Origin of the sequence: Thermus brockianus, from assembly GCF_021462505.1 — a bacterium.
GTDB lineage: Bacteria > Deinococcota > Deinococci > Deinococcales > Thermaceae > Thermus > Thermus hydrothermalis.
The window spans coordinates 1-108416 of sequence record NZ_JAKEDV010000005.1; the positions used below are offsets into that span (position 1 = coordinate 1).

Here is a 108416-nt window from a genome sequence, read left to right on the forward strand (position 1 = left end):
CCCACAACCTCATCCGGAGTCGGGTTCTCCTGAAGATGGCGGGGGTGGAGCTTTGAGGTAGCAAACGAAGGAATATGCAAACCCAGATCCGGAAGCCAAACGCCCAGGGGTATACTCCCAGGAGGGAGGCTTAGAGGAGAAGCCGGTTACGAATGGTCTTGCGCTACTGGCCCCCTGGTAGGGTATAATCCCCCCGGACCGCGAAGGAGGTCAAAATGAAACGGCGTGATTTCTTGAAGAAGGCGGGTATCGGCGTAGCGGCCAGCGCAGCGTTCGGTACGGTCTATGCCCAGGCGCAGCCCCAGGTGCGCTGGCGCCTGGCCTCCAGCTTCCCCAAGAGCCTGGACACCATCTACGGGGCGGCGGAGGTCTTGGCGGAAAGGGTTTCCGCCCTCACGGGAGGCCGCTTCCAGATCCGGGCCTACCAGGCGGGGGAGATCGTACCCGGGCTTCAGGTGATGGACGCCGTGCAGCAGGGCACGGTGGAGGTGGGGCACACCGCCAGCTACTACTTCGTGGGGAAGGCTTCGGTCCTGGCCTTTGACACCTCGGTGCCCTTCGGCCTCACCGCCAGGCAGCAGAACGCCTGGATGTACCACGGGGGTGGCATTGAGCTCTTCCGCCCCATCTTCGCTGACTTCGGCATCATCCAGTTCCCGGGCGGCAACACCGGGGTGCAGATGGGGGGCTGGTTCCGCAAAGAGATTAGGGGCCTGGCGGACCTCAAGGGCCTCAAGATGCGCATCCCCGGGCCTGGGGGCCAGGTGATGAGCCGCTTGGGCGTGGTACCCCAGGTCCTGGCGGGCGGGGACATCTACCCAGCCCTGGAGCGGGGCGTGGTGGACGCCGCCGAGTGGGTGGGCCCCTACGATGACGAGAAGCTCGGCTTCTACAAAGTAGCCCGCTACTACTACTACCCCGGATGGCACGAGCCCGGGCCCATGCTCTCCTTCTACGTGAACCTCCGGGAATGGCAACGCTTGCCCAAGGAGTACCAGCAGGCCTTTGAGGTGGCGGCAGCGGAGGCCAACCAGTGGATGATGGCCAAGTACGACCGGGTGAACGCCCCCGCCCTGCAACGCCTCATCAAGGCCGGGGTGCGCCTCAGGAAGTGGCCCGCCGAGGTCATGCGGGCAGCGCAGAAAGCGGCCTTTGACTGGTACGAGGAGGAGGCGGCCAAGGACGCCACCTACCGCAAGGTCTACACCGCCTGGAAGGCCTTCCGGGAGGAGCAGTACCGCTGGTTCGGGGTGGCGGAGCTCGGCTACGAGCAGTTCGCCTTCCCCGCTTCCTAAGGGGGAAAACCTATACCCCCCCGGGCTTTCCCGGGGGGGGTTTCTTTTAGTAGCCCCGGACGAAAGCGAGGATGGGCTCCCGCAGGAGATAGGTGAGGAGGAGGACCAGAAGCTGGAGCCCAATGAAGGGGATGCCCCCCAGGTAGATGTCCGCCGTCTTCACCTCCTTGGGGGCCACGTTCCTGAGGTAGAAGAGGGCGAAGCCGAAAGGGGGAGTGAGGAAGGAGGTCTGGAGGTTCACCCCCACCAGTAGACCAAACCAGAGCTTGTCAATCCCCAAGGCGTCGGCCCCGATGGCGAGGAGGGGCAGGGCGATGAAGGCGATCTCAAAGAAGTCAATGAAGAAGCCCAGGAGGAAGACGAGGACCATGACGAAGAGGATGAAGCCCACCTCGCCCCCCGGAAGCCCCGTGAGGAAGCCTTCCACCCAGAGGTCCCCGTCCACGCCCCGGAAGACCAGGCTGAAGAGGGTGGAGCCGATCAGGATGAAGATGACGAAGGCGGTGAGGCGGGCCGTACCCTCCATGGCCCCGTAGAGCACGGGGAAGGAAAGCCGGCGGTTTAGGGCGGCGAGGAGCAAGGCCCCCACCACGCCCATGGCCCCGGCCTCCGTGGGGGTGGCGAGGCCGATGAGCACCGTGCCCAGGACCAGGAAGATGAGGACCAAGGGGGGCACCATGGAGAGGAGGGCCCTCCGGAGGAGGGGGTTTTTCCGGATCCAGGGGAGGAGGAAAAGGGTCCAAAGGCCCAGGCCCAGTAGGACCTCCAGGCCCTCGAGCCAGCCGGGAAGGTGCAGAAACTCCCCCACCCGCCAGGCCCCCACCCCCACCAGGAGGTAGGAGAGGAGGGCGAAGGCCGCCTGCCCCTCCTTGCCGGCGTCGGGACGGGCTTCGGGCGGGAGGGCAGGAGCCCACTGGGGCCGGAAGAGGGCCACGTAGATGACGTAGAGGAAGTAAAGGGCCACGGTGAGCCCCGCCGGGATCAGGGCCGCCCGGTACATGTCCCCCACGCTCACCCCCAGTTGGTCCGCCAGGACGATGAGGACCACGCTTGGGGGGATGATCTGGGCCAAGGTGGCGGAGCCCAGGATGACCCCGCTGGCCAGGCGGGGGTTGTAGCCGTACTTGAGCATCACGGGCAAGGAGATGAGGCCCATGGCCATGACGCTCGCCGCCACCACCCCCGTGGTGGCGGCGAGGATGGCCCCCACGAAGACCACGCTCAGGGCGAGGCCTCCCCTTAGGGGCCCAAAGAGCTTGCCCATGGTGTCCAGGAGGTCCTCCGCCAGCCCGCTTCTTTCCAGGATGATGCCCATGAAGGTGAAGAAGGGGATGGCTAGGAGGAGCTGGTTGGACATGATGCCGAAGATGCGGTCGGGCATGGCCCGAAGCAGGGGCGCCGGGAAGAGGTCCAGGGCGATGCCCAAAAAGCCGAAGACGATGCCCACCGCCCCCAAGGAGAAGGCCACGGGATAGCCAGAAAGCAGGAAGACTACGAGGGCGAGGAACATCAGGGGGGGCATGAGGGTTTCTAGGCTCATTCCTGTACCTCCTTCTCCTCCTCGTCCCAAGGGGTGGCGCGGTACCCGGTGAGGAAGGCGATGCGTTTGATGAGTTCCGAGATGCCCTGGAGGAGCAAAAGGGCGAAGCCGAGGAGGACGGCCAGCTTGATGGGCCAGCGGGGCAAGCCCCCCACGTCCGGGGACACCTCCCGGATGGCCAGGGAGCTCATGGCCCAGGGCCAGGCCAGGTAGAGCACCCCAAGGGCCATGGGGAGGAGGAAAAGCACCGTGCCCACCACGTCAATCCAGGCTTGGGTGCGGCGGCTAAGGCGGCCAAAGAGGAGGTCTATCCGCACGTGGGCGTTGTGCTTAAGGGCATAGGCTCCCCCCAGGAGGAAGATGAGGCTGAACATATACCACTGGGCCTCGAGGTAGGCGTTGGAGCTGTAGTTGAAGCCGTAGCGCAGGATGGCGTTGCCGGCGGAGAGGAGGGCCACCAGGAGGACGAGCCAGACCACAAGCCGTCCCACCCCTTCCGTAAGGGCGTCTATGGTGCGGGATAAACCCAAGAAAAAGCGCATATTCTTACCCCCCAAGAAAACCGGCCCCATCCTACCGGGGAGGGAAGTGGGTGTCAATGCGTCCTGAAGGCAACTTTTCCAAACTTTTCCCTACCGGGCCCGGCGGATGGGGGCCACCAGGAAGGCTCCCATAAGGAAGAACCCCCCGGCCAGGAGGAAAAGGACCAGGTAGCCGAGGCCCTCTTCCCGGGCGTTCAGGAGGTCTATGGGCCGGCCGAAAGCGCCGGCCAACACCTGGGGCACCACGATGGAGGTCTGCCAGAGGCCCATGTCCGTGGCGTGGGCCTTGGGGTCTTGGAGTACATCCGCCACCAAGGCCCAGTCCACCGCCAGGTAGATCCCGTAGAAGAGCCCGAAGAGGAGGGAAAGGGCGAGGAGGAGGTCGTAACGGGGAAAGAGGAGGATAAAGGGCATCATGGCCCCAAGCCCCGCCCCCGAGAGGTAGATGAGCCGCTTGCGCCCAAGCCGGTCCGAGGCCCGGCCGGCGGGGACGCTGGCAAGCCCGGCTCCCAAGGAGATGAGGAGGCCTAGCAGGGCTACTGCCTGGAAGGGTTCTTCCGTGAGGGTGCGGCCCAGGGCCTGGAAGGTCCGCACCACGTCGGCCAGGTAGTACTGGAGGTAGGTCTGGGCCAGGTAGAAGCCCAGCATCACCAAAAAGCGGGTGAGGTAGACGAGGAGGAAGTCCCTATCCCGCCAGGGGGCGGCCATGGCCTCGAGGAAGGGGCGCCGGGAGCGGTGGGGCAGGGCCTCGGGGACCAGGGGAAGGCTAAGCCCCGCCCCCAAGAGGTTGAGGAGGGCGGCTACATAGGCCTGGGGCGCAAGGGGAAGGAGGAAGCCCATAGCGCCCCCCAGGACCTGGCCCAATACCTGGAGCGCCCCCATGTAGCCCGAGGCCTGGCCCCGCTCCCCTTTGGCCACCAGGTCGGGGATGAGGGCGCTATAGGGCCCCGTGGCCAGGTCGTCCGCCACCTGGAGGAGGAGGTAGGAAAGAAGGAGCACCCCGTAGCTAGGGGCGTGGACGAGGAGCACCAGGGCCAAGGCGGTGAGGAGGCTACCCCAAAGGAGAAAGGGCCGCCTTTTCCCCAGGCGGTCCGAGAGGTAGCCCATGAGGGGCGGGCCCAGGATGGCCATCACCGCCCCTAAGGCGAAGAGGAAGCCCAGGCGGCTCGCCTTCTCCTCGGGAGGGGAGAGCTCCGCCACCTTGGCGGGAAGGAGGACCAAGAGGACCAGGAACCACTTGAAGCTGGTGGCGAACCAGTAAGCGGAGAGGCGGAGGAACCACCCAGGCCCGTGGCGCATGGGCTTTACCTTACCAGACCGTGGCCTCGGGCACCACCAAAAGGGGCAGGGGGCTTTGGGTGGAAAGCGCCTCTACCATGCGCCCAAGGCGGTGGCGCCAGGTGCTTTTGGCCTTGGAGCCCAGGACCAAGAGGTCGGCTTGCCGGGCCTGGGCCAGGCGCACCAGGTCCAGCTCGTCCTCTCCCGGGGAAACCTCCACCACCCCCGTGGCCTTGAGGAGGCCTCCCAGGAAGGCTTTGGCCCGCTCCAACACCTCCGCCAGGGAAAGCCTTTCCGGGTCCAGGTAGGTGGGGAAGCAACACCCCCCCTTGCCGCTCACCAGGTGGAGGGCGAAGACCTCGGCCCCCAAGGCCTTGCCCCAGGCCTCCGCCACCCGGAAGGCGGCGAGGGCCGCTGGGCTTTCGTCCAGGCCCACGGCGATGCGCCGGATATGGGTCAGGGCCTTGGGCAGGAGGAGGACGGGCACCTCCCCCCGGTGGAGGAGGTAGCGGGCCAGGCCGCCCCGGGCCAGGGCCTCGAGGGTCCCCGTAGCCCGTTGCCCCAGGAGGACCAGGCGGCTTTTTTGCGCCTCCCCCGCCACCACCTGGGCGGGAAAGCCCCGGAGGACCGTGGCCCTTATCCCCGTGGCCGAAAGGGCCTCCCGCACCTTGGCCTCCGCCTGCTCCAGGGCGGCCGCCAAGGCCTCCTTTAGCTCGGGGAAGCGTTGGGCCAGGGCGTCAAAGTAAGGGGTGGGCACCACGTGCAAAAGCTCGGCCTCCACCCCAAGCCCCCTTTCCAGGTGGCGGGCCGTGGCCACCAGGGCCTCGAGGGCCTCTCCCAGGTCCACCGCCGCCAGGAGCCGCATGCGTTCACTATAATCCAAACGTGCTTAGGCTTCGGGACCGCGCCCTTCCCTTGGACCGCCCCCTCCTCATGGGCATCCTCAACCTGACCCCCGACTCCTTCTCCGATGGGGGGCGCTACCTGGACCCGGAAAAGGCCTTGGCGCGGGCCAAGGCCATGGTGGCGGAGGGGGCGGACATCCTGGACCTGGGGGCCGAGTCCACCCGGCCCGGGGCGGACCCCGTGCCCGTGGAGGAGGAGAAAAGGAGGCTTCTCCCGGTGCTGGAGGCGGTCTTGACCTTGGGGGTGCCGGTGAGCGTGGACACCCGCAAGCCCGAGGTGGCGGAGGAGGCCCTAAAGCTTGGCGCCCACCTCCTGAACGACGTGACGGGCCTTCGGGACGAGCGCATGGTGGCCCTGGCTGCCCGGTTCGGGGTGCCCGCCGTCATCATGCACATGCCCATGCCCGACCCCAAGACCATGATGGCCCACGCCCGCTACGGGGACGTGGTGCGGGAGGTGCGGGACTTCCTCAAGGCCCAGGCGGAAAGGGCCCTACGCGCTGGGGTGCCCCAGGTGGTCCTGGACCCAGGGTTTGGCTTCGGGAAACTTTTGGAGCACAACCTCGCCCTCCTAAAGCGCCTGGAGGAGATCGTGGCCCTGGGGCACCCGGTGCTGGTGGGGCTATCCCGCAAGCGCACCATCGGGGAACTCACGGGGGTGGAGGTGCCCGATAGGCGCCTAGTGGGCTCTGTGGCTGCCCACCTCTTCGCCGTCCTGAAGGGGGCGAGGATCCTCCGGGTGCACGATGTGGCCGCCCACCGGGAGGCCCTTGCCGTGTGGCATGCCCTTTTGGGGTGAGGCGTGGGGACCATTGCGCTTTTGGGGTTGGAGTTTTATGGCCGCCACGGGGTTATGCCCGAGGAGGGGCGGCTTGGGGCCCGGTTTGTGGTGGACCTCTGGCTTACCGTGGCCTTTGAGGGCAAGGGGGACCGGCTGGAGGAGACGGTGGACTACGCCGCCGTCTACGCCTTGGTGGAGGAGGCGGTGCGCCACCGCCGCTTCTACCTCATTGAGGCCCTGGCGGACCACCTGGCGGAGGCCCTTCTGGCGGCCTTTCCCCGCCTTCAGGGAGTGCGGGTGCGGGTGCACAAGCCCCACGCCCCCATCCCGGGCGTTTTCCGTGACGTGTACGCTGAGGTGACCAAAAGCCGGGGGATGATGCCGATAGGCGAAACCTCGGAACCGTAGACCTTCTGGTGCTTTTGCAAGCTTCCGCCCTTCCCCTTTAGACCCGCCCCTTCGTGGGTCCAGCCATCCCGGGCTAGCCGGGCTTTGCCCCCAAGCCACACCGGTTGTCTTCTGGAACACCGGGTGTTTTACTGGGGACATGAACCGAAAACGTTGGCTAGCCCTTTTTCTCTTTCTTTTGGTCCTAGCCCTCGTGGCGGTAGGCCTAGGACGCCTTACCGCCTCCCGGGAAAACCGGGCCTGGCGGGAAGCCCCCCTTTACGGCGCAGGGGAAAAGGTCCTCCTCCTGGAGCTAAAGGGGAGCATCCCCACAGGCAAAGCCTTGGAGGACTTTCTCTCCCAAGCGCGCCAAGCCCGGGAGGACGAAACCGTCCGGGCCGTGGTCCTCCGGGTGGACAGCCCTGGGGGCGGGGTCACGGAAACCGAAGCCATCCACCGAGCCCTGAAGGCCGTGGCAGAGGCCAAGCCCCTCGTGGCTGCTTTCGGCAGCGTGGCAGCAAGCGGCGGCTACTACGCCGCCACCGCCGCCCAGGAAATCTTCACCCCACCGACGGCCCTCACGGGTTCCATCGGGGTCATCTCCGTCATTCCCGAGGTGAGCGGCCTTCTGGAAAAGCTGGGCCTCAGGGTGGAAGTCCTGAAGGAGGGCGCCCTCAAGGACATGGCCTCCGGACTCAAGCCCCTGACCCCGGAGGAGAAAGCGGTGCTAAAGGCCTACATGCGGGAAGCCTACGAGCTCTTCCTCAAGCGGGTGGCCGAGGGAAGAAACCTTCCCCTGGAAAGGGTGCGGGCACTGGCGGATGGCCGCATCTACTCGGGCAAGCAAGCGGTGGCCCTGGGCCTTGCAGACCGGGAAGGCTACCTGGAGGACGCCGCCAAAAGGGCGGCGGAGCTCGCTGGCCTCAGCGCCTTCCAGCTCGTGCGGTATGAGAAGCCCAAGGGCCTCCTCCAGGAGCTCGTTGGCGAGGATAACCCCCTTGGCCTGAGCGAGGCGGAAGCGCTCCTTGGCCTCCTCTCGCAGAGCCGCTTCCGCCTGGAATACCGTTATCTGGGAGGTGGGCTATGGTAGTGGCAAGCCCCTGGCGGCGGCTCGTGGCTTCTTTGCTGGACAGCCTGATCCTCGTGCCCCTCTCCCTCCTCCTCATGGCCCTAGCAGGGGTAAACCCCTTGGGCCCCACCACCTTAGCCCAGGACCTCCTCTTTCAGTGGCTTCCCGGCTGGGCCTACTACGTGGCCTTCACCGCCCTTTATGGGGCCACCCCCGGAAAAATGCTCCTGGGGATAAAGGTGGTGCGGCTGGACGGCAAACCGGTGGACTGGCTCACAGCCTTCATGCGGGAGGTGGTGGGCAAGACCCTTTCCACCCTGCCCCTTCTACTCGGCTACTTCTGGGCCTTCTTCCATCCCAAACGCCAAGCGTGGCACGACCTCATCGCCGATACCTTGGTGGTATATGGGAAAAACCCATAGGCGCCCTTTCAGGGCCTACCCGAGGGATGCCTGCCTTCCAACTCCCCTATCCCGGAAAGCGGGCTCGGGCAGGAAGGACCTAGAGAAACCGCACCAATTGACAGCAAGAACCCCTTCGTGCTACCTTTAGGTTCGGCTTGGGCCCGTAGCTCAGTTGGATAGAGCGGCTGACTACGGATCAGCAGGTCAGGGGTTCGAATCCTCTCGGGCCCGCCAAGAAACCCCCGGGTGCTCCCCGGGGGTTTTCTTTGGGTGGTGGGCCGTGCAGGATTCGAACCTGCGACCTACCGATTAAAAGTCGGTTGCTCTGCCAGCTGAGCTAACGGCCCCCAAGCCCTAGCGATTATAGCCCTCTAGCGAGGCTTGCGCAAGGCGTCCATGATCCAAAGGCCAAGCCCCTCCTCCCGCACCCTGGCCTTTAGGGCTTCCACCCGTAACTCCCTGGGCTTCACGGGTTCTAGCGCCTCCTTGGGCAAGGGGGCCGCCTCCAAAAAGGCGAAAAAGGCGGGGTCCACCCACGGGGGCACCCAGGCCCCGCTGCGGCAGAGGAAGGCGCGGTGGAAAACCCCCTCCACCTTTCCCCCCGGGTCCAGAAGCCGCACCACGGGCACCTGGGGCTCGGGCTCCAAGGAGGGGTCCCGCCAGGGGGGGTAGTAAAGGGTAAGCCTCGCCCCTTGGCGGGCATAGAAAACCATCCAGTCGTCGCAGGCGGGCTCTTCCCCCAAAGGGCGGTATCCGGCATCGTGGTGGGCGTCAAAGAGCACCACCTCCTCCACCCCCTCCCGCACCCTAGGGTGGAAAGCCAGGGCGTTGGAGTCAGCGTAGAAAAGCCGGGCCCCCGGGGCAAAGCAAAAGCGCTCCCAAAACCCCTCCCATCCCTGGGCCTCGGGCAAGGGTAGGCCCCGGAGCAAGAAGGCTAAAGCCCGGGCCTCCCAAGCCTCCTGAAGGTAGTAAGGGGTTTCAAAATGGGCCCAGGCGTAGAGGTGAGCCTCGGGCTGGCGGGAGTCCTGGGGCACGGGGAAAAAGTAGTCAAAGTCCACCACCAAAAGCCGCATCTCTCCCTTAAATAGCAAAATCCCCCGCCAAGGGCGGGGGAAAAGGGGGTTGGTGGCCTTACCAGACGTAGAACAAGACGACGATGAAAAGCCACACGGCGTCCACCAGGTGCCAGTACATGCTGGCGGCCTCGAGGGTGCCGTGGTTATGGAGGGTGATCTTGCCCCGCAGGGCCTGGAGGTAGGCCAGAACCAGACCAAAGCCACCGATCACCACGTGCAGGCCGTGGAGGCCCACGATGGTGAAGAAGGCCCCGGTCCAGAGGTTCTCCTGCCAGGAGGAGTGGTGGTAGAACTGGTAAAACTCATACGCCTGGAAGAGGAAGAAGAGGACGCCCAGGATAATGGTGATGAGAAGCCCAAAGCGGAAGGGGTTGAACCGGCCCCTACGGAGATCGTGGTGGGCGAAGTGCACCGTGAAGGAGGAGCTCACCAGGAAGAAGGTGTTGAGAAGGGCGAGCCAAAGGGCGGGCCGCTCCTCAGGAGGCGTGGCCGCCCCGGAAAGCCTTAGGTAGAGGTAGCCGGCGATGAGGATGGCGAAGAGGCCCACCTCCGAAACGATGAACCAGGCCATCCCCATCCAGGCGTTGGACTTGCCGGAAAGGGTGTGGTGCTCCACCGGGTGGCTGTACTCGTCCTCCAAGGCCCAGCGCACGAGGCCGTAGGCGAAGAGGGCCAGGAAGACCCACATCCAGACGTTGGGCACGGGCAGGGCCGCCACGGAAACGAAGAAGGCGAAGAGGGTGGCGGCGGCGTAGAAGGGCCAGAAGGAGCTGTTGGGCAGGTGGATGTGGCTCGGGTCCTCGGGCTTCAGCTCCACCCCCTTCTTGGCCCAGTCATAAAGGGGCCGCTCGGAGGGGAACTCCTTGGGAAGCACCACGTCAAAGTTGTGGGCCTTGGGCGGGGAGGCGGTGAGCCACTCCAGGGTGTAGCCGCCCCAGGGGTTCTCCGGGGCTTTCTCGCCGGAGCGGAGGCTCTTCCACATGGCGTAGATCCAGACAAGCCCGCCCAAGCCCAGGATGAAGGCGCCCACGGTGGAGATGAAGTTGAGCTCGGGCCAGCCGGCGATGTCGGCGTTGTAGGTGTAGTAGCGCCGGGGCATGCCCAAAAAGCCCAGGGCGTACTGGGGCAGGAAGACCACCAGGTAGCCCACGAGGAAGAGCCAGAAGTGGAGCTTGCCCAGGCGCTCGTCGTACATGCGGCCCGTCATCTTGGGCCACCAGTAGTAAAGCCCGGCGAAGGCCCCAAAACCCGAGCCCGCCATGAGCACGTTGTGGAAGTGGGCCACCACGAAGTAGGAGTCGTGGAACTGGTAGTCCAGGGGGGTCATGGAGAGCATGACCCCGGTAATCCCCCCCAGAAGGAAGTTGAAGATGAAGCCCAAAACCCAAAGGAGCGGGGTCTTCATCTGCAGGTGCCCGCCCCACAGGGTGCCGATGAGGTTAAAGAGCTTCACCCCCGTGGGCACGGCGATGAGGGCGGTGAAGAAGGCGAAGGCAATCTGGAAGACAGTGGACTCCCCCACGGTGAACATGTGGTGGGCCCAGACCATGGTGCCCAGGACCACGATGCCCATCTGGGCCCAGACCATCTGCTTGTAGCCAAAAAGGGGCTTGCGGGCGAAGGTGGAGGCCACCTCGGCCAGGATGCCGAGGTAGGGGAGGAGCATCACGTAGACCGTGGGGTGGGAGTAGAACCAGAAGAACTGCTGGAAGAGAACGGGGTCACCCCCGATGTCCGGGTTAAACCAGGAAAGGCCGATCTTGCGGTCCAAAAGGACCAGAAGGGTGGCCGAGGTGAGCCCCGCCAGGCTGAAGAGGTTGAGGACGCTGGCGGCGAAGACGCTCCACACGTACATGGGCATCTTCCACATGCTCATCCCCTGGGCCCTGAGGTTGTAGATGGTGGCGATGAAGTTGGCGTTGCCCAGGAGGCTGGAGAAGCCCAGGAGGAGGATGGCCGCCATGTAGAAATCCACCCCACTCCCCGACTGCACGGAGAAGGGGTAGTAGAAGGTCCAGCCCACCGCCGGGGCCCCGCCGGGGAAGAAGAAGCTCATGAGGGCGAGGATAATGGCCCCCAGGAAGGCCCAGTAACTGAAGGCGTTCACCCGGGGCAGGGCCACGTCCCGCGCCCCCAGCATCAGGGGCACCACAAAGTTGCCGAAGCCGGTGAGCCCGGCCTGGATGATGAAGAAGAAGAGCATGGTGGCCCCGTGCAGGGTGAGGACCTGGTTGTACTGCTCCCCGGTAAGGAGGGTGTTGTTGGGCACCGCCAGCTGCGCCCGGATGAGGAGGGAGAAGACCCCCGCCAGGGCGAAGGCGAAGAAGGCGGTGGCGGTGTACATCAGGCCGATCTTCTTGTGGTCCACGGTGGTGAGCAGGTCCCAAAGAACCGCCCACACGCTGGTCTTGGGCTTTGCGGTAATGGCCATCCTCAAACCTCCCTAGAACTTGGGCAGGGCCTTGAAGTCAAAGCCCTCCACCTTAAGCCCCTCCAGGTAGCGCACCAAGGCGTCCAAGTCCTCCTCGGAAAGCTGGGGGAAGCCCGGCATCTTGACCCCAGGCTTCATGGCGGCGGGGTCCTTGATCCATGCCTTGAGGTGCTCAGGGGTATTGTCCACGATACCCGCCCCCAGGCTCACCCGGTTCCCCACGAAAGCGAGTTCGGGACCGATGACCGCCGGGGGCATCTTCCCCTGCACCCCATGGCAGGCCATGCAGTTTTGCTGGAACACCTCCTGCCCACGGGCGTCGGCCACGGGGGGGGTGTAGTTCTTGGCCGCCTCCACGAAGCGCTCAAACTCCTCCTTGGGCACCACCAAGACCCGGAAGAGCATGCGGGCGTGGCTTGGCCCACAGAGCTCGGCGCAGAAGCCGTAATAGTTGCCCGGCTTCTCCGCTACAAAACGTATCCGAGTCTTTTGTCCCGGAATGGCGTCTTGCTTGCCCACAAGGCCCGGCACCCAGAAGGAGTGGATCACGTCCTTGGAGGTCACCTCCAGCTCCACCGGCACCCCCACGGGCAGGATGAGCTCGTTGGAGTTGCGGAAGCCAAGCTCCGCATAGTTAAAGTCCCACCAGAACTGGTACCCCGTGACCTCCACCTTCATGGCCCCCGGGATGGGTTGGTTCACCTGGATGAGGGCCCGGGCCGTGAGGCCAAAGAGGACCAGGATGATGGCCAGGGGGATCAGGGTCCAGATGACCTCGAGGCGGTCGTTCCCGTGGATCTGGGGCGGCTCGCCCTGCTGGCCCGGGTGGGCGCGGAACTTCCAGGTGATGTAGGCCAAGGCGCCCGCCACCACGCCGAAGATGAGCACGGAGAAGACCAGGACCCAGACCAGGAGGTGGTTGGTTTCCCGGTTCACCGGGGAAAAGGGGTGGGTGATGGCCACCCGGTGGGCCTCCTGGGCTAGGACTAAACCGAAAAGACTTAGGGCCGCAAACGCTCGCTTCATCCACTCCCTCCCTAAAGCACCCGGTCCACCGCCATGGCCACGAACAAGAGGGCCAGGTAGAGCATGGAGTATTTATACAGCGAAACCGCCGTCCTCCGCTCGGGCTGGCGGTAGAGGGCAAGGGCCTTGAGCAACAAGAGGGCGTTCAGGGCCAGGCTGAGGAGGAGGTAGACCAGGCCCAACTCGCCCAAAAGAAGGGGCATGAGGGAGATCAAGGCGGTGAGGAGGGCGTAAAGGGCGATCTGCATCACCGTGACCCGCTCCCCCAGGACCACGGGCAGCATGGGCACCCCCACCGCCCGGTAGTCGTCCTGGATCATGAGGGCCAAGGCCCAGAAGTGCACGGGGGTCCAGAAGAAGATGAGGGCGAAGAGGTACCAGGCGAAGAGGTTCAGCTCCCCCGTCACCGCCGCCCAGCCCACCAAGGGCGGGAAGGCCCCCGCCGCCCCGCCGATGACGATGTTCTGCCAGGTGCGCCGCTTGAGGTAAAGGGTGTAGACCAGAACGTACCAGATGAGGCCCATAAGGGCCAGGGTGGCGGTGAGGAGGTTGGCGGACCACCAAAGGAGGCCAAAGCCCAAGAGGGCGAGGGCGAAGGCGAAAAGGAGGGCATCACGGCTGGAGATTTTCTGGGTCACCGTGGGCCTTTTGGCGGTACGCTTCATGCGGGCGTCAATGTCCCGGTCCACCACCATGTTGATGGCGTTGGCCGCTCCCGCCATTAGGTAGCCGCCCAGGGCCACCGCCAGGAAAAGCCCGGTCCCCGGCCACCCCTTGGCGGCGATGAGCATGGCGAGGAGGGTGGTGAGGAGGAGAAGGCTGATGACCCTGGGCTTGGTGAGGGCCAAGTAGTCCTTCCAGGTGGCCCCCCCGGTGCCCCGGTGGACCTGGGCCCCCTGGCCCTCCCCTAGCTCCACCCGCCTCGTCCCTTGGGCCAGGCTCGAGGCCATGAGGAGGACAAAGAGAAGCCACACGGCGTAGGCCAGGAAGAGGTGGAGGATCTGCATCCACACGGGGGCCTTGAGCCAGACGTTCACCAAGCCCGCCAAAAGCTGGACCCCGTAGAGGTAGGCCAGGCCCTGGGCCAGGCGCCTCGTGGCCTCCGAGGGGCGGAGGTGGGCCACGAGGAAGCCGGCGAAGACCACGTAAAGCCCCACGCTCACGGCGATGAGGGGGTGGAGCACCCTAAGGCGCACCAGGAAGTGCTCCCCCGGGGTTAAGGAGCGTTCCAGGGCCTCCAGGGTGTTCCGCACGGGGAAAAGGAGGTCCCCCAGGGCGGTGACCGCCCCGCTCATGCCCAGGAAAAGGAGGGCGAGTAGCCCAAGAAGGAGGGCCCACCCCACCGCCCCTTGGCCCCTCAGGCGCAAAGGGGCACCTCCCGAGGCCCACCAGGCGGTGAGGGCCAGGGCGGCCAGGAGGAAGTAGGTGTTGGCCAGGTGGACCATCTGCACCACGGCCCGCTCGGCGCTCACGTTGTGGGCGGTCCAGCCGAAGAGGACCAGGGAGGCCCCCACGAGGCTTTCCGTGACCATGAAGAGGAAGGAAAGCCCAGCGCCAAACCGGGCGGGATGCCCCTTGGGCAAGGCGCGCAGGGCCAGGACGAGGAGGAAGAGGACAGATAGGAAGGCCAAGCCCGAGGTGGCCCGGTGGGTGAACTCAATGAGGGTTTCCACCTGGGGGCTTCGGGGGATGATCTCCCCGTTGCAGGTGGGCCAGTGGGCCCCACACCCCGCCCCCGAGCCCGTGGCCCGCACGTAGGCCCCCCAAAGGGCCACCAGGACGTTCCAAAGGAGTATTCCCCAGGCGTAGCGGCTAAACCAGGTCTGGCTCATAGGAAACCCGTCCCCCAGACGGTAGCGCCTACCATTCTGCCAAAAGGTTTCCGCCGGGGGTGAAGTACATTTGTCCCTACCATTTCCGCCACCTAGGAGCCTAATACCCCCAGGCCCTATTTGGCAAGGGCCTGGGGAATAGGCCTAACCCTTAACCCACCCGGGGACCGGCCCGGCGCACGGCCTCGTCCACCCCATCCGCATACTTTAGGAAGTTCTCCTGGAAGAGGGCGGCGAGCTTATGGGCCTGCCGGTCGTAGGCCTCCTTGTCCTCCCAGGTCCCCCGGGGGTCCAGAAGCTCCTTGGGCACCCCGGGCACCTCCAGGGGCACCTCAAAGCCAAAGATGGGGTCCTGGCGGTAGGGGACGCCCTCGAGGACCCCGTTAAGCGCCGCCCGCAAGAGGGCCCGGGTCACGGGCAAGGGGAAGCGCCGCCCCACCCCGTAAGGCCCCCCGGTCCAGCCCGTGTTCACCAGGTAGACCCGAGGCCCGTGGCGGGCGATCTTCTCCCCCAGCATGCGGGCGTAGACCCCGGGGTGCAGGGGAAGGAAGGGCGCCCCGAAGCAGGCGGAAAAGGTGGCCCTGGGCTCGGTGATGCCTCGCTCCGTGCCCGCCACCCGGGCGGTGTAGCCGGAGAGGAAGTAGTACATGGCCTGCTCCGGGGTGAGGCGGGCGATGGGGGGAAGGACGCCGTAGGCGTCGGCGGAAAGGAAGAAGATGGCCTTGGGGTGGCCCGCCACCCCGGACTCCACCACGTTCTCCAGGTGGGCGATGGGGTAGGAGGAGCGGGTGTTTTCCGTCTTGGAGTCGTCGTCCCACTCCACCCGGCGGGTTTCCGGGTTCACCACCACGTTTTCCAGGATGGCCTCAAACTGATTGGAGGCCTTATAGATGAGGGGCTCGTGCTCCGGGGAAAGGCGGATGACCTTGGCGTAGCACCCCCCCTCAAAGTTGAAGACCCCCTCCTCGCTCCAGCCGTGCTCGTCGTCCCCGATGAGGGGCCTTTCGGGGTCGGTGGAAAGGGTGGTCTTGCCCGTGCCGGAGAGCCCGAAGAAGACCGCCACGTCCCCCTCCCGCCCCACGTTGGCCGAGGCGTGCATGGGGAAGACCCCTTGCTTGGGCATCAGGTAGTTCATCACCGTGAAAATGCTCTTTTTAATCTCCCCGGCGTACTTGGTGCCCACGATGAGGACGAGGCGCCGCCCAAAACTGATGCCCACGAAGACCTCGCTCCGGGTGCCGTCCCGCTCGGGGTCGGCCAGGAAGTGGGGGGCGTGGACCACGGTGAAGCCAGGCTGGAAGCGTTCCGCCTCGTCGTCCTCGGGGAAGTGCCGGGGGGAGAGGAACATGTTGCGGGCGAAAAGGGCGTGCCAGGGGCTTTCCGTCACCACCCGGACCCCCAGGCGGTAGCGCTTGTCCGCCCCGGCGTAAAGGTCCTGGACATAGAGGTCCCTTTCGGAAAGGTACTGGGCCACCCGCTCCAAAAGGGCCTGGAAGGCCTCCGGGGCAAAGGGTTGGTTCACCTCCCCCCACCAGACCTCCCCCTCCACCTCCGGCTCCCGCACCACGAACTTGTCCTTGGGGCTTCTCCCCGTGTAAGGAGTGGTGTCCACCACCAAGGGGCCCTTATGGGCCAAAAACCCCTCGCCTCGGCGCAGGGTGTGCTCCACCAGCACCGGGGAAACGGTGTTCCAAAAGACCTGTTTCTTGGGTTGGATGCCGATATAGCTCAGGCGGTCCATACGGGCCTCCTCCAGGCCAGGGTATCACAAGGCACATTTCCACGCTTCCACCCTAACCCTCCCCCTCCAAAAAGGCCCGGGTGAGGCGCTTGCCGAGCTCCACCCCGGGCTGGTCAAAGGCGTTCACCCCCCAAAGCTCCCCCAGGAAGGCGGTCTGCCACATGAGGTGCTGCAGGAGCCAGCCCACGGCGAAAGGGGACACCTGGGAAAGGTAAAGGGCGTAGACCCGTTGCCCCGCCTCCGCCAGGGCCTGGTAGGTGGCCTCCGCCTCGGCCTTGAGGAGGCGGAAAAGGGTCTTGCCGAAGAGGTACCCTGCCTCCGGAAGCTCCGCCGCCGGGGGCAAGGGGAGGTCCTCCACGGGGTTTTCCGGGATGACCAGGGTGAGGAGCTTGTCCAAGGGGCCTTCCCGGAAAAGCTGCACCTGGGCGTGCTGGTCCTGGGGGCCCAGGGCGGGGAGGGCGGTGGTGCCCACGCGCCTTCCTTCCCGGTCCAGTTTGCCCAAGGACTCGTCGTGGAGCTGGACGAACCAGGCGGGGAGGTACTTAAGCCGCTCGGAGTACACCATGAAGACGGCGATGGGGAGGTGGCGGTGCAGGTGGTGGAGGAGGGCCGTCTTCAGGGGGAGGCTTTCTTCTAAGGGAGCCAAAGCCTGCTCGTTGGCCTTGCGGGCTCCCATGAGGAGGGCGTCCAGGTCAGTCCCGGCAAAGGCCAGGGGGAGAAGGCCCACGGGGGAGAGCACGGAAAACCGGCCCCCCACCTCCTCGGGGATGGCAAAGGCCCTCAAGCCCTCCCGCCCCGCCAGGGCCCTTAGGGCGCCTCCCTTAGGGTCCGTGGTCACCACCAGGTGCCGCCGCCACGCCTCCCCCAGGTGGGCCTTCAGCCAGTCCAAAAAGAGCAAAAGCCCCGCCAGGGTTTCCGCCGTGGCCCCGGACTTGGAGACGGCGTTGACCAGGGTTTTGTGGGGGTCAAGGCTTTGGAGAAGCTTCCGGATGAGCTCGGGCTCCACGTGGTCCACGTAGTGGAAGCGGACGCCGCTTTCACGGAAGGCGGCCTCGAGGGCCTTGGGCCCCAGGGCACTCCCCCCAATCCCCAAAAGGACGAAGTCCTCCACCCACGGGTTCGCCTCGCGGAAGCGGCGGATCTCCCTTAGGGTTTCCGTGTCCTCGGGGAGGTCTATCCAGCCCAGCATGGCCCCCTTCTGGCCCCGCTTGGCCAAAAGGCGCTCCCGCGCCTCCAGGAGAAGGGGGGCGTGGGCCTTGAGCTCCTCGGCAAACCCGGGGAGGAAGCGGGTGTCCAGGCGCAGCATGGCCCTATGCTACCCCCAGTCCGGCTGGGGTAGGCTAAGGGCATGGGGTACGTGCCCCCGCCCACGCCCCAGTACGGCCTCGAGGAGGGCCCCGTCCTCCTCAAGGACGGGCGCACCGCCCTCCTGCGCCGGGCCACCCCCAAGGACCTCCCCCTCTTCGTGGCGTTCCTCAGGCGGCTTTCCCCGGAATCCCTGCGCATGCGCTTCTTCTCCCCCATCTCCCCGGAGAAGGCGGCGGAACTCCTCCTTTCCGCCAAGCCCGAGGAGGAGAAGGTGACCCTCATCGTCCTGGCCGGGGAGCCCCCGAGGATCGTGGCCACCGGGGAGTACGTGCGGGCCAAGGGGGAGGACACCGCCGAGGTAGCCTTCCTGGTGGACGACGCCTATCAGGGCAAGGGCCTCGGCACCCTCCTTTTGGAGCGCTTAGCCCTCCTCGCCGCCAAGCGGGGGGTGCGGCGCTTCCAGGCCTTCACCCTGGCGGAAAACCGGCAGATGCTAAGCGTCTTCATGGAAAGCGGCTTCCAGGTGCGGGCCCACCGGGAGGGGGGGGAGGTGGAGGTGGAGTTTGACATCCTCTTGGAGGAACGGGCGGCGGAGCGGTTTGAGTGGCGGGAAAAGGTTTCCACCATCGCCAGCCTCCACCCCTTCTTCTTTCCCCGGGGGGTGGCGGTGGTGGGGGCGAGCCGGGACCCGGACAGCATCGGCTACCGGGTTCTGGAAAACCTCATCTTTGGCCGCTTCCAGGGGCCCGTCTACCCCGTGAACGAGGCCATAGGCAAGGAGGGGGGCACCGTGGGCCCCCTCCTCGCCTACCCCAGCGTGGAGAGCATCCCCGGCCCCGTGGACCTGGCGGTGATCGCCGTGCCCAAGGAACGCGTCCCAGGCGCCCTGGAGGCCTGCGGCCGCCGGGGGGTTAGGGGGGCCATCGTCCTCACCACGGGCTTCGCCCCGGAAGAGGCCAAGGCCCTGGCGGACAAGGCCCGCCGCTACGGCATGCGCCTTTTGGGGCCTGGGTCCTTGGGCCTCGTGCACACCCACCCCGAGGTGCGCCTGGCCGCAGGCCTAGCCCCTTTGCCCAAGGCGGGGCCTTTGGCCCTCTCCAGCCAGTCGGGCACCCTGGGGCGGGCGGTGATGGCCTACGCCGAGGGGATGGGCCTCGGCATCGCCTCCTTTGCCTCCTTGGGGGCCAAGGCGGATATCTCCTCCAACGACCTCCTGCAGTTCTGGGAGGAGGACGAGCGCACCCGGGTCATCCTCCTTTACCTGGAAAGCTTCGGCAACCCCCGGCGCTTCTCCCGCCTGGCCCGCAGGATCGGCAAGAAGAAGCCCATCCTGGCCGTCCACCCCTCCCGGGATCCCCTGGTGCGGGCCCTTTTCGCCCAGGCGGGGGTGGTGCGGGCCAACGACCTGGAGGAGGCCTTTGACGTGGCCGCCCTCCTCTCCTTGGGGCGCCTACCGGAAAACGGCCGGGTACGCCTCATCTCCAACGCCTCCGGCCCCTCCAACCTGGCCCTGGAGGCCCTGCGGGAAGGGGGCCTCGAGGTGGAGCACGTGGACCTGGGCTCCACCGCCAAGGCGGAGGACTACGCCCGGGCGCTCAAGGAGGCCCTAGAAAGCGATGCGGGAAGCGTCTTTCTCCTCTTCGTGCCCATGGGGTACGCCTCCGAGGAGGAGTTCCTAAACCTCCTAGGGGAGGCGGAAGGGGAGAAGCTCCTCCTAGCCTGTGCCATGGGCTCCGCGGGGGTGCGGGCCCGGGTGTTGGGACGGGTAGCCCTCTACCGCTTCCCCGAGTCGGCGGCCATCGCCCTGGCCCGGGCCTGGGCCTACAAGCGCTTCCGGGAAGAGCCCCTCCTCTTCCCCGACTTCCCGGACCTGCGTCTCGAGGAGGCGAGGCGGCTTCTGGAGGGGAAGAAGCGCCTAAGCCGGGAGGAGGCGGAAGCGCTTCTTAGGGCCTTCGGCCTCCCCTTGGGCAAGGAAAATGGGCTTACCCTCCGCCTCAAGGCCGAGCCCCACCCCCTCTTCGGCCCCGTGCTCACCCTCCTCCTCCCCACCCCCTTGGGGGAGCAGGCCTTGGGCCAGCGCCTTTCCCCCCTCACCGCCAAGGACGCCCAGGAGCTCCTAAAGCCCCTCGAGGGCCGGGAAGACCCCAGGCCCTACCAGGAGATCCTCCTCCGCCTCTCCCGGCTCCTCGAGGAGTTCCCGGAGGTGGAGGAGGTGGTCCTGGAACTCCAAGGGCCCAAGGTGGCCCGCTTTGAGGTGCGCCTTGCGGATCCAAAGCCCCGCTAACCCCAAGGTGAAGGCCCTTTCCGCCCTCAAGGAACGGAAGGAGCGGGAAAGGACCGGGCTTTTCCTGGTGGAGGGAAGGCGGGAGGTGGAAAGAGCCCTAAAAGCGGGCCTCACCCTGGAAACCCTCGTCCTCGGCCCCAGGGCGACGGCCGAAGACCGCCTCCTGGCGGGAAGCGCCACGGTTTTGGAGCTTTCCCAAGAGGCCCTGGAACGGGTTTCCACCCGGGAAAACCCCGCCCAGGTCCTGGGGGTCTTCCGCATCCCCCAAAGGCGCCTGGAGGCGGTGCGCCTCCCCCCAAACCCTTTGGTCCTGGCGGTGGTGGGCCTGGAAAAGCCGGGCAACCTGGGGGCCATCCTGCGGGCGGCGGACGGGGCGGGGGCGGACCTGGTCCTGGTGGCGGAGGGGGTGGACCTCTATAGCCCCCAGGTGATCCGGAACTCCACGGGAACGGTCTTCGCCTTGCCCGTCTTCCCCGTGGGAGAGGAGGAGGCCCTTCGCTACCTAAAGGCCCAGGGCCTCCGCCTGGTGGCCGCCACCCCGGAAGGGGAGCGGCTTTACTGGGAGGAGGACTACCGCCCGGGGGTGGCCTTCCTCCTGGGGGCGGAGGATACGGGCCTGCCCGAGCCTTGGAAGGAAGCGGCCCACGCCCGGGTAAAAATCCCCATGCGGGGGGTGGCGGATAGCCTCAACGTCTCGGTGAGCGCCGCCTTGCTCCTCTACGAGGCCCTGCGGCAGAGGCGCTTTTCTTGAAGCCACCCCAGAGGTGGCAAGGGCAAACCAACGCCACGAAGGGACGCTCCCTTTTTGGCCTTTCCACCGGGGAAGGCCCCCCTTGTGGCGGCAAGGCGGGCCAGGGAAGGGGTCCTCCTTGTGCCCGAGGGCTACCTCCCCTTTCCCGGGGAGAAGGGCCCCCCGGCACGGGGCCGCACCCCGGGGTGCGGGGGAAGGAGCCCCTCCGTTTATAAGCCCCCCCTCAACCCCCTTGACAAAAGGGCCTGGGGGCAAAATAATGACCCTTGGTTTGACACTCTCGGCCTTTGAGCGTCAAAGGGGGGAGTGAAGATGGCTGCGGAGGTGAAGACCGTGATCAAACCCCTAGGCGACCGGGTTGTGGTGAAGCGGATTGAGGAAGAGCCCAAGACCAAGGGCGGCATCGTGCTTCCCGATACCGCTAAGGAGAAGCCCCAAAAGGGCAAGGTGATCGCCGTGGGCTCGGGCCGCATCTTGGACAACGGCCAGAAGGTGCCCCTCGAGGTCAAGGAGGGGGACATCGTGGTCTTTGCCAAGTACGGCGGCACCGAGGTTGAGATTGACGGCGAGGAGTACGTGATCCTCTCCGAGCGCGACCTTTTGGCGGTCCTGCAGTAAGGAGGTGAGCTATGGCGAAGATCCTGGTGTTTGACGAGGCGGCCCGCCGGGCGCTGGAGCGCGGCGTGAACGCCGTGGCCGATGCGGTGAAGGTGACCCTTGGCCCTCGGGGCCGGAACGTGGTCCTGGAGAAGAAGTTCGGCTCCCCCACCATCACCAAGGACGGGGTGACGGTGGCCAAGGAGATTGAGCTGGAGAACCACCTGGAGAACATCGGGGCCCAGCTCCTCAAGGAGGTGGCCTCCAAAACCAACGACGTGGCGGGCGACGGCACCACCACCGCCACCGTCTTGGCCCAGGCCATCGTGCGGGAGGGCCTGAAGAACGTGGCCGCCGGGGCCAACCCCTTGGCCCTCAAGCGGGGCATTGAGAAGGCGGTGGAGGCCGCCGTGGAGAAGATCCGCTCCCTGGCCATCCCCGTGGAGGACCGCAAGGCCATTGAGGAGGTGGCCACCATCTCCGCCAACGACCCGGACGTCGGCAAGCTCATCGCCGACGCCATGGAGAAGGTGGGGAAGGAGGGCATCATCACCGTTGAGGAGTCCAAGAGCCTGGAGACCGAGCTGAAGTTCGTGGAGGGGTACCAGTTTGACAAGGGGTACATCTCCCCCTACTTCATCACCAGCCCCGACACCATGGAGGCCGTCCTGGAGGACGCCTTCATCCTCATCGTGGAGAAGAAGGTCTCCAACGTCCGCGAACTCCTCCCCATCCTGGAGCAGGTGGCCCAGACCGGTAAGCCCCTCCTCCTCATCGCCGAGGACGTGGAGGGTGAGGCCCTCGCCACCCTGGTGGTGAACAAGCTCCGGGGCACCCTGAACGTGGCCGCGGTGAAGGCCCCGGGCTTCGGCGACCGCCGCAAGGAGATGCTCAAGGACATCGCCGCCGTCACCGGTGGCACCGTCATCTCCGAGGAGCTCGGCTTCAAGCTGGAGAACGCCACCCTCTCCATGCTGGGCCGGGCCGAGCGGGTGCGCATCACCAAGGACGAGACCACCATCGTGGGCGGCAAGGGCAAGAAGGAGGACATTGAGGCCCGGATCAACGCCATCAAGAAGGAGCTGGAGACCACCGACAGCGAGTACGCCAAGGAGAAGCTCCAGGAGCGCCTGGCCAAGCTGGCGGGCGGCGTGGCGGTGATCCGGGTGGGGGCCGCCACCGAGACCGAGCTCAAGGAGAAGAAGCACCGCTTTGAGGACGCCCTCTCCGCCACCCGGGCGGCGGTGGAGGAGGGCATCGTGCCGGGCGGCGGCGTGACCCTTCTCCGGGCCATCAGCGCCGTGGACGAGCTCCTGAAGGGCCTCGAGGGCGATGAGGCCACCGGGGCCAAGATCGTGCGCCGGGCCCTGGAGGAGCCCGCCCGCCAGATCGCCGAGAACGCCGGCTACGAGGGCTCCGTCATCGTCCAGAAGATCCTCTCCGAGACCAAGAACCTCCGCTACGGCTTCAACGCCGCCACCGGGGAGTTCGTGGACATGGTGGAGGCGGGCATCGTGGACCCCGCCAAGGTGACCCGCTCCGCCCTGCAGAACGCCGCCTCCATCGGCGCCCTCATCCTCACCACCGAGGCGGTGGTGGCCGAGAAGCCCGAGAAGAAGGAGTCCACCCCCGCCTCCGCGGGCGCCGGGGACATGGACTTCTAGCGCCCTCTAAAGGGAAGGGCCGGGATTTTTCCCGGCCCTTTTTCGTTTAGAAGGGCACCGCCTCCTCCTTGGCCCCGTTCCCCCCGTTCCCCTGGAGGAAGACCTCCCGGTCGGGCACCAAATAGGCGCGGAAGCCCTCGGCCTCGAGGGCCCTAAGGGCCTCCTCCGCCACCCGGGCCTCCCGGAGGGCGAAAAGGGCCTCGCCAAAGGGCCCCTGGACCTTCACGTAGAGGGGAAGGGTCCCCGGGTGCTCGTCCAAAAGGCTCTTGAGGTGGGTAATCCCCTTCTCGTCCAGAAGGGCGTGGTCCACCTCCACCTCCAAGGCCTTGGGGGCCTCCGCCACCTCCTCGTGGGTCCAGACCGCCTGGGCGATGACCCTAAGCCCCCCCTCCTCCCGCTCCACCTCCGCCAGGACCAAGAGGGGCATATCCTCTTTGAGCTTGGGGGAAACCCCCTCGTAGGCCCGGCCGAAGGCCACCACCTCCAAGGCCCCGGTCTCGTCGGAAAGGGTGAAGCGGGCCATCATCCCCCCGCTTTTGGTGGGCTTGCGCACCACCTCCTCCACCATGCCCGCAAGGAGCACCTTGGACCTCGGGGGAAGCCCCCGGGTGAAGGGCTCTAGCTCCTCCAAGGCGCAGCTTGCCGCCTCCCTAAGCCCCGGGTAGCGGAGCACGGGGTGGCCGGACACGTAGATGCCCAAGGCCTCCTTCTCGTAACGGAGCCTGGTGATCTCGTCCAAGGGCTCGGCCTCCGCCAAGGGGGGCTCTTCCACCTCGGCGAAGAGGCCCAGCATCCCCGAGCGGGCCCGCTCCCGGCTTTCCGCCGCCCAGCGCAGGAGGGGCTCCAGGGAGGCGAGGAGGCGCGCCCGGTCCCCAAAGGCGTCAAAGGCCCCCGCCTTGATGAGGGACTCGAGGGTGCGCTTGTTCACCACCTTTTCGTCCAGGCGCTTCAGGAAGTCCCCCAGGCTCTTAAAGGGCCCTCCCCGCTCCCTTTCCTTCAGGATGGCTTCCGCCGCAGCGTCCCCCACGTTCTTCACCGCCGAGAGGCCGAAGAGGATCTCCTCCCCCACCACCTTGAAGTCAAAGCCCGAGCGGTTGATGTCCGGGGGCAGGACGGGGATGCCCATGGCCCGGGCATCCCGGATGTACTCCGCCACCTTGTCCGAGTCACCCCGTTCCACGCTGAGGAGGGCGGCCATGAACTCCACGGGGTAGTGGGCCTTCACGTAGGCGGTCTGGTAGGAGAGGAGGCTATAGGCGGCGGCGTGGGAGTTGTGGACGATGACGTCCTGGGCCACGAAGGTGTGGGTGCCCTCCACCGTGAGGTCAAACACCTCCTCCTCGCCCAAAGCCTCCAAGGCCTCCACCCGGTCCCAGTAGATCTCGGCCGCAGCCAGGCGCCAAAGGGCAAGGCTTTCCGTGAGGGTGGCCAGGCGCTTGAGCGTGGCCTGGGATAGGCCCCTCCGCCCCTTACCCGGGCGCAGGAGTCCTTGGGCCAAGCCCCCTTTCGCCAGAAAGGCCCCCACACCCTGTGGGGAAGCCTGCGCCACCGCCTCCCGCACCAGGGGCAAGAAGGCGAGGGGAAGGACGTCCTTCGTGCTCCGCCCGCCCTCCTCCCAAGCGGAGAGGAGTTCCTCCAGGTCCCGGGCCCGCTTGCCCACCAGGTAGGGCCCCACCCAAAGGGCGAAGCGGCGGGCGGCCTCGAGGCCCCCCAGCAGGTAGACCACCCACCCCTTGCGCCCCTCCCGGTAAGGAAACTCCTTGGCCACCAACCGGCTCTGCAAACCCAGGCGCAAGAGAAGGTGCTGCACCCCACGGGCCAAAGCCTCCGAGGCGGTGGCGTAGTGGATGAGCCGCCCTTTCTTGTCTATCCCCCCATCCCCGACCCAAAGCCGGCCCAGGAAGCGGGCCACCTCCCCTGGGGGAAGCCCATAGACCTCCTCGGGAAGGCGCTTTTCCCGAGCGGAAAGGCCGAGAAGGCCCAGCCTCGCCAAAAACTCCACGGCCTCCGCCGGGCGCCTCCGGTCCTCCCGCCCCACGTAAACGTGGGCCACCCCCCGCCGCCAGGCCACCTTGGCCCGGGTGTTGGCGAAGGCCTCTAGGGCCGTCAGCATAGCGCAGAGCTCCTCCTCCGAGGAGGTATAGAGGTAAAACCCCGAAGGGTGGCGCAGGTTACCCTCGGCGAGGGCGAACCCCAGGAGGTCTAGCTCGTGGGGCTTGAGGCTCGTGGAAGGGAGGTAGGGCAGGTGGCGGGGCAGGGCCACGAAGTCCCCGGGCTTGAGCGCTCCCAAGGGACGCCAGCCCTCGGGGGTGTAAAGGGGGTGGTTGGCGGTGGCCTCGAGAACCCGCCCCGTGGCGGTGCGCAGGCGGAAGACCTGGGCCCGGCCGCTAGAAAAGGCCGCCACCACGGGCCGGGGCACCAAGCGGAGGGTCTCCTCGTCCAGGGAGGCCACCCACACCCCCCTTGCCTCGCCCCGAACGATGGCCCCCACGGAAACCAGCTTTCCCGTGCGGTAGTCCACCACCTGCGCCCGCGCGGGGAGGCACTTATTAAAGCCATAGTTGGCGAAGGCCTCCAGCATGTCAAAAAGCCGGTTGGCCTCCTCCTCCGGCACCCCCCGCTCCTTGGCCCCCCGGACGAAGCGCTCCCGGTGTTTTTGCATTTCCTCCAGCTTCTTTTTGCCCATGGCCCTCCTCAGAAGGTCCGCCTCCCCCAAGGAGTACCCGGCCACCGCGGAGGCGATCTGCATGATCTGCTCCTGGTAGACGGGGATGCCGTAGGTCTCGTCCAGGATGGGCCTTAGGTACTTCTCCGCATGGGGAAACTCGGCGTAGCGCACGGGTTCTTGGCCGTGGTGGCGCCGGATGTAGGTGGGGATGTGCTCCATGGGGCCGGGGCGGTAGAGGGACACCAGGGCGATGATGTCCTCAATCCGCCTGGGCTTAAGCCCCCGCACCGTGTTGGTCATGCCCCCAGACTCCAACTGGAAAACCCCCTTGGTCTCCCCCCGGGCAAGGAGCTCAAAGGTCTTGGGGTCGTCCAGGGGAAGCGCATCGTAGTCCAGCTCCACCCCCTTGGACTCCCGGACGATCCGCTTGGCCTCCTCCAAGAAGGTGAGGGTGCGGAGGCCCAGGAAGTCCATTTTCAAAAGGCCCAAGGCCTCCACCGCCCCCATGTCGTACTGGGTCACGGGGCGGCCCTCCTGGTCTCGCATGAGGGGCACCAGGTCGGTGAGGGGCTCGGCGGCGATCACCACCCCGGCGGCGTGCACGGAGGCGTGGCGGTTGAGGCCCTCGAGGCGCATGGCCACCTCTATCACCTCCCGTATCTTGGGGTCCTTTTCCATCTCCGCCTTGAGCTCCGGCACCACCTGGACAGCCTCGGCCAAGGGCTTGGGCTTGCCGAACTGCACGGGGATGAGCTTGGCCAGCTCCTCCGCCTTCTTGTGGGGGATGCCGTAGACCCGGGCCACGTCCTTCAGGGCCGCCTTGGAGGCCAGGCTCCCGAAGGTGCCGATCTGGGCTACCCTATCCGCTCCGTAGCGCTCCCGCACGTGCTGGATGACCATGTCCCGCTTGCGGTCGGAAAAGTCCGTGTCTATGTCCGGCATGGACACCCGCTCGGGGTTTAGGAAGCGCTCAAAGAGAAGGCCAAAGCGCAAGGGGTCAATGTTGGTGATGCCGACGGCGTAGGCCACGAGGCTCCCCGCCGCCGAACCCCGCCCGGGGCCCACGGAAATGCCATGCTTCTTGGCCCAGTTGATGTACTCCTGGACGATGAGGAAGTACCCGGGGAAGCCCATGCGCTCAATGACGCCGAGCTCATAGAGGGCCCGGTGGAGGATGGCCTCCGCCGTCCACTCCCGCACGCCCTCCAGAGGGGGAAACCCGGCCAGGAGCTTTTCCCAAGCCTCCTTCTCCACCTGGGCCAAGGCCTCGGCCAGGGCCTGCCCGTCCCCGTGGGGGGGGATCTTCCCCAGGCGGCGGAAGACCTCCCGGTAAAACTCCGGGGTGATGCGGTCGGGGTAGCGGTCCAGGAGGCCCTTTAGGGTGAGCTCCATGAGGTACTGGGCCTCCGTGCGGCCCTCGGGGAGGGGGAAGCGGGGGATGCGGTAGACCATCTTGTCCCCGATGGGGAGGTCCACGTTGCACATGCGGGCGATCTCCACCGTGTTATCAAAGGGCTCGTCCCCCCACTCCGCCTCGGGGAGCATGGCCCGCATCTCCTCGGGGGTCTTCACGTAAAACTCGTCGCAGGGGAAGCGCCAGCGTTCGGGGTCGTCCAGGGTGCTCTTGGACTGGATGGCCAGGAGCACCTCGTGGGCCCGGGCATCCTCCTTCCGCACGTAGTGGCCGTCGTTGGTGGCCACCAGGCCCAGGCCGTACTTGCGGGCGAACTCCTTGAGGACCTCGTTGACCTTCTTCTGCTCGGGAAGGCCGTGGTTTTGAATCTCAATGAAGAAGCGGTCGCCGAAGATGGAAAGGTACTCGTTGAGCCGGGCCTCCGCCAGGTCCAGGCGGTCCTGGAGGATGAACTGGGGGATCTCCGCCCCCAGGCACCCGGAAAGGGCGATGAGGCCTTCGGCGTGCTCCCTAAGGATCTCCCGGTCAATGCGGGGTTTCTCGTAAAAGCCCTCCAGGTAGGCCCGGCTCGCCAGGCGCACCAGGTTCTGGTAGCCCTTGAAGTCCTTGGCGAGGAGGGTGAGGTGGAAGTACCCCCCGTCCAGGCCCTTGCCCCGCTTGCGGTCGTGGCGGCTTTCCGCCGCCACGTAGGCCTCGTACCCGATGATGGGCTTCACGCCCATTTCCGTGGCCTTCTTGTAGAACTCCACCGCGCCGAAGAGGTTCCCGTGGTCGGTGATGGCCAAAGCGGGGTCCTCGGGGGAGACCTCCTTGACCCACTTAAGGAGGTCGGAAAGCTTGGCCGCCCCGTCCAGGAGGGAATACTGGGTGTGCTGGTGTAGGTGGGCGAACCGGAGTCTGCGGCCCATATCCTCCCATCCTAGCTTGACGCCCCCCTGCCCAGGGGGCAAAGTGGGGGAGATGACCTTGGGGGAGCTGCGGGAAGAAGTCTGGAACGCCCTCGCCCGCTACGGGCTTGCCCTCCACCCCACCCCGCCCCACGGCCACCACCCCAACTTCCTGGGGGCCAAAAAGGCAGCGGAGCGCCTCCTAAGGACCCCGGAGTTCCTGGGAGCGCGGCGGATCCTCGCGGGCATGGACGCCGTGCTCAAACCCTTGAGGGAGGAGGCCTTGCGCCAAGGGAAAGACCTCCTCCTCCCTCATCCGGACCGGCCGGGGAAGTTTTTGCTCCTGAAGGACCTGGACCCCAGGCGGCTCAAGCGGGTGCGGGAGGCCTACCGCTACGGGGTGCCCGTGGCCCTCGAGGCCCAGGCCATAGACCTCGTCCTCATCGGGGCGGTGGCGGTGGACGAAGAGGGGGGTTGGGTGGGGAAGGGCTACGGCTTTCCCCAAGCCTGGCTCAAGCTGGAGGCCCCCTTCGCCACCCTGGCCCACCCGGTGATGGTCTACCCCAAGCTCCCCGTTCCCCCCGAGCGCCGGGTGGACCTCATCGCCACGCCCCAGCGGCTCATCCGGCCCTAAGGCCCAGGATAAGCCCGCCCACGAAGCTCGCCCCGAAGGGCAGGTTATAGGTGAGGGTGGAAACAAGCCTCTCCCAAAGGCTCTTCAAGCCAGGCTGCTGGAGCAAAGGCTCCACGTCCCGCTGGATGCGGGTCCAGTCCACCTCCACGTAGCCCGCCTGGGCGAGGAGCTGTAGGCCCACGAAGAGAAGCCCCAAAGCGAGGGCGAGAAGGCGGCCCACCTTCTTCAAGGCATAGCCCACGGCATACCCCGCTAGGCCGCCAAAGGTCATCTGCCCGAGGTAAGGGGTGAGGTCGGGAAGCTCCACGCCTCCCACCCTAGCGGGGATGGCGCAAAAGGGCAACTATGCGAGGCCCAGGAGGTGGGCCTCCCGCTTCATGGCCTCCAACACGAAGGCCAGGTGCTCGTCCAAGGACACCCCCAGTTCCTCCGCCCCCATGCGGATCTCCTCCCGGTTTACCCCCTTGGCGAAGGCCTTGTCCTTGAACTTCTTTTTCAGGCTAGGGAGCTCCAGGCCCAGGATGGAACGGTCCGGGCGCACGTAGACCGCAGCGGCGATGAGGCCCGTGAGCTCGTCCACGGCGAACAGGGCCTTGGCCATAAGGCTTTCCCGGGGCACCCCGGTGTAGCTGGCATGGCCCAGGATGGCCTTTAGGACCTCCTCGGGGTAGCCGAGGCGCCTGAGCTCCTCCACCCCCCGGTAGGGGTGTTCCTCCGGGTACTTCTCGTAGTCCATATCGTGGAGCACCCCGGCCATGGCCCAAAGCTCCTCGTCCTCCCCGAAGCGGCGGGCGTAGGCCCGCATGGCCACCTCCACCGCCCGCATGTGCCGGCGCAAGGACGGACTCTCCGTCCAGGCCTCCATGAGGGCCAGGGCTTCCTCAAAGCGCGGCATGCCCTAAAGTATAGCCATGCGCATCGGCTACGGGGAGGATAGCCACCTTCTCGCCGAGGGCAAGCCCCTCTACCTCTGCGGCCTAGAGATCCCAAGCCCCGTGGGGGCCGTGGCCCACTCCGACGGGGATGCCGCCCTCCACGCCCTCACCGATGCCCTCCTCGCCGCCTATGGCCTCGGGGATATCGGCCTCCTCTTCCCCGACACCGACCCCCGCTGGCAAGGGGTGCGGAGCGAGGTGTTCCTGAAGGAAGCCCTGGCCCGGGTGGCGGGCCTAGGGGGGAGGCTCCTCCAGGTGAGCCTGGTCCTCACCCTGGACCGGCCCAAGCTAAACCCCCACCGGGAGGCCTTGGTGGAAAACCTTTCCCGCCTCTTGGGGCTTCCCAAGGACCGCATCGGCCTGGCCTTCAAAACCTCGGAGGGCCTCTTCCCTTCCCACGTCCAGGCCCGGGCCCTGGCGCTTTTGGATGGTTGAGGTCCTGGTCTGGCTCGGCACCCTGGTCTTCGCCGCCACCGGGGCTCTGAAGGGGGTGGAAAAGGGGTTTGACCTCCTTGGGGTCTTGGTCCTGGCCACGGTGACGGCGGTGGGGGGCGGCTCCATCCGGGATGTCCTGGTGGGCACCCTCCCCCCCACGGCCCTCACCAACGAGCCCCTCCTTTGGAGCGTGGTGGGGGTGGGGGTTCTGGTCTTCCGCTTCCACCCCCGGGTCGGGTGCAGGCCCTGGAGAAGCCCATCTACTACCTGGACACCCTGGGCCTAGGCCTCTTCGCCGCCTTGGGGGCGGAAAGGGGGCTGGGGGCGGGCTTAGGGCCTTTTGGCGTGGCCTTGGCGGGGACCCTTTCCGGGGTGGGGGGCGGGGTCTTGCGGGATGTGCTCGCCGGCGAGGTGCCGGGCATCCTCTACCGGGCGGGGGACCTCTACGCCTCCGCCGCCCTGGTGGGGGCTTTGGTGGTCTATGCCCTTCACGGAAGCCACCCCGGGTTCTCCCTCTTCGCCGGGGCCTTGGCCACCGTGCTCCTCCGGGTCTTCGGCAGGCGGCTTGGCCTCAGGCTCCCCACCCCGCGCTAGGGCCTACTTGAGCTTGGCCAGCTCCTGGCGAGCCCTTTCCTGGTCGTAGCGGTCGGCGGCGGTCCGGGCGGGGAGGGAAAGGGCAATCTCCAGCTGTTTTCGCGCCTCCTCCTTCTTGCCCCAGGCGGCGAGCACCTTGGCGTACTCCACCCGGTGGATGATCCCATCGGGCTCCAGCTCAATGGCCTTCCGCATCAAGGGCTCCACCTTGCCCCCGTCCGCCCCCTGGGTGGCGGCCACCAGCCAGCCCTTCTGCACCAGCTCAAAGTGCCAAAGGGCCAGGGCCACCATGGCCCCGGCGTGGTCGGGTTTGAGCTTCAGGGTCCGTTCCAGGTCGTTGCGGATGCGGGGGGCAAGCCCCTCGGAGAGGGCCTCGAGGATCCCCTTGTACTGGGAAAGCCGCCCCAGGGCCCTTGCCCGCTCAAAGTAGCCCTCCGGGTAACCCGGGTCCTTGGCGATGGCCTGGGAGGCGGCCTTCTCCGCCTTCTCAAACCAAGCCCGCTTCTCCTCCGGCTTGGCCTCGTAAAGGGCGTAGAAGCTCGCCCCCTTGGCCGCCAGGGCCAGGGCCTCGGGGGTGCCGAGCTTGAGGCCCATCTCGTAGGCCTCCTGGAAGCGCCCCGCATCCACCAAGGCCGCCACCTGGGAGGCCTGGGCCATGGCCAGGGTCAAGAGGGCCGAGGTTAGGATTGCCGTCCATCGCTTCATGGGTTTCACCCGGGGCGATTATACCGGGTATAAGACGGAGGGCGTAAACTGGAAGCCATGAGGCTTATTTGGGGACTTTTGGTCTTTATGGGCCTGGTTATTCCTCCCCAGGCCTTGGCCCAAGGGGCCGAGGAGTATTTCGCCCGCTGCCAGAGGCTCTACGACCAAGGAGCCTTGGAGAGCGCCCAGATGACCTGCGAGCTCGCCCTGGTGAGCGACCCCAACCACGCCCCAAGCCTCCGCCTCCTCGCCCGCATCGCCTTGGAAAGGGGGGAGCTGGCCCAAGCGGCCACCTACCTGGAGCGCCTAGGGGACGACCCCGAGGGCCTGGTCCTCAAGGCACGGCTCCTTTTGGCCCAGGGGAAGCCGGCGGAGGTCCTGCGCCTCCCCTTGGGGCGGGATCCGGAGGCGAGGCTGGCGAGGGCCTTGGCCCTCGAGGCCCTAAAGCGCCCAGAGGCCGCCCTGGCCGAGGCCCAAACCCTCCCCCCCACCCCGGAGGTGCGCCTCCTCCTGGCCCGGCTCCACCTGGAGCTCGGCAATCCCGAAGCGGGCCTCCTGGCCCTGGGCTCCACCCGGGAGGAACGGCTAGCGCGGGGACGCCTCCTTTTCCTGGTGGGGCGGCCCGGGGAGGCCATCCCCCTTTTGGAAAGCCTCCTCCCGGAGCTTGCGGAAAGGCCGGACCTCAAGGCCCAGGCCCTCTCCACCCTGACCCTGGCCTACCTGGGCCAAGGGGACTTCGAGCGGGGCCTGGCGGCCCTGGGGCAACTTTCCCAGGTGGAAAACCTCCCCGGGCGCTTCCTCGCCAAGGCCTGGCCCTGGCTTCTCGCCCTCCTCGCCTTCTTGGTCCTGGTCCTCCTGGGGGAAAGCCGCATAGAGCCCTTGCGCACCGTGGAGGTGGTGGAAAACCCCTTGCCAGGGCCGGGAAGCCTCTACCTCTTGGCCCTCCTGGCCCTCCTCTTGGCCCTGGGCTTCGCCGCCCTGATGGGCAAGCTCCTCTTCGCCAACCTCCTCGCCTTCCTCACCCCCTACCAAGGGGAAAAGGTGCTCCCAAGCCTCTACCTGGCCTACGGGGCCTTCCTCCTCTTGGGCCTCCTCTTCTGGCAAAGGAAGCGGCTACCCGCCCTCCTGGGCCCCTGGGGAAGCTGGGTGGAGGGGTTTTGGGTGGGGCCGGCCTTGGTCCTCCTCCTCTTCGCCTACGGCCTCCTGCGCCCCTTCCTCGGCCTATCCACCCTTCCCCTAAACCTCCTCACCTTCCTGGGCCTGGCCCTGATGGAGCCCTTCTTCCGCGGCTTGGTTCCCTGGGTCTTTAAGGAGCGCTACAAGGACCTCTCCCCCGCCCTTTCCGCCCTCTTCTTCGCCCTGGTGGTGCCGGGGCCCACCCTCCTCCTCCTCCTCGTGGGCGCCGGGCTTTTGTGGGCCAAGGAGCGGGCGGGGAGCGTCTTGGGCCTTGGCCTGGGCTGGGTGGTGGCGGGGGTGGTCCTCGCCCTCTTCCCCCCCGCTTGGCTGCGGCGCTTCTAGGATGCGCCCCGTCTTCTTCCTCTCCGACTTCGGCCTCGAGGACCCCTACGTGGGGGTGGTGAAGGCGGTCTTGGCCCAAAAGGCCCCCGGAATAGGGGTGGTGGACCTGGCCCACGACCTCCCGCCCCAGGACCTGCGCCGGGCGGCCTACGCCCTCTTTGAGGCGGTGCCCTACCTGCCCGAGGGGAGCGTGGTCCTAGGGGTAGTGGACCCCGGGGTGGGGACAAGGAGGCGGGCCATCGCCGCCTTGGGCCGGCGGGTTTACGTGGGCCCGGACAACGGCCTCTTCACCCTGGCCTGGCTCCTGGACCCGCCCCGGCGGGCCTACGCCCTGGAAGGGGTGGCGCCTCCCAGGCCCCAGGGCCTGGACCCCTTACCCGGGTGGCGCCCCGGGGCGTTCACCTTCCACGGCCGCGACCGCTTCGCCCCCGCCGCCGCCCACCTGGCCCTGGGGCTTCCCCCGGAGGCCCTGGGGGAGGAGGTGCCGGTGGAAAGCCTCCAAAGGCTTCCCCTGGCCCTCACCCCGGGGCCGGAAGGGGAGATCCTCACCTTTGACCGCTTCGGCAACGCCATCACCACCCTCCTCCAGGCCCCTTTGGGGGGATGGGTGGAGGTGGCGGGGCGAAGGGTACCCATCCGCCGCACCTTCGGCGAGGTGGAAGTAGGGGAAGGGGTGGCCTACTTGGGAAGCGCAGGGCTTTTGGAAATCTCCCTCAACCGGGGAAACGCCCGGGAGGCCTGGGGCCTAAAGGAGGGCCTGCCCGTGCGCCTCACAGGTCCTTGAACCAGGCCTCCACCTCGGCCAGGTACTCCCGGGCGGTGAAGTCCAGGCTCACGGGGGTGACGGAGATGTACCCCTGGCGCACCGCCCAAAGGTCCGTCCCCTCCTCCTCCTCCCCCACGGGGGTGCCGGCGATCCAGTAGTAGGGCTTCCCCTCGGGGTCAAGCCGTTCCACCACGGTGTCCTCAAAGTGGTGGGTGGAAAGCCGGGTGACCTTGACCCCCTTGGGCGGGCGGGCGGGGAAGTTCACGTTGAGGAGGACCCCTTTGGGCAGGCCCTTCTCCGCCACCCGGCGGGCGATCCTTACCGCATGGCGGGCGGCCTCGGCGAAGTCCAACTCCTCCCCGGAGGTGTCCAGGCTGAAGGCGATGGCGGGGATGCCTAAGGAGGTGGCCTCGAGGGCCGCCGCCACCGTACCCGAGTGGGTGAGGTCTAGCCCCAGGTTCACCCCGATGTTGATGCCGGAGACCACCAGGTCCGGCCGGCCCAGAAGGTGCACCCCCAGGACCACGCAGTCCGCCGGGGTGCCGTCCACCCGGTAGGCGGGGATCTCCCCGAAACCGGCGCTCGCCGTGTGCTTGAAGCGCAAGGGGCGGCGCACGGTGATGCCGTGGCCCACCGCCGACTGCTCCACATCGGGGGCCACCACGTACACCTCGCCCAAAGCCCGCATGGCCAGGCCCAAGGCCTTGATGCCCGGGGAGAAGATGCCGTCGTCGTTGGAAACCAGGATGCGCATGCCCTAAGCCTAAAGCAAAGGAAGCCCCCTTGGGGGCTTCCTTTGGCCTTCCCGTCCTTTAGATGCGGCGGACCTTCTTGGCCTGGGGGCCCTTGCCGCCCCGGCCCGGCTCCACCTCAAACTCCACCCGCTCCCCCTCGTTCAGGGTGCGAAACCCTTCGGCCTCAATGGCCGAGAAGTGCACGAACACGTCCGGACCCTCTTCCTGCTGGATGAACCCGTAGCCTTTTTCCGCGTTGAACCACTTAACGGTACCCTTCTTCATGCTTCTCCTTCATCCCGAAAACCCACCTGGCTTTCCAGGGGCTCCCCACTATCCCACGGGGGGAGGAAAAAGTCAAGCCCCCCAGGGGACCCCCGGGGAGGCCTGGCCCACGCCTAGTGGGAATGCCCGCCCTCGTGCACGTGGCCGTGCAGGAGCTCCTCGGGGGTGGCCTCCCGCACCTTCACCACCTCCACGTCAAAGTCCAGGTCCTTGCCCGCCAGGGGGTGGTTGAAGTCAATGGTGACCTCCTCCCCCTGGACCTCCACCACGGTGAGGGGCATGGGGTTCCCCTCCATGTCCTGGGCGTAAAACTGGGCCCCCGGGACCACCTCGGCGTCCTCGGGGAAGGCGGAGAGGGGCACCACCTGCACCCCTTCCGGGTCGTGGGGGCCGTAGGCCTTCTCCGCCGGCACGTGGGCCTGGAAGGCCTCGCCCTCCTCGCGGCCCTCCAGGGCCTCCTCGAGGCCCCGGATGAGGTTGCCGTGCCCGTGCAGGTAGGAAAGCTCCCCCTGGTCCAAAACCTCCCCCTCCACCTGGAGGGTGTAGCGAATGGTGACCACCTTGTCCTGTCCTACTTTCATGTTCACCCTTCCGCAAGCTTAGGGCTTGCTCCATCTAGGTTAGCAGATGCCCCCCGCCAAGGAAACCCCTATAGTGGGGGTATGCGGGTGGAACGGGTCATCGGCAAAACCCCCGTGGTGCGCCTCACCAAGGTGGTGGAGCCGGACATGGCCGAGGTCTTCGTGAAGCTGGAGGGGCAAAACCCAGGGGGCTCCATCAAGGACCGCCCCGCCTGGTACATGATCAAGGACGCCGAGGAGAAGGGGATCCTGAGGCCGGGCTCGGGCCAGGTGATCGTGGAGCCCACGAGCGGCAACACGGGCATCGGCCTCGCCATGATCGCCGCAAGCCGGGGCTACCGCCTCATCCTCACCATGCCCGCCCAGATGTCCGAGGAGAGGAAGCGGGTCTTGAGGGCTTTCGGGGCGGAGCTCGTCCTCACGGACCCGGAGAGGCGGATGCTGGCGGCCCGGGAGGAGGCCCTCCGGCTCAAGGAGGAGCTCGGCGCCTTCATGCCCGACCAGTTCAAAAACCCTGCCAACGTGCGGGCCCACTACGAGACCACGGGGCCCGAGCTCTACGAGGCCCTGGAGGGACGCATAGACGCCTTCGTCTACGGCTCGGGCACGGGGGGGACCATCACCGGGGTGGGGCGCTACCTCAAGGAGCGAAACCCCAAGGTGAAGGTCATCGCCGTGGAGCCCGCCCGCTCCAACGTCCTCTCCGGGGGGAAGATGGGGCAACACCAGTTCCAGGGCATGGGCCCGGGCTTCATCCCCGAGAACCTGGACCTAAGCCTCCTGGACGGGGTCATCCAGGTGTGGGAGGAGGACGCCTTCCCCCTGGCCCGCAGGCTCGCCCGGGAAGAGGGGCTTTTCCTGGGGATGAGCTCGGGGGGCATCATCTGGGCCGCCCTTCAGGTGGCGCGGGAGCTCGGCCCCGGCAAGCGGGTGGCCTGCATCAGCCCCGATGGGGGGTGGAAGTACCTCTCCACCCCCCTCTATGCCGAAACCTAGCGGCGCACCACCTGGGCGTCCTTGGGATAGCGCTTGAGCTGGGCGGGGGTGAGGCTTGCCCGCTTGAACTCCACCACCTTGAGGTCCGCCAAAACCTTCCCCCCCTCGTCCAGGAAGAGGAAGCGCAAAGGCCTTGGGTCCGCCTTCAGGACATAGAGCTCCAAGCGGGCGAAGCCCTGGCCCTCCTTGGCCTCGCCCACGAGCTTCCAGGCCACCCCTTCCGGCAGGCGCTCCTCCCCCGCCAGGCGGAGGTTTACCCGCTCGCTCAGGGCCTTCAGGTCGCCCAGGCCCTGGGGGCTAAAGCCCAGGCCCTGCACCTGGGCCTTCTCCTTGGGGCTGATGACGAGCTGGTTGGTGAGGTAGAGGTAGTTCCAGACCTCCTTCTCGGTGACCACGGTAAAGTTCCCCTCCAAGGAGCCCGGCTTGAGGAACTCTATGCGGTAGAGCTTCTCCTTGGGCAGGGCGTAGACCCGGGCCTGGAGGGTTTCCCGACCCCCTGGGCCCTGGATCTCCCCCTGCACCAGGGCCTGCCAGGGTTCGGCCAGGTTTTTCTCAACCAGGTCCAGGATCTGCGGGACCGACTGGGCCCAAGCCAGGGCCAAAAGGGCGAAAAATCCGAGGATCGTCAGGGCTCTTTCCTTCACGGCCACCTCCAAGCGTAGCGGACCCAGGCGTAGGGGGCCTTCCCGTAACCCGCCTCGAGGCCCAAGTCCCCAAGCCACACCACGAAGCTACCCGCCCACGGGTAGGAAAGGGTGAGATGGAGGCTAGCCTCCCCTAAGTAAAGCCCCGCCTCCAACCGGTTCACCCCGCCCAGGCGGAGGAGGAGGTCCAAAACCTCCCCTCCCTCCCCCACCTCCCCCTTCAGGCCCAAAAGGGCGTAGGGCCCGGGGGAAACCCCTAGCCCCAGGGTGTAGGCGGCCTCCTGCCGGAAGGCGTAGCTCCCTTCCAGGCGAAAGCCCCCTTCCCAACCCGGTTGCAGGCCGAAGGAGGGGGGGCGGGGAGGGGTGTTCTTTGCCACCTCCAAACCCCAGACCTCCCTAGGGGTGGCCCGGTAGCGCAGGGAAAGCCGCCCGAAAAACCCCGCCTCGGGGAAAAGGGGAAAAGCCCCTTGGGGCCTGTACCCAAGCCGCCCCTCCGCCGCCAAGGGTCCCGCCCCTCCCTCCAGGAAAAGGGCACCCCCCAGGCCCCCCTCCCCCACCTCCCCTTGGGCCCCATAGGCCAGAAAGCCCAGAGGCCCCAAGGAAAGGTTCCCCAGGTAGCCCAAGGCCCCCCGCCCGGGTTGCCCCCTCAGGTAAGCCTCCCCTTCCCCAAGGGCGAAGGCGGCCTCCAGGGCCGGGGTTACCCCGCCGGGGGCCCCGTAAAGGCCCGCCTCGAGGCGCCCCTGGGCCAAGGCCAGGGAAACGAGGAGAAGAAGCACCACCCCCCTCATACCGCCACCTGCCTCTGGAAGCGGGCCGAGGCCAAGAAGAGGACCAAAGCGGAGAAGAGGGCCAAGGCCAAGAGGTGGGGCCAAAGCACCCCAAGGCCCACCCCTTTGAGCATCACCCCCCGCAGGACCTCAATGAGGTAGCGGGCGGGCACCAGGTAGGAAAGCATCTGGAAAAGGCGGGGCATGCCGTCTATGGGGAAGACGAAGCCCGAAAGGAAGATGGTGGGAAAGGCATAGGCGTAGGTGCCGAAGACCGCCTGCACCTGGGTGCGGGCCAAGGTGGAGATCAAAACCCCCGCCGCCAAGGAGCCCAACACGAAGAGGAACATGGCGAAGAGCAGAAGGAGGAGGCTTCCCCGCACCGGCACCCCAAAAACCCAGTGCCCCAGGGCCAAAACCAAGATGGCCACGGCAAAGGCGATGACCAGATAGGGCAGGACCTTGCCCAGGACCATCTCGTGGGGGCGCAAGGGGGAGGCCAAAAGGCTTTCCATCATGCGGCTTTCCGCCTCCCGGACGATGGAGAGGGCGGTAAGGAGCACGGTGAACATGGTGAGGACCAGGCCGATGATGCCGGGGATCATGAACCAGGCGGTCTTGTTGTCCGGGTTGTAGAGGGTGTGGAGGGTGGGGCTCAAGGGGGGCAAGACCGCCTCCCCGGAAAGGGCCCGGCCCACCAGGATGCGGGCGTTCACCTCCTGGATGGCCTTGCGCAAGGCGGCCTGGGCCTGGAAGGCGAAGTTGGGGTCGGTGCCGTCCACGTAGACCTCCAGGTTCACGCTCTCCCCCCGGCGCACCCTTTCCAAGGCCCCTGGGGGCACCACCAGGCCCACCCGGGCCTGGCCCCGGTCCACCGCCCTCACCACCCCCTCGGGGCTTTCCGCCCTCACCGCCAAATGGAAGCGGTTTTCCCGGGTGAGCTCCGCCAAAAGGGTCTGGCTGATGCGGTCCTGGGAGGCGTCGTACACCGCCAGGGGGATGTTATCCAGGGTGAAGTTGATGGCGTAGCCGAAGAGGAGGAGCATCAGGGTGGGCAAAAGGACGATGAGCCGCGGGAGGACGTGGTCCCGCCGGATCTGCAAAAACTCCTTTTCCGCTAGGGCGAGGATGCGGCTCATGCTTCCCCCTTGGTGTAGACCAGGAAGACGTCCTCGAGGGTGGGCTCGGTGGGCGTGGCGGGAAAGGGCGGGGCCACGCCCTTCCGCAGGATGAGGCGCACCCCGTGGCCGCTGGGCCAGGCGTCCCAAACCCCTTCCACCCGCCTCGCCTCGGCCAAGGTCACGGGGGCGAAGTAGAAATCCGCCCGCCCCCGGGCCTCGGCCTTGAGCTCCTGCGGCGTGCCCAGGGCCAGGACCCGCCCGGCGAAGAGGAGGGCCAGGCGGTGGCAACGCTCCGCCTCGTCCATATAGTGGGTGGTGACCAAGACCGCCGCCCCCCGTTCCGCCTCCTGGTGGATGAGGTCCCAGATGGCCCGGCGGGACACGGGGTCAAGCCCCGTGGTGGGCTCGTCCAAGAAGAGGACCTCCGGGCGGTGGACCACCGCCTGGGCCAAGGCCAGCCGTTGCCGCCAGCCCCCGGAGAGGTGGCCCGCCAGGGCCTTGGCGTAGGGGAGAAGGCCAAAGCGCAAAAGGGCCTCTTCCGCCAGGGCCTTCGCCTCCCTTGGCCGGTAAAGGCGGGCGCGGAAGCGGAGGTTTTCCTCCACGGTGAGGTCGCGGTAGACGCTTTGCTCCTGGGTGGCGTAGCCGATCCGGGCCTTGACCGCCCAAGGCTCCCGCAACACATCTAGCCCCGCCACCACCGCCCGCCCCCCATCGGGGCGGAGAACCCCGGTGAGGACCCGCACCAAGGTGGTCTTCCCCGCCCCGTTGGGGCCCAAAAGGCCGAACACCTCCCCTGGGCGCACGGAAAGGCTCACCCGGTCCAGGGCCTTGAGGCTGCCGAAATGCCGCGTCACCTCCTCAGCGTGCACCATAGCGTCCCTCCAGATACCCCCGCACGTAGGCCTCCCGGTCCAAGGGCAGGCGCACCCCCAAAACCTCCCCCAGGAGGAAGCGGGCGAAAAGGGGACCCACGAAGGCCAGGGCCAGCTCCTCGGGGGGCTCGTCCGGCCGCAAAAGGCCCGCCTCCTGTTTGGCCCGGAAAAAGCCCACAATCCTTCCCAAAGCCAGCCCGAGCCCCCTCGGGGGGCCTTCCGAAAGGAGCTCGGGGTGGCGCAACAACTCTGCCAAGAGCTTGGGCAAAAGAACCTGATGGGCCTTGAGAAGCTCCAGATAGGCCTCCAAGAGGGCGGAAAGCCCCTCTGCCAAAGGGGCCCCTTCCTCGGGAAGCCGCTCCAGGAAGCCCTGAGGGAAGAAGGCGACCACGGCCTTCCGGAACAAAGCCTCCTTGCTCCCATAGCGGCGGAAAAGGGTCACCTCGCTCACCCCCGCCCGCCGGGCCACCTCCTTGGTAGTGGCCCCGCGGTAGCCCCGCTCCGCCAAAAGCTCCAAAGCGGCCTGGAAGAGGCGGGCCTCGAGGGGGTCGGCTTCCGTAAGTAAGCGCATACTTGCAGGGCAAGGCTACCCCAGGCCCAAGGCGCCGTCAAGGTATACTGGACCCGGAGGCAGCATGAACCTACTAGACCGCCTGGGGCGTCTCATCCGCGCCAACCTGAACGAGCTCTTGCGCCGGGCCGAGGACCCGGAGAAGATCCTGGAGCAGGCCCTCTTGGACATGAAGGAAGCCCTCAAGGAGGCCCGGGAACAGGTGGCAGCGGCCATGGCCGAGGCCAAGCGCCTGGAGCGGGAGGTGGAAAGCCACGAGAAGGAGGCCGCCCTCTGGGAGGAAAAGGCCAAGGAAGCCCTTAGGGCCTCCCGGGAGGACCTGGCCAAGGAGGCCCTGCGGCGTAGGAAACGGGCTTTGGACCTGGCGGAGGGCTTCAAAGCGCAACTCGCGGAGCACCGGGCCCTCACCGAGCGGCTCATGACCCAGCTCAAGGCCCTGGAGGCCAAGATTGACGAGGCCGAGGCCAGGAAGAAGCTCCTTTTGGCCCGGAAGAAGGGGGTGGAGGCGGCGGAGGCGGTGCGCCGGATGGAGTCCCGCTTGGACAGTCACCCCGCCCTCGAGGCCTTTGAGGAGATGGAGGCCCGCATCCTGGCCCTGGAGGACCGGCACGAGGCCCTAAAGGCCCTGGACGGCCAGGACCTGGAGAAGGAGCTCGCCGCCTTGTCCGGGGAAAAAGAGCTGGAGGAGGAACTCCTTCGGCTCAAGCGGGAGTTGGGCCAAGGCTAGCCGGGCCCCAGAACCTAAAGTGTTGGCCAGCCCACGGCGGGAAGCGGGGTAAACTCCCTAACATGAGGCGGTCCCTTATGGCCCTCTCCCTCCTCCTCGCCGCCTGCGCCCCCCAGGTGACCCAGGCCCCCGAGGCCCGGCCTTTCCTCCGAAGCGAGGCCTTCTACCCCACCGCCACGGGGCTGGAGTGGGTCTACGTGCCCGAGGGGGAGCCCCTCTCCTCCCCGCCCTACCGGGTACGGGTGGAGGGCCCCGCCCTCTACGAGGGCCAGGAAGCCCTCCGCTTCCGCGCCTATGGCCGGGGGGAGGACCGGGTCTACTACCGCCAGGTGGGGGCCTTCGGCGTGCGGCTTCTCGGCTTCCAGGACCCCTCGGCCCGGGTGGTCTTCACCCCGCCCGTCCTGGAGTACCCCCCGGAGGGCCTCCTCGCCCCGGGCTACCGCTGGGGGGGAAGGGTGGAGGTGAAGGTGGAGCTCCTCTCCCCCACAGGCCGGGAGCCTTTGGCCCAAGGCCGTCTGGACTACAGCATGGAGGTCTTAGAGGAACGGGAAGTGCGCCTTCCTGCGGGGAGTTTCCGCATCCTGCGCATCCGCCAGGTCTACCAGGACCAGGCGGGCCAGACCGCCTACGAGGTCTGGTTCGCCCCCCGGGTGGGGGAGGTGCGCACCCGGGAGGGGCGCATCCTGGTGGAGCGCAACTTCCAGTGAGGTGGGTATGGTCCTGGATAGGGTAAACGACCCCGAAGACCTGAAGCGGCTTAGCCTGGAGGAACTCCAGGAACTAGCCGAGGAGATCCGGAGCGAGATCATCCGGGTCACGGCGCAAAACGGCGGGCACCTGGCAAGCTCCCTGGGGGCGGTGGAGCTGATCCTGGCCCTACACCGCGTCTTCCACTCCCCCAAAGACCGCATCCTCTTTGACGTGGGCCACCAGGCCTACGCCCACAAGTTGGTCACGGGGCGGAAGGACCGCTTCCACACCCTGAGGCAGGAAGGGGGCATCTCCGGCTTCACCAAGGTTTCCGAGTCCGAACACGACGCCATCACCGCTGGCCACGCCTCCACCTCCTTGGCCCACGCCCTGGGCATGGCCATCGCCCGGGACCTCCAGGGGGAGGACTACCACGTGGTGGCGGTGATCGGGGACGGGGCCCTCACCGGGGGCATGGCCCTTGCCGCGCTGAACAAGATCGGGGAGCTGCAAAAGCGGATGCTCATCATCCTGAACGACAACGAGATGAGCATCTCCGAGAACGTGGGGGCCCTCAACAAGTACTTCAAAGAGCTCCAAATTAGGAAGTGGGTCCACGACATGGAAAAGCTGGGGAGAAACGTCCTAGAGCGCATCTCTCCCCAGCTTTTTGGCCTGGTGGACCGGGCGAAGGAAGCGGCCAAGCTCATCCTCCACCAGGAAAACCCCTTCTACGCCTGGGGCCTGCGCTACATCGGCCCCGTGGACGGCCACGACCTGAAGGGCCTCGTGCACATCCTGGAGCACCTCAAGGCCCTGGAGGGCCCCACCCTTCTCCACGTGGTCACCAAGAAGGGCAAGGGGTACAAGGTGGCGGAGGCCGACCCCATCTACTGGCACGGCCCCCCAGGGTTTGACCCCAAGAAGCCGGAGAAGGTTTCCAAGGGCTACTCCTGGAGCCAGGCTTTCGGGGACGCCGTCACCGAGCTCGCCCACCTGGAGCCCAGGCTCTTCGTCATCACCCCGGCCATGCGGGAGGGGTCGGGGCTCGTGCGCTACTCCCTGGAGCACCCCGAGCGCTACCTGGACGTGGGCATCTGCGAGGACGTGGCGGTGACCACGGCAGCGGGCCTGGCCCTAAGGGGCATGAAGCCTGTGGTGGCCATCTACTCCACCTTCCTGCAACGGGCCTACGACCAGGTGATCCACGACGTGGCCATAGAAGCCCTCCCCGTGGTCTTCGCCATAGACCGGGCGGGCATCGTGGGGGCGGACGGGGCCACCCACCACGGGGTCTTTGACATCGCCTACCTGCGCACCATCCCCAACCTGCAGATCGCCGCCCCCAAGGACGCCCTGGAGCTTCGGGCCATGCTGAAGAAAGCCCTGGAGGTGGGAGGCCCCGTGGCCATCCGCTACCCCCGGGACAACGTGGAAAGGGCCCCGGAAGGGGTGTGGCCGGACATCCCTTGGGGGAAGTGGGAGGTGGTGAAGGAGGGAAAGGAAGCCTACATCCTCGCCTTCGGCAAGACCCTGCGGTACGCCCTCGAGGCCGCAGGGGACGACCCCCGGGTGGGCGTGGTCAACGCCCGCTTCCTCAAGCCCCTGGATCGGGAGATGCTGCGGCGGCTCGCCCGCTACAAGCTCCTCACCGTGGAGGACCACCAGAGGATGGGTGGCTTTGGGAGCGCCGTTCTGGAGGCCCTTAACGAGATGGGCCTAAAGCCCGAGGTCAAGGTCTTGGGGCTTCCCGACCGCTTCTTTGAGCACGGGACCATCCCGAGCCTGCACCGCCAGGCGGGCATTGACCCCGAAGGGATCCGCCGGGCCCTGGCGGAGATGGGCCTCGCCCCCGTCCATGAACGGGCCTGAGCGCCTGGCCTTCGCCGCCAACCTTTACCGCGTGGAGGCGGAGGGGGGCTACTTCCTGGTGGACGCCGGGCTCCCTTGGGAGGCGGGGAAACTCCTCTCCCTCTTAGGTTCCCCGCCCCTTTTCCTCTTCCTCACCCACCACCACCTGGACCACGCCGGGGGGGCGAGGGCCCTTTGGGAGCAGTATGGGGTGCCCGTGTTCGCCCACCCCCTGGAGTGGCCCTACCTCACGGGAGAAAAGCCCCGCCCGCCCCTTCCCATCCCCCTCCTGGGCCGCCGGCTCGCCAACCTGGCCCCCCCTCTCCCCAAGGAGGCCCTCCGCCCCGCAGAGGAAGGGACGGCCCTTGCGGGCTGGCGGGTGGTCCACCTCCCCGGCCACACCCTGGGGCAGGTGGGGCTCTTCCGGGAAGGGGTGCTTTTGGCGGGGGACGCCTTAAGGGGCAAGGGCCTCCCGCCCCGCTTCATCAACGAGGACCACGCCCTGGCGAAGAGAACGGTGCGCAAGATCCTGGACCTGGGGGCCCAGCGGGTCTACCCCGGCCACGGGGAGCCGCTTCCCAGGGAGCGGGTGGAGGCCTTGGCCCGTAAACTGGGGGTATGAGAAAGCTCGCCGCTTTAGGGCTCTTCCTCCTTGGAGCCTTGGCCCAGGAGGTGGTGGTCTACCCCGGTTTTGCCGAGGTGAAGGAGCCCGTGCTCCTTCCCCCTTCCGCCTGGGTGTACCTGGCGGGGGAAAAGCTTGGCCGCATGGTGCCGGGCTCGTTGCGCCTCCTCGGGGTGGAGGAGGAGGAAAGGCTTTTCCAGGGTACGGCGGTGCTTTTCCGCTACCGGGGGGAGGGGAGGGCCTGGCTCCGCTATCTCTACACCGGGCTTTCCGGGGAGGTCTTCTACACCCTCGAGGAGGGCAGGCTCACCGCCTGGGCCAGGCTTCGGCTGGAAGGGGAAGCCCTGCCGGCGGAACGCCTCGTCCTTCTGGCGGGGGAGGTGAACCTCCTTCCGGCCAAAGCCCTCCCCGAAGCCGCCTTCCGCACCTTCGGGGAAGCCCAGGAAAGCCCCTTCGGCCTCTTCCGCTACGAGCTTATGCCGAGAAAGCTTCTTCCCGGCACCACGGAAATCCCCTTCCGAAGGGCCGAGGTGGCCCCCACCCGGCTCCTCCGCTACCAGGGCCCCTTCCGCACCGAGGCCTCCATCCCCCTGGAACGGGGCTACCGCTTCAAAGCCCCCTTTCCCTTGGCCCCTGGGGCCTTGGAGGTGGTGGAGGAGGGCCTTTTCCTGGGCCAGGGCCGCCTTCCTGCCACCCTCGAGGGCAACCAGGCCGAGATCTGGCTTGGGCAGGACCTGAGGGCGCGCCTTGGGCGCGCCGTCCGCCTCCTCGCCCAGTCGGAGAAGGAGGCCACCTACCTGGTGGAAACCCGCCTGGAAAACCCCTATCCCTACCCCCTCACCCTATTCCTTGCGGAAACCTTTCCCAAACCCTTCCGCCTGGACTTCCCCGGGGCCACCCTCCTGCCCGAGGGCTACCGCCTGGAGCTTCCCCTAAACCCTCACGAAGCCAAGACCCTCACCTACCGCCTCACCCTTCCCCGCTAGGGACACCTGCCCTTCTCCCCTGTCCTAGGCTAAGGGCATGAAGCCCGACCTCCACCGCTTCCCCCTCTTGGTGGCCTGGGAGATGACCCGGGCCTGCCTCCTCGCCTGCCAGCACTGCCGGGCCTCCGCCGTGCCCGAACCCCTCCCCGACGAGCTCTCCACCGAGGAGGGCCTTAAGCTCCTCCGGGAACTCGCCACCTACACCCCCAAGCCCATCCTCCTCCCCACCGGGGGCGACCCCCTGGCCCGCCCCGACCTCTTCCTCCTCCTGGAGGAAGCCCAGCGCCTAGGCCTCAAGGTGGGCATCACCCCCGCCGTCACCCCGAGGCTCACCCGGGAGGTGGTGGCCCGCTTCCGGGAGCTCGGCGTCCACCAGATGGCCATTTCCCTGGACGGGGCAAGCCCCGAGGCCCACGACGGCTTCCGCGGGGTGCCGGGCACCTTCGCCCTGGCCCTAAAGGCCCTGTCCTGGGCCCAAGAGGTGGGCCTCATGACCCAGGTGAACACCACCGTGACCCGGCGCACCGCAAGGGAGCTTCCCGGGATCGCCGAGATCCTGGCGGAAAAGGGCGTGGCCACGTGGGAGGTCTTCTTCCTGGTGCCCGTGGGCCGGGGAGCCTTGCTGGAGCAACTCTCCCCCGAGGAGTACGAGGAGGTGATGCACCTCCTCTACGACCTCTCCCGCCTTTACCCCTTCAAGGTGCGCACCACGGAAGGCCCCATGTTCCGCCGCCTCGTTCTAGAGCGCCGAAGGAGGGAGGGGGGAGAGGACGGGGCCTTGGTGGGGGAAGGGCGGGGCGTCCACCTTTCCGATGGCTTCGGCTTCGTCTTCGTGGCCGCCAACGGGGAGGTCTACCCCTCGGGCTTCCTCCCCATTCCCGCCGGAAACGTGCGGGAAAAGCCCCTTTTGGCCATCTACCGCGAAAGCCCCCTCTTCCAGGCGCTACGCAACAAAGCCCTGCTCAAGGGCAAGTGCGGGGTTTGCGAGTACCGGGAGATTTGCGGGGGTAGCCGGGCCCGGGCCTATGCGGAAACCGGGGACTACCTGGCCTCGGACCCCCGTTGCGCCCACATCCCCAAAACCTGGGGACAAATGCCCCTGGCGTAGGCCGGCGCAGTCCTCCTATCCTGGAGCCATGCGGCGCCTTTTGCCTCTTATTTTCCTCGCCGGCCTATTCGCGCTCGGGCAAAGCCCGGGGGCCAAGCTCTACTCCGCCAACTGCCAAAGCTGCCACCAGGCCACGGGCCAGGGCATCCCCGGGGCCTTCCCGCCCCTCACCCACCTGGACAAGGTGGTCCAGGCCAAGGGGGGCCGAGAGTACCTCATCCGGGTGGTCCTCTACGGCCTCCAGGGCCCCCTCGCCGTGGAAGGCAAGGCCTACAACGGGGTCATGCCCCCCTTCCGGCAGCTGAAGGACGAGGAGGTGGCGAACCTCTTGAACCACGTCCTCACCACCTTCGCCAAGTCCAAGGCCAAACCCATCACCGCCCAGGAGGTGAAGGCCCAAAGGGCCAAACCCCTCTCCCCGCAGGAGGTGCTCAAGTCCCGTCCCCCGGTCAAATAGACCGGTGTAACTCCCTCCCCCCGGGGCCCCTTGGCCCCGGGCCCTTTTAGCTCACCCGCTCCACCCGGATCAGGTTGGTGGTCCCCCGCACGCCAAAGGGGACCCCGGCGGCGATGACCACCCGCTCCCCCACCTGAGCCAGGCCTAGGGCCTTCACCTCCCTCAGGGCAATCCGCACCATGTCGTCCGTGTCCTCTGGGTCCGGGGCCAGGCGGGGCAGGACGCCCCAGACCAGGGCCAGTTGCCGCTTCACCTCGGGGCTTGGGGTGAGGGCCAGGATGGGCACCTGGGGCCGGGTGCGGGCCACACGCCGGGCCGAGCCCCCGGTGGCGGTGAAGACCACCACGGCCCGGGCCCCCACCGCCTCCACGATGTCGTCCGCCGCCTGGGCGATGGCGTCTTGGGTGGTGGGGGTGGGTGCGGGGCGGAGCACGTTGAGCTTCTGCAAAAACTCCGGGGAAGCCTCCACCGCCCTGGCGATGCGGGCCATCATGGCCACCGCTTCCACGGGGTACGCCCCGGCGGCGGTTTCGGCAGAAAGCATCACCGCATCCGAGCCGTCAAAGATGGCGTTGGCCACATCCGAGGCCTCCGCCCGGGTGGGGCTTGGGTTTTGCACCATGGACTCCAGCATCTGGGTGGCGGTGATCACGGGCTTCCCGGCGGCGATGCACCTCAGGATGAGGCGCTTTTGCACGATGGGAACCTCCTCCAGGGGCATCTCCACCCCCAGGTCCCCCCGGGCCACCATGATGCCGTCCGCCTCCTCCAGGATCTCCTCAAAGCGCTGCACGGCGGAGGGCTTCTCAATCTTGGCCATGAGCTTGGCCCGGGAGCCGTAGCGGGAAAGGTAGTGCCGGGCGAGGAGGAGGTCGTCCCGGGTGCGCACGAAGGAAACCGCCACCCAGTCCACCCCAAGCTCGGCCCCCAGGGCCAGGTCCTGGATGTCCTTCTCGGAGAGGGCGGGGATGGAAAGGTCGGCCCCGGGAACGTTAATCCCCTTGTGGTCGGAGAGGACGCCCCCCACCTCCACCACGGTGTGGATCTCGTCCCCCTCCACCCTCTCCACCCGGAGGCGGATCCGGCCATCGTCCAGGAGGAGGGCCTGTCCGGGAACCACATCCTCGGGCAGGCCACGGTAACTGATGGAGACCTGGGTCTCGTCCCCCTCCACGGGCCTCCGGGTGAGGACGAAGGCTTGGCCCGCCTTGAGCTCCACCCGCCCTTTCTTGAAGCGGCCCACGCGGATCTTGGGGCCTTGGAGGTCCTGGAGGATGGCCAAGCTCTTGTCCAGCTCCTCCTCCACCTCCCGCACCAGGGCCACCCGCTTCCCGTGGTCCTCCGGGGTGCCGTGGCTGAAGTTCAAGCGGAAGACGTCCACCCCCGCCTCCGCCATGGCCCGGATCACCTCCTTGGTGCTGGAGGCAGGCCCCAGGGTAGCCACGATCTTGGTGCGCTTAAAAGGCCCCATAACCGAGGTAGCGGGCCGCCCCGCCCAGGGCCTCCTCAATGCGCAGGAGCTGGTTGTACTTGGCGAGGCGGTCGGAGCGGGAAAGGGAGCCCGTCTTGATCTGCCCGGCGTTCACCGCCACCGCCAAATCGGCGATGAAGCTGTCCTCGGTCTCCCCCGAGCGGTGGCTGATCACCGCCCGGTAGCCGGAGCGCTGGGCCAGGCGGATGGCCTCGAGGGTCTCGGAAAGGGTGCCGATCTGGTTCACCTTGACCAGGATGGCGTTGGCCACCCCCCGCTCAATGCCCTGGCGAAGCCGCTCGGGGTTGGTGACGAAAAGGTCATCCCCCACGAGCTGCACCCGGTTGCCCAAGGTTTCCGTAAGAAGCCGCCACCCCTCCCAGTCGTCCTCCGCCAGGCCGTCCTCAATGGAGCGGATGGGGTACTTCTCCACCCAGGAGGCCCAGAAGGCCACCATCTCCTCGGAGGTGAGGACCTTCCCTTCCCCTTCCAGGTCGTACTTGCCGTCCCGGTAGAACTCGCTCGCCGCCGGGTCCAGGGCCAAGGAAACCTCCTCCCCTGGGGTGTACCCCGCCCGCTCAATGGCGAGGAGGAGAAGCTCCACCGCCTCTTCGTTGCGCTTTAGGTCGGGGGCAAAGCCCCCCTCGTCCCCCACGTTGGTGCTGTAGCCCCGCTCCCGCAAAACCCCCTTGAGGGCGTGGAAGACCTCGGCCCCCATCCGCAAGGCCTCGGCGAAGCTTTCCGCCCCGGCGGGAACCAGCATGAACTCCTGGAAGTCCAGGCGGTTGTCCGCGTGCTTTCCCCCGTTGATCACGTTCATGAGGGGAACGGGCAGGACCACCCCTTGGATCCCACCCAAATAGCGGTAAAGGGGTAGCCCCAAAGCCTCCGCCGCCGCCCGGGCGGTGGCCAGGGAAACGGCCAGGATGGCGTTCGCCCCCAGGTTGGCCTTGTTGGGGGTGCCGTCCAGCTCCAGCATGGCCCGGTCCACCCCTTCCTGGTCCAAGGCGTCCCGGCCGATCAGCTCGGGGGCGATGCGCCCCTCTATGTTCTCCACCGCCCGGCGCACCCCCTTGCCCAGGTAGCGCCTCCCTCCGTCCCGAAGCTCCAAGGCCTCGTGGGTGCCCGTGGAGGCCCCGGAGGGCACCATGGCCCGGCCCCGGGCACCCCCTTCCAGCTCCACCTCGGCCTCCACCGTGGGAAAGCCCCTGGAGTCCAACACTTCCCGCGCCTTGACGCTCACGATCGTGGTCATGGGTTTCCTCCTGCGGCGTGGAAGCGTTTCACGCCTCCTTGGCCCTTAGCTTACACCCTCAAGGGAACCACCACCGCCTGGTACCCTCCTTCCTCCGCCGGGCGCACCAAGCTCGGGCTCGTGGCCCCGGAAAGCCAGAGGGCGGCCTGGCCCGAGATGGGCCCTAGGGCCTCGAGGAGATACCGGGCGTTGTAGGCCACGGCGAGGGGCGTTCCCTCCAAGGCCACGGGAAGCTCCTCCTGGCCCTTGCCGTAGTCCCCTTCAGCGGACAGGAGGACCCGCCCTTCCTGGAAGAAGAGGTCCACCCGGTGGTTCTGCCTGTCCGCCAGAACGCTCACCCGCCGCAAGGCCTCGCGGAAGGCCTCGGCCTCGAGGGTGGCCTTTAGGGGAAACTCCTTGGGGATGACCCGCTCGTAATCGGGGAACTCCCCCTCCATGAGCCTCACCGCCAGGCGCACCCACCCCTCCCCTTCCCGCACCGCCAAGCCCAGGGTGCCTGGGCCCAGGGCCAAGACCACCTCCCCATCCCCCACCCCTTTGAGAACCCGCGCCACCTCGTCCACGCTGCGGGCGGGGACCACCGCCTTCTTCTGGAAGGGCTGGGGCCTTTCCAGCTGGTAAAGGGCCAGGCGGTAGCCGTCCGAGGCCACGCTCCGCACCCCCCTTTCCGAGAACTCCAGCTGGACCCCGCGGAAGATGGCCCGGTACTCCTCGTGGCTTGCGGCGTAGCGCACGTGGGTAAGGGCACGGAGGAGGTCTTCCACCGGCAAGGCGGTCTGCCAAGGGTACGCCTCGGAAGGGCTAGGCTCGGGGAAGGAAAGCTCGGGGTAGCCCTCGGTGGGGGCCAGGGCGAGCCGGGTACGGAAGGTGCCGGACACCAGTTCCAGATCACCCCCCAAGACCAGCTCCACCTGCTCCCCGGGGAGGCTTCGGACCAGTTGGAAAAAGGGCTGGGCGGGCACCAGGTAGCGCCCCTCCCCCTGGACCTCGGCCGGGAGGCCGGCCTCGAGGTCCACCTCCCCGTTGCTCCCGAAAAGCACCAAGGCGTCTTGGCCCAAAGCAAGGCCCAGGTAGGTGAAAAGGGGGTTGGAGCTACGCGAAGGGATGACCCTCTCTAGGAAAGAGAGGCGTTCAGCCAGCAGGTTTTTGGGAAGGACTACACGCATTACCCGTTCCTCCTTTTTCTGCTACTACGACTTTCTTTTTTTAAAGACTTAAAAGGATCGTAGTCGTAGTAGTAGGGCCTGTGGATATGTGGATAAGAGGGTAAAAACCGCGTCCTGTACGGAAAAGGGCTTGTGGATAACTCCTGTGGATAAATGGCCCTGGCCTGTGGATAAGGTGTGGATAACTGGCCAGTTATCCACAGGCCCCAGGAGGGCCCCAGTTTTCCACAAGTTGTCCACAGTGTTATCCACAGGAAAAGCCCGGTTATCCACAGGGTTATCCACAGGTTATCCACAGGGGTCATACCAAGGCCTCCTTAAGCCGGCGGAGGAGGCTTTGCACCTCCCGGTCGCTCTCCGAGAGTTCCTGGATTTTCTGGATGGCGTAGAGGACCGTGGTGTGGTCCCGTCCGCCGAAGAGCTGGCCGATTTCCGGCAGGGAGGAGCGGGTGAGCTCCCGCACCAGGTACATGGCGATCTGCCGCGGGAGGACCACCTCCTTCCGCCTGCCGCCCCCCAGGAGGTCTTCGGGGCGGAGGGCGAAGTGCTCCGCCACCTTGCGCACGATCTCCTCTGGGGCCACCGCCACCTCCCGGGGGGCGAAGATCTCGGAAAGGGCCTTGGCGGCCACGGCCCGGGTGAGCTCCACCCCGTTTAGGGAGGCGTAGGCGATGGCCCGCATGAGGGCCCCTTCCAGTTCCCGGATGTTGGAGGTCACCTGGCGGGCGATGTACTCCAAGACCTCCTCGCTCACCCGTAGGCCCCGTTGCTCGGCGTTCATCTTCAGGATGGCGATACGGGTTTCCAGGTCGGGGGGTTGGATGTCCGTGATGAGGCCCCACTCAAACCGGCTCCGCAGGCGGGCCTCGAGGGTGAGGATGTCCTTGGGGGGGCGGTCGGAGGACAGGATGATCTGCTTGTGGGCCTCGTAAAGGGCGTTGAAGGTGTGGAAGAACTCCTCCTGCGTGCGCTCCTTGCCGGCGATGAACTGGATGTCGTCCACCAAAAGGAGGTCCACGGAGCGGTAGCGCTCCCGGAACTCCGTCATCCGGTCCTCGCGGATGGCGTTGATGAGCTCGTTGGTGAAGGTTTCCGTGGAAACGTATTCAATCTTCAGGTGGGGGAAGCGCTTGGCCACGGAGTGGCCCACGGCGTGCATCAGGTGGGTCTTCCCCAGGCCCACGCCCCCGTAGATGAAAAGGGGGTTGTAGGCCCGCCCGGGGGACTCGGCCACCGCCACCGCCGCCGCATGGGCCATGGAGTTGTTGGGCCCCACCACGAAGTTCTCAAAGGTGTACTTGGGGTTTAGCTTGGGTTGGACGGGTTCGGGAGAGGGGGCGGCCTGGAAGATGTCCTCTTGCACCGGGGTTCCCGGTACCACCTTGAGCTCAAACCGGGGGGCCTGGGCCCCCAGGAGGCTTAGGCCCTCCTGGATGAGCTCGGCGTAGTGCCGCCGGATCCAGTCCATGGCGAAGGAGGTGGGCACCGCCAATTCCAAGACCCCGTCCCGGATGCCCAGGGGGCGGATCCGCTCAAACCAGGTGTGGTACTCCACCTCGGTGATGTTGCGGCGGATGTGCTCCAGGACGTGTTGCCAAACGGCCTCGTGGGTCAAGGCTACCCCCCAGCGTTCCGAGGGTACATTCTACGCCAGGGCCTGGGCTAAAGTGGAGGGCAGGATGGGGTACGACGTGGTGGTGGTGGGTGGGGGGCACGCCGGCCTCGAGGCCGCCTGGGCCGCGGCGGCCTTGGGGGTGCGGGTGGCCCTGGTCACCGTGAACCCGGAGCGCATCGGCACCATGCCCTGCAACCCCGCCGTGGGGGGGCCGGGCAAGAGCCAGTTGGTGGCGGAGGTGGTGGCCCTGGGAGGGCTCATGGGCCGGGCGGCGGACGCCACGGCCATCCACACCCGCACGCTTAACCGCTCCAAGGGGCCTGCGGTGCAAAGCCTTAGGGTCCAGGTGGACCGGGACCTGTACGCCCTTAAGGCGCAGGAGATCCTGGCCGAAAGGCCCATAGAGGTCCTGAGGGGAGAGGTGGCGGCCCTCTGGGTGGAGGGGGGGAGGCTCCTTGGGGTGCGCACCGTGGACGGCCGGGGCATCCCCGCCAAGGCGGTGGTGGTGGCAGGGGGTACCTTTCTGGGCGGGGTGGTCTGGTACGGGCGGCGCTCCCGGCCTGCGGGCAGGCAGGGCGAGCCCCCAGCCCGCTTCCTCTCCCAAAGCCTAAAGGCCGTGGGCCACACCCTCCGCCGCTTCAAGACGGGGACCCCCCCCAGGATCCGGGCGGACTCCGTGGATTTTGAGCGTCTGGAGGTGGTCCCCCCCGAGGTGCCGCCCGGGAGCTTCACGGGAAACCCAGGGCCCCACGCCGCTAGGCTTCCCACCTGGCAGACCCGCACCACGGACAAGACCCACCGGCTCATCCGGGAAAACCTCCACCTCTCCCCCCTCTACGCCGGGGACATCGTGGGGATCGGCCCCCGGTACTGCCCCTCCATAGAGGACAAGGTGGTGCGCTTCGCCGACAAGGAAAGCCACCTCCTCTTCGTGGAGCCCGATGGCCTCGCCACCAGCGAGGTCTACCTCCAGGGGTTTTCCTCTAGCCTTCCCCCCGAGCTCCAGGAGGAGATGGTGCGAAGCCTCCCCGGGTTTGAGGGGGCGGTGATCCAGCGCTACGCCTACGCCGTGGAGTACGACAGCCTGGACCCCACGGAGCTTACCCGGGGCCTCCAGTCCCGCTTCCTCCCCGGGCTTTTCGCCGCGGGCCAGGTGAACGGCACCTCGGGCTACGAGGAGGCGGCGGCCCAAGGGCTTTTGGCGGGGCTCAACGCCGCCCGGTACGCCCTGGGCCTTCCCGAGGTGCACCTCCCGCGGGAAAGCGGCTACATCGGCGTCCTGGTGGATGACCTGGTGGGCCGGGGCACGGACGAGCCCTACCGGATGATGACCTCCCGGGTGGAGCTCCGCCTCCTCTGCCGGGCGGACAACGCCGACGAGCGCCTCACCCCCTTGGCGGTGGCTTGGGGCCTGAGGCCCAGGGAGGACCTCGCCCGGGTGGAGGCCAAGTACCGGCGGGTGGCGGAGGAGCTAAAGCGCCTGGAGGCCTTGCGGATAGATGGGGTAAGCGGCCTCCAGTGGCTCAGGCGGCCGGAGAACACCTACGAAGCCCTGGCGGAGCGCTTCCCGCCCCCCTCTCCCCTGACGCCGGAGGAGGCCTACCAGGTGGAGGTGCGGGCCAAGTATGCGGGCTACATTGAACGGCAGGAGAGGCTAAGGGAGAAGATGCGGGACCTCGAGGCCCACCCCATCCCCGAGGGCCTGGACTTCCCCAAGGTGCCGGGGCTTTCCCGGGAGGCGGTGGAGAAGCTTTCCCGCCTCCGTCCCCGCACCCTGGCCGAGGCCGCCCGGGTGCCGGGGATCCGCGACTCCGACCTCACCGCCCTCCTCGTCCACCTGCGGAGGCTCGCCTGATGTTTCCCGTGAAACAAGGGGGTGGGTGGTGGGCCTGAGCCCGGAGGGCGTGCGGCTTCTCCTGGAAGGGGGGGAGGCCTTGGGCTTGGACCTAAGCCCCCACGTGCCCGCCTTCTCCCGCCTCTACGACCTGTTGCTGGAGGGGAACCGCCGCGCCAACCTCACCGCCTTGCGCACCGAGGGCGAGGTGGTGGTGAAGCACTTCCTGGACTCCCTCACCCTCCTTGTCCTGCCCCTTTGGGAGGGGCCCTTGCGGGTCCTGGACCTGGGCACGGGGGCGGGGTTTCCCGGCCTGCCCCTGAAGATCGTGCGTCCCGAGTTGGAGATCGTCCTCCTGGACGCCACCAGGAAGAAGGTGGACTTCGTGGCGGAGGCGGTGGCCGCCCTAGGGCTAAAGGGGGCCAAGGCCCTTTGGGCAAGGGCGGAGGTCCTGGCCCACGAGCCTGCCCACCGGGAGGCCTACCACCGGGTGGTGGCCCGGGCCGTGGCCCCTATGTGCGTGTTGGCGGAACTGGGCCTTCCCTTCCTCGCCCTGGAGGGGGCCATGGTGGCCCAGAAGGGGCCCAGGGTGGCGGAGGAGCTAGAACCCCTCCCCAAAGCCCTTTCCACCTTGGGCGGGCGCCTGGGGGAGGTGCGGCGCCTTGCCCTCCCTGGGGGGGAGGAGCGGTGCCTGGTGGTCCTCCACAAGGAGGCCCCCACCCCGCCCCGCTACCCCCGGCGTCCCGGCGTTCCCGAGAAGCATCCTTTATGCTAAGGGCCAAGGTGCGGCGGATCGCCTTGGTCAACCAGAAGGGGGGCGTGGGGAAGACCACCACCGCCATCAACCTGGCCGCCTACCTGGCCCGCATGGGCAGGCGGGTGCTCCTGGTGGACCTGGACCCTCAGGGCAACGCCACGAGCGGCCTGGGGGTGCGGGCGGAGCGGGGCGTCTACCACCTCCTCCAGGGAGAAGCCTTGGCGGAACTGGTGAAGGAGGTGGACGGCTTCCACCTCCTTCCCGCCACCCCCGAGCTGGTGGGGGCCACGGTGGAGCTCGCCGAGGCGCCCACGGCCCTAAGGGAGGTCCTGGAGGACCAGGCCTACGAGTTCACCCTCCTGGACGTTCCCCCAAGCCTTTCCCCCATCACCCTGAACGCCCTGGCGGCGGCGGAGGGGGTGGTGGTGCCGGTGCAGGCGGAGTACTACGCCCTGGAGGGGGTGGCGGGGCTTCTCGCCACCTTGGACGAGGTGCGGAGCCGCCTCAACCCCTCCTTGCGCCTCCTGGGCATCCTCATCACCATGTACGATGGCCGCACCCTGCTTTCCCAACAGGTGGAGGCCCAACTAAGGGCCCACTTCGGGGAGAAGGTGTTCTGGACGGTGGTCCCCCGCAACGTGCGCCTGGCGGAAGCCCCTAGCTTCGGCCGCACCATCGCCCAGCACGCCCCCACCTCCCCCGGGGCCCACGCCTACCGCCGCCTGGCCGAGGAGGTGATCGCCCGTGTCCAAGAAGGCTAGCGGCTTAGGGAAGGGCCTCGAGGCCCTCCTGCCCAAGTCCTCAGGAAGCGCCGTGCGCCTTCCTTTAACCGCCATCCGCCCCAACCCCCAACAGCCAAGGCGCCGCTTTTCCGAGGAAAGCCTAGCGGAGCTCGCCGCCTCCATCCGGGAAAAAGGCCTCCTCCAGCCCCTCCTGGTGCGGCCCAAGGGGGACGGGTACGAGCTCGTGGCCGGGGAAAGGCGGTACCGGGCGGCCCTCTTGGCGGGGCTCACCGAGGTGCCCGCCCTGGTGCGGGACCTCACGGACCAAGAGGCCCTGGAGCTCGCCCTGGTGGAAAACCTGCAACGGGAGGACCTCACCCCCTTGGAGGAGGCCCGGGGCTACCAGGCCCTTTTGGGCATGGGCCTCACCCAGGAGGAGGTGGCCAAGCGGGTGGGGAAGGCCCGCTCCACCGTGGCCAACGCCCTTAGGCTCCTCCAGCTCCCCGAGGAGGTCCTGGCGGCCTTGGAGGAGGGGCGGATCACCGCAGGCCACGCCCGGGCCCTCCTGATGCTGGAGCCCGAGGACCGGCTTTGGGGGCTTAGGGAGATTTTGGAGAAGGGGCTTTCCGTGCGCCAGGCGGAGGCCCTGCGGGAGCGGCTTGCCCGGGAGCGGAAAACCCCCGAGCCTTCCCCCTTGGCCTTGGAGCTTTCCCGGCACCTGGGCCTGCCCGTGCGGGTGGTGGGGGGGAAGCGGGGCAAGGTGGTGATCCACTACCGCTCCCCGGAAGAGCTCGCCGCCCTTTTGGAGCGGCTCGGCTACCAGGCGTAGCCGAAAAGGACCCGCACGGCCCCATCCCGGTCGGTGCGGAAGACCTGGACCCCGTGCGCCCGAAGCCGCTTTAGGACCTCGAGGTGGGGGTGGCCAAAGGGGTTTTGGCCCACGCCGACCAGGGCCACCTTGGGCTTGGCCCGGGAAAGCAGGGTTTCGGAGGTGCCCGTGCGGGAGCCGTGGTGGCTCACCTTGAGGACGTCCACCGGGTCCACCCCCAGTTCCCGTTCCACCTCCGCCGGAAGGTCGGCGAGGAGGAGGGCCCGGCCCAGGCCGAAGTCCAGGAGGAGGGCGAGGCCGTCCTGGTTGTCCTCCCCGCTCAGGCGGGCGGGCCAGAGGACCCGGACCTCCCCCTTTCCCACCCGGAAACGGCTACCCGCTCCCGGGTAGAGGGTGGGCACGCCCCGCGCCTTCAGGGCCTGGACCAGGGGGTGGTCCTGGGGGAAGGCGGGGGAGAGGAGGGCGAGGCCTACGGGGAGCTCGTCCACCACCTGGGGAAGGCTTCCCACGTGGTCGGCGTCGGGATGGGTGGCCACGAGGAGCTCCAAGGCCTCCACCCCCAGGGCGCGGAGGGCCCTGAGAAGCTTTTCCGCCTGCTCGGCCCGCCCGCCGTCCACCAGGACCTCCGCCCCGCCCATGCGGGCGAGGAGGGCGTCCCCCTGGCCCACGTCCAGGAGGTGGAGGTCTAAGGGCTTGGGCCAGGCGGCGAGGAGGCTTGCCAGGACGGGGAAGGAGGCGAGGAGGAGCGCCTTGCGCCCCGGCATCCGGCCGTGGAGGGCGAGGAGGAGGGGCGAAAGCCCCAGGTAGTAGAGGGCGAAGCCCAAGGGGGAAACCTCCCCCCAGCGCAAGAGGGGGCCCTTGGCCCCTATCTGGGCGAGGTAGAGAAGGGCCTGCCCTAAGGGCTCCATCAAGGGAGCGAGGAGCCCCCCTAGGAAGAGCTTGAGGAAGCCCAAGGGGACCAGGAGGGCCACCAGGGGAAGGGCAAGGAGGTTGGTGAGGGGGGAGAGGAGGGGCAGGAAGCCGAAGCGGTGGAGGAGGAGGGGGACGAGGAAGGCTTGGGCGGCCAGGGAGGCTGCCAGGGCCAAGGCCACATAGCCTCGAGGCCCCGAAGGCCGCCCCAGGGCGGGGAGGACCAGGGCCAGGCCCAGGACCGCCAGGTAGGAGAGTTGCAGGCCTAGGCTTAGGAGGGCGTGGGGGGCGAGGAGGAGCTGGAGGAAGAGGGCCAGGCCCAGGGCCTGGAGCACCCCGGCCCTCCCTAGGCCGAGGAAAAGCCCCAGGAGGGAGAGGCCCGCCATGAGGCTAGCCCGCACCAGGGAGGGGCTTGGCCCGGCGAGCCAGAGGTAAAAGGGCAGGAGGAGAAGGGCCAGGAGGTACCGCCACCGCCCCAAGGGGAGGAGGAGGACCGTTCCCAAGAGAAAACCCACGTGGAGGCCCGAAAGGGCGAGGAGGTGGGCGAGGCCCGCCTTCTGAAACCCTTCGTAGGCCGCCTCGAGGCCCCGCTTGTCCCCCAGGACGAGGCCCTCGGCGAGCTCCGCCACGGGCGGGGAGAGCCCCTGGACGAGCCGCCTTCGCCAGGCCTCCCGGGGGTCGGGCAGGGGGCTTAGCGCCTCTTGCCGTTCCACGTGAAACACCCCCCGCACGCCCAAGCCATGGAGCCAGCCCCTTTGGTCAAACCCTCCGGGGTTGCGCTTGTCCTCCGGCGGGGCGATGTACCCAACGAGGCGGTAAACCCCGTCGGCGAGGGGCGGGTAGTGGCGCACGTAGAGGCGGTACCCCTCGGCGGAGGCGAAGCCGCCCCGCACGGCAAAGGTCCCCTCTAGCCTCGTCCCGTAGGGGGGCTCGGGGAGGGGGAAGAGGAGCCCCCGGAGGAGCACCAGGGCGAGCCCCGCTGCCAGGGGCAGGCGGAAGAGGGGGAGGAGGGGAAGGGCGAGGAGGAGGGTCCAAGGATGAAGAAGCCCTAAGGCGCCCAAGACCCCGCCTAGGCCAAGCCCCAGGCCCAAGCCTCCCCTAGGGGCGGACATAGGGCCTCAAGCGTTCCAGGGTGGCGGGGCCGATGCCCTTCACCTTGAGGAGATCCTCCACCCGCTCGTAGGGCCTGCCTGCCGCGATGCGGCGGGCCAGGACCGGGCCCACGCCGGGGAGGGACTCCAGCTCCTCGAGGCTCGCCCGGTTGAGGCTAATGGGTTCGGGCGGTGGTGGGGTGAAGGCGGCCTGAACGTAGGTTTCCACCCGCACCGCCTTGGGGCTTGGGACCACCTTGGGCCAGAGGCTGAGGAGGGCCAAGAGGGCTACCGCGAGGAGGTAGCCAAGGACCACTCCGTCAAGGCGAGACCGAGCCCTCCGAGCACCACCCCGGCCAAGGCCCAAGGGTCGGCCCCGGGGTTTAGCGCCACGAAGGCCACGGTATAGCCCAGGGTGAGGAGGGCGAGGACCCGCAGGGGCAGGGCCAAAGGGGTGGCCCGCCTCCTCGGCGCCGCTAGGGAAGGGGTTTCCTTGGGCTCTTCGGGTTCTGGGGCGAGCTCCACGGAGGCCCGTTTGGGGGGTGCCTCCTCTTCCCAAAGGGCGGGTTTTGGGGGTTCAGGAGGGGGGCTGGGCTCGGGGGGTTTGGGCGGCGTAGGGGGTGGGGCGCTCGTGGCCTTGCGGGCCCGGGCCACGTGGGGCTTTAGCCCCTCCAAAAAGGCCTTAAGGTCTTCCAAGGGGAAGGCCTTCAAGGGAATGGGCAGGGAAGCTTCCTCCCCCTGGACCAAGAGGGTGCCCTCCTCCCCCCGGCCCACCCGGCGGATGCGGGCGAGTTCCAAGCGCTTCACGCCCCCTTCGTCCACGAAAACCAGGTGCGTTTCGGTGACCGCCAGGAAACCTCCCGGCCCCTCGAGGCGGGCCAGGGCCTTTTCGCCCAGGCGGGAAAAGGCTTCTTCATACTTGCCCATGGCCCCATTGTATACTCCCCCCGTGCCCTTGCGTTTAGGCCACCGCGGCGCCCCCCACCTTGCCCGGGAGAACACGCTAGAGGCCTTTCGGAAAGCCTTGGAGGCGGGGCTGGATGGGTTTGAGCTGGACGTCCAGTTCACCCGGGACGGGGTCTTGGTGGTCCACCACGACTTCTCCTTGGACGGGGTCCCCTTGGCCCAGCTTAGCCGGCGGGAGCTGCCCGCCTATGTGCCCACCCTGGAAGAGGTCCTGCGGGCCTTTCCCGGGGCCTGGATCAACGTGGAGCTAAAAAGCCTTCCCCCTGAAACCGATGGCCGGGAGGAGGCCCTGGCCAGGCTCCTCGCCCGCTATCCCTCGGGGAGGCTTTGGGTGAGTTCCTTTGACCCCTTGGCCCTGGTGCGCCTAAGGCGTCTTGGGGTGGGCCCCTTGGGCCTCCTCTATGAGCGGGAGGAGGCGGAGGCCCTGGCCCCTTGCCTGGGGGTGGAATGGCTCCACCCCGAGGCCTCCCTCCTCACCGAGGAGAGGGTGCGGGCGCTCAAGGGCCGTTACCGCCTCCTCGCGTGGACGGTGAACGAACGCTCCCGGGCCCAGGCCCTGGCCCGCTGGGGGGTGGACGCCCTGGTGGGGGACTTCCCCGAGGCCCTCGTATAATGGGGGGGCTATGGCGAACCTGAAGACCCTCCCCGTGGGCGAGAAGGCGCCGGAAGTGGTGAACATGGTCATTGAGGTTCCCCGCGGCTCCGGGAACAAGTACGAGTACGACCCCGAACTTGGGGTCATCAAGCTGGACCGGGTCCTACCGGGCGCCCAGTTCTACCCCGGGGACTACGGCTTCATCCCCTCCACCCTGGCCGAGGACGGGGACCCCTTGGACGGCCTCGTCCTCTCCACCTACCCCCTCTTGCCCGGGGTGGTGGTGGAGGTGCGGGTGGTGGGCCTCCTCCTCATGGAGGACGAGAAGGGGGGAGACGCCAAGGTTATCGGGGTGGTGGCGGAGGACCAGCGGCTAGACCATATCCAGGACATCGCCGACGTTCCCGAGGGGGTAAAGCAGGAGATCCAGCACTTCTTTGAAACCTACAAGGCCCTCGAGGCCAAGAAGGGCAAGTGGGTCAAGGTCACGGGCTGGCGCGACCGGGCCGCCGCCCTGGAGGAGGTTAAGGCCTGCATCGCCCGCTACGGGAAGTAAGCCTCCCACGCCCTTTCCGCCCGGCCCCCGGGGCCGGGCCTTTTGCGGCATAGAATGGCCCTAGGAGGGGTTTATGGTCTGCCCGGTGTGCGGGGAAACCCTGGACCTAGAGGGGTACGAGGCGGGGGATCTTTTGGACTGCGAGGCCTGCGGGGCCGTTTTGCGCCTCCTTTCCGACGGCACCCTGGAGGTGGTGGAGCTTCCAGAGGAGGAGAAGGAGCCCCTTTGGGGTCTTTCCGCCTACGGCGAGGGGGAGGAGGCGGTCTTGGTCTTTTCCGATGGCACCTTGGAGGAAGAGGTGCGGGTGCCCAAGGCGGCGCTTGGGGATGCCCTCCGCCGCCTGGAGGAAGGGGTGGGGGAAGAGCCCCCGAAGGAGGCGGAGGACGAGCCCAACCTGGAGCCCGATTACCTCACGGTCCACCTGGAGAGCGACCAGGGCGTCTTGGCCCTAAGAAGGGTGGTCTTCCCCGGAGCCCAGGACCTCCTGGAGTTCACCCTTCCCTCGGGCTCGGTCTACGAGCTCCCCTTCCGCCAGGTCCTGGCCCTTCTGAGGCCCATCCTCCTCTAGCGTGCGCCTCGTCCTCGTTCCCACCCCCATCGGCAACCTGGAGGACATCACCCTCCGGGCCCTAAGGGTGCTGAAGGAAGCGGAGGTGGTGGCCTGCGAGGACACGCGGCGCACGGGGCTCCTCCTCCGCCACTACGGCATCCCCACCCCCACCCTGAGGCTAGACCAGCACACCCTGGGCCGGGCCAAGGACCTCCTAGCCCCTTATACCTACGTGGCCTACGCCACGGACGCCGGCACCCCGGGCATCTCCGACCCCGGGGCGGAGCTGGTGCGCCTGGCCTTAGAATGGGGCTGGCGGGTGGAAGCGCTTCCGGGCCCCACCGCCCTCATCCCCGCCTTGGTGGCCTCGGGCCTGCCCACCCACCGCTTCACCTTTGAGGGCTTCCTGCCCAAGGCGGGGAAGGAGCGCAAGGAGAGGCTTTTAGCCCTAGCCCGGGAAGGGAGGACGGCGGTGCTTTACGAAAGCCCCCATCGCCTGGCCAAGACCCTCCAGGACCTCGTGGAGGTCTATGGCCCCGGGCACCCCGTGGCCGTGGCCCGGGAGCTTTCCAAGGTGCACGAGGAGATCTTCCGGGGAACCTTGAGGGAGGCCCTGGAGCGCTTCCGGGAGCCTAGGGGGGAGTTCGTCCTGGTCCTCGGGCCCAAGGCGGGCCCGCCGCCCATGGGGGAGGCCTTGGCGCGGGAGCTCCGGGCGGAGGGGCTTAAGGGGAAGGCCCTGTTCCAGGCCCTTCGGGAGCGGGGGGTTCCCCGGAACGAGGCCTACCGGCTTTCCATGGAGGAGGTGGAGGAGGGATGAGGCGCATCGGGGTTTTCACCAGCGGGGGGGACGCCCCCGGCATGAACGCCGCCATCCGGGCGGTGGTGCGGCAGGCCTACGCCTTGGGGATTGAGGTCATCGGCATCCGGCGGGGCTACGCCGGGATGATCCTAGGGGAGATGGTGCCCTTGGGGGTGCGGGACGTGGCCAACATCCTGCAACGGGGGGGGACCATCCTCCTCACGGCCAGGAGCCAGGAGTTCCTCGCCCCTGAGGGCCGGGCCAAGGCGGCGAGGAAGCTTCTGGAGGCGGGGATTGAGGGCCTGGTGGCCATTGGGGGGGATGGCACCTTCCGCGGGGCCATGCGGCTCATGGAGGAGCACCGCATCCCCGTGGTGGGGGTGCCCGGCACCATTGACAACGACCTCTACGGCACGGACTACACCATCGGCTTTGACACCGCCGTGAACACCGCCCTCGAGGCCATTGACCGCATCCGCGACACGGCGGCGAGCCACGAGCGGGTCTTCTTCATAGAGGTCATGGGGCGGAACGCCGGCTTCATCGCCTTGGACGTGGGCCTGGCGGGGGGTGCGGAGGTCATCGCCGTGCCCGAGGAGCCCGTGGACCCGAGGGCCATCGCCGAGGGGCTTCTGGAGTCCCAGCGGCGGGGCAAGTCCAGTTCCATCGTGGTGGTGGCCGAGGGGGCTTACCCTGGAGGGGCGGCGGGGCTTCTTGCCGCCATCCGGGAGCACGTGGCCGTGGAGGCCCGGGTCACGGTCCTCGGCCACATCCAGCGGGGCGGGAGCCCCACGGCCAAGGACCGGATCCTGGCAAGCCGCCTGGGGGCGGCGGCGGTGGAGGCCCTGGCCGCCGGGACGAGCGGGGTCATGGTGGGGGAGGTGGAGGGGGAGGTGGAGCTCACCCCCCTCAAGGAGGCGGTGGAAAGGCGCAAGGACATCAACCGCTCGCTACTTTCCCTTTCCCGGGTGCTGGCCCTCTAGGGCCAGGGCCTTGCGGAGCCAGGGGGTGCTCCAGGCCAGGCGGAAGGCCTCCCGGGCGAAGGGGCTTTGCGCCACCCCTTGGTAGATGGGGGTGGGGAGGGTGGCGGCGGGGTAGCGGAGGGTTCCCGCCCCTGTCCTTTCCCAGGGGTAGCCCGTCCAGAGGCTTAGGGCGAGGAAGAGGCCCAAAAGAAACCCCCCGAGCGTGCCCAAAAGGGCCTCGAGGCCCCGGGAGAGGCGGGGCAGGGGTAGGCTCTTGCCCAATAGCCCCGCCCCCAGGCCCAGGGCCAAGGCCACCCCCCACCCCGAAAGCCCCAGTTGGGCGAGGAGGACGTAAAGCGCCAGGCCCGCCCCCATGAAGCCCATCACCACCCCACCCCGGAAGCCCAAGGCCAGGCCCAAGGCCAGGCTGAAAAGGGCCAGGAGGTCCACCCAGGTGAGCATGGATAGAGTCTACCCCCTTATCTCCCAGCCCCGCTCCCGCACCGCCTGGAAGACCTGGGCCATGGCCTGGTCCACTTCCTCGTCGGTGAGGGTGCGTTCGGGGTGGCGGAAGCGCAGGTGGAAGGCCAGGCTCTTGGTGCCGGGCTTGAGGGGCGGCCCCTGGTAGAGGTCAAAGAGGGCGAGGCTTTCCAAATAGGGCCCCGCCGCTTCTAAAAGGGCCCGCTCCACCTCTAGGTAAGGGGTGGCCTCGGGCACCACCACCGCCAGGTCCCGCAGGGCCAAGGGGTAGCGGGAAGGGTCTTGGAAGCGGAAGGCCTTCTCGGGAAGGGGCAGGCGGAGCTCAAAGACCCAGGCCCGGGGAAGCTCCAGCTCCTTTAGCACCTCAGGGTGGACCTCTCCCAGAAAGCCCCGCTCCTCCCCCTGCAAAAGGAGGCGGCCCGAGACCCCAGGATGGAGGAAGGGGTAGGGGTGGGCCTCCACCTCCGCCCTTAGACCCAGCCGGGCGAAAAAGGCTTCCAAAAGCCCCTTGAGGAGGGGGTAGCCGGAAAGCCTTTCCCCAAAAGGAAGCCCCACCCCGTCGCCAAAGAGGAGGCCCGCCAGGTGGGTTTCCTCCCGCACCAAAGCCCCTTCCACCCCGTAGACCCGGCCCACCTCAAAGAGGAGGGCCCTTTCCGGCTTGTCCAGGGCCAGGTTCTCCTTCAGGACCTTGAGAAGGCCGGGGAAGAGGTGGGTGCGCAGGGCGGCCTTCTCCGGGCTCAGGGGGTTTAGGAGCCGCAAAGGGGGTGGGGGAAGGCGGAAGCGGGGGGCCTCCTCGGGGTCAAAAAAGCTATAGGTGTAGACCTCCTGGAAGCCGAGCCCCGCCAAAAGCTCCCGCAGGCGGCGTTCCCTTTGGTAGGGCCTGCCCACCCCCCGGTTGTCGGGGGCGGGGAAGAAGGCGGGGAGGGAAAGGGGGATGGTCTCGTACCCCTGGATCCGGGCTACCTCCTCCACCAGGTCCTCCTCGAGGGTGAGGTCCAGCCTGCGGCTTGGCGGCGTCACCCGGTAGGGGCCTTCCCCCTCCACCCGGCAGCCCAGGCGCCTCAGGATGGCGAGCTGCTCCGCCTCCGGATAGGCGGTGCCCAGGAGGCGGTTGGCGTAGTCCGGGCGGAAGGGGATGGGTTTGGGGGGCGTGGGGTTTCCCGCCTCGAGGATCCTCTCCGCCACCCTGGCCCCCGCCAGGGCCTGGAGGAGGCTTAGGGCCCGCTTTTGGGCGGGAAGCTGCCCCAAGGGGTCCACCCCCCGCTCAAAGCGGTGGCTGGCCTCGGTGCGAAGCCCATGGCGCCGGGCGGTCTTGCGGATGGAAACGGGGTCAAACCGGGCCACCTCTAAGGCGATGGCCTCCGTGTCCGCCCGCACCTCGCTTTCCGCCCCGCCCATGACCCCGGCAAGGCCCAAGGGGAAGCTCTCCTCCCCCCGGTAGCCGGCGATGACGAGGTCCTCGGGGTGGAGGGTCCTTGCCACCCCGTCCAGGGTGCGAAGCCTCTCCCCGGGCCTTGCCCGCCGCACCAGGATGCCCTCGCCAAGGAAGCGCAGGTCAAAGGCGTGCATGGGCTGGGCCCTTTCCAGCATCACGTAGTTGGTCACGTCCACCACGTTGCTGATGGGCCGCATCCCCGCGGCGAAAAGGGCCCGTTGGAGCCAAAGGGGGCTTGGGCCCACCTGGAGCCCAAAGGCGTAGCCCAGGGTGAAGTGGGGGGCGCCTTCCGGGTCCTCCACCCTAAGCCCGAAGGGGAGGGGCACGGCCTCCGCCTTCAGGTCCGCCTTGGGCTCCTCCAGGGCGTAGCCCAGGGCGTGGAGGTCGTAGGCCAGGCCCAGAAGCCCCAGGGCGTCGGGGCGGTTGGGGGTGACCTCGAGGTCCAACACCACCTCCTCGGGCCAGGCCTCCGCCAAGGGGGTGCCGGGGGGGAGGGCCTCCCAGGGGAACTCCAAAAGCCCCCCGCCGTACTCCCCCACCCCGAGCTCCTTGGGGGAGAGGGCCATGCCGAAGGAGACCACCCCCTGGATGCTCCTTTCCCCGATCCGCATCCCCCCAAGCTCGGTGCCGGGAAGGGCCAGGGCCACGCCGATGCCCTGCCGGGCGTTTTCCGCCCCCGAGACCACCTCCACCACCCTCCCCGCATCCAGCACCAGGCGCTTGAGCCCCGTGCCGGGGATGGGGCTTGCCTCCAGCACCCGGGCGAAGACCACGCCCTTGGGGATGGAGAAGATGCGCTCTATCCGGTCCGTCTCAAACCCAAGCCCCGCTAAGCGCTCCTCCAGGACCTCGGGGCTTTCCAGCTCGGGCACGTATTCCTTAAGCCAGGAGAAGGGCACCCTCATAGAACCCCCCTAAACTGCTCCAGGAACTTAAGCCTTCCCCCGAAGAAGTAGCGGATATCCGGGATGCCGAAGCGGAGCATGGCGAGCCTTTCCACGCCCAGGCCAAAGGCGAAGCCCGTGACCCCCTGGTAGGCCGGGGGGAGGCCCAGGCGCTCCCTGTAGGCGTCCACCGCCTGGAAGACCTTGGGGTGGACCATCCCCGCCCCCCCAAGCTCCAGCCACTTCCCCCCTTCCGGCCACCAGACGGCGAACTGGGCCCCGGGCTCCACGAAGGGGAAGTAGACGGGTTGGAAGCGCACCCGGGCCTCAGGGCCGAAGAGGGCCTGGGCGAGCTCTAGGATGGCCCCCTTCAGGTGGGCCATGGCGATGCCCTCCCCCACCACGAGCCCCTCCAGCTGGTGGAAGACCGCCTCGTGGGTGGCGTCCGTCTGTTCAAAGCGGAAGACCCGCCCGGGCACCACGATGCGGAAGGGGGGGGTGTGGGCCACCATGTAGCGCACCTGCATGGGGGAGGTGTGGGTGCGGAGAAGAAGCCTCCCCTCCGCCTCCTCCCCCAAGGGGCCCGGCACCCGGTAGCTCCCTTCCAGCCAGAAGGTGTCCCACATGTCCCGCGCTGGGTGGTGCTCGGGGATGTTCAGGGCGTCAAAGTTGAAAAGCTCGCTCTCCACCTCGGGGCCCTCCACCGCCTCGTAGCCCAGGGCCTGGAAGATGCCCACGAGCTCCCGCTCCATCAGGGTGATGGGGTGGAGCCCCCCGGGGAAAAGCCGCACCCCCGGCAGGGAGACGTCTTGCCTCTCCCGCTCCAAAGCCTCCCTTAGGGCGGCTTCCTCTAGCGCTTTTGCCCGTTCCTCTAGCGCTTTCTCCAGGGCTTCCTTGAGGGCGTTGAGCTCCTGCCCCCGCCTTTTCCTTTCCTCTAGGGGGAGGTGGGCCAGGGCCTTCATGGCCTCGGTGAGGAGGCCTTTTTTGCCCAGGTACCGGGCTTTCAGGGTTTTTAGGGCCTCGAGGTCCTCTGCCTCGCGGATGGCGGCCAGGGCTTCTTCCAGCTCCCGCATCCCCTAGAGGATACCCCGAAAGCCCCTAGAGGGAGGCGGCGAGCCTTTGGAAGAGGGCCGGGGCCTCGGGGGCCTCGCCCCCGTCCCGCCAGGCGAAGCGGAGGTCCTTTAGGGGGCCTTCCCCGACCCCCATGCCCCGGGGGAAGAGGGGGCGAAGGTCCAAGGGCCCCGCTTCCTCCCCGCCAAAGGCTTCCTGGAAGCGGGCCACCTCCTTCTCGTGGCCGAAGTGGTAGGCGTAAAGCCACCAGGCCTCGCCCTCCTTTAGGGCGAAGAGGAAGCGGGGGGAAGGGGAAAGGGCGGGGAACTCCCCTAAAAAGGGGCGGCGGAGGAACAGGGAGGCCCGCCCCGGCCTTAGGCGGAAGACCACCTCCAAGGCCTCCCCTAGGAGGCCGAAGCTTCCCACGAAGGGGCGCACCAGGTCGTACCCCTGGACGTTTTTCACCACCACCCCCCCGGCCCGCACCACCCGGCCCTTGGGGGTGCGGAAGGTGAGGCCCAGGACCTCGGCGGGGAAGAAGAAGTTCTGGGCGAAGCCCCCCCGGGCCACGAGCCCTCCCACCCCCCCGGGGAGCTCCACCGGGGGAAAGGGGGGGTAAAGGCCCGTGCCCTCGAGGGCTTCGTGGACGGCGAGGAGGCCTACCCCCGCCTCGGCCACCAGGTACTGGTCGGCGGCGTGGAGCTTCATGAGGCTATGGTGCCAATTCTCCGCATCCACGTCCAGGGTTTTGGAAGGCGGGCCTTGCGCAGGGAAGCGGCTTGGAGGCCAAGGCCCCTTTGCTAGGCTAAGGGCATGCGCGGGCTTTTGGCGAGGCTTCTCCTGAACACCTTGGCCCTTTGGCTCGCGACCCTCGTTTACCCGGGGGTCCGGTTTGACCCTGGGGCGGGGCTTTTGGACTACCTGGTGGCGGGGGCCATCTGGGGGCTCGCCAACGCCCTCCTAAGGCCCATCCTCCTCTTCCTCACCCTGCCCCTCAACCTCCTCACCCTAGGGCTTTTCACCTTGGTGGTGAACGGGGCCGTGCTCTACTTGGTGGCGGAGGCCACGGCGCTTTCCGTGAAGGGCTTCGGCGAGGCGGTGGTGGGCGCTTTGCTCCTCTCCCTGGTAAGCCTCGTCCTCAACTGGCTCTTTCGGGACTAGCGGTTTTCCATCACGTAGCGGGAGAGCTCCCCGATGAGCACCTCCTGCTCGCTGATGATGGCCTTGACCACGTCCCCGATGGACACCACCCCCACCACCTTGCCCCCCTCCACCACGGGCAGGTGGCGCACCCGGTGCTCGGTCATGAGGCGCATGGCCTGGGACAAGTCCGCTTCCGGGGCGATGGTGACGGGGTTTGGCGTCATCACCTCCCCCACCCGGGTGTCCTTGGAGAAGCGGCCCAGGAGAACCAGCTTGCGGGCGTAGTCCCGCTCGGAGAAGATGCCCAAAAGCTTTTCCCCTTCCATGACCAGAAGGGCACCGATATCGTGCTCGGCGAGCTTTCTTAGGGCCTCCAGCACCGTGGCCTCGGGGTGGATGGCGTAGACCTCGCTCCCCTTACGGAGCAACACCTGGCGTACCGTCATGGGACCCCCTTTCCCTTTAGGGGTCCATTATACCAAGGGACCCTACCCCTTATCGCACGGTGAGGACCGGGCCCACGGCGTGGCGCACCACGTACTCCGCCGTGCTCCCCAGCACGAGCCGCCGCACCGGGGCTCCCAGGGCCAACAGGTCCTCCGGGCCCTGGAGGGAAAGGAGGTGCTCCGCCGGGTCGCCGGAAAAGGCCAAGGCCTCGGCGGGGATGCCCTGGTCCTTGAGGTAGGTTTCGGCCTCGAGGGCCCAGGCCGAGGCCTGCACCGGGTCGTCGTGCACGCTCACCACCCGCACGGCAAGCCCCAGGGGCTTGGCCAACTGGGCCAGGGTGTGCAGGGCGCGCACGGCGCTTTCCGATGCGTTGTAGCCCAAAAGGGCCCCCGTGAGCTCCACGTAGTCCACGGGGGCCAAAAGCACCGGGGTGGGGGAAGCCCTCAGCACCCGGTCCACGGTGCTCCCTAGGCCAGCGAAGCTTCCCCCGTGGGCCTCCCCGCTCCGCCCGAGGACGAGGAGATCGGCGGTGCGGGCGTGGCGGAGGATGGCTTCGTGGGGAAGCCCGGTTTCCATAAGGGTTTCCACGGGGATACCCGCCTCCTGGGCGCTTTGGGCCAGGCGGGCGAGGAGGGCCTCCCCTTTGGCAGTGAGGGCCTTTTCCAACTCCTCCCGGTAAACGGGCACGGGGATGGTGAGGGCGCCGAAGTCCAAAAGCTCCGGCACCCGCACGAGCCGCACATCCCGCACGAAGAGGATCACCAGCTTGGCACCGAGCTTGTAGCCAAGCCACTCCGCCAGCACCTCCGCTCCCCGGGCCTGGGGGGAGCCATCCGTGGCCAAGAGGATTCTCATAAAGCCATCTTACGCTTCCTGGGGCCTCACCCCCCGCACCCTCCGGGCGAGCTCCCAGGCGGGCAGGAGGAGGGCCCCCAAGGCCAAAAGGACGGGCATCACCCCAAAGCGCTCAATCAGGTGGCCGATGGGGGCGTAAAAAAGCCCGGCGAAGCCCCAGGTGAAACCCATGAGAAGGCCGGAAACCGTGGCGGTCTGGGTGGGCTCTAGCTCCTGGGCCAAGGCCACGGCCACGGGGATGCCGGCGTTCATCAGGGCCCCCGTGAGGGCGAGGAGCACCAGGTAGAGGGGGTTTTCCGGGGGCAAAAGGAGAAGGGCTAGGTAGAGGGGAAGGCCAACGCTCAGGGTGCCGGTGAGCACCGCCTTGCGCCCGAAGCGGTCGGAAAGCGTACCGCCCAAAAAGGCCCCTAGAGTGGCGGAAAAGCTATAGACCGAAAGGCTAAAGGCGGTGTAGGCATCGGAGAGGCCCCTTTGGGCGTACCAGTAGGGCAAGGTGGTGGAAAAGCTCATGAAGACCAGGCTCCGCAAGGTGGCCATGCCCCAAAGCCGGGCCACATCCCCCCGGAAGACCCGGAGGAAGTCCTTTAGCCCCGCGGGCTTTCCCCTCTGCCGCACCGGGGGGAGGCGGAGGAGGAAAAGGGCGGGAAGAAGGGCCAAGGGGGTGAGGAGGATGAGCCCTTTCAGCCCCCAGGCCCCCACGGCGAAAAGGGCCACCAGGGGCCCTAGGGAAAGCCCCAGGTACCCGGCGGAGCCGAAGAAGGAAAGCCAAAAGCCCCGCCTGTGGGCCGGGGCGAACTCCCCCACGAGGCTCGCCCCCGAGGCGTGGAACAGGGCCGAACCCAGCCCCGCAAGGCCCAGGACGAGGAGGAGGGCCTCAAACCTAGGCCAAAGCCCCAAGGAGCCCATCCCCAAGGCCACCAACACCGGGCCCAAGGCGGCGAGGAGCCTCCGGTCCACCCGGTCGGCCACCAGGCCGGCGAAGGGCTGCAGGAGGCTTCCCGTGAGGGAGTAGACGGAAACGAGAAGCCCCGCCGTGCCCAGGCCCACCCCGAAATGGGCCATGAGCTTGGGCAAAAGGGGGGTGAGGAAGTTGGAGAAGAGGTCGTTTACCGTGTGAAGCCAGGCGAGGAGGAGGGGCAACACCCCTCCATCCTAAACCCGTTTCTCACGGGAGGTGTGCTAAAATCCCTTCGTGCTACGGGCTTTCCGGGGTGGAAAAAGAAAAATGGCGCGCCCGAGAGGACTCGAACCTCTGACCTTCGGCTCCGGAGGCCGACGCTCTATCCAGCTGAGCTACGGGCGCACTCAGCGGGAGCTATCCTAGCACGCTAAGGAGGAGGCGGTCAAGTGTTTGGCATCAACAAACGGATCATCACCATCCTCTTCGGTCTACTGGCCTTGGCCTTCGCCGTGGGGGCCATCCTCCTCTTCACCCCTCAGGCGGGGCAGCAGGTGCGGGGCAAGCCTGTGCTATGGGTGAACGGGAAGGCGGTTTACGAGCTGGACCTCCTGAGGCTCCAGGGGAACGACCCCCTCTACGCCGCCAACCCAGAGGGGCTTTTGAAGACCCTGGTGGACACCCACTTCCTGGAACAGGTGATCTTCACCGAAGCCCTGAAGCAGGACGCCGCCCGCATCCGCGTGGGGAGCGCCGAGGTGCGCAAGGAGGTGGACCGCATCCGGGAGCAGTACGGCCTGAAGGAGAAGAAGGCCTACGAGCAGTTCCTCAACCAGATCGGCTTCACCGATGCGCAGCTTAGGGGAGAGATCAAGACGCAACTCCAGATCCAAAAGCGCCTGGAGCAGGTCCGGGCCAGCGCCAAGCCCACCCCGGAGGAGGTGCGCTTCTACTTTGAGGTCCACCAGGAAAGCTACAAGGGCGAGCCCCGGGTAAAGGCGCGGCAGATCGTGGTGGACGAGAAGAAGCTGGCGGAGGAGGTCGCCGCCAAGGCCAAGGCCGGGGAGGACTTCGCCGCCTTGGCCAAGCAGTACTCCAAGGTGGGGGCGGAGCAGGGGGGCGCCTTGGGGGCAGGCCCTGGGGAAACGGAGCCCAAGCCCGTGACCAAGGTGGTCTTTCCCGAGAAGGTGGCCGAGGCGGTCTTCGCCCTCAAGGGTCCGGGTCTGGTGGGGCCCATAGAGGCCGGGGGGCGCTACTACCTGGTCAAAGTAGAGGAGTACCTCCCCGCCAAGGCCCCGAGCTTTGAGGAGGTCAAAGACCAGGTGGAGAAGGATGCAGCCCAGGCCAAAGGGAACGGGGCCCTCGAGGCCTACCTGGAAGAGCTTCGCAAGAAGGCCCAGGTGCGCTTCGCCGAGGACAGCCCCTACGCCTACGAAAACCCCGTGGTGGCCAAGGTGAACGGGCAGGAGATCCTCCTCTCCCAGGTGCTCCAGCCCGTCTTCTCCAACCAGCAGACCGCCGCCCTCATCCAGCAGGGCCTGGGGGAGCTGGCGGTGCAGTTCTTCCTGCCCCAGACCCTGGAAAGCCTCATTGACCGGGAACTCCTGGTGGAGGAGGCCAAGAAAAGCGGCAAGCCCTTCATCGGCAGCAAGGACGAGGTCGCCCAGGCCTACGTGCTCTACGCCACCCGGGACGTGACCGCCACCGAGGAGGAGGCCCGTCGCTACTACGCCGAAAACCCCGCCCTCTTCACCGTGCCCGCCAGCGCCGAGGTGATAGGGGTGGTCTTCAAGAGCGAGGCCAAGGCCAAGGCCTTCCGCGAGGCCGCCTTGAGGGGCGGGGACCTGCAGGCCCTGGCCAAGGCCCAGGAGGGAACGGTGACGGAGTACGGCACCGTGAACCCCAACCAGCTCCCCGCCATCCTGGACCGCTTGGTCTTCAAGGTGAAGGAAACCTTCCCCGAGGGGCCTTTGGGCGAGGTGAGCGAGGTGGTAAAGCTGGAGGACGGCACCTTCGCCGTGCTCCTCATCAAGAACCGCCAAGCCGAGGTCCTGAAGCCCTACGCCCAGGTGGCGGAGGAGGCCCTCGAGGGGGTGATCGCCAGAAAGCGGCAGGCCAAGGCCCAGGCGCTTATCCAGGACCTCAGGAAGAAGGCCCAGATAGAGAACCGCCTGAGCCAGGTCCTGGCCGAACTCACCCCCAAAACGGAGGAAAAGCCCAAGGAGGCTCCGCAGGAAACCCCCGCTAAGCCCTAGGCCCTGGGGGCGGTCCTGGGGGGAGGCCTCGAGCCTCCCCCTTTAAGATGGGGCCATGGATCTTGTCCAACTCCTCACCCTGTATTACGAGGAAACCCCCGACCCGCAAGACCCCCTAAAGCGGGTGGCCTTCGGCACCAGCGGCCACCGGGGGAGTAGCCTCAAGGGCACCTTCACCGAGGCCCACGTCCTGGCCATCGCCCAGGCCATCGCCGACCTCAGGGCCTCCTTTGGGGCCACGGGGCCCCTTTTCCTGGCCAAGGACACCCACGCCCTTTCCACCCCCGCCTGGGCCACGGCCCTGGAGGTCTTCGCCGCCAACGGGGTGGAGGTGTTCGTGGAGGTGGGGGAGGGGTATACCCCCACGCCCCTCGTTTCCTTAGCCATCCTGGAGCACAACGCCCGCCACGAGGCCAAGGCGGACGGGGTCCTCCTCACCCCAAGCCACAACCCCCCCGAGGACGGGGGCTTCAAGTACAACCCCCCCACGGGCGGCCCCGCCGACACCCGCATCACCAAGGCCATTGAGGCCCGGGCCAACGCCCTTTTGGCGGAGGGGCTTAAAGGGGTGAAGCGGATCCCCCTCAAAGCGGCCAAGGAAAGGGCCAAGCCCTTTGACTTCGCCGGCCTCTACGTGGAGAAGGTGAAGGAGGCGGTGGACCTCGAGGCCATCCGGGAAAGCGGCCTAAGGATCGGGGTGGACCCCCTGGGCGGGGCAAGCCTCAAGGTATGGGAACGCCTGGCGGAGGCCTACCGCCTGAACCTAGAGGTGGTGAACCCCACCCTGGACCCCACCTTCCGCTTCATGCCGCCCGACCACGACGGCAAGATCCGCATGGACTGCTCCAGCCCTTACGCCATGGCGGGGCTTTTGGCGCTGAAGGAGCGGTTTGACCTGGCCATCGGCAACGACCCTGACGCCGACCGCCACGGCATCGTCACGCCCCGGGGCCTCATGAACCCCAACCACTACCTGGCGGCCGCCGTCCACCACCTCTACACCACCCGCACTTGGCCAGGGGCCAAGGTGGGCAAGACCGCCGTGACCAGCGCCCTTCTGGACCGGGTGGCCCAAGCCTTGGGCCGCGAGGTCTACGAAACGCCCGTGGGCTTTAAGTACTTCGTGGAAGGGCTTCTTTCTGGGTGGCTCGGCTTTGGCGGGGAGGAAAGCGCCGGGGCGAGCTTCCTGCGCTTTGACGGGAGGCCCTTCTCCACGGACAAGGACGGGATCCTCCTCGGGCTTCTTGCCGCCGAGCTCCAGGCCAAACGGGGCGAGGCCCCAGACCGCCTTTACGAGGCCCTCGCCGAGGCCTTGGGCCGGCCCCATTACGCCCGCAAGGACTTCCCCATCGCCCCGGAGGCCAAGGCCCGTCTGGCCCAGCTTTCCCCGGAGGAGATCCAGGACAAAGAGCTCGCCGGGGAGCCCATCCTCCAGGTGCTCACCCGCGCCCCCGGAAACGGGGAGCCCCTGGGGGGCCTAAAGGTGGTCACCCAAAGCGCCTGGTTCGCCGTAAGGCCGAGCGGCACCGAGGACGTGGCCAAGGTCTACGCCGAAAGCTTCCAGGGAGAAGCCCACCTGGAAGCGGTGCTCCAAGCCGCCTTGGAACTCCTAGAGCGGGCCTTGGCCTAGCCCTTCACCGCTCCCGCCGTGAGCCCCGCCACGATGCGCCCTTGGAAGATGAGGACCAGGACCACCAGGGGCACCGTGACCACCACACTGGCCGCCATGATGGAGCCCCAGGGGATTTCAAAGGGCGTGGCCCCGCCGAAGCTGGCGATGGCAGGGGGCACGGTCTTCACCGCATCCCCCACGGTGAAGGTGAGGGCGAAGAGGTACTCGTTCCAGGCGGCGATGAAGGCCAACAATCCCGTGGTCACCAGTCCGGGCCCGGTGAGGGGGAGCATCACCCGAAGGAGGGTCTGCAAGGGGGTAGCCCCGTCCACGTAGGCCGCCTCCTCCAGCTCCCTGGGAAGCCCCCGGAAGTAGCCTACCAGCACCCACACCGTGAAGGGCAGGGTGAAGAGGAGGTAGGTGAGGATGAGGCCCAGGTGGGTGTTGAAAAGCCCGGTTTGCCTTAGGAGCATGAAAAGCCCCCCCAGGACCGAGATCTGGGGAAACATGGTCATGGCGAGGACGATGTAAAGCACGGCGTTTTTGGGGGGGAAAGGGAGCCGGCCCAAGGCGTAGGCGGCCAGCACCCCAAGCACCAAGGAGAGCAGGGTAGCCCCTCCGGCCACGATGAGGGAGTTTAGGAGGTTGCGGCCAAAGTTGGCCTGGAGGAAGACGTTTTTGTAGTGCTCCAGGGTGAAGGGAAGGGGCAAGAAGCTCGGATCGGGTGAAAAGAGGGCATCCGAGGGCTTGAAGCTGGAAATCACCGCCCAGTAGAAGGGGAAGACGCTGTAGACCACGATGAAGACCACCAGGAGGTAGAAAAGCCCCCGGTTCGCCACGCGCCAAAGGGCTTTCATTTGAGGGCCTCCCTTCCTAAGGTGCGCATGTAGAGGAGGACGAAGGCGAAGATGAGCGCCAAAATGGCCACGCTGATGGCCGAGCCGTAGCCCAGGTCTTGGAAGTCAATGAGGGTCTGGCGGTTGTAGACGGCCAAGGAACGGGTGGCAGGGTTCGCCCCGCTCATGACGAAGATCACGTCAAAGACCCGGAGGGCATCCAGGGTGCGGAAGATGAGGGCCACCACCAGGGCGGGGGTGAGGAGGGGCAGGGTGATGGTCCAGAACTGCTGCCAACGGGTGGCCCCGTCAATGCTGGCCGCCTCGTAGAGCTCCTCGGGAATAAGCTGGAGCCCGGCCAGGAGGAGAAGGGCCATGAAGGGTGTGGTCTTCCACACGTCCACGGCGATGATGGAGGGGAGGATGAGCTCGGGACGGGCCAGAAAGGCCACCTTCTGCGAGAGGAGGCCGAGCTTGACCCCCAAGACGTTGATGACCCCGTAGACGTCGTGGAGCATCCACTGCCACATCTTGGCGGAAACCACCGTGGGGATGGCCCAGGGGATGAGGATGGCGGCGCGCACCAGGCCCCGGCCCCTAAAGTTGGAGTGGATGACCAAGGCGATGGCCAATCCCAGGATGGTTTCCAGGCTCACGGATATTAGGGTGAACTTCAGCGTGTTCCAAAGGGCCTGGCGGAAATCCGGGTCCTGGAGGAGGAAAACGTAGTTTTCCAAGCCCACGAACTCCGGGGGCTCCACGAAGGCGATGTCGGCCTTGAAAAAGGACCAGTAGAAGACCTGGGCCAGGGGATAGCCCGCCACCAGGACCACTACCAAAAGGGTGGGGAGGACCAGGAGCCAGGCCAGGCGGACCTGCCTTTGGGTAAGCATGGCTTTAGGGTAAACCCGGGGGGCTTACCGCCCCCCGGGAAAGGGGCTTCCTACCGCAGGATGCGGCGCAGGCGGGCCTCGAGGTCCCGCACCGCCGCCTCGCCCGTCTTACGGCCGGTGAGGGCGCTGTGCACCTCGGTCCAGATGGCCTCGGAAACCTGGTTGTACTTGGCCCCGGCCACGTCGGAGGGACGGGAGACGGCGTTTTGGAAGACGGGCAGGAGGTTCCGGAACCACGGGTTCTTGGCCAAAACGTCCTTATCCGTGTAGAGGGCGGGCCGGGTGGGCAGGCGGGAAAGGCGCACGGCGTTGTCCTTCTGCACCTCGTAGGAGGCCAGGTACTTGACCAGGTCAGCGGCCTCCTTGGGGTAGCGGCTGTAGGCGGAAACCATGAGCTGCCATCCGCCCAGGGTGGCGGCGTTGGGGGCGTCGGCGGCGCCCTTGGGCAACACGGTCACGGCGAACTTGCCCCGGATGGGGCTCCCTTCCGCCTGGCCCAGGGCGTAGGCGTAGGGCCAGTTGCGCATGAAGAGGGCGTTGCCCTGCTGCCAGACGTTCCTGGCCTCCTCCTCGGCGTAGGAGGTGACGCCCTGGGGGGCGATGGTGCCCACGTAACGGCGGACCGTGTTCAGGGCCAAAGCGGCCCGGCCGTTATTTACGCTGATGGTGCCATCGGGCTCTACGATGCGCCCGCCCTTGTGGGAGTAGATCCATTCCAGGGCGTCGCAGGTGAGGCCCTCGTAGGGCTTGCCCTGGAAGACGAAGCCCCAGAAGTCCCGGTTGCCCGCCCTGCGCTCGCCTTCCATGACCTTCTGGGCCATCTGCTCCAGCTCGGCCCAGGTACGGGGCGGGTTCTGGAAGCCGTACTTCTGGAGGAGGTCGGTGCGGTAGTAAAGGATGCCGGCGTCGGTGAAGAAGGGGATGGAGGTGAGCTTGCCCCGGATGGTGTTGTTCTGGACGATGCGGGGGAAGAACTCCTTAAGCTCGGCTTCGCTAAAGTACTGCTTCAGGTCCAGGGCGTGGGGGGCCACGATGCCCGGCCAGATGACGTCAATCATGTAGACGTCCACATCGGGGCTTTTGGCCGCCCAGTACTGCTGGTAGAGGGCCAGGCGGTCGTTGGTGTCCGCGGGGGAGTCAATGTACTCCACCCGGGTGCCCGTCTTCTTCCCCCAGGCCTCCACCATCTCCTTCATCCAGCGGCCGCCCTCCCCCACGGCGGTGGAATCGCCCGCCACCCGGATGATGGGCCCCGCTTGGGCCCGCACCACGGACGGGCCCAACACCAAGCTCACCGCTAAACCCACGCCCGCCTTCTGGAGAAACTCCCTGCGCCTCATATGGAACCTCCTATGGAAGCTTTTCCAAGCAGATTTTACCCCTTGGTTCCTGGGCCGTCAACCATCCCTGCCGTCCTTCCCCCTTGGTTTCATGGAGATGCAGGCAGCGTCGCCAGACACGCAGACCCCATCAAGCGCCAATACCGATTTTGGTTGCGCCCCCCCTAGCGCTTGCCCAAGAAGTTCCCGTGCGATCTGGACCTGGCCAATCCCCAAAGCCCCACTTTGGGGGTTCCAGAGGGTACGGCTTGGCAGTGACCCGGTACCTGGCTTGTTGCGGGGGACTGAGGCTAGGGCTGAAGCTCGAGGCCCCCATGGCCTAGGCTAGGCGGACCACTCTCCCGGGGTCTTTAGGCGGGTTTACCCCTAGCCCTCCGAAGGGCACGTGGCTTCGGCTCCCTCGGGCCCGAGGGAATACGCAGGGTCAGCACCAGGCCCCTTGGCAAGGGGATGGGGGCGTGGTATAAAGGAAGGGTATGCCCTTCGGGGCCGGTTCACACGGAAGCGGGGAGTGAGGGTTCTCCCCCCTCTTTTCGTGTGGGCGAGCGCCAAAGGCGCCCGCCTTCCTCAGGAAGGCGCGTAAGGAGGATAGAGGCGGCATGGAAGAAAAGGCGACCCAGACCCCAGAAAAGACCTTCAGCATGGAAGAGGCCCTGCAGGAAGCCGAGGCCCGCTTGGAGAAGCGCGTGCGCCCCGGCCAGGTCCTGACGGGCAAAGTGGTCTTGGTGGGTTCCGAAGGCGTGGCGGTGGATATCGGCGCTAAGACGGAAGGCATCATCCCCTTCAACGAGCTCACGGAAAAGCCCCTCTCGGAAGAGGAGCTTAAGAACCTCCTCAAGCCGGGAGATCTGGTGCGGGTACAGGTGCTCAAGGTAGACCCGGAAACGGGCCAGATCCTCCTTTCCCGCAAGAAGGTGGAGGCCCAGGAGCACTGGGACCGCATCCGGGAGCTCTACGAGAAGGGCGAGCCGGTGACCGTCACGGTCAAGGAGAAGGTCAAGGGGGGCGTGGTCGCCGAGCTAGACGGCGTCCAGGCCTTTATCCCCGCCTCGCAGCTAGACCTCAGGCGCATCCCCAACTTGGACGCCTACGTGGGCCAGCAGATCCTGGCCAAGATCATTGAGTTGAACCGCAAGAAGGGAAGGGTCCTTCTCTCCCGCCGGGCGGTCTTGGAGGAGGAGCAGAAGAAGGCCAAGGAAGCCTTCTTCCAGAGCCTCCAGCCTGGTCAGGTGGTGGAGGGTACCGTGGTGGAGGTCACCGACTTCGGGGCCTTCGTCAACCTGGGCCCGGTGGACGGGCTTGTCCACCGTTCGGAGATCACCTGGGGCCGCTTCGGCCATCCCCGGGAGGTCCTGCACAAGGGGCAGAAGGTGCGGGCCCAGGTGGTGTCCGTGGACCCCGCTAAGGAGCGGGTCAACCTCTCCATCAAGGCCCTTATCCCCGATCCCTGGACCACGGTGGCGGAGAAGTACCCCGTGGGGAGCCGGGTGCGGGGGAGGGTAGTGAGCCTTACCGAGTTTGGCGCCTTCGTGGAGGTGGAGCCGGGCCTCGAGGGCCTGATCCACATCTCCGAGCTCTCCTGGACCAAGCGGCCCAAGCACCCTTCCGAGGTGGTGAAGGAGGGCGAGGAGGTAGAGGTAGTGGTCCTCCGCCTAAACCCTGAGGAGCGCCGTCTCTCCTTGGGCCTCAAGCAGACCCAACCCGACCCCTGGCAGCTCTTGGTGGAGAAGTACCCCCCGGGCACCGTGGTGAAGGGCAAGGTCACGGGGGTTACGGACTTCGGCGTCTTTGTGGAGCTGGAGCCGGGCATGGAGGGCCTGGTCCACATCTCCGAGCTGGACCACACCCGGGTGGAAAACCCCGCCGCCCTCTTTAAGAAGGGGGACGAGATGGAGGTGGTGGTCCTCAACATTGACCCCGTGGAGCAGCGCATCTCCCTTTCCCGCAAGCGGCTCCTGCCTCCCCCGCCCCCCAAGGCGGAGGAGGAGCGCCCGCGTCGGGCCAAGGGCAAGGAGGTTCGGGGGAAGCGCAAACCCTCTGGGGGCCGCCGGGAGGAGCGGCGGGAGTACGAGTACGGGGCGGTGGCGGAGTACAACCTTTACGATGCCTCCGCCGTGCCCACCGCCAGCACCAGCGTGAAGTTGGGCGACCTCTACGGGGACCTCCTGGCGAGCCTGGGTTTGGAAGAGGAGAAGTAAAACTTTTAGGGCCCCGGTTAAGGGGCCCTTAGGGCCCCCCGCTCAGGCGGGGGGCCTAAGGTTTAAAGGGCCTTTTCCGCTTCCCGCTTCCCGTAGAAGATGCGCATCAGGGTGTAGGAGAGGAAGAAGGTGAGCAAGGGGCCCCCAAGGACCAGGGTCCAAAGGACGGCGTTATTGCCCAAGAGGTAGCCCTTCTGCTGGAAGTCAATCTTGTAGCCCGCCAGGGTGCTCATGAGGAAGAAGACCAGGAGGGCCAGGATGGCGCTGGTGCGCACCGGGTGCTCGGAGGGGAGCTCCAGGTAGCGCATTTTGTCCTTGCGGGTGTCCACGAAGGGCAGAAGGAGGCCGATGAGGGCCAGGATGCCCGGCACCACCGCCCCACCGATGAACTCGGGCCCGATGGTGGCCCCAAAGAGTTTGAACTCCCAGCTGGAGGGGATGATTTGCAGGATGCCGTAGATCCAGAGGAAGTACCAGTCGGGCTTCACCGCCGGCGTGTTGGGGGTGGGCGGCCCGAAGGCCTCTACGGGGTGGGCGAGGAAAGCCCCGGCGATGATGGCCATGATGCCCACGTAAAGGGCGAAGAGGATGGTCATCATGACCATTTGCTGGGGGTACATGGGCACGCCCAGGATCTTCCCCGGGGCCACCTTCTCGGCGTAGCGGGGTTGGGTGTGCTTCTGCTTCACCATGATGGCCAGGTGGGCCCCGATGAGGGCCATGAGCAGAAGGGGAAGCCAGAGGACGTGGAGGCTAAAAAGCCGGGGGATAGAGTGGGGGGAGCCTGGGAACTCCCCACCGAACATCACCTGGGCCAGGGTACTCCCAATCCAGGGGATGGAGTTGGCGATGCCGTAGCCGATGCGGGTGGCGGTCACGGCGTAGTTATCGTAGGGAAGGGCGTAACCCGTGAAGGCGGTGACCACCGCAAGCCCCAAAAGGGCAAGCCCCACCAGGTAGTTGAGCTCCCTGGGCTTCTTGTAGGCCCCCGTGAGGAGGATGCGGAGCATGTGCAAGAAGGCGGCGGCGATCATCACGTGGGCCGACCAGTGGTGGAGGCTCCGGATCACGGCGCCGAAGGGGAGGCTGTCAATGTATAGGACGCTGGCGTAGGCGGCAGGCACCGTGCGCCCGTCGGGGAGCTTCACCTCGCGGATGGAGGGTTCAAAGTTCAGGGTGAGGAAGACCCCGGTGAGCACCAGGACCACGAAGGCAAAGAGGGTGATCTCCCCCAGGAAGAAGGAATGGTGCACCGGAAAAGCCTTCCGCAAAACCTTCTGGTAAAGCCCTGTGAGGTCTAGGCGTTCGTCCAACCACTTGTACATGCGTCCCTCCTAAACGTGGCGGCAGAAGCCTGCCTCGGCCTTGACCCCCACCTCGCCCAAGAACTCGCCGGCGGCCACCAAAACCCCGTCCTCCACCTTCAGGGGAAGCTGGGGCACGGGCCTAGGAGGCGGCCCGGCGAGGATCCTGGCCCCATGGGCGAAATCGTAAACCCCCCCGTGGCAGGGGCAGAGCCCCGCCTTTTTGTCCCCCACCCACTGGCTGATGATACAGCCCAGGTGGGTGCACACCGCCGAGTAGGCCACGATGCCCTCCACCCCGTGGCTCGCCACCTCGGGGGCAAGCTCCTCCGGAGCGTAGCGCACCACCAGCACCGTGTTCTTAGCCTCGCCGCTTTTCACCACCTTGGTCTTGAGGTCCATGGGGTAGGCGAGGACGAAGGGATCCCCCGGTTTAAGCTCCTCGGGGCGGATGGGCTTGGGCTCCCCACCCCCCTGGGCGTAGACCAGAATGTCCCCTGGCTTTAGGGGTTCCTTGTCCGGGGTGACCTCCTGCTTGGGCCGGAGGCTCGCCCCCACGTAGAAAGCGGAAACCAGGGAAAGCCCTATGCCGGTGCCGATGGCGGTCTTCAGGAAAAGCCGCCTTCTGGATGTGCGCAAGCGGATCTCGCGTTCGTCCATGCTTTACCTCACCAGGGGAACTCGCTCTTCTCCTCCTCGGTGATGACCTCGTCCCGGCCGAAGAACTTCTTGTAGATGCCAAAAAGGGCCGCCACCACCAGGCTGATGCTTCCGAAGATGAGGCCCTGGAGCCAGGTGGGGTTGTGCCCGGTCTGGGCGGAGTAGAGGATGAGGCGTACGAAGAAGCCGGACAGGGCGGTGAGGAGGAGGACCAGGATGACGCCTGCCGCCACGGGGGCGGTGGAGGGGGTGGGGAAGTGGCGGCCAGGGCGGAGTTCTACCCCTTCTAACCAATAGGAAACGAGGCCTATAAGCCCATAGAGGAGAAAGACAGCCCCGAAGGCCATGAGGCCGATCTGCCCCACGGAAAGCTCCGCTGGGGCGTGGCCTAGCAGGCGGGCAATGTGGAGCCCGTCCAGGTAGGCCGCATAAAAGAGGCCTGCGGCCAAGATCAGGGCGAAGGTGGGCAGGATGGGATCGTTGCGGTACATGCTCCCCCCTACTCCACCGGGCCGAAGTTGTTGCCGAAGCTGTTGCGGATGTAGGTGGCCACGGCCTTGAGCTCCTCCTCGCTGAAGTTGGCCCCCACGGCGGGCATGGCGCCCCGGCCGTTTTTCACCACGTTGAGGATGAGCTGGGCATCCTTCAGGTTGGGGTTCCCCGCCAGGGCCGGGAAGGCGGGGGGCATGCCCTGGCCGTTCGCCTGGTGGCAGGCGGCGCAGTGGCTCTCGTAAATGGCCTTACCCTTCTCCATGAGGGCCTGGTCCACGTTGGCTGCGGGGGCGGCGCTTTCCCCGTGGGCCTGGGCTTCTTGGGCGGGGGGCGCCACCTCGGCCACGATCTTTTCCGCGGCGGGAGAGAGGGCGAAGTAGGCCCAGATCCCGCCCAAGACCACCACCGAGGCTACGGCGTACCAGATGGGGTTGAAGCGCACAGGCTCCACGGGCAGCTCCGGCTCGCCCACCGCCAGGCGGAGCTCCACCTTGCCCGCCACTTCCCCGCCTTCGTCCAGGCCCAGGACCAGGACGTCGGGGTAGTTGTTCACGGTGAAGGGGATTTCCTTGACCTCTTGTCCTCCGCCCCGGAAGTGGGTCACGAGGCGTAGGGTGTGCTCGCCATCGGGGATCTGGCGGGTGTCCAGTTCTAGCCGGTAAGGGGGTTCCTTGAGAACCGCCAGGGGCTCCTGGGCGCCGTCTAGGTACACCTCAATCCGGTCTACGACCATTCTGCCTCCCTTTTGTGAAGCGGGGTGCAAACCCCCACTTCACCACTATAAGGGTGTGGGGGCCAGGACAGATGTCCCGCAAGGCCTAAAGAAGGAGCTCCCGAAGGCGCTTAACGCTTTGCTGGACCCCCTTCTTTCCCCCGCTCACCTCGAGGGCGGCGGTGCCGGCAAAGCCCCTGAGGTAGGGGGCGATCCTTTCCCAGGGTACGCTGGCAGCCCCCACCGGCAGGTGGTCATCCTTGCGGCCGTGGTTGTCGTGGAGGTGAAGGTGAAGGAGTTTCCCCCCCAAAGCCTCCAGGTAGCGCAGGGGGCCCGTGGGCCCGAGCTCCACCAGGGCGTGGCCCACGTCCAGGCAGAAGCCGTACTGGGGAAAGCGCTCCAAAAGGGCCCTTAGGTCCTCGGGGCCCCGGAGGAGGTCCTCTTCGGCAAGGGCCAGGTTTTCCAGGGCCACGGGGAAGGGGAGGGGGAGAAGGGCGGAAAGGGTCTTCTCCAGGGCCTCCCGGGCCAGGTCCAGGGCCATGGGGTGGCGCACGGGGATTTGGCCCGTGTGGAGGACCCCCACCTTCGCCCCCAGGGTATCCCCGAACTCCAAAGCCCGCTTAAGGCGGTCTTCCGAAAGCTTCCGGACGCTTGGGATGAGGCTTGCTGGGTTCATCTCCACGAAGGGGAGGTGGAGGGTGAAGCCCACGCCCAAGGCGCTCCCCGTGGCCTTGAGGCTTTTGGGGTCCGGTAAGGGGAGGACCTCGTGGAGGTCGTAGGCCACCTCCAGGTCCATCCCTTCCTCCGCCGCCAGGCGGAAGGCTTCCTCGTAGCCCATCTCCGCGTTGAAGGGGCTAAAGCCTATACGCATCCCGTCCATTTTAGCGGAGGGCCTCCGCCTTGCGCTGCGCCTCCTCTAGGGCTTTTTGCGAGGGTACCCCGCCCTTTAGGCTTTTCTCCAGGGCCTCGGCGAGGAGGCTTGCCCAGGTGGAGAACTGGGGCAAGCGGGGCCTTTCCTGGGCGTAAGCGATCTGCTCAAAGGCCACCTTGCGGAAGGGGTTTTCCCGGTAAAAGCCTTCCAGGAGGGGGATGGCGGATTTGCGCACAGGAACGTAGTAGCTGGCCTCTACCCAGCGGGCCACGTTTTTGGGCTCCATGAGGTAGCGCCAAAACTCCAAAGCCCCCCGCACCTGGGCCTCCGAGGCGCCCCGCAGGACCACGAGCTGGGCTCCGCCCATGGGCACCTTCCCCTGGGACTCCCGGGGCACGGGGGCTACCCCCAGGGTGAAGGCGAAGGAGAAGTTTTCCGCCGCTGGCCAGTTGGCGATGGAGGCCATCACCATCATCCCCTTGGTGCGCACGAAGTCCAGCTGGGCAAAGGTGGCCTCGGCCATGCTGCGCACGGAGAGGACCCCGGCGCGGTTTAGGCGCCAAAGCATCTCCAGGGCGTCCAGGGCTTCAGGGGAGAGGAAGTTGGGCTTCCCGTCCTTGACCAAGCTCCCCCCGCGGCTCGTCACCATGGCCTCAAAGAGCCAGGCCTGGGGGTCGGTGACGAAGATGAAGCCCTTGGTCTGACGGGAGGTTAGGGCCTTGGCCACCGCCTCAAACTCCTTCCAGTCCTTGGGGGGTTTGAGCCCTTTGGCCCGGAAGGCATCCAGGTTGTAGAAGAGGACCGGCGTGGAGGTGTTTAGGGGAAGGCCGTAGCGCTTGCCCTCCACCACCCCGTAGTTCCAGGCGGGTTCAAAGAGGTCTTCTAGGAACGCCCGGTCCAGGCTTAGGTAGCCATCCAGGGCCAAGGCCCGCCCTTCCCCCACCAGGCGGGGGAAGAAGGAGATCTCCGCCTGGAAGAGGACGGGCTGGCTCCCCGTGCGCAGGGCGGCCACCAGCTTGGTTTCGGCGTCCTTGTAGTCCCCGGCGTACTGGGGGGTTACCCGGTACTGGGATTGGCGGGCGTTGAACTCCTGGGCGAAGGTGGAGAGGAGCCTGCCGGCGGGGCCGTCCATGGAGTGCCAGAAAGGGATCTCGCTTTGGGCCAGGGCCAGGCTCCACGTGAGGAAGAGAACCCCAATCCGGCGCATGGTCCTATGCTACCCCAACCGGTTCAGGGAATTTTCAGGGCCCGGGTTTGCGCCTCTTCCAGGGCTTTCTTGGCGGGCACCTGGCCCTTTAGGGCCCGCTCCAGGGCCTCCTCGAGGGGAGGTGCCCAGAGGAGCAAGGGGCTATCCTGGTGCCAGGGGGCAAGGCGCGCCTTCTGGCTTAGGAGGAGGCGGCCCACCTCTTCCTTCCCCCAGGCTTCCTGGGCCTTTAGGCTTAGGGGCAGGTAGTAAACGCCTTGGGCAAGGGTGAGCTGGCGCTGGGCTTCGGCCATGTGGCGGTAGAAGGCTTCTAGGCCACGCCTTTCCTCGGTGGAGGCGTGGCGTAGGGCCACGAGGACGGAGCCCGAGGCTGCCACTTTCCCCTGGGCCTCGAGGGGCAGGGGCGCAATGCCTATGGCGAAGGGGAGCTGGGTGCGGCTCTTCACCGCCGGTAGGAGCGAGGAAGGCCCCATGGCCAAAAAAGCTTTGGTTCGGAGAAAGTCGGCCCCGGCGCTGATGAGTTCCGTGGCGGAGCGCACCTGCAGGGCCCCTTCCCGGTGAATGCTTAGGAGGTACTCCAGGCTTTTTAAGGCACCTTCCCCATTCAGGGCCGGCCCTCCCCCTTGGCTTAGGGTACCTCCTTGGGCTAGGACCAAGCTGGCGAAACTATAGACGTCCGCCGAGAAAAGAAGCCCCTTGGCCGAGCGGGAGGAAAGCCGTTGGGCTGCGGTTTTGAGCTGGGCGAAGTCCTTGGGAGGGCTTAGGCGCCGGGCTTGGAGGGCGTCTTGATTGTAGAAGAGCACGGCAACGGAGATGCCTAAAGGGTATCCGTAAAGGCGCCCTTTCACCTCGCCCAAGCGCAGGAGGTCCGGGTCCAGGTCCGGGATCTGGGGGGCAGGGAGGGGTTGGAGCAGGCCCTCTTTTACCAGAACCGGCAAAAACCCGAGCTCCACCTGGGCCAGGGGTGGGGCCGTACCGTTGCGAAGGGCGGCGGCCAGGAGAACGCCCATCTCCCGGTAGTCCCCCACGAAGCGGGGCTCAATGCGGTAGCGGGACTGGGTTTGGTTGAAGCTCTGGGCCTCTCCCTCCAGAACCCCCCCTTCTCCCAAGGTGTGCCAAAGGGGTATGACCACCTGCGCCCTTGCCCACGCGGCCAAGACCAGAAGGAGGAGAAGCACCCGGACCATGGCCTATTTCCTCTCCACCGCCAGGGCCTTTCGTTGGGCCTCCTCGAGGGCCACCTGGGGCCTTACCCCTTGCTTGAGGCTCCTCTCCAGGGCCTCTTCCAGGTAGCCGTACCAGACCACGAGCTCCGGGTCCTGGCTCCAGGGCCGCCCCACCTCCGCCTGGGCGAAGACCGCTTGGCGCTCGGGGTCTTTCAGGAAGTCGGCGAGCTCCTTCTCCGCCTCTTTCCGCAGGGGCAGGTACCAGGTGGTGCGCACCCACGCCGCCTGGCGCTTGGGCTCGAGGAAGTGGAGCCAGAAGGCCACGGCGCCTTGCGCCTGCTCGGGGCTCGCCCCCTTGAGCACGGCCAAGGCGGCCCCGGAAAGGGGCACCGTCCCCCCCTCCCGTCGGGGCAAGGGGGCGAGGCCCACGGCGAAGGGGAGGGCGGTCTGGGCCTCCACCACGGGCAAGGCGGTGGTGGGTCCGATGCCCATGAAGGCTTTGGTGCGCAGGAAGTCGGCCACGGCGAACTGGGCCTCCGCCAGGTTGCGGGCCTGGGCGTGCCCCTTCTGCACCATGCGGTAAAGCATCTCCAAGGCCTCCACCACCTCCTTGGAGGTGAAGGCGGGAAGCCCGTCCCTCACCAGGCTTCCCCCTAGGCTCATGACGAGGGCGTTGAAGCTCCAGATGTCCGTGGAGACCACCAGGCCCTTGGCGGTGCGGCCCGTAAGCCGGGCGGCGGCCTCCTCCACCTCCTGCCAGGTCCTGGGGGGCCTAAGGCCCCGGGCGCGGAAGGCGTCCTTGTTGTAGTAGAGGGCGGGGACGGAAAGCCCCAGGGGAAGCCCAAAGGTCTTCCCCTTCACCTGCCCTGTCCGCAGCATCTCGGGGTAGAGGTCCTTGGGGAGGTCCTTCAGGTGGGCGTCCAGGGGGAGGGCCACCCCCTCTTGGGCGAGCCTGGGCAGGAAGGAAAGCTCCCCGTGGAAGAGGACCGGGGCCCCTCCCGAGCGCAGGGCGGCCAAAAGCTTCACCCCCGCCTCCCGGTAGTCCCCCACGTAGCGGGCCTCGAGGCGGTAGGCCTTTTGGCTTGCGTTGAAGCTTTGGATCGCCTCCTCCAAAACCCGGTTTCCCGGGGGGCCAGCGGTGTGCCAAAAGGGGATGCTCACCTGGGCCGAGGCCCAGGCCAAAAGGGTTAGGACGGCCAAAGGGCGCCTCATCCCCCAAGCTTACCCGCCTTGGGGTGAGAGGGCGGTGAGGGGAAGCTCTAGGCCCTCGAGGAAGGGAAGGGCTTTCCCGTAAAGGGCCTTCCGGGCCTCCAGGAACTGGCGGCGGGCTTCGGGCCCCACGAAGCCCGGGGGGAGAAGCTCAGGGGGCAGGAGGGGGTCCAGGAAAAGCACCTTGCGCATCTCGTGTACCAGGCGGGTGAGGGTGCGGAAGGCCTCCTCCGGCTCCTCGGGGGTTTCCAGGGGAAAGAGGGCCCGGTAATGGGCCTGGGCCCTTTCCAGGGGGAAGATGGCCTGGATCTCCTCCCGGGGCCCGAGGTGCTCCCCGGCGAAGAGGGTGGCGGGAAGCCGGTAGAAGGTGAGGAGCTCCCGGGTGGCCTCGAGGTCCACCCCCGCCCCCAGGTAAACCCCCGATTGCAGGCTCCCGTAGCCCAAAAGGGCCATCTCCCGGCGGAAGCGCTCCCTTTCCCCCCGGTCCTTTGGGCCCTCGGGCAACACCAAAAGAAAGCGCCCATCCCATGGGGGTCTTGGCCCGTAGAGGCGGCGGCGCACCTGCCGCACCTGCCAGTACACCCGGTCGGAAAGGGCGTAGTAGGCCGTGCGCCCCACCCGTTCAGGCCGCACCCAGCCCCGCTTGGCGCTTCGGGAAAGGGCGGCCCGCACCGCCGCCTCGGAAAAGCCCAGGGCCTCCATCATGGCCACGAGGTCCTTGACCCTGGCCCGGCGTTCCGGGTAGATGTACTCCAGGAAAAGGGTGAAAATGGTGGAGCGCGCCCGCATCAGAAAACGCTCTCTAGGCGTCTTTCCCGGTATTCCAGAAGGGCCTTTTCCAGGAAGGTGGCGAGGGGCATGGCCCCCAGGTTCCCCCGGTGGCGCCTCCTGACGCTCACCGTGCCCTCCGCCTTCTCCCTTTCCCCCACCACCAGGATGTAGGGCACCTTCTGCATCTCGGCGTCGCGGATCCTGGCCTGCATCCGCTCGCTCCTCAGGTCCGCCTCGGCCCGGAGGCCCATTTCCTTCAGTTTACAGGCCACCTCCTGGGCGTAGTCCTCCTGCTTTTCGGAAACCGGGATGACCACCACCTGCACCGGGGCAAGCCATAAGGGGAAGTCCCCGGCGAAGTGCTCAATGAGGATGCCGATGAAGCGCTCCAAGGAGCCAAAGGGGGCGCGGTGGATCATGACGGGGCGGTGCTCCTCGCCATCCGGCTCCACGTAGGCGAGGCCGAAGCGCTCGGGCAGGTTGTAGTCCACCTGGATGGTACCGAGCTGCCACTCCCGCCCCAGGGCGTCCTTGACCACGAAGTCCAGCTTGGGGCCGTAGAAGGCGGCGTCCCCCGCCTCCACGGTATAGTGAAGGCCCGCCTCCAGGGCCGCTTCCTCAATCTGCCTTTCCGCCAGGGCCCACTTGGCCTCGTCCCCCACGTACTTTTCGCTTCCAGCCTCCCTCACGCCGATGCGGGCCCGGTAGTCCCTAAGCCCCAAGGTGGCGAAGACCTTTAGGACCAGGTCCAAGACCCCCAAAAACTCCCCCTTCACCTGCTCGGGGGTGCAGAAGAGGTGGGCGTCGTCCTGGGTGAAGCCCCGCACCCGGGTGAGGCCCAAAAGCTCCCCCGCCTTCTCGTAGCGGTAGACGGTGCCAAACTCGGCGATCCTCAGGGGAAGCTCGCGGTAGGAGCGCTTTTTGTGGGCATAGATCCGGATGTGGTGGGGGCAGTTCATGGGCTTGAGGAGGTACTCCTCCTCCTCGCCCCGCTCCTTGAAGCTGATGGGGGGGAACTGGCTTTCGGCGTAGTAGGGGTAGTGGCCCGAGGTCTTGTAAAGCTCCAGGCTACCGATGTGGGGGGTGGTCACCAGCTGGTACCCCCGCTTGACCTGCTCCTCCCGCATGAAGGCGATGAGCTCTTCCCGGATGACATTCCCCTTGGGGAGCCAAAGCACGAGCCCCTTACCCACCATGGGGTCAATGAGGAAAAGCTCCAGCTCCCGCCCGATCCGGCGGTGGTCCCGCCGCTTGGCCTCCTCCAGCTGCCAGAGGTACTCCTTGAGCTCCTCGGCGGTGCGGAAGGCCACCCCGTAGACCCGTTGGAGCATGGGCCGCCGTTCGTCCCCTCGCCAGTAGGCCCCGGCCACGTGGGTGAGCTTGAAATGGGGGGGGATGCGCCCCGTGGAGGGCACGTGGGGCCCGCGGCAGAGGTCGGTGAAGCCGTAGGCCTCGTCCCCTTGCTGGTAGAAGCTGATCTCCTCCCCTTCGGGGATCTCCTGGATGAGCTCGGTCTTGTAGGGGTCCTTGCCCCGGTAGCGGGCCAGGGCCTCCTCCCGGGGGAGGACATAGCGGCGCAAGGGGAGGTCCTTTTGCAAAATGGCCCGCATCCTCTCCTCCAGGGCCGGAAGGTCCTCGTCCGAGAGGGGCTCGGGGGCGTCTATATCGTAGTAAAAGCCCTTCTCAATCACCGGCCCCACCCCAAGCCGCACGCTTTCCGGGTCGTAGCCCTTTTCCTGGAAGTGCTCCTTCACCGCCTGGGCCAGGACGTGGGCCAGGGTGTGGCGGAAAAGGGTCTGGTACTCGGGGTCCTTCTCCGTGAGGATGCGCACCCGGGCCCCTGGGGGGAGGGGCTTGAAGAGGTCGTAGAGCTCCCCGTCCACGATGGCCCCCACCGCCGCCTTGGCCAGGCCCGGGCCCACGGCCTTGGCCACGTCCAGGGCGGTGGCCCCTTCCGGGACCTCGAGGGCCTTCCCATCCGGCAGGTAGACCGTCATGAACCCCACTATACCCGGCCTAGCCCTCCTCCGGGAGCCGGCTTCCCAGCCCAAAGGCCAGGGCGTATAGGCCTGCCGCCAGGAGGAAGAGAATGGAAAAGCCCGCCCTATCCGCCACCCACCCCCCGAGGACCGTGGAAAAGGCGAAGACCCCGGCCACGGTGTTGCCTAGGCCGATGGAGGCGCTCCGTTCCTCGGGCGGGGCCAGGTTCAAGAGGTAGGTGGTGGTGGCAAGGTTTAGGGCGGCCAGGTAGGCCCCTTGCAGGAGGAAGACGAGGCCGAAGAAGGAGGGGGATAGGAGGAGGGCGAAAAGGGGCGCAAGGAAGCCCAGGGCCGCCCCGGTCCTCAAGACCCCCTTGGACCCCCTCTCCGCAAGCCTTGCCCAAAGGAGGTTGGAGAGGGTGAAGGAGAGGGCGTAGAGGGAGAGGTAAAGGCCAAGCTCCTCCCCCTGCCCGAGGGCCCGCACGGCGTAGACGGCGTAAAAGGGCTCGGCCATCCCGGCGAGGCCCAAAACCACCCGCACCCGGAGATAGCGGCGAAACCCGGGGCGAAGGAGGGGTGCTTTGAGGTCCAGCCGGGCCGTTCTGGGCGCTTCCACGGGCTCGTCCACCTGGCCGAAGAGGTGCCAGCCAAGCCCAAAGGAAAGGGCGCCTAGGCTAAAAAGGAGGGCGTAGGGCAAGGGGAAGGGTAGGGGAAGGGCCAGGATCTCCCGCACTAAAAACCCCGCCAGAAAGGCCAGAAGCCCCCCCACCAGGTTGCGGGCGGAGAAGAGGGCGGCCCGGCGTTCCGGGGGGATGGTCTTGGCCACCACCTCCCAGAAGGGGAGGCTGGAAACCCCGGTGAAGAGGGCGTTTAGGAGGAGGCCTAGGAGAAAACCAGCGAAAAGGAGCCCGGGCCAGGGCCCGAGGAGAAAGGCGGAAAAGGCCATGAGGACCACCCCCAAAAGCCTCAGGGCGGCCACCTTGCGGTAAAGGACGATCTTTTGGGGAAAGCGGGCCACGTAGGGGGCCAGGAAGGCCTGGGGCACCATCCCCCCCGCCTGCAAGAGGGCCGGGAGGAGGCCGATGAGGGCCCCCGGGGCCCCCAGCTTGGCGGCGAAACCGGAAAGGACGATGTTGGGGTTCAGGAAGGTGTCCCCGAGCCACACCAGCCAGCCGTTTACCACCGCCAGGCGGTAGTTCCGCTCCCGGAGGTCTAAGATGGGGAGGATGCTCCTTCTCCCTTCCCTCGGGCCCTTCCACATCCTGCACCCACGCTACAACGCGGCCACGGTTTTGGCCATGCTGGAGGAGGCACAACCCGAGGCCATTTACCTGGCTTCCCACTCGGAAGAAGCCTTGCGGGAGGGGGGGTGGCGGGAGGAAGATCCCCTCCTCTTCCACCTCCTCCCCTGGGCGGAGGAGAGGGGTATCCCCGTGGTGGCCCTGGACGCCGAGGCCCACCTTAAGGGGGAGGCCGAGGCCTTCCGGGAGGCCTTGGCCCAGCACCCCCTGGGGGCGCCCCACCTGGAGAGGATGCGGGCCTTTGACGAAGCCCTCTTGGACCTCCTGAAGACGCCCCTTTCCCCCGAGGTTTTGGGCAGCGAAGCCTTTCTCTCCCGCCTAAGGGAAACCTACCAGGGCTTCGCCCAAGCCTTTGGGGAAGGCCCAGCCACGGGCTTCCGCCGGCGGCGCATGGAAGGGGTGCGGGCGGCCTTGGCGGGAAGGGAAGGGGCGGTGGTGGCGGAGCTTTTGGACTACGCCCTGCTTTCGCAGGCCTTCCCCCAGGCCCTTCCCAAGGCGCACGTCCCCACGGAGAAGGAGCGGGAGCGGGCCCTGTTGGACCGGGCTTGGCAGCTCCGGGAGGAGGACGACTGGGGGGCGCTTTTGGAAGGGCTCTTCGCCATAGGGAGCCCGGAGGCCCTCTACCTGGCGGCCCAGATCTACCTGGCGGCGGGGGAGTGGCGGGAGGCCCTGGGCCTCATGGAGGAGGTCTTCCGCATGGACTTTCAGCACCCCGGTTACCTCCCCGGCTACGTCCTGGCCCGCTTTGGGCAGCTTCTGGACCTGGCGGGGGAGCGGGACAGGGCCCTAAGGGCCTACCGGGGGGTTTTGGCCCTTTCCTATGCCCCGGAGGAGGCCCGGGCCATCGCCTTGGCGGGGTTGCGGAGCCCTTTCCGCTTGCAGTAGGGCATTTGTCCTGGGCGCGGGGGCCTATCCTTAGGGCATGGAGGTGGAACTCCGCCGCGCCCGCCACGCCCTTTACCTAAGGCTGGCAGCGGTCCACGCCGGGCCCTTGGGACCGGCCCTCTTGGGGCACCCCGAGCTCGCTTTTCGCTACGCTGAGGCCTACGCCGCCTGTGGCGGGGCGGAGGGGCTTCCCTGCCAGGGGGTGGGGGGGGAGCCCCGGGTCTGCGTGGTGCGGCGGCTGGAGCACCTGGCCTATAGCGCCCTCAGGGGGGGCCAAAAGCGGCGGGAGCAAGAAAGGGCCTTGGTGGAAGGGCTTCTCCGCTGCGTGGCCCACCTGAAGCGGGAGTTCCCCCCGGAGTTCTTGCCGGTCCTCGAGGCCACCCAAAGCTATTTGGAAAAGGACCTAAGCTATCTCCGGGGGGAGAGACCCCCGGAAGCGTGGTTGGAGGAGGTCAGAGCAGGTGGTACGCCTTCCCCAGAAGGAGCATGAGGGCCACGGTGGCGGCGGACAGGATGATGAGGATCAGCATGAAGAGGATGAAGCGCAGGTCAAAGGTTTCGCCTTCCGTGGTGAGGACCCGAGGGTTCAAAATCAGGTAGAAAAGCAGGGTGACCAGGGCAACTCCCAGGGCGAAAAGGACGATATAGACCATACTTCCCTCCCTTACCAGAGGCGGAAGAGCGCCTCCAAGCTTGGCCTCAAGTTTACCAGGCCTACCCCGTAGGTGGGAACCCCCCACGTGCGCCCCACCTCGCCCCAGTACGGGCCCTCCGCGAGGGGCAGGTCCACGGGCAAGGGGGGGCTTTCCCAAGGCCCGTAAACCCGCACCTCCCGGTAGGTGAAGCCCGTAGGGGCCTCCACGTGGAGCGCAAGGGGAGGCTCTTCCGCCTCCAGGGGCCTCCAACCCGAGGGGGTTTCCTTGCCGCCGGGAAAGGCCAGGCCGAGGCCTTCCCCGGGGAAAAGGAGGAGGAGGCGGTCGGGCCGGAAGCGGTCCAGAAGGTGGGCCAGGGGGGCGCGGGTGGGCCCCGTGAGGGGAAGCCCCTCCTGGGTGGGGGATAGGGGGGAGGGGTCCAGGGCGAGGAGGATGCGGCCGCGGAAGGCGAGGCCATTGAGGGCCTGGAGCACGGGAAGGGCCTCCGCGTAGGGGGCGTGGAGAAGGGTGGTGCTCCCGCCCCGGCCTCCCTCCAGGTAGGCGTAGAGGGTGCCGAACTCGTCCAGGCCCGCCCTAAGGTGGGCCGAGAGGACCTCGAGGTCCAAGGATAGCCGCTCCAGCAGGCCGGAAGCCATGCCCTCATGGTATCCTAAGCCCCGTGCGCTACCTGGTCCTCTCGGACATCCACGGGAACTGGCCCGCCCTGGAGGCTGTTTTGCAGGCGGCCCCCCCCTTTGACCGGGTGCTCTTCTTGGGGGATGCGGTGGGCTACTATCCCGACGGGGACCGGGTCCTGGACTGGCTTAAGGAGGTGGATGCCCTCTGCGTTTTGGGCAACCACGATGCCTGGCTCCTCGCCCTCAACCAGCTTCCCGTGGAGGGGGCGGTGATGGAGATCCTGGCCTGGCAGCGGGAACGGCTATCGGAGGCGCACCTGCGCTTTCTCGCTTCCTGGCCCTGGCAGCGGGAGGTGGAGGGGACGCTCCTCGTCCACGGTAGCCCCTGCGACCCCCTGGAATACCTGGACGAGCTGGAGCTCGCCCGGGAGGGCTTCCGCTGCACCGAGGCCCGCCTGGCCTTCCACGGCCACACCCACCTGGCCGGGGCCTTTTTGGAGCTTTCGGGGCCGCGTCCCTGGGTGCGCTACCAGGGTTTCGCCCAAGGGGGGGAGCTCCTTCTGCCCCCCACGGTGCGGGCCTTGGTCAACCCCGGCTCCGTGGGCCAGCCCCGCGACCGGGTGCCGGGAGCGGCCTTCGCCCTGTGGGAGGGGGACCGGGTGGAGTTCTTCCGCGTGGCCTACCCCTTGGAGCGGGTGGCCGAGCGCCTTAGGGAGGAGGGGTTTCCCGAGTGGCTCTACGCGCGCCTCACCCGGGGGGAATAATCGGCCACGAGGGCGTCCTGGCCCTCCTGCCCCGCCTTGCGGCCCACACCCTTCTCTTCTCCGGCCCAGAAGGGGTGGGAAGGCGGACCGTGGCCCGCTGGTACGCCCTGGGCCTCAACCGGGGTTTTCCCCCGCCCCCCCTGGCGGAGCACCCCGACCTTTTGGAGATCGGGCCCAAGGAGCGGGGCCTGAGGGGGGAGAAGGAGGTGCGGTTGGAGGAGGTGGAGCCCCTTTTCGCCTGGTTCGCCACCCACCCCCGGGAACGGGTGAAGGTGGCCATCCTGGACGCCGCCCACCTCCTCACGGAGGCGGCGGCCAACGCCCTTTTGAAGCTCCTGGAGGAGCCCCCTTCCTATGGGCGCCTCGTCCTCATCGCCCCCAGCCGGGACACCCTCCTCCCCACCCTGGCCAGCCGGGCCTTGGAGGTGCCCTTTGGCCCCGTGCCCGAGGAGAGGCTCCGCCGCCTCACGGAAGACCCCGAGCTCTTGGCCTACGCCGCTGGGGCCCCAGGCCGGCTTCTCAAGGCCCTGGCTGAGCCGGAGGCCCATAGGGCCCGGATGCAACGGGCCCGAGAGGCCCTTAAGGCGCCGCCTTTGGCCCGGCTTGGGCTTTTGAAGGAGCTCCTCTCGGAAGAAGAGGGGTTTTTCGCCCTCCATGCCCTCCTCCGGGAGAACCCCAGGGCCCTTTTGGCCCTGGAGTCCGCCCGCGAGGCCCTGGAGGGCTACGTGAACCCGGACCTGGTCCTGGCCCGCTTGGCCTTAGACTTAGAAACATGACCGTGGGCGTCCGCTTCCGCACCCCCCCTCTCCGCTACTTCGCCTTCCGGGGGGAGCCCCCGCCCCTGGAGGCCTACGTGGTGGTGCGCACCAATAGGGGCCTCGAGGTGGGCAAGGTGCGCACCCCCCCGAGGAAGGCCCGGGAAGAGGGGGAGGTGGTGCGCCTCGCCACCAAGGAGGACCTGGACAAGGCGGCGCGCCTTCGGGCCAAGGCGGAGGAGGTGGCCTTTTACCTCCGGGCCCGCCTCAAGGAGGAAGGGGTGGCGGCTAAGGTCCTGGGGTGCGACTTCACCCTAGACGGCCGCCATCTCCTCGTCCACTACGCCGCAGCGGAGCGGGTGAACCTGCGCCGCTTTACCCGGGAGCTCGCCGGGCGCTACGACGTCCGGGTGGAGTTCCTGGCGGAAGGCCCTAGGGAGGAGGCCCAGTACCTGGGGGCCCTCGGGGCCTGTGGCATGGAGTCCTGTTGCTCCACCTGGCTTCAGGGCTTCGCCCAGGTTTCCATCAAGCTCGCCCGGGACCAACAGCTTCCCCTTTCCCCGGAGAAGATCTCGGGGCCTTGCGGGAGGCTCCTTTGCTGCTTGGCCTACGAGCACCCCGTGTACCAGGAGCTCCTCGCCGAGCTTCCCAAGAAAAACGCCCGGGTCTGCACCAAGGCGGGGGTCTGCGGCAAGGTGCAGAAGGTGAACCCCCTGAAGGGCACGGTGGAGCTCTTGCTGGAAGAGGGGAAGAGCCTGGAGGTGGCCAAGGAGGACCTGGCATGAAGGCCTACCCCGTGGAAGGCCCCTTGCCCGCCTTCTACCACTACTACCCCGGCGTCCCCGCCGTGGTGGGGGTGCGGCTCGGGGAGAGGGTGAACTTCTGCCCCGCCGTGTGGAACACGGGCCTCTCCGCCGACCCGCCCCTCTTCGGGGTCGCCTTAAGCCCCAAGCGCTTCACCCATGGCCTCCTCCTTCAGGCCCGGCGCTTTTCCGCAAGCTTCCACCCCTACACCCAGGCCGCCTTGGTGCAATGGCTCGGGAGCGTGTCCGGCCGGGAAGTGGATAAGGGCGAGGCCCCCCACTTCCTGGGCCAGACCGGGGTGCCCATCCTGGAAGGGGCCTACGCTGCCTACGAGCTTTCGCTTTTAGAGGTCCACCCCTTCGGCGACCACGACCTTTTCGTGGGAAAGGTGGTGGCGGTGTGGGAGGAAGAGGCCCTTTTGGACGAAAGGAAGCGGCCTAAGCCCGGCCTTTCCCTCCTCTACTACGGCAAGGGGCTTTACGGCCGCCCCAGCGAGGAGGCCTTCACCCCTTGACCCAGGCCCAGGCCTTCGCGCAAAAGGTGCGCCGCCTGGCCCTGAACCGCCAGGCCACGGAGGCCCAGATCTTCCTGGAGGAGGGCTTCCTCTACCTCCGGGCCGATGGCTTCGCCCGCTTCGCCCAAGGCGAGGGGGCGGAGGCCCTTTTGGGCTTCGCCCTGACGGGGAAGGGGGTAGAGCTCCGCTTCGCCGACGGGAGCGCCCTTTCCCTCGCCTACCGGTTTGGGCGGCTTCGGAAGCGGGCCTACTTCTCGTAAGGCTTGCCCACCGAGGCCGGCGGGCGGCTTTTGCCGATGAAGCCCGCCAGGACCAGCACCGTGACCACGTAGGGGAAGGCCTGGACCAAGACGGCGGGGAGGATCTCCGTGCCCTGGAGCTGGATGGCCAGGGCGGAGGCGAAGCCAAAGAGGAGGGTGGAGAAGAGGATGCCCACGGGGTGCCACTTGCCGAAGATCATGGCCGCCAGGGCGATGAAGCCCATCCCCGCCGACATCCCCCGCACGAACTGGTTGAGGAAGCCGATGGCCAGGTAGGCCCCCGCAAGCCCCGCCAAGACCCCGGAGACCACCACCCCGATGTAGCGCATGCGGTACACGTTCACCCCCAGGGTGTCCGCGGCCTCGGGGTGCTCCCCCACGGCCCGGAGGCGTAGGCCAAAGGGGGTCTTGAAGAGGACCCACCAGGCCAAGGGCACCAGGAGGAAGGCCAGGTAGACCAAGGGGGAGAGGGCGAAGCCCTCGGGGCCCAGGAGGGGGAGGCGGTTTTGTACCTCCTTGGAGCTCGTGGCGTTGCCGTAGAAGTAGGTGAGGACCAGGCTCGGGGCCCCCGCCGCCAGGAGGTTGATGGCGGTGCCGCTGATGATCTGGTCCGCCCGGTAGCGGATGGAAACCACCCCGTGCACCAGGGCCACGAGCCCCCCCACGGCCATGGCGGCCAGAACCCCTACCCAGGGAAGCCAGGGGTGGGGCCCCGGGCCCAGGGCGGCCTCCAACCGCTCCACCACCACCGCCGCCGTGAGGGCCCCGAAGAGGATGATGCCCTCGAGGGCGATGTTCACCACCCCGCTCCGCTCGGAGAACATCCCCCCCAAGGCGGTGAAGAGGAGGGGGGTGGTTTGGCGCAGGGTGGAGAGGAGGAGGGCGGTGAGGAAGGCGGCGTCCAGGTTCACGCTTCCACCTCCTTCCTTTTGGCCTCTTCCCGGAGCTCCACCTCCGCCGCCCTCAGGGGATCGGTGAAGTAGCGGGGCAAAAAGCCCCCGGCGGCGATGAAGAGGACGATGAGGGCCTGCAACACGGACACCAGTTCCCGGCTGATGCCAAGCTGCAGGTTCACCTGAAGCCCCCCGGTGAGCAGGATGCCGAAAAGCCAGGCGGCAAGCCCCACCCCTAGGGGGGTGTTCTGGCCCATGAGGGCCACGGCGATGCCGTCAAACCCCACGGAGTAGGGGAGGGACTGCTTCAGGCGGTACTCGTCAATCCCCCCGCCCAGCACGTAGTGGGTGGCGGCAAGCCCCGCCAAGGCTCCTGCCAGGAACATGACGAGGACCATCTTCCTTCCCGCCAACACCCCCCCGTACTCCGCCGCCTTGGGGGCGAGGCCCAGGGCGCGAAGCTCATACCCTCCCACGGTGCGGAAGACGTAGAAGTGGAAGAAGAGGAGGGCCAAGAGGGCGAGGAGGAAGGCCCCGTTGAGCCGCACCGAGGTGAGGTCGGGGCCGAAGGCCACCTGCGGCCCGGGGAGAAGCCCCCCAAGGAGGTACCCCGCCACCCCCAGGAGGAGGGCGGAAAGCACCCGGTGGCCCAGGCTTTTCCGCACCAGCACGTAACCCAAAAGGCCGAGGAGAAGGGCCAAGGGCAGGGCGAAGGAGAGCTCCCCCCCCGGGGCCACCAACTCGGTCCAATGGGGGATGCGGGCCTCGGGGCGGATCTCGTAGCTCCTGGCCTCGTAGCCCGGGTATTTGAAGGGCAGATAGAGGGTCTGGCCGAAGAACTTGTACTCGTTGGCGGAGATGAGGAAGAGGAAGAGGCTTGCGGCGATGTAGTTCAGCATGATGGTGTTGATGACCTCGTGGGCGCCGAAGCGAGCCTTGAGCCAGCCCGGCAAAGCCCCCCAAAGCCCCCCGGCGAGGGCGGCGGCCAAGATGGCCAGGGGCAGGACGAGCCACCGGGGCCCCGGCAGGTACACCCCCACCAGCATGGCGGCGATGGCCCCCAGGATGAGTTGCCCCGGGGCCCCGATGTTGAAGAGCCCCCCCCGGAAGCCCAGGGCCACGGAGAGGCCGGTGAAGACGAGGGGGGTGGCCAGGAGGAGGCTTTGCAAAAAGCCGGAGGGGTTCACCAGGGGGCTATAGAGGAGCTGGTAGGTGTAGGTGATGAGGTCCAGCTTGAGCAGGAGGGCTTCCCTTAAGGAGCCCGCTTCTCCAGGGCTTTCCTTGAGCACCGCCACCATGACCCCGCCCAGGAGGGAGGCGAGGAGCAGGGAGAAAAGGGGCACCACCAGCCCCCGCCGGCGCACCAGGAAGGCGAGCCCTCCCGGGGAGAAGGTGCGGGCGAGGAGGAGGAGGTAAAGGCTATAGGCCAAGGTGGCGTAGCTCCCTAGGCCCAGGCTATAGCGGCGCAGGGGTCTTTCCGCCAGGCGGTTCGCCTCGGCCACGCTCCCTTGGAAGAGGAGGTAGGTGAGGAGGAAAAGCCCAAGCCCCAAGGCCCCCGCCAGGTAGAGCCCCTTGGGCCCCGCCTTGGTCCAGGGGAGGAGGAGCGTGAGGCCGAGCCAGGCCAGGGCCAGGTAAAAGACGGGGTAAAGCCAAAGGTCCCGGTAACCCTGGGGCAGGGTCCCTTGGGGCAGGTGGTGGCCGAAGGGGTTTAGGAGGATGCCTTCGCCGCCGAAGAGGCGGTGGGGTACGGCCCAAGGGGCCAGGTACCAAAGGAGGAGGGTGAAGACCCCTCCCAGGAGGACCAGGACCCCTAGGCGCTTCCGGTCCGTCAACACGCCCACGATTGTACCCCACCCGCCTGGGCGGAAGGTCCTTGGGATGCTAGACTTCCCTCGTGGCGGCCTTGCCCGAGGAGAAAGCCAAGCGGGTGCGGCGGATGTTTTCGGAGATCGCCCCCCGCTACGACCTCCTGAACCGGCTCCTTTCCCTGGGGGCGGACGTGCGCTGGCGGAGGCGGGCCGTGGCCCTGGCCCTGGAGAAGCGTCCCCGGCGCATCCTGGACCTGGCCACGGGCACGGGGGACCTGGCCCTCCTCCTGAAGGCCCAGGCCCCCGGGGTGGAGGTGGTGGGGGCGGACTTCGCCCCTCCCATGCTGGAGATTGCCCGGAAAAAGGCGCAGGGGCGGGGCCTCGAGGTGCGCTTCCTCGAGGCGGACGCCTTGGCCCTTCCCTTCCCCGAAGGCCATTTTGACGCCGTCACCATCGCCTTCGGCTTCCGCAACTTCGCCGACTACCGGAAAGCGCTCGCCGAAATCCACCGGGTCCTGGCCCCAGGGGGAAGGCTCGTCCTCTTGGAGTTCCCCCCGCCCCCCAAGGGGGCCTTTGGCCTCGTCTACCGCCTTTACTTCCAGAAGGCCCTCCCCTTCCTCGGGGGGCTCATCTCGGGGCACTTTGGGGCCTACCGCTACCTTCCGGAAAGCGTGGAGGCCTTCCCGCCCCCACAGGCCCTGAAGGCCCTGATGGAGGAGGCGGGGTTTGGGGTGCGCTACGAGCTCCTCACCTTCGGGGTGGCGGCCATCCACGTGGGCGACAAGCCCTAAAGCCCCGCCGCCCGCCTCAGGTCCTCGTCGCTCGGGATTTCCCCCTCCTTGAGCTTTCCCACCAGGAAGCGGGCCATCCGGCCCAGGGCGTCCCGCACCCGGCGCCACTCCTCCAGGGGTTTTCCCGTGGGGTCTTGGAAGGACACGTGGCGCTTTGCCGTGGGGGCGGGGTAGGCGGGGCAGGCCTCCTGGGCCTGGTCGCACACGGTGAGGACCAGGCCGAAGTTCCAGGGGTCCGGCACTTCCCAGAGGGTCTTGGAACGGTGGCCGGAGAGGTCCAGCCCCACCTCCGCCATGACCCGTTTGGCCTCCTCCTTCACGAAGGCCTTCTCCGTGCCGGCGGAGTGGACCTCGAGGTCCACCCCAAGCTCCCGGGCGTAATGGCGTAGCCACGCCTCCGCCATCTGGCTCCGGGCGGAGTTGTGGGTGCAAAGGACCAGGACCCGCATCCCTCTAAGCCTACCCCGCCCGCGTCAGGGGGCGGTCAGGAAAGCCGCCTTTCCAAGGCCTCCACCTTGTCCGCCAAGACCTTGAGGCCCTTCTGCCAAAACGCCGGGCTTTCCAGGTCAAAGCCGAAGCGGCGGCCGAGCTCCTCGGCGAAGTGCATCCCCGACTCGGCGAGGAGGGCCTCGTAGCGCTCGGCGAAGCCGGGGTCCTCCTTGGCGGCCTCGTAGACGGCGAGGCCGAAGAGGAGGCCGAAGGTGTAGGGGTAGTTGTAGAAATCGGCCCCGTAGTAGTGCCCCTTCACCGCCCACATGTAAGGGTGGCGGGTGGCCAGGGCTTCCCCATAGGCTTCTTCCTGGGCCTTGAGCATGAGCTCCTTGAATTCCCTTGGGGAAAGCTCCCGCTCCTTGCGCTTCTGGAAGACCCAGGACTCAAAGAGGAAGCGGCTATGGATGTCCACCACCACCTGGGCCGCCCCCTGCAGGTAGGCGTCCAGGATGAGGAGCCCCTCCTCGGGGGAAGCCTCCCTCAGGGCCGCCTCCACCACCAGGGTCTCGTTCATGATGCTGGCGGTTTCCGCCAGGGTCATGGGCACCTCCCGTAGGCTTGCGGGGGCTTGGGCCAGGGCGAAGTTGTGGTAGGCGTGGCCGAGCTCGTGGGCCAAGGTGGAGACCGACTCAAAGCTCTCCTCGTAGTTGGCGAGGATGAGGCTCTTGCCGCCTCCCCTCGGCATGCAGTAGGCCCCGCCCACCTTGCCCTTCCGGGGGAGGAGGTCCATCCAGCGCTCGGCGAAGGCGGCCTCCGCCACCTGGGCGGCGCCCGGGGAGAAGGCGGCGAGCTTTTCCCGGATGAAGCGCCGGGCCTCCTCGAGGGTCCAGCGCCTGCCCTCCCCGATGGGGGCGAAGAGGTCCCACCAGTCCAGGCGCTCCTTGCCCAAGGCCTTGGCCTTCAGGTGGAAGTAGCGGCGGAAAAGGGGAAGGGCCTCCCGCACCGCTTCCTGCAGGGCCGAAAGGGTCTTGCGGCGGATGCGGTTGCGGAGGAGGGTGGGCTCGAGGTCGTCCTTGTACCCCCGGCGGCGGTGGAGCACTGAGGCTTCCCCCTTGACCCCGTTGAGGGCGTAGGTGATGGGCACCTCGTGGGCCTCCCAGGCCTTGAGCTCCGCCTCGTAGGCTTTCCTTCGCACCGCCTCCTCGGGGTGGAAGTAGAGGTTGCGCACCTTGGTGATGGGAAGCTCCTCCCCGTCCACCACCGCCGTGATCTGGCTCGTGAGGCTTTCGTGGAGCTTGGCCCAGGCCTGCCGCCCCGAGAGGCTAAGCTCAGCGGCCAGCGTTTCCTCCCCCTCCGGCATCATGTGGAGGGCCTCCTCCTTGGCCTCCACCACCAGGATGCGGTAGGGTCCGGCCTCCTCAGGGTCCTGCAGGGCCAGATAGCGGGTGAGGCGGGGCCTTAGGCGCTGGAAGTCCAAAAAGCACATCTCCAGCTCGGAGAGCTTGGCCAAGGCGGCCTCGTCCTGGGTGTCGGCGGTGAAGCGGGCGTAGAGGTAGGCCCAAAGGGGGGTGGCCTCCTCCTGAAGGGCGTCCAGGGCGGCCAGGACCTCGGCCAGGGGTGCTTCCCTTTCCAGGAGTTCCTTAAGGCGGCCAATGCGCCCCCTTATTCCCTCCCAGGCCCGCCGGAACTCGGGGCTTTCCAGGCCAGGGAAGAGGGGGGTTAGGTCCCAGGTGGTCTCCGTCATGCCCCCACTATACCTGACCCGTGGGTCAGCGCCCTGCGCTCAAGGCCAAGGTGCTTCCCCTGGTTTACTGGGAAGGCCATGCGTTTCCTGGGCATTGGCGGAAAGGCCGGATGAGGGTTGTCCGCACCAGATTGCGTTTCAAAGGTCTTCCGCGGCTTCACAAAATGGGCCTCCGGAGGACGTATCCGGAGGCCCGCGCACAGCCAACCTAGCGGAACGTCAGTACGGGCAAGCCTGCCTGGTGACCTTTTGCGCAGCCCACCTTCCTGTAAAGTTTTGGCCTTGATAGGAGGTAGCGGTGTAATCCCCCGTGGCGCTCTCCTGGCTAAAGGTGCCCGTGATCCGCAAGGTTCCTCCCGGCAGACTCACCGTGGAGGTGAACCGGTTGCCGTTTAGCGACCCGGTCACCTCTACTTGGTACCCCCCTTCTAGATGCAGGGAGCCCTGGATGAGGTTCCCAGTTTGGGTAACCTGTACGCAAAACGGACCCGTTTCCGGCGTTGACGCCACGGTATAGGTTCCTTCCCACGTGCCCGCCACGTTTGGTGTGGAACCCCCGTTTGCCCCGCCTCCCACCTGTTCCCCACAGGCAACCAAGAGAAGGGCAAAGCCGGCCAGAAAAGCATACGCCATACGTTTCATACACCTGGCTCCTTTCTTGGGGTTCAAAGACCCCGGGCTTCATTTTGCCAGAAATCCCTTTGGGAAGCTTGGATGGTCCTATGGTATAGACTGAGGTCATGGAAGGCTTCCCGGTTGTCGTGCGGGTGGACGTCCGCTTCCGCGATCTAGACCCCTTAGGCCACGTGAACAACGCCGTTTTCCTCTCCTACATGGAGCTCGCCCGCATCCGCTATTTCCAAAACATCTCCCCCGACTGGCTCCAGGAGGGGCACTTCGTGGTGGCCCGCATGGAGGTGGACTACCTGAAGCCCATCTTCCTGGAGGACGAGGTCCTGGTGGGGGTGCGGGCGGTGGGGATGGGCCGCTCTAGCCTGCGCATGGAGCACCTGATCACCGCCAACGGGGTGCCCGCCGCTCAAGGGGTGGGGGTTTTGGTCTGGCTGGAGGGCGGGAAGCCAGCCCCCCTGCCCGAGGAGGTGCGCCGGAGGATTGAGGCCCTCGAGGGCCGCCCCCTAGCCCCGTAGCACCGCCACCGTCACCCCGTGCCCCCCCTCGTGCGGGGGGGCATCGGCGAAGCTTTCCACCCGCTTGTCCCGCCTTAGGGCCTCGCGGATGGCCTGGCGCAGGGCTCCCGTGCCCTTGCCGTGGAGGAGGCGCACCGTGGAAAGCCCCAGGGCCCTGGCCTCCTCCAGGGCCTGGTCCACCTCGAGGAGGGCCTCCTCCACCGTGAGGCCCCGCAAGTCCACCTCCTTGACCTCCCGCTTGGGCTTGGCGAGGAGGGGCTTGGGGGCTTCCCCTTCCGGCACCGCCTTGAGCTCCTTGGCCTTCAGGCTCATCTTCAGGGGCCCCACCTGGACCAAGGCTTCCTCGCCCCGCACCTCCACCACCCGGCCCCGCTTGCCCAAGGCGGGCACCTCCACCAGAACCCCAGGGGAAAGCCCCGGCGGGGGCGGGGGAGGGGGGGTCTTTTTGGCGTAGCGGGCCTTGAGCTCCATGAGTTCCCGTAGGGCGTCCCGCTTGCTCTCGGTCCTCGCCTTTTCCCGGATGGCCTTGAGCTCCGCCTCCACCGCCAGAAGCCTTTCCCGCACCTCGGCCTCCAGGGCCTTAAGGCGCGCCTCCCGCTCCTTTTGGTAGTCGGCCTCCCGCCTTTCCAGCTCCCGCTTTAGGGCCTCGGCCTGGGCAAGCGCTTCCTCTAGGCGGCGCTTTTCCTCCTCCAGGCGGAGCCTTTCCCCTTCAAGCCTCTCAAGAAGCGTTTCCAGCCTTCCCCCCTCGGGCAGGATGGCCTCGGCCCGCCGGAGCACCGCCTCGGGCAGGGAGAGCCTTCGGGCGATGGCCAAGGCGTAGCTCCGCCCCGGCACCCCCAGGACGAGCTCGTAGGTGGGGCGGAGGGCCTCGAGGTCAAAGCGCATGGAGGCGTTCTGGATGCCCTCCCGCCCCTGGGCGAAGGCCTTGAGGGGGGAGAGGTGGGTGGTGACCATCCCCTTGACCCCCCGTTCCAAGAGGGCCTCCAGGATGGCCTGGGAAAGGGCCGCTCCCTCCTCGGGGTCGGTGCCGCTCCCGAGCTCGTCTATGAGGACGAGGCTACTGGGCGTGGCCTCCTCCAGCATCTCCTTGAGCCGCTTGAGGTGCCCGGCGAAGGTGGAGAGGCTTTCCTGCAGGGACTGCTCGTCCCCAATATCGGCATAGACCCGGTCGGGCCAGGCGAGGAGGGCCCTCCTGGCCCCCACGAAAAGCCCCGCCTGGGCCATGAGGACCGCCAGGCCCAGGGTCTTGAGGAGGGCGGTCTTCCCCCCCATGTTGGGGCCGGAGATAAGGATGAGGCGGGTCCCTTCGTCCAGGGCAAAGGAGTTTCTCACCGGGTTTGGGATGAGGGGGTGGAAGGCCTCCACGAGCTCGTAGCGCTCGCCGAACCGGGGGCGGGCAAGGCCCAGGTCCTTGGCCAGGGCGGCCTGGGCCTGGACAAGGTCCAAAAGGGCCAGGGCCTTCAGGGTTCCCGGCACCCCTTCGTCCTCCGCTAGGCGCTCGGAGAGCTCCCGCAGGATGCGGTTCACCTCCTCCTCCTCCTTGAGCCTCAGGGCCTGGAGGCGGTTATTGAGCTTCACCACGGAAAGGGGCTCTATGAAGAGGGTGGCCCCGGACTCGGACTCGTCCAGGAGGATGCCGGGCACCTTCTGGGCGAAGCCCGCCTTTACCGGCACGCAGTACCGGTCCCGGCGCAGGGTGACGAAGCGGTCCTGGAAGGCCTCCCGGTGGCGGTCCATGAGGGCGTAGAGGCGGTCCAGAATCTCCTGGCGCAGGGGCCTAAGCTCCCGGCGGATCTGGAGGAGGTGGGGGCTCGCCTCGTCCTTTACGGCGCCTTCCTCGTCCAGGGCCCGCTTCACCCGCTCCAGGAAGGGGGTGTGGTCGCCAATGCCCTCGGCCACCTGGCTCAGGGCGTTCTTTAAGGGGAGGAGTTCCCTTCTCAGGGCCATGGCCCCTTCCAGGGCCTGGGCGGCCCTTAGGAGCTCAGGCCCCGTGAGCCGGCCCCCGGAGAGGGCCTTTTGGTAGGCCTCCCTCAGGGCCCCCGCTTCCGGAAGGGCGTAAGGGTAGCTTTGCGCCTCCTGGGTGAGCTGGTGGCGGCGTTCCGCCTCCTCCCGGGAAAGGGGGGCGAGAGCTAGGGCGAGCTCCCTCCCCAAGGGGGTCTTGGCCCTCTCCGCCAAGAGGGCCCGCACGCGGGGAAACTCCAGGACCTCGAGGACGTCCCGCACAAAGGAAAAGTATACCCAAAGAGGGTGGGTTAGCGCTTAAGGAGGCGGAAAAGGGTGTAGGCCGCTTGCCCTCCAGGGCCCGCCACCACCTTGAGCCAGGCCCCGATCCGGCCAAGCCGGCCCAGGGGAAGGAGGGAAAGGAGCAGGAAGACGCCCTCCACCACCTTTTTCCGCTCCTCGGGGGGAAGGTTTTGCCAGCGCGCCCACATCCCCTTTAGCCCCCCTTTGGAGCTTCCCTTAGGAGGGGCCCAGGGCCTTTTGCGGGGCTTGGGCATCTTGGCCATCCCCCTCATTCTAGGGGTTGGAAGAGGAGGTAGGAGGCCTCCACTTCCCCTTCCACCTCGCTTTCGGTCAGGAGGTCCACCCCCCGGGGCAAGGCCAGCCGGGCGCCCTCGGGGGCGAAAAAGGCCCAGACCTCCTCACCCCCATACCGCCTCCGGAAGGCCAGGACCCCCTTGGGGGCGGGAAGGGGTAAAAGGCCTCCTTGGCGCAGGGCGGGGTGGCGCTTCTTAAGGGCGACGAGCCGCTTCAGGAAGGCCTGGATCTCCCGGTTCCAAAGCCCCTCGTCCCAAGGGAAGGGGGCGCGGCAGTAGGGGTCGCCCCGCCAGAGGCCATAGGGGTTGGGCTGGGAAAGCCCCACCTCGTCCCCGTAGTAGATGGCGGGGCTTCCCGGGAAGGCGAAGAGGAGGGCGTAGGCCAGCTTGAAGCGCTCCACGTCCCCCCTAAGCCGCCAAAGGGCCCGGGGGATGTCGTGGGAGGAAACGAAGGTGTACATGGCGTGGCGCACCTGGAGGGGCAGGGCCTGGTAGTGATCCAGGAGGGTCCTAAGGGCATCCTCCGCTTCCACCACCACCGCCCGGCCGTGCACGTCCCGCCCCGAAAGCCATTCCATCACCGGGTGGGCGAAGCCGGCGTAGTGCATGGCCCCGTCCAGGGTGTGGGCCTTGAGGGTGGGGGTGGTGTCGTAGGAGAGCTCCCCCAGGACCAAGGCGTCCTCCCGTTCCTCCTTGGCCGCCCGGGCCAGGGCCCTTAGCCACCGGGCGTTCTTGCGGTTGGTGCCCCCTTCCCCGATGGAGTGGGCCACGTCCAGCCGCCAGCCGTGGGCGAGGCGGAGCCAGTGGCGGATGGGGGCTTTGGGGCTATAGACGAAGCGCTCCTGGGTGAGGGGGGAGGCGTAGTCCAGTTTGGGCATGTGGCCGAGGCCAAAGAAGCTGGCGTAGGTGCCGTCGGGGTAGAAGGTGAACATGCCCCTTTCTGGGGCCTCGGGGTTTTCCAGGGCCTTTCGGAACCAAGGGTGGGTGGCCCCCACGTGGTTGTAGACCCCGTCCAGGATTAGCTTCATGCCCCGGGCTTCCAAGGCTTGGTAAAGGGCCCGCAAGGCCTCTTCCCCGCCCAGGTGGGGGTCCACCTCCAGGTAGTTCTCGGTATCGTAGCGGTGGCTACTGGGGCTTCGGAAGATGGGGGTGAGGTAGAGGACCTCCACGCCGAGCGCCTCGAGGTAGGGGAGGGCCTCCAAGACCCCATAGAGGTCCCCCCCGTAGAACTCCCAGGCACCCTCCTCCCCCGGGGGCTCGTGCCAGGCCTTCTTCCGGATGGGCTTCCCCCCGTAACGCCACGCCCCCTCCTTGGGGGCAAGCTCCGGCCGGCCCTGGCGGAAGCGGTCGGGGAAGATCTGGTAGTAGACCGCCCCCAGGGCCCAGGCGGGGGGCAAGGGCCCCGCCAGGAGGTGGAAGAAGCGGTCGTAGCGGGGAAGGCCCTTTTCCAGGCCGTGGCTCCCCAAGTACCCCTCGGGCAAGCGAAAGCAGTAGCGAAAGGGGCTTGTGTGCACGTAGACCTTGGCCTTCAGGCCCCCTTCCCAAGGCGTCAAGGGCTTTTCGTGAAGCTCCCCGTCCTTCTCAAAGAGGAGAAGCCCTTCCTTCGCCGGGGTTTCCAGGAAAAGCTCCACCTCTTCCCCCAGGTCCGGGAAAGGAGGGTGGACGTGTTCCAGGTCGTGGCGGTTCATTCCTTCACCGCTCCCGCCGTGTAGCCGGAAACGAAGTACTGCTGGAAGCCGTAGAAGAGGAAGAGGATGGGCAAGGAGCCCAGGACGCTCGCCGCAGCGAAGATGCCCCATTTGGTCTGGAACTGCCCCGTGGTGAAGCTCCTAAGCCCCACGCCCACGTTCCAGCTCTCCACCCCCGTGAGCACCAGGTTGGCCAGGACGAACTCCGAGTAGGTGCCCACGAACTGGAGGAGGAAGATGAAGACGAACATGGGGGCGGAAAGGGGGAGGAGGATCTTCGTGAAGACCTGCCACCGCGTGGCCCCGTCCACCATGGCGGCCTCCTCGAGGCTTGGGCTGATGCTCTCCAGGTAGCCCTTGTACACCCAGGTGCCGAAGCTGATGATCCCCCCGGAGTAGGCCAGCACCAGGCCGGTGAAGGTGTTCAGGAGGTCCAGCCGGGAAAGCAGGTAGTAGATGGCCACCAGGGCCAAGAACCCCGGGAACATCTGCACGAAGATGAAGAAGAGGAGCAGAGGGTAGCGCCCGGGCAGGTGGCGGAAGCGGGCGAAGGCGTAGCCGGCGGTGGCGGTGAGGAGGACCGCCAAAAGCCCCGTGAGCCCGGAGATGAGGAAGGTGTTCCGCACCCAAAGGAGGAACTTGGTTTCCGTCCCCTGCCCGGTGAACTGCTTGGGGGAGAGGAAGAGGGCGAGGAGGAAGACGAAAAGGGCCAGGGCGAAGAGGAGCCGGCTTTGCCAGAAATCCATCCATTCCGCTTCCGGTAAGAGGCGGCGGAGGAGGCCGATTAGGGCCACCCCGAGAAGGGAAAGCCCCGCCAGGAGGAGAAGCCCCACCTGGTACGGGTAAAGGACCACGCCCTGGACCAAGGCGGCGTAGTTTTCCCAGGAGGGCTCGGGCAGGTAGGGGATCACCTTGGCGTCCAGGAGGAGAAAGCCCGTGTTCGGTCTGCGGAAGCTGAAGAGGTTGTTGGTGGGGTCAAAGCTCGCCGCCACCACCTGGACCACGGGGTAGTAGACGAGGAGGATGAGGACCCAGAGGAAAAGGTGGGTAACCCCTTGCCAGAAAAGGGGCCAGGGGCTCCGCTTTCGCCCCTGGAGGCGGTTGGCGAGGGCGGTGTAGAGGAGGCTATAAAGGAGGAGCAAAACCACGAGGCCCAAAAGTCCCAAGAGGGCGTAGGCCCACCCGTAGGGCACGAAGACGCTGCCAAAGGCCACCTGCTTGCGGTAAGACCCCTCGTCAAAGAGGCGGTGGGCCGCAAACCAGTAGGCCCCGTAGAGGGCCAAGCCGGTGAGGAGAAACCCGAGAAGCCGCCGCATCTACCGTACCTCCCTTAGCGCCCCCGTGAGGCGGAAGTTCACCAGGCTGATGGCCACGGTGATGGCGAAGATGAGGAGGCTAATGGCCGCCCCCAGGCCGTAGGCCGACTGCCCTTCGGCGCTAAAGGCCGTCTTGTAGGCCCAGGAGATGAGGATGTCCGTGGCCTGGGCCGTGGCCATCCTTCCCTCCTGGGCGGGACCGCCCCCCGTGAGGAGGTAGATGATGTAGAAGTTGTTGAAGTTGAAGGCGAAGGAG

Annotated in this window: 104 protein-coding genes, 3 tRNA genes and 1 pseudogene (1 of these 108 running past the window's edge); 45 read left to right on the forward strand and 63 right to left on the reverse strand. The window is 67.2% G+C overall.

Features of this window, described 5'->3' with window-relative positions; all coding sequences use genetic code 11:
- The first annotated feature begins 215 nt into the window (after positions 1-215).
- Positions 216-1295, forward strand: coding sequence for a TRAP transporter substrate-binding protein (locus tag LXN00_RS07110; RefSeq protein WP_234506819.1), 1080 nt, complete (start codon positions 216-218; stop codon positions 1293-1295).
- Positions 1296-1341: 46 nt separating this feature from the next.
- On the opposite strand, the gene LXN00_RS07115 is transcribed toward LXN00_RS07110, so the two are convergent.
- From LXN00_RS07115 to LXN00_RS07130, 4 genes are all read right to left on the reverse strand, one after another.
- The gene (locus tag LXN00_RS07115) at positions 1342-2835 is read right to left on the reverse strand and encodes a TRAP transporter large permease (RefSeq protein WP_234506821.1); all 1494 of its coding nucleotides are present in this window, start codon (positions 2833-2835) and stop codon (positions 1342-1344) included.
- Positions 2832-3377 carry a TRAP transporter small permease subunit gene (locus LXN00_RS07120; protein WP_234506823.1) on the reverse strand — a complete coding sequence of 182 codons (546 nt, stop codon included), beginning with the start codon at positions 3375-3377 and terminating at the stop codon, positions 2832-2834. The genes LXN00_RS07115 and LXN00_RS07120 overlap by 4 nt, the downstream gene beginning before the upstream one ends.
- 90 nt (positions 3378-3467) lie before the next feature.
- Positions 3468-4676 carry an MFS transporter gene (locus LXN00_RS07125; protein WP_234506825.1) on the reverse strand — a complete coding sequence of 403 codons (1209 nt, stop codon included), beginning with the start codon at positions 4674-4676 and terminating at the stop codon, positions 3468-3470.
- A gap of 10 nt (positions 4677-4686) precedes the next feature.
- Positions 4687-5520, reverse strand: a complete 834-nt coding sequence (locus LXN00_RS07130; RefSeq protein ID WP_234506827.1) for a universal stress protein — start codon at positions 5518-5520, stop codon at positions 4687-4689.
- A gap of 20 nt (positions 5521-5540) precedes the next feature.
- Here LXN00_RS07130 and folP point away from each other — a divergent pair, with 20 nt between their 5' ends.
- The 5 genes from folP (at position 5541) to LXN00_RS07155 (ending at position 8435) form a co-directional block, all read left to right on the forward strand.
- Positions 5541-6359, forward strand: coding sequence for a dihydropteroate synthase (folP, locus tag LXN00_RS07135; RefSeq protein WP_234506830.1), 819 nt, complete (start codon positions 5541-5543; stop codon positions 6357-6359).
- A gap of 3 nt (positions 6360-6362) precedes the next feature.
- Positions 6363-6749, forward strand: a complete 387-nt coding sequence (gene folB / locus LXN00_RS07140) for a dihydroneopterin aldolase (protein WP_234506832.1) — start codon at positions 6363-6365, stop codon at positions 6747-6749.
- A gap of 139 nt (positions 6750-6888) precedes the next feature.
- Positions 6889-7818, forward strand: a complete 930-nt coding sequence (gene sppA, locus LXN00_RS07145; RefSeq protein ID WP_234506834.1) for a signal peptide peptidase SppA — start codon at positions 6889-6891, stop codon at positions 7816-7818.
- Positions 7812-8219, forward strand: coding sequence for an RDD family protein (locus LXN00_RS07150; protein WP_234506836.1), 408 nt, complete (start codon positions 7812-7814; stop codon positions 8217-8219). The genes sppA and LXN00_RS07150 overlap by 7 nt, the downstream gene beginning before the upstream one ends.
- Before the next feature lie 139 nt (positions 8220-8358).
- Positions 8359-8435, forward strand: a tRNA-Arg gene (locus LXN00_RS07155).
- A gap of 37 nt (positions 8436-8472) precedes the next feature.
- Here LXN00_RS07155 and LXN00_RS07160 read toward each other — a convergent pair.
- From LXN00_RS07160 to pgi, 7 genes are all read right to left on the reverse strand, one after another.
- Positions 8473-8548 (reverse strand) — tRNA-Lys (locus tag LXN00_RS07160).
- Positions 8549-8572: 24 nt separating this feature from the next.
- Positions 8573-9274, reverse strand: a complete 702-nt coding sequence (locus LXN00_RS07165) for a hypothetical protein (protein WP_234506838.1) — start codon at positions 9272-9274, stop codon at positions 8573-8575.
- A 58-nt stretch (positions 9275-9332) separates the two neighbouring features.
- Entirely contained in the window at positions 9333-11708 is a 2376-nt protein-coding gene (gene ctaD, locus LXN00_RS07170; protein WP_234506841.1) for a cytochrome c oxidase subunit I, read from the reverse strand.
- A gap of 12 nt (positions 11709-11720) precedes the next feature.
- Positions 11721-12734 carry a cytochrome c oxidase subunit II gene (gene coxB, locus LXN00_RS07175; protein ID WP_234506843.1) on the reverse strand — a complete coding sequence of 338 codons (1014 nt, stop codon included), beginning with the start codon at positions 12732-12734 and terminating at the stop codon, positions 11721-11723.
- Positions 12735-12745: 11 nt separating this feature from the next.
- Positions 12746-14566 (reverse strand): heme o synthase, encoded by a 1821-nt coding sequence (locus LXN00_RS07180; RefSeq protein ID WP_234506844.1) that lies wholly within the window; start codon positions 14564-14566, stop codon positions 12746-12748.
- Between the two features lie 151 nt (positions 14567-14717).
- A complete protein-coding gene (gene pckA / locus LXN00_RS07185) occupies positions 14718-16307 on the reverse strand; it encodes a phosphoenolpyruvate carboxykinase (ATP) (RefSeq protein WP_234506846.1) in 1590 nt (529 codons plus the stop codon).
- A 52-nt stretch (positions 16308-16359) separates the two neighbouring features.
- Complete coding sequence (gene pgi / locus LXN00_RS07190; RefSeq protein WP_234506848.1) at positions 16360-17613, reverse strand: glucose-6-phosphate isomerase; 1254 nt, start codon at positions 17611-17613, stop codon at positions 16360-16362.
- A 42-nt stretch (positions 17614-17655) separates the two neighbouring features.
- Here pgi and LXN00_RS07195 point away from each other — a divergent pair, with 42 nt between their 5' ends.
- The 4 genes from LXN00_RS07195 to groL all read left to right on the forward strand — a co-directional run bounded on the left by LXN00_RS07195 (position 17656) and on the right by groL (position 22911).
- Positions 17656-19899 (forward strand): GNAT family N-acetyltransferase, encoded by a 2244-nt coding sequence (locus tag LXN00_RS07195; RefSeq protein ID WP_234506850.1) that lies wholly within the window; start codon positions 17656-17658, stop codon positions 19897-19899.
- The gene (locus LXN00_RS07200; protein WP_234506852.1) at positions 19877-20650 is read left to right on the forward strand and encodes a TrmH family RNA methyltransferase; all 774 of its coding nucleotides are present in this window, start codon (positions 19877-19879) and stop codon (positions 20648-20650) included. The genes LXN00_RS07195 and LXN00_RS07200 overlap by 23 nt, the downstream gene beginning before the upstream one ends.
- A gap of 312 nt (positions 20651-20962) precedes the next feature.
- Positions 20963-21268, forward strand: a complete 306-nt coding sequence (gene groES / locus LXN00_RS07205) for a co-chaperone GroES (RefSeq protein WP_234506854.1) — start codon at positions 20963-20965, stop codon at positions 21266-21268.
- Between the two features lie 11 nt (positions 21269-21279).
- Complete coding sequence (groL, locus tag LXN00_RS07210) at positions 21280-22911, forward strand: chaperonin GroEL (protein ID WP_234506855.1); 1632 nt, start codon at positions 21280-21282, stop codon at positions 22909-22911.
- 46 nt (positions 22912-22957) lie between these two features.
- Here the strand turns inward: groL and dnaE are convergent, their stop codons facing one another.
- Positions 22958-27901 carry a DNA polymerase III subunit alpha gene (gene dnaE, locus LXN00_RS07215; RefSeq protein ID WP_234506857.1) on the reverse strand — a complete coding sequence of 1648 codons (4944 nt, stop codon included), beginning with the start codon at positions 27899-27901 and terminating at the stop codon, positions 22958-22960.
- 52 nt (positions 27902-27953) lie between these two features.
- Between dnaE and LXN00_RS07220 the strand changes: the two genes are divergently transcribed.
- Entirely contained in the window at positions 27954-28514 is a 561-nt protein-coding gene (locus LXN00_RS07220; protein WP_234506859.1) for a 5-formyltetrahydrofolate cyclo-ligase, read from the forward strand.
- Here LXN00_RS07220 and LXN00_RS07225 read toward each other — a convergent pair.
- Both LXN00_RS07225 and LXN00_RS07230 read right to left on the reverse strand, forming a co-directional pair.
- On the reverse strand, positions 28501-28821 hold the full coding sequence (locus LXN00_RS07225) for an FUN14 domain-containing protein (RefSeq protein WP_234506861.1): 321 nt from the start codon (positions 28819-28821) through the stop codon (positions 28501-28503). The genes LXN00_RS07220 and LXN00_RS07225 overlap by 14 nt on opposite strands.
- A 36-nt stretch (positions 28822-28857) precedes the next feature.
- Positions 28858-29409 carry an HD domain-containing protein gene (locus LXN00_RS07230; RefSeq protein ID WP_234506862.1) on the reverse strand — a complete coding sequence of 184 codons (552 nt, stop codon included), beginning with the start codon at positions 29407-29409 and terminating at the stop codon, positions 28858-28860.
- A gap of 16 nt (positions 29410-29425) precedes the next feature.
- Between LXN00_RS07230 and ispF the strand changes: the two genes are divergently transcribed.
- Both ispF and LXN00_RS07240 read left to right on the forward strand, forming a co-directional pair.
- Complete coding sequence (gene ispF, locus LXN00_RS07235; protein WP_234506864.1) at positions 29426-29884, forward strand: 2-C-methyl-D-erythritol 2,4-cyclodiphosphate synthase; 459 nt, start codon at positions 29426-29428, stop codon at positions 29882-29884.
- Positions 29877-30478 (forward strand): annotated as a pseudogene (locus LXN00_RS07240) (trimeric intracellular cation channel family protein). The gene ispF and the pseudogene LXN00_RS07240 overlap by 8 nt, the downstream one beginning before the upstream one ends.
- A 3-nt stretch (positions 30479-30481) precedes the next feature.
- Here the strand turns inward: LXN00_RS07240 and LXN00_RS07245 are convergent.
- The gene (locus tag LXN00_RS07245) at positions 30482-31183 is read right to left on the reverse strand and encodes a hypothetical protein (RefSeq protein WP_234507175.1); all 702 of its coding nucleotides are present in this window, start codon (positions 31181-31183) and stop codon (positions 30482-30484) included.
- 57 nt (positions 31184-31240) lie between these two features.
- Here LXN00_RS07245 and LXN00_RS07250 point away from each other — a divergent pair, with 57 nt between their 5' ends.
- Both LXN00_RS07250 and LXN00_RS07255 read left to right on the forward strand, forming a co-directional pair.
- Complete coding sequence (locus tag LXN00_RS07250; protein WP_234506865.1) at positions 31241-32701, forward strand: tetratricopeptide repeat protein; 1461 nt, start codon at positions 31241-31243, stop codon at positions 32699-32701.
- A gap of 1 nt (position 32702) precedes the next feature.
- Positions 32703-33485 carry an SAM hydrolase/SAM-dependent halogenase family protein gene (locus tag LXN00_RS07255; RefSeq protein WP_234506866.1) on the forward strand — a complete coding sequence of 261 codons (783 nt, stop codon included), beginning with the start codon at positions 32703-32705 and terminating at the stop codon, positions 33483-33485.
- Here LXN00_RS07255 and surE read toward each other — a convergent pair.
- The 3 genes from surE to LXN00_RS07270 form a co-directional block, all read right to left on the reverse strand.
- The gene (surE, locus tag LXN00_RS07260) at positions 33472-34221 is read right to left on the reverse strand and encodes a 5'/3'-nucleotidase SurE (RefSeq protein ID WP_234506868.1); all 750 of its coding nucleotides are present in this window, start codon (positions 34219-34221) and stop codon (positions 33472-33474) included. The genes LXN00_RS07255 and surE overlap by 14 nt on opposite strands.
- A gap of 58 nt (positions 34222-34279) precedes the next feature.
- Entirely contained in the window at positions 34280-34486 is a 207-nt protein-coding gene (locus LXN00_RS07265; protein ID WP_016330342.1) for a cold-shock protein, read from the reverse strand.
- Positions 34487-34599: 113 nt separating this feature from the next.
- A complete protein-coding gene (locus LXN00_RS07270) occupies positions 34600-35067 on the reverse strand; it encodes an FKBP-type peptidyl-prolyl cis-trans isomerase (protein WP_234506870.1) in 468 nt (155 codons plus the stop codon).
- Between the two features lie 81 nt (positions 35068-35148).
- Here LXN00_RS07270 and cysK point away from each other — a divergent pair, with 81 nt between their 5' ends.
- Complete coding sequence (gene cysK / locus LXN00_RS07275; protein WP_234506872.1) at positions 35149-36063, forward strand: cysteine synthase A; 915 nt, start codon at positions 35149-35151, stop codon at positions 36061-36063.
- Here the strand turns inward: cysK and LXN00_RS07280 are convergent.
- From LXN00_RS07280 to LXN00_RS07300, 5 genes are read right to left on the reverse strand one after another with little or no spacing between them, the layout of a single operon-like run.
- Positions 36060-36707, reverse strand: coding sequence for an outer membrane lipoprotein carrier protein LolA (locus LXN00_RS07280; RefSeq protein ID WP_234506874.1), 648 nt, complete (start codon positions 36705-36707; stop codon positions 36060-36062). The genes cysK and LXN00_RS07280 overlap by 4 nt on opposite strands.
- Entirely contained in the window at positions 36704-37495 is a 792-nt protein-coding gene (locus LXN00_RS07285) for a hypothetical protein (protein WP_234506876.1), read from the reverse strand. Before LXN00_RS07285 ends, LXN00_RS07280 begins: the two co-directional genes overlap by 4 nt.
- Positions 37492-38613 carry an ABC transporter permease gene (locus LXN00_RS07290; RefSeq protein WP_234506878.1) on the reverse strand — a complete coding sequence of 374 codons (1122 nt, stop codon included), beginning with the start codon at positions 38611-38613 and terminating at the stop codon, positions 37492-37494. The genes LXN00_RS07285 and LXN00_RS07290 overlap by 4 nt, the downstream gene beginning before the upstream one ends.
- Positions 38610-39467 (reverse strand): ABC transporter ATP-binding protein, encoded by an 858-nt coding sequence (locus LXN00_RS07295; protein ID WP_234506880.1) that lies wholly within the window; start codon positions 39465-39467, stop codon positions 38610-38612. Before LXN00_RS07295 ends, LXN00_RS07290 begins: the two co-directional genes overlap by 4 nt.
- Positions 39454-40038, reverse strand: a complete 585-nt coding sequence (locus LXN00_RS07300) for a TetR/AcrR family transcriptional regulator (RefSeq protein WP_234506882.1) — start codon at positions 40036-40038, stop codon at positions 39454-39456. Before LXN00_RS07300 ends, LXN00_RS07295 begins: the two co-directional genes overlap by 14 nt.
- Positions 40039-40102: 64 nt before the next feature.
- Here LXN00_RS07300 and LXN00_RS07305 point away from each other — a divergent pair, with 64 nt between their 5' ends.
- The 7 genes from LXN00_RS07305 to LXN00_RS07335 all read left to right on the forward strand — a co-directional run bounded on the left by LXN00_RS07305 (position 40103) and on the right by LXN00_RS07335 (position 46479).
- Complete coding sequence (locus tag LXN00_RS07305; RefSeq protein WP_234506884.1) at positions 40103-40765, forward strand: PspA/IM30 family protein; 663 nt, start codon at positions 40103-40105, stop codon at positions 40763-40765.
- A gap of 62 nt (positions 40766-40827) precedes the next feature.
- Positions 40828-41472, forward strand: coding sequence for a hypothetical protein (locus LXN00_RS07310; protein WP_234506887.1), 645 nt, complete (start codon positions 40828-40830; stop codon positions 41470-41472).
- Between the two features lie 7 nt (positions 41473-41479).
- Positions 41480-43327, forward strand: a complete 1848-nt coding sequence (gene dxs, locus LXN00_RS07315) for a 1-deoxy-D-xylulose-5-phosphate synthase (protein WP_234506889.1) — start codon at positions 41480-41482, stop codon at positions 43325-43327.
- On the forward strand, positions 43314-43928 hold the full coding sequence (locus LXN00_RS07320; RefSeq protein WP_234506891.1) for an MBL fold metallo-hydrolase: 615 nt from the start codon (positions 43314-43316) through the stop codon (positions 43926-43928). Before dxs ends, LXN00_RS07320 begins: the two co-directional genes overlap by 14 nt.
- A complete protein-coding gene (locus tag LXN00_RS07325; protein ID WP_234506893.1) occupies positions 43925-44914 on the forward strand; it encodes a DUF4139 domain-containing protein in 990 nt (329 codons plus the stop codon). Before LXN00_RS07320 ends, LXN00_RS07325 begins: the two co-directional genes overlap by 4 nt.
- 37 nt (positions 44915-44951) lie before the next feature.
- On the forward strand, positions 44952-46022 hold the full coding sequence (locus LXN00_RS07330) for a TIGR04053 family radical SAM/SPASM domain-containing protein (protein WP_234506895.1): 1071 nt from the start codon (positions 44952-44954) through the stop codon (positions 46020-46022).
- A gap of 28 nt (positions 46023-46050) precedes the next feature.
- Complete coding sequence (locus LXN00_RS07335) at positions 46051-46479, forward strand: c-type cytochrome (RefSeq protein ID WP_234506897.1); 429 nt, start codon at positions 46051-46053, stop codon at positions 46477-46479.
- 46 nt (positions 46480-46525) lie between these two features.
- On the opposite strand, the gene pyk is transcribed toward LXN00_RS07335, so the two are convergent.
- The 4 genes from pyk to dnaA form a co-directional block, all read right to left on the reverse strand.
- A complete protein-coding gene (gene pyk, locus LXN00_RS07340) occupies positions 46526-47950 on the reverse strand; it encodes a pyruvate kinase (RefSeq protein WP_234506899.1) in 1425 nt (474 codons plus the stop codon).
- On the reverse strand, positions 47937-49205 hold the full coding sequence (gene eno / locus LXN00_RS07345) for a phosphopyruvate hydratase (RefSeq protein ID WP_234506901.1): 1269 nt from the start codon (positions 49203-49205) through the stop codon (positions 47937-47939). The genes pyk and eno overlap by 14 nt, the downstream gene beginning before the upstream one ends.
- A gap of 50 nt (positions 49206-49255) precedes the next feature.
- A complete protein-coding gene (gene dnaN, locus LXN00_RS07350) occupies positions 49256-50371 on the reverse strand; it encodes a DNA polymerase III subunit beta (RefSeq protein WP_234506903.1) in 1116 nt (371 codons plus the stop codon).
- Positions 50372-50672: 301 nt separating this feature from the next.
- Positions 50673-51986 (reverse strand): chromosomal replication initiator protein DnaA, encoded by a 1314-nt coding sequence (dnaA, locus tag LXN00_RS07355; RefSeq protein WP_234506905.1) that lies wholly within the window; start codon positions 51984-51986, stop codon positions 50673-50675.
- Between dnaA and mnmG the strand changes: the two genes are divergently transcribed.
- Genes mnmG through LXN00_RS07375 form a run of 4 tightly spaced genes read left to right on the forward strand, consistent with a single transcriptional unit; the run spans position 51946 to position 56128 of the window.
- Positions 51946-53841 (forward strand): tRNA uridine-5-carboxymethylaminomethyl(34) synthesis enzyme MnmG, encoded by a 1896-nt coding sequence (mnmG, locus tag LXN00_RS07360; protein ID WP_267962724.1) that lies wholly within the window; start codon positions 51946-51948, stop codon positions 53839-53841. The two genes, dnaA and mnmG, sit on opposite strands and share 41 nt — an antisense overlap.
- 28 nt (positions 53842-53869) lie before the next feature.
- Positions 53870-54595, forward strand: coding sequence for a 16S rRNA (guanine(527)-N(7))-methyltransferase RsmG (gene rsmG / locus LXN00_RS07365; RefSeq protein WP_234507178.1), 726 nt, complete (start codon positions 53870-53872; stop codon positions 54593-54595).
- The gene (gene soj, locus LXN00_RS07370; protein ID WP_234506909.1) at positions 54589-55338 is read left to right on the forward strand and encodes a chromosome-partitioning ATPase Soj; all 750 of its coding nucleotides are present in this window, start codon (positions 54589-54591) and stop codon (positions 55336-55338) included. The genes rsmG and soj overlap by 7 nt, the downstream gene beginning before the upstream one ends.
- Positions 55322-56128, forward strand: a complete 807-nt coding sequence (locus LXN00_RS07375) for a ParB/RepB/Spo0J family partition protein (protein ID WP_234506911.1) — start codon at positions 55322-55324, stop codon at positions 56126-56128. The genes soj and LXN00_RS07375 overlap by 17 nt, the downstream gene beginning before the upstream one ends.
- On the opposite strand, the gene LXN00_RS07380 is transcribed toward LXN00_RS07375, so the two are convergent.
- The 3 genes from LXN00_RS07380 to LXN00_RS07390 are packed head-to-tail and all read right to left on the reverse strand — an operon-like array spanning position 56116 to position 59055.
- Positions 56116-58149 carry a DNA internalization-related competence protein ComEC/Rec2 gene (locus tag LXN00_RS07380; RefSeq protein ID WP_234506913.1) on the reverse strand — a complete coding sequence of 678 codons (2034 nt, stop codon included), beginning with the start codon at positions 58147-58149 and terminating at the stop codon, positions 56116-56118. The two genes, LXN00_RS07375 and LXN00_RS07380, sit on opposite strands and share 13 nt — an antisense overlap.
- The gene (locus LXN00_RS07385; protein ID WP_234506915.1) at positions 58136-58444 is read right to left on the reverse strand and encodes a ComEA family DNA-binding protein; all 309 of its coding nucleotides are present in this window, start codon (positions 58442-58444) and stop codon (positions 58136-58138) included. Before LXN00_RS07385 ends, LXN00_RS07380 begins: the two co-directional genes overlap by 14 nt.
- Positions 58417-59055, reverse strand: a complete 639-nt coding sequence (locus tag LXN00_RS07390) for a YcxB family protein (RefSeq protein WP_234506917.1) — start codon at positions 59053-59055, stop codon at positions 58417-58419. The genes LXN00_RS07385 and LXN00_RS07390 overlap by 28 nt, the downstream gene beginning before the upstream one ends.
- A gap of 22 nt (positions 59056-59077) precedes the next feature.
- Here LXN00_RS07390 and LXN00_RS07395 point away from each other — a divergent pair, with 22 nt between their 5' ends.
- From LXN00_RS07395 to pfkA, 5 genes are all read left to right on the forward strand, one after another.
- Positions 59078-59707 carry a glycerophosphodiester phosphodiesterase gene (locus tag LXN00_RS07395; RefSeq protein WP_234506919.1) on the forward strand — a complete coding sequence of 210 codons (630 nt, stop codon included), beginning with the start codon at positions 59078-59080 and terminating at the stop codon, positions 59705-59707.
- A 10-nt stretch (positions 59708-59717) separates the two neighbouring features.
- Positions 59718-60245: an inorganic diphosphatase gene (locus LXN00_RS07400; protein ID WP_234506921.1), complete on the forward strand. Its 528-nt coding sequence runs from the start codon at positions 59718-59720 to the stop codon at positions 60243-60245.
- A 73-nt stretch (positions 60246-60318) separates the two neighbouring features.
- The gene (locus LXN00_RS07405; protein ID WP_234506923.1) at positions 60319-60813 is read left to right on the forward strand and encodes a TFIIB-type zinc ribbon-containing protein; all 495 of its coding nucleotides are present in this window, start codon (positions 60319-60321) and stop codon (positions 60811-60813) included.
- A 1-nt stretch (position 60814) separates the two neighbouring features.
- Complete coding sequence (gene rsmI, locus LXN00_RS07410; RefSeq protein ID WP_234506924.1) at positions 60815-61612, forward strand: 16S rRNA (cytidine(1402)-2'-O)-methyltransferase; 798 nt, start codon at positions 60815-60817, stop codon at positions 61610-61612.
- Positions 61609-62577 carry a 6-phosphofructokinase gene (gene pfkA, locus LXN00_RS07415; RefSeq protein WP_234506926.1) on the forward strand — a complete coding sequence of 323 codons (969 nt, stop codon included), beginning with the start codon at positions 61609-61611 and terminating at the stop codon, positions 62575-62577. Before rsmI ends, pfkA begins: the two co-directional genes overlap by 4 nt.
- Here pfkA and LXN00_RS07420 read toward each other — a convergent pair.
- Genes LXN00_RS07420 through LXN00_RS07435 form a run of 4 tightly spaced genes read right to left on the reverse strand, consistent with a single transcriptional unit; the run spans position 62545 to position 67113 of the window.
- Positions 62545-63018 carry a sodium/proton-translocating pyrophosphatase gene (locus LXN00_RS07420; RefSeq protein ID WP_234506928.1) on the reverse strand — a complete coding sequence of 158 codons (474 nt, stop codon included), beginning with the start codon at positions 63016-63018 and terminating at the stop codon, positions 62545-62547. The two genes, pfkA and LXN00_RS07420, sit on opposite strands and share 33 nt — an antisense overlap.
- Before the next feature lie 9 nt (positions 63019-63027).
- Complete coding sequence (gene pheT, locus LXN00_RS07425; RefSeq protein ID WP_234506930.1) at positions 63028-65376, reverse strand: phenylalanine--tRNA ligase subunit beta; 2349 nt, start codon at positions 65374-65376, stop codon at positions 63028-63030.
- Positions 65373-66428, reverse strand: a complete 1056-nt coding sequence (pheS, locus tag LXN00_RS07430) for a phenylalanine--tRNA ligase subunit alpha (protein WP_234506932.1) — start codon at positions 66426-66428, stop codon at positions 65373-65375. Before pheS ends, pheT begins: the two co-directional genes overlap by 4 nt.
- Before the next feature lie 25 nt (positions 66429-66453).
- Complete coding sequence (locus tag LXN00_RS07435) at positions 66454-67113, reverse strand: DUF5639 domain-containing protein (protein ID WP_234506934.1); 660 nt, start codon at positions 67111-67113, stop codon at positions 66454-66456.
- A 105-nt stretch (positions 67114-67218) separates the two neighbouring features.
- Between LXN00_RS07435 and LXN00_RS07440 the strand changes: the two genes are divergently transcribed.
- Positions 67219-67566 (forward strand): phage holin family protein, encoded by a 348-nt coding sequence (locus tag LXN00_RS07440; RefSeq protein ID WP_234506935.1) that lies wholly within the window; start codon positions 67219-67221, stop codon positions 67564-67566.
- Here the strand turns inward: LXN00_RS07440 and LXN00_RS07445 are convergent.
- From LXN00_RS07445 to LXN00_RS07460, 4 genes are all read right to left on the reverse strand, one after another.
- Positions 67563-67994 carry a CBS domain-containing protein gene (locus tag LXN00_RS07445; RefSeq protein ID WP_234506937.1) on the reverse strand — a complete coding sequence of 144 codons (432 nt, stop codon included), beginning with the start codon at positions 67992-67994 and terminating at the stop codon, positions 67563-67565. The two genes, LXN00_RS07440 and LXN00_RS07445, sit on opposite strands and share 4 nt — an antisense overlap.
- A 49-nt stretch (positions 67995-68043) precedes the next feature.
- Complete coding sequence (locus LXN00_RS07450) at positions 68044-68850, reverse strand: universal stress protein (RefSeq protein WP_234506940.1); 807 nt, start codon at positions 68848-68850, stop codon at positions 68044-68046.
- 9 nt (positions 68851-68859) lie between these two features.
- The gene (locus tag LXN00_RS07455) at positions 68860-69993 is read right to left on the reverse strand and encodes an MFS transporter (protein ID WP_234506942.1); all 1134 of its coding nucleotides are present in this window, start codon (positions 69991-69993) and stop codon (positions 68860-68862) included.
- An 83-nt stretch (positions 69994-70076) separates the two neighbouring features.
- Positions 70077-70153, reverse strand: a tRNA-Arg gene (locus LXN00_RS07460).
- A 44-nt stretch (positions 70154-70197) separates the two neighbouring features.
- On the opposite strand from LXN00_RS07460, the gene LXN00_RS07465 reads away from it, so the two are divergent.
- Positions 70198-72003, forward strand: coding sequence for a peptidylprolyl isomerase (locus LXN00_RS07465; RefSeq protein WP_234506944.1), 1806 nt, complete (start codon positions 70198-70200; stop codon positions 72001-72003).
- A gap of 55 nt (positions 72004-72058) precedes the next feature.
- Entirely contained in the window at positions 72059-73633 is a 1575-nt protein-coding gene (locus LXN00_RS07470) for a phosphoglucomutase (protein ID WP_234506946.1), read from the forward strand.
- Here LXN00_RS07470 and LXN00_RS07475 read toward each other — a convergent pair.
- The 3 genes from LXN00_RS07475 to LXN00_RS07485 are packed head-to-tail and all read right to left on the reverse strand — an operon-like array spanning position 73630 to position 76684.
- The gene (locus tag LXN00_RS07475; protein WP_234506949.1) at positions 73630-74472 is read right to left on the reverse strand and encodes a carbohydrate ABC transporter permease; all 843 of its coding nucleotides are present in this window, start codon (positions 74470-74472) and stop codon (positions 73630-73632) included. The two genes, LXN00_RS07470 and LXN00_RS07475, sit on opposite strands and share 4 nt — an antisense overlap.
- The gene (locus LXN00_RS07480; RefSeq protein WP_234506951.1) at positions 74469-75344 is read right to left on the reverse strand and encodes a carbohydrate ABC transporter permease; all 876 of its coding nucleotides are present in this window, start codon (positions 75342-75344) and stop codon (positions 74469-74471) included. The genes LXN00_RS07475 and LXN00_RS07480 overlap by 4 nt, the downstream gene beginning before the upstream one ends.
- 50 nt (positions 75345-75394) lie before the next feature.
- Entirely contained in the window at positions 75395-76684 is a 1290-nt protein-coding gene (locus tag LXN00_RS07485; RefSeq protein WP_234506953.1) for an ABC transporter substrate-binding protein, read from the reverse strand.
- A gap of 599 nt (positions 76685-77283) precedes the next feature.
- Between LXN00_RS07485 and LXN00_RS07490 the strand changes: the two genes are divergently transcribed.
- Positions 77284-78882, forward strand: coding sequence for a 30S ribosomal protein S1 (locus tag LXN00_RS07490; protein ID WP_234506955.1), 1599 nt, complete (start codon positions 77284-77286; stop codon positions 78880-78882).
- A gap of 62 nt (positions 78883-78944) precedes the next feature.
- Here the strand turns inward: LXN00_RS07490 and LXN00_RS07495 are convergent, their stop codons facing one another.
- The 11 genes from LXN00_RS07495 to LXN00_RS07545 form a co-directional block, all read right to left on the reverse strand.
- On the reverse strand, positions 78945-80207 hold the full coding sequence (locus tag LXN00_RS07495; RefSeq protein ID WP_234506958.1) for a cytochrome b: 1263 nt from the start codon (positions 80205-80207) through the stop codon (positions 78945-78947).
- A gap of 9 nt (positions 80208-80216) precedes the next feature.
- The gene (locus LXN00_RS07500) at positions 80217-80846 is read right to left on the reverse strand and encodes a ubiquinol-cytochrome c reductase iron-sulfur subunit (protein ID WP_234506960.1); all 630 of its coding nucleotides are present in this window, start codon (positions 80844-80846) and stop codon (positions 80217-80219) included.
- An 8-nt stretch (positions 80847-80854) separates the two neighbouring features.
- On the reverse strand, positions 80855-81337 hold the full coding sequence (locus LXN00_RS07505; protein WP_234506961.1) for a cytochrome C: 483 nt from the start codon (positions 81335-81337) through the stop codon (positions 80855-80857).
- An 8-nt stretch (positions 81338-81345) separates the two neighbouring features.
- The gene (locus LXN00_RS07510; protein ID WP_234506963.1) at positions 81346-82071 is read right to left on the reverse strand and encodes a c-type cytochrome; all 726 of its coding nucleotides are present in this window, start codon (positions 82069-82071) and stop codon (positions 81346-81348) included.
- Positions 82072-82156: 85 nt separating this feature from the next.
- Positions 82157-82921 (reverse strand): sugar phosphate isomerase/epimerase family protein, encoded by a 765-nt coding sequence (locus tag LXN00_RS07515; protein WP_234506964.1) that lies wholly within the window; start codon positions 82919-82921, stop codon positions 82157-82159.
- A 10-nt stretch (positions 82922-82931) separates the two neighbouring features.
- Positions 82932-84128 carry an ABC transporter substrate-binding protein gene (locus LXN00_RS07520; protein WP_234506966.1) on the reverse strand — a complete coding sequence of 399 codons (1197 nt, stop codon included), beginning with the start codon at positions 84126-84128 and terminating at the stop codon, positions 82932-82934.
- A gap of 23 nt (positions 84129-84151) precedes the next feature.
- Complete coding sequence (locus LXN00_RS07525) at positions 84152-85312, reverse strand: extracellular solute-binding protein (RefSeq protein ID WP_234506968.1); 1161 nt, start codon at positions 85310-85312, stop codon at positions 84152-84154.
- 3 nt (positions 85313-85315) lie between these two features.
- Entirely contained in the window at positions 85316-86503 is a 1188-nt protein-coding gene (locus LXN00_RS07530) for an ABC transporter substrate-binding protein (RefSeq protein WP_071676951.1), read from the reverse strand.
- A gap of 9 nt (positions 86504-86512) precedes the next feature.
- Positions 86513-87289, reverse strand: coding sequence for a PaaX family transcriptional regulator C-terminal domain-containing protein (locus LXN00_RS07535; RefSeq protein ID WP_071676950.1), 777 nt, complete (start codon positions 87287-87289; stop codon positions 86513-86515).
- Positions 87289-89268 (reverse strand): threonine--tRNA ligase, encoded by a 1980-nt coding sequence (thrS, locus tag LXN00_RS07540; protein WP_234506970.1) that lies wholly within the window; start codon positions 89266-89268, stop codon positions 87289-87291. The genes LXN00_RS07535 and thrS overlap by 1 nt, the downstream gene beginning before the upstream one ends.
- Positions 89269-89287: 19 nt before the next feature.
- On the reverse strand, positions 89288-90511 hold the full coding sequence (locus LXN00_RS07545) for an MFS transporter (protein ID WP_234506972.1): 1224 nt from the start codon (positions 90509-90511) through the stop codon (positions 89288-89290).
- Between LXN00_RS07545 and LXN00_RS07550 the strand changes: the two genes are divergently transcribed.
- The gene (locus tag LXN00_RS07550; RefSeq protein WP_234506975.1) at positions 90468-91436 is read left to right on the forward strand and encodes a hypothetical protein; all 969 of its coding nucleotides are present in this window, start codon (positions 90468-90470) and stop codon (positions 91434-91436) included. The genes LXN00_RS07545 and LXN00_RS07550 overlap by 44 nt on opposite strands.
- Before the next feature lie 37 nt (positions 91437-91473).
- Positions 91474-91926 carry a hypothetical protein gene (locus tag LXN00_RS07555; protein WP_234506977.1) on the forward strand — a complete coding sequence of 151 codons (453 nt, stop codon included), beginning with the start codon at positions 91474-91476 and terminating at the stop codon, positions 91924-91926.
- Here the strand turns inward: LXN00_RS07555 and LXN00_RS07560 are convergent.
- Positions 91889-92089: a hypothetical protein gene (locus LXN00_RS07560; protein ID WP_234506979.1), complete on the reverse strand. Its 201-nt coding sequence runs from the start codon at positions 92087-92089 to the stop codon at positions 91889-91891. The two genes, LXN00_RS07555 and LXN00_RS07560, sit on opposite strands and share 38 nt — an antisense overlap.
- 11 nt (positions 92090-92100) lie before the next feature.
- Positions 92101-92724, reverse strand: a complete 624-nt coding sequence (locus tag LXN00_RS07565) for a hypothetical protein (RefSeq protein ID WP_234506981.1) — start codon at positions 92722-92724, stop codon at positions 92101-92103.
- A gap of 23 nt (positions 92725-92747) precedes the next feature.
- Here LXN00_RS07565 and LXN00_RS07570 point away from each other — a divergent pair, with 23 nt between their 5' ends.
- From LXN00_RS07570 to LXN00_RS07590, 5 genes are read left to right on the forward strand one after another with little or no spacing between them, the layout of a single operon-like run.
- The gene (locus LXN00_RS07570; protein WP_234506984.1) at positions 92748-93470 is read left to right on the forward strand and encodes a metallophosphoesterase family protein; all 723 of its coding nucleotides are present in this window, start codon (positions 92748-92750) and stop codon (positions 93468-93470) included.
- Positions 93437-94246 carry a DNA polymerase III subunit delta' gene (locus LXN00_RS07575; protein ID WP_234506985.1) on the forward strand — a complete coding sequence of 270 codons (810 nt, stop codon included), beginning with the start codon at positions 93437-93439 and terminating at the stop codon, positions 94244-94246. Before LXN00_RS07570 ends, LXN00_RS07575 begins: the two co-directional genes overlap by 34 nt.
- On the forward strand, positions 94243-95010 hold the full coding sequence (locus LXN00_RS07580; RefSeq protein WP_234506987.1) for a PSP1 domain-containing protein: 768 nt from the start codon (positions 94243-94245) through the stop codon (positions 95008-95010). Before LXN00_RS07575 ends, LXN00_RS07580 begins: the two co-directional genes overlap by 4 nt.
- Entirely contained in the window at positions 95007-95543 is a 537-nt protein-coding gene (locus LXN00_RS07585; RefSeq protein WP_234506988.1) for a flavin reductase family protein, read from the forward strand. Before LXN00_RS07580 ends, LXN00_RS07585 begins: the two co-directional genes overlap by 4 nt.
- Positions 95540-95803 carry a hypothetical protein gene (locus LXN00_RS07590; protein WP_234506990.1) on the forward strand — a complete coding sequence of 88 codons (264 nt, stop codon included), beginning with the start codon at positions 95540-95542 and terminating at the stop codon, positions 95801-95803. Before LXN00_RS07585 ends, LXN00_RS07590 begins: the two co-directional genes overlap by 4 nt.
- On the opposite strand, the gene LXN00_RS07595 is transcribed toward LXN00_RS07590, so the two are convergent.
- Positions 95791-96714, reverse strand: a complete 924-nt coding sequence (locus LXN00_RS07595; protein WP_234506992.1) for an ABC transporter permease — start codon at positions 96712-96714, stop codon at positions 95791-95793. The two genes, LXN00_RS07590 and LXN00_RS07595, sit on opposite strands and share 13 nt — an antisense overlap.
- Positions 96711-98531: an ABC transporter permease gene (locus LXN00_RS07600; RefSeq protein WP_234506994.1), complete on the reverse strand. Its 1821-nt coding sequence runs from the start codon at positions 98529-98531 to the stop codon at positions 96711-96713. Before LXN00_RS07600 ends, LXN00_RS07595 begins: the two co-directional genes overlap by 4 nt.
- A gap of 59 nt (positions 98532-98590) precedes the next feature.
- Between LXN00_RS07600 and ubiE the strand changes: the two genes are divergently transcribed.
- On the forward strand, positions 98591-99295 hold the full coding sequence (gene ubiE, locus LXN00_RS07605) for a bifunctional demethylmenaquinone methyltransferase/2-methoxy-6-polyprenyl-1,4-benzoquinol methylase UbiE (protein ID WP_326491132.1): 705 nt from the start codon (positions 98591-98593) through the stop codon (positions 99293-99295).
- Here the strand turns inward: ubiE and LXN00_RS07610 are convergent.
- On the reverse strand, positions 99292-99744 hold the full coding sequence (locus LXN00_RS07610; protein ID WP_234506997.1) for an arsenate reductase ArsC: 453 nt from the start codon (positions 99742-99744) through the stop codon (positions 99292-99294). The two genes, ubiE and LXN00_RS07610, sit on opposite strands and share 4 nt — an antisense overlap.
- Before the next feature lie 35 nt (positions 99745-99779).
- Positions 99780-101471, reverse strand: a complete 1692-nt coding sequence (locus tag LXN00_RS07615) for a M3 family oligoendopeptidase (protein WP_234506999.1) — start codon at positions 101469-101471, stop codon at positions 99780-99782.
- 740 nt (positions 101472-102211) lie between these two features.
- On the opposite strand from LXN00_RS07615, the gene LXN00_RS07620 reads away from it, so the two are divergent.
- Positions 102212-102619 carry an acyl-CoA thioesterase gene (locus LXN00_RS07620; RefSeq protein ID WP_234507001.1) on the forward strand — a complete coding sequence of 136 codons (408 nt, stop codon included), beginning with the start codon at positions 102212-102214 and terminating at the stop codon, positions 102617-102619.
- Here LXN00_RS07620 and LXN00_RS07625 read toward each other — a convergent pair.
- The 5 genes in view from LXN00_RS07625 to LXN00_RS07645 are tightly spaced (at most 29 nt apart) and all read right to left on the reverse strand, a layout consistent with a single transcriptional unit that may run on beyond the window.
- Positions 102608-104842, reverse strand: a complete 2235-nt coding sequence (locus LXN00_RS07625; protein WP_234507003.1) for an endonuclease MutS2 — start codon at positions 104840-104842, stop codon at positions 102608-102610. The genes LXN00_RS07620 and LXN00_RS07625 overlap by 12 nt on opposite strands.
- A gap of 29 nt (positions 104843-104871) precedes the next feature.
- Positions 104872-105126 (reverse strand): hypothetical protein, encoded by a 255-nt coding sequence (locus LXN00_RS07630; protein WP_234507005.1) that lies wholly within the window; start codon positions 105124-105126, stop codon positions 104872-104874.
- A gap of 5 nt (positions 105127-105131) precedes the next feature.
- Complete coding sequence (locus LXN00_RS07635) at positions 105132-106844, reverse strand: glycoside hydrolase family 13 protein (protein WP_234507008.1); 1713 nt, start codon at positions 106842-106844, stop codon at positions 105132-105134.
- Positions 106841-108160, reverse strand: coding sequence for a sugar ABC transporter permease (locus LXN00_RS07640; RefSeq protein WP_234507011.1), 1320 nt, complete (start codon positions 108158-108160; stop codon positions 106841-106843). Before LXN00_RS07640 ends, LXN00_RS07635 begins: the two co-directional genes overlap by 4 nt.
- Positions 108161-108416, reverse strand: partial view of an ABC transporter permease subunit gene (locus LXN00_RS07645; RefSeq protein WP_234507012.1) — the end only. The gene runs 1073 nt beyond the window's last position; the window shows 256 of its 1329 coding nt (coding positions 1074-1329); its start codon lies beyond the right edge, outside the window; its stop codon occupies positions 108161-108163. It lies immediately after the preceding gene.

What these genes read in the sequence shown, in the direction of transcription:
- LXN00_RS07110 (WP_234506819.1), top strand. Translation starts at nt 216, where the DNA reads ATGAAACGGCGTGATTTCTTGAAGAAGGCGGGTATCGGCGTAGCGGCC.
- LXN00_RS07300 (WP_234506882.1), bottom strand. Translation starts at nt 40,038, where the DNA reads ATGCGCTTACTTACGGAAGCCGACCCCCTCGAGGCCCGCCTCTTCCAG.
- LXN00_RS07615 (WP_234506999.1), bottom strand. Translation starts at nt 101,471, where the DNA reads ATGACGGAGACCACCTGGGACCTAACCCCCCTCTTCCCTGGCCTGGAA.
- LXN00_RS07530 (WP_071676951.1), bottom strand. Translation starts at nt 86,503, where the DNA reads ATGAGGCGCCCTTTGGCCGTCCTAACCCTTTTGGCCTGGGCCTCGGCC.
- LXN00_RS07245 (WP_234507175.1), bottom strand. Translation starts at nt 31,183, where the DNA reads ATGAAGCGATGGACGGCAATCCTAACCTCGGCCCTCTTGACCCTGGCC.
- pheT (WP_234506930.1), bottom strand. Translation starts at nt 65,376, where the DNA reads ATGAGGGTGCCCTTCTCCTGGCTTAAGGAATACGTGCCCGAGCTGGAA.
- LXN00_RS07330 (WP_234506895.1), top strand. Translation starts at nt 44,952, where the DNA reads ATGAAGCCCGACCTCCACCGCTTCCCCCTCTTGGTGGCCTGGGAGATG.
- LXN00_RS07515 (WP_234506964.1), bottom strand. Translation starts at nt 82,921, where the DNA reads ATGCGTATAGGCTTTAGCCCCTTCAACGCGGAGATGGGCTACGAGGAA.
- mnmG (WP_267962724.1), top strand. Translation starts at nt 51,946, where the DNA reads ATGTGCTCCAGGACGTGTTGCCAAACGGCCTCGTGGGTCAAGGCTACC.
- pheS (WP_234506932.1), bottom strand. Translation starts at nt 66,428, where the DNA reads ATGCGGGAGCTGGAAGAAGCCCTGGCCGCCATCCGCGAGGCAGAGGAC.
- LXN00_RS07445 (WP_234506937.1), bottom strand. Translation starts at nt 67,994, where the DNA reads ATGACGGTACGCCAGGTGTTGCTCCGTAAGGGGAGCGAGGTCTACGCC.
- LXN00_RS07150 (WP_234506836.1), top strand. Translation starts at nt 7,812, where the DNA reads ATGGTAGTGGCAAGCCCCTGGCGGCGGCTCGTGGCTTCTTTGCTGGAC.
- LXN00_RS07505 (WP_234506961.1), bottom strand. Translation starts at nt 81,337, where the DNA reads ATGTACCGCAACGATCCCATCCTGCCCACCTTCGCCCTGATCTTGGCC.
- groES (WP_234506854.1), top strand. Translation starts at nt 20,963, where the DNA reads ATGGCTGCGGAGGTGAAGACCGTGATCAAACCCCTAGGCGACCGGGTT.
- LXN00_RS07220 (WP_234506859.1), top strand. Translation starts at nt 27,954, where the DNA reads ATGACCTTGGGGGAGCTGCGGGAAGAAGTCTGGAACGCCCTCGCCCGC.
- LXN00_RS07285 (WP_234506876.1), bottom strand. Translation starts at nt 37,495, where the DNA reads ATGAGGGGGGTGGTGCTTCTTCTCCTCGTTTCCCTGGCCTTGGCCCAG.
- LXN00_RS07380 (WP_234506913.1), bottom strand. Translation starts at nt 58,149, where the DNA reads ATGTCCGCCCCTAGGGGAGGCTTGGGCCTGGGGCTTGGCCTAGGCGGG.
- LXN00_RS07550 (WP_234506975.1), top strand. Translation starts at nt 90,468, where the DNA reads ATGGGGAGGATGCTCCTTCTCCCTTCCCTCGGGCCCTTCCACATCCTG.
- ctaD (WP_234506841.1), bottom strand. Translation starts at nt 11,708, where the DNA reads ATGGCCATTACCGCAAAGCCCAAGACCAGCGTGTGGGCGGTTCTTTGG.
- soj (WP_234506909.1), top strand. Translation starts at nt 54,589, where the DNA reads ATGCTAAGGGCCAAGGTGCGGCGGATCGCCTTGGTCAACCAGAAGGGG.
- pyk (WP_234506899.1), bottom strand. Translation starts at nt 47,950, where the DNA reads ATGGGGCCTTTTAAGCGCACCAAGATCGTGGCTACCCTGGGGCCTGCC.
- LXN00_RS07130 (WP_234506827.1), bottom strand. Translation starts at nt 5,520, where the DNA reads ATGCGGCTCCTGGCGGCGGTGGACCTGGGAGAGGCCCTCGAGGCCCTG.
- LXN00_RS07125 (WP_234506825.1), bottom strand. Translation starts at nt 4,676, where the DNA reads ATGCGCCACGGGCCTGGGTGGTTCCTCCGCCTCTCCGCTTACTGGTTC.
- LXN00_RS07435 (WP_234506934.1), bottom strand. Translation starts at nt 67,113, where the DNA reads ATGAAGCTCCACGCCGCCGACCAGTACCTGGTGGCCGAGGCGGGGGTA.
- LXN00_RS07230 (WP_234506862.1), bottom strand. Translation starts at nt 29,409, where the DNA reads ATGCCGCGCTTTGAGGAAGCCCTGGCCCTCATGGAGGCCTGGACGGAG.
- LXN00_RS07120 (WP_234506823.1), bottom strand. Translation starts at nt 3,377, where the DNA reads ATGCGCTTTTTCTTGGGTTTATCCCGCACCATAGACGCCCTTACGGAA.
- LXN00_RS07580 (WP_234506987.1), top strand. Translation starts at nt 94,243, where the DNA reads ATGACCGTGGGCGTCCGCTTCCGCACCCCCCCTCTCCGCTACTTCGCC.
- LXN00_RS07265 (WP_016330342.1), bottom strand. Translation starts at nt 34,486, where the DNA reads ATGAAGAAGGGTACCGTTAAGTGGTTCAACGCGGAAAAAGGCTACGGG.
- LXN00_RS07390 (WP_234506917.1), bottom strand. Translation starts at nt 59,055, where the DNA reads ATGGGCAAGTATGAAGAAGCCTTTTCCCGCCTGGGCGAAAAGGCCCTG.
- groL (WP_234506855.1), top strand. Translation starts at nt 21,280, where the DNA reads ATGGCGAAGATCCTGGTGTTTGACGAGGCGGCCCGCCGGGCGCTGGAG.
- pgi (WP_234506848.1), bottom strand. Translation starts at nt 17,613, where the DNA reads ATGCTGCGCCTGGACACCCGCTTCCTCCCCGGGTTTGCCGAGGAGCTC.
- LXN00_RS07500 (WP_234506960.1), bottom strand. Translation starts at nt 80,846, where the DNA reads ATGGACGAACGCGAGATCCGCTTGCGCACATCCAGAAGGCGGCTTTTC.
- LXN00_RS07165 (WP_234506838.1), bottom strand. Translation starts at nt 9,274, where the DNA reads ATGCGGCTTTTGGTGGTGGACTTTGACTACTTTTTCCCCGTGCCCCAG.
- thrS (WP_234506970.1), bottom strand. Translation starts at nt 89,268, where the DNA reads ATGACGGTCTACCTGCCGGATGGGAAGGCCCTCGAGGTCCCGGAAGGG.
- LXN00_RS07475 (WP_234506949.1), bottom strand. Translation starts at nt 74,472, where the DNA reads ATGAAAGCCCTTTGGCGCGTGGCGAACCGGGGGCTTTTCTACCTCCTG.
- LXN00_RS07485 (WP_234506953.1), bottom strand. Translation starts at nt 76,684, where the DNA reads ATGAGGCGCAGGGAGTTTCTCCAGAAGGCGGGCGTGGGTTTAGCGGTG.
- LXN00_RS07400 (WP_234506921.1), top strand. Translation starts at nt 59,718, where the DNA reads ATGGCGAACCTGAAGACCCTCCCCGTGGGCGAGAAGGCGCCGGAAGTG.
- LXN00_RS07195 (WP_234506850.1), top strand. Translation starts at nt 17,656, where the DNA reads ATGGGGTACGTGCCCCCGCCCACGCCCCAGTACGGCCTCGAGGAGGGC.
- LXN00_RS07295 (WP_234506880.1), bottom strand. Translation starts at nt 39,467, where the DNA reads ATGGTGCACGCTGAGGAGGTGACGCGGCATTTCGGCAGCCTCAAGGCC.
- LXN00_RS07320 (WP_234506891.1), top strand. Translation starts at nt 43,314, where the DNA reads ATGAACGGGCCTGAGCGCCTGGCCTTCGCCGCCAACCTTTACCGCGTG.
- dnaN (WP_234506903.1), bottom strand. Translation starts at nt 50,371, where the DNA reads ATGCGTGTAGTCCTTCCCAAAAACCTGCTGGCTGAACGCCTCTCTTTC.
- LXN00_RS07325 (WP_234506893.1), top strand. Translation starts at nt 43,925, where the DNA reads ATGAGAAAGCTCGCCGCTTTAGGGCTCTTCCTCCTTGGAGCCTTGGCC.
- dxs (WP_234506889.1), top strand. Translation starts at nt 41,480, where the DNA reads ATGGTCCTGGATAGGGTAAACGACCCCGAAGACCTGAAGCGGCTTAGC.
- coxB (WP_234506843.1), bottom strand. Translation starts at nt 12,734, where the DNA reads ATGAAGCGAGCGTTTGCGGCCCTAAGTCTTTTCGGTTTAGTCCTAGCC.
- eno (WP_234506901.1), bottom strand. Translation starts at nt 49,205, where the DNA reads ATGACCACGATCGTGAGCGTCAAGGCGCGGGAAGTGTTGGACTCCAGG.
- dnaE (WP_234506857.1), bottom strand. Translation starts at nt 27,901, where the DNA reads ATGGGCCGCAGACTCCGGTTCGCCCACCTACACCAGCACACCCAGTAT.
- LXN00_RS07255 (WP_234506866.1), top strand. Translation starts at nt 32,703, where the DNA reads ATGCGCCCCGTCTTCTTCCTCTCCGACTTCGGCCTCGAGGACCCCTAC.
- pfkA (WP_234506926.1), top strand. Translation starts at nt 61,609, where the DNA reads ATGAGGCGCATCGGGGTTTTCACCAGCGGGGGGGACGCCCCCGGCATG.
- LXN00_RS07635 (WP_234507008.1), bottom strand. Translation starts at nt 106,844, where the DNA reads ATGAACCGCCACGACCTGGAACACGTCCACCCTCCTTTCCCGGACCTG.
- LXN00_RS07440 (WP_234506935.1), top strand. Translation starts at nt 67,219, where the DNA reads ATGCGCGGGCTTTTGGCGAGGCTTCTCCTGAACACCTTGGCCCTTTGG.
- LXN00_RS07535 (WP_071676950.1), bottom strand. Translation starts at nt 87,289, where the DNA reads ATGCGGGCGCGCTCCACCATTTTCACCCTTTTCCTGGAGTACATCTAC.
- LXN00_RS07115 (WP_234506821.1), bottom strand. Translation starts at nt 2,835, where the DNA reads ATGAGCCTAGAAACCCTCATGCCCCCCCTGATGTTCCTCGCCCTCGTA.
- LXN00_RS07585 (WP_234506988.1), top strand. Translation starts at nt 95,007, where the DNA reads ATGAAGGCCTACCCCGTGGAAGGCCCCTTGCCCGCCTTCTACCACTAC.
- LXN00_RS07490 (WP_234506955.1), top strand. Translation starts at nt 77,284, where the DNA reads ATGGAAGAAAAGGCGACCCAGACCCCAGAAAAGACCTTCAGCATGGAA.
- LXN00_RS07510 (WP_234506963.1), bottom strand. Translation starts at nt 82,071, where the DNA reads ATGGTCGTAGACCGGATTGAGGTGTACCTAGACGGCGCCCAGGAGCCC.
- sppA (WP_234506834.1), top strand. Translation starts at nt 6,889, where the DNA reads ATGAACCGAAAACGTTGGCTAGCCCTTTTTCTCTTTCTTTTGGTCCTA.
- LXN00_RS07450 (WP_234506940.1), bottom strand. Translation starts at nt 68,850, where the DNA reads ATGAGAATCCTCTTGGCCACGGATGGCTCCCCCCAGGCCCGGGGAGCG.
- LXN00_RS07335 (WP_234506897.1), top strand. Translation starts at nt 46,051, where the DNA reads ATGCGGCGCCTTTTGCCTCTTATTTTCCTCGCCGGCCTATTCGCGCTC.
- LXN00_RS07560 (WP_234506979.1), bottom strand. Translation starts at nt 92,089, where the DNA reads ATGGTCTATATCGTCCTTTTCGCCCTGGGAGTTGCCCTGGTCACCCTG.
- LXN00_RS07520 (WP_234506966.1), bottom strand. Translation starts at nt 84,128, where the DNA reads ATGCGCCGGATTGGGGTTCTCTTCCTCACGTGGAGCCTGGCCCTGGCC.
- LXN00_RS07640 (WP_234507011.1), bottom strand. Translation starts at nt 108,160, where the DNA reads ATGCGGCGGCTTCTCGGGTTTCTCCTCACCGGCTTGGCCCTCTACGGG.
- LXN00_RS07545 (WP_234506972.1), bottom strand. Translation starts at nt 90,511, where the DNA reads ATGTGGAAGGGCCCGAGGGAAGGGAGAAGGAGCATCCTCCCCATCTTA.
- LXN00_RS07310 (WP_234506887.1), top strand. Translation starts at nt 40,828, where the DNA reads ATGAGGCGGTCCCTTATGGCCCTCTCCCTCCTCCTCGCCGCCTGCGCC.
- LXN00_RS07495 (WP_234506958.1), bottom strand. Translation starts at nt 80,207, where the DNA reads ATGTACAAGTGGTTGGACGAACGCCTAGACCTCACAGGGCTTTACCAG.
- LXN00_RS07525 (WP_234506968.1), bottom strand. Translation starts at nt 85,312, where the DNA reads ATGGTCCGGGTGCTTCTCCTCCTTCTGGTCTTGGCCGCGTGGGCAAGG.
- LXN00_RS07305 (WP_234506884.1), top strand. Translation starts at nt 40,103, where the DNA reads ATGAACCTACTAGACCGCCTGGGGCGTCTCATCCGCGCCAACCTGAAC.
- LXN00_RS07620 (WP_234507001.1), top strand. Translation starts at nt 102,212, where the DNA reads ATGGAAGGCTTCCCGGTTGTCGTGCGGGTGGACGTCCGCTTCCGCGAT.
- LXN00_RS07270 (WP_234506870.1), bottom strand. Translation starts at nt 35,067, where the DNA reads ATGAAAGTAGGACAGGACAAGGTGGTCACCATTCGCTACACCCTCCAG.
- LXN00_RS07630 (WP_234507005.1), bottom strand. Translation starts at nt 105,126, where the DNA reads ATGGCCAAGATGCCCAAGCCCCGCAAAAGGCCCTGGGCCCCTCCTAAG.
- ispF (WP_234506864.1), top strand. Translation starts at nt 29,426, where the DNA reads ATGCGCATCGGCTACGGGGAGGATAGCCACCTTCTCGCCGAGGGCAAG.
- LXN00_RS07250 (WP_234506865.1), top strand. Translation starts at nt 31,241, where the DNA reads ATGAGGCTTATTTGGGGACTTTTGGTCTTTATGGGCCTGGTTATTCCT.
- pckA (WP_234506846.1), bottom strand. Translation starts at nt 16,307, where the DNA reads ATGGACCGCCTGAGCTATATCGGCATCCAACCCAAGAAACAGGTCTTT.
- LXN00_RS07290 (WP_234506878.1), bottom strand. Translation starts at nt 38,613, where the DNA reads ATGAGCCGCATCCTCGCCCTAGCGGAAAAGGAGTTTTTGCAGATCCGG.
- LXN00_RS07470 (WP_234506946.1), top strand. Translation starts at nt 72,059, where the DNA reads ATGGATCTTGTCCAACTCCTCACCCTGTATTACGAGGAAACCCCCGAC.
- surE (WP_234506868.1), bottom strand. Translation starts at nt 34,221, where the DNA reads ATGCGCATCCTGGTTTCCAACGACGACGGCATCTTCTCCCCGGGCATC.
- LXN00_RS07180 (WP_234506844.1), bottom strand. Translation starts at nt 14,566, where the DNA reads ATGAGCCAGACCTGGTTTAGCCGCTACGCCTGGGGAATACTCCTTTGG.
- cysK (WP_234506872.1), top strand. Translation starts at nt 35,149, where the DNA reads ATGCGGGTGGAACGGGTCATCGGCAAAACCCCCGTGGTGCGCCTCACC.
- LXN00_RS07610 (WP_234506997.1), bottom strand. Translation starts at nt 99,744, where the DNA reads ATGCGGGTCCTGGTCCTTTGCACCCACAACTCCGCCCGGAGCCAGATG.
- LXN00_RS07555 (WP_234506977.1), top strand. Translation starts at nt 91,474, where the DNA reads ATGGAGGTGGAACTCCGCCGCGCCCGCCACGCCCTTTACCTAAGGCTG.
- LXN00_RS07405 (WP_234506923.1), top strand. Translation starts at nt 60,319, where the DNA reads ATGGTCTGCCCGGTGTGCGGGGAAACCCTGGACCTAGAGGGGTACGAG.
- LXN00_RS07420 (WP_234506928.1), bottom strand. Translation starts at nt 63,018, where the DNA reads ATGCTCACCTGGGTGGACCTCCTGGCCCTTTTCAGCCTGGCCTTGGGC.
- LXN00_RS07565 (WP_234506981.1), bottom strand. Translation starts at nt 92,724, where the DNA reads ATGGCTTCCGGCCTGCTGGAGCGGCTATCCTTGGACCTCGAGGTCCTC.
- LXN00_RS07480 (WP_234506951.1), bottom strand. Translation starts at nt 75,344, where the DNA reads ATGCTTACCCAAAGGCAGGTCCGCCTGGCCTGGCTCCTGGTCCTCCCC.